A 110,962-nucleotide genomic window follows, 5' to 3' on the forward strand; every position below is an offset into this window, starting at 1 on the left:
CGGCATCCGGATCACTCGCGTGCGCACCAAGAAGGGACAGCTCAAGCTGAGCTACACGGCAGAGCACGCGTGACCCGTCCGCGCCCGGCCCAGCAGCGTTCCGGGGCGGGTCGCCACCGCTGACCGCGCGTGCGAGGGTGGAGGCATGAGGTGGCCCTTCGACAACACCTTCGTCCGCGACCTCGGCTGGCTCGGGGCGCGGGTCGAGCCGGTCCCGGTGCGCTCCCCCGAGCTGCTGGCACTCAACGAGGAGCTCGCCGCCGAGCTCGGCCTCGACCCCGCCGGACTCCGCTCCCCGGAGGGGGTGGCGGTCCTCGCGGGCAATGCCCTCGCCGAGGGCTCCGAGCCGATCGCCCAGGCCTACGCCGGTCACCAGTTCGGCCAGCTCACTCCGGTGCTCGGCGACGGCCGCGCGCACCTGCTCGGCGAGGTCGTCGACACCCACGGCAGACGCCGGGACATCGCGCTCAAGGGGTCGGGACGCACCCCCTTCTCCCGGGGTGGTGACGGGCGCGCGGTCACCGGCCCGGTGCTGCGGGAGTACCTCGTCTCGGAGTTCATGCACGCCGTCCACGTTCCGACGACCCGGTCCCTGGCCGCCGTCGCGACCGGCGAGCGGGTCCTGCGCGGGCGCCCCCTCCCCGGCGCCGTCCTCACCCGCGTCGCCGCCTCGCACCTGCGGGTCGGCACCCTCGTCCTCCTCGCCACCCGGGGCAGCCGCGAGCAGCTCGCCGACGCCGTCGAGCACGTCCGGGCCCGGCACTACCCCGACCTGCCGCCGCACGACCCGATGGCACTGCTGTCCGCGGTCGTCGAGCGCCAGGCCCGGCTCGTCGCGCGGTGGATGTCCCTCGGCTTCATCCACGGTGTGATGAACACCGACAACATGACCCTCTCCGGCGAGACGATCGACTACGGCCCCTGCGCCTTCCTCGACGCCTACGACCCGGAGACCTTCTTCAGCAGCGTGGACTCGACGGGACGCTACCGCTACTCCGCGCAGCCATCGATGGCGATGTGGGGCCTCGCCCGCCTGGCCGAGTGCCTGCTGCCGCTGGCCGTCGGCGAGCCGGACGCGCTCATGACCGAGGCGCAGGAGCGCGTCGAGGCCTTCGCCGGGATCCACGACCAGTGGTGGCTGGACAACTTCCGCATCAAGCTCGGGCTCGTCCGGGTGGGGGCGGAGGACCGCGAGCTCGTCGAGGACCTGCTGGGGATCGCGACGGCGGAGACGCTGGACTTCACGGGCCTCTTCCGCGACCTGGCCCGGGTGCTGCGCCGGGAGCCGACCCCGACCCTGGACCGCATCGAGGACGTGCCGCGCTGGGAGGAGTGGCGCGAGCGGTGGCTGGTGCGTCTCGACGGCGAAGGAAAGCCGGTCTGGTCCAGCGCCGACATCATGGACGAGTCCAACCCCGTCCACATCCCCCGCAACCATCTCGTCGAGGAGGCCCTGGCCGCGGCGCACGCGGGGGACCTCGCCCCCTTCGAGCAGCTCCTCGAGGTGATCCGCTCCCCCTTCGCGGAGCAGGAGGGACTGGAGCGCTACGCCGAACCCGCCGACCCCGCCTTCACCCGGGGCTACGTGACCTACTGCGGGACCTAGCCCCTCACTTCTCGGCCCAGGCGTCGAGGGCCCCTTGCACCGCGTCCTCGCTCATCGCGATGGGGGTACCGACGATCCACTGGTGCCCGAAGGGGTCCCGGAAGCGCCCCTGCCGCGCGCCGTAGGGCTGGTCGTCCACCGCGAAGAGCACCTCGGCGCCGTGACCGACCGCTCGGGCGACGACGGTGTCCGGGTCGGCGCAGACGATGTCCAGGATGTGCCCGCCACCTCCGGGCGGCGGCCCGGGGTCGAGACCGTCGGCGTCCTTGACGTGCAACTCACCGCCGCCGGGGAGCAGCATCCGCGCGAAGACGACCGCCGCGCCCATCACGTGGCGCACGTCCAGCTGCGCGCCGAGGACCTCGCGGTAGAAGTCGATCGCCCGGTCGGCGCCGCCGGGGCCGTCGTCGACGACGAGCTTGGGGGACAGTCGCAACACGACCCCAGTGTGGCGCCGTCCCCGGCGGGAGGCCACCCCCTTCGCCGCTGGCGGGAGCCCTCGCTGGCAGGCTGATCCCATGGGCAAGAGGACCAGGACCGGTGGCGCCACCCCTGCGGTGCGCGCCCTGACGACGGCCGGCGTCGAGTTCACCGAGCACCCCTACGAGCACGACCCGGCGGCGCAGTCCTACGGGCTGGAGGCGGCGGAGGCGATCGGGGTCGCGCCCGAGCGGGTGTACAAGACACTCCTCGCGCAGACGGACCTGCCGGCGAACCACGGCCTCGTCGTCGGCATCGTCACGGTGACCGGCCAGCTCGACCTCAAGTCGCTGGCGGCCGCGGTCGGCGCGAAGAAGGCAACCATGGCCGAGCCCGCGCTGGCCGAGCGGACCACCGGGTACGTCGTCGGTGGGATCAGCCCGCTCGGCCAGAAGCGCGCCCTGCCCACGGTCGTCGACGAGTCGGCGCTGGCGCACGGCACGGTCTTCGTCAGTGGCGGGCGACGCGGCCTCGACCTGGAGGTGGCCCCGTCGGACCTCGTGGCGCTCACCTCCGCCACTGTTGCCGACATCGCCAGGACCTGACCCCCTCCCCCGCGGTTCGGCGAGGTCGATCAGGTGAGCGATGCCCGAGCCCGCTTCACCGCGTCCACGGCGGCCTCGACATCGGCCGGCGTGGTCGACCAGTTGCTCATCGACGCCCTCAGCACCGCGCGATCGTGCCAGCGGGACCCGGATATCCAGACGGCACCGTCGCGAAGGACCGCGTCAACCGTCCTCGAGGTGGTCTCGTCGTCCTCCATCGCAGCAGTCACCTGGGTGAAGACGACGTCGTTGAGGACGGTGGCGCCCGGCACGTCGGCGAGCCCTGCGGCGAACGCACGGGCACGGTCGACGAGCCCGTCGACGAGGTCCTCCACACCCCGTCGACCCAGCGCGCGCAGCACGGCCCACACAGGGATGGAACGAGCCCGGCGCGACATCTCCGGCACCTTCTCGTAGGGGTCCCCGGCTTCGTCGGTGATGAGGTACGGGGCCGGCTCGTGGCCCATGGCCGCACGCAGAGCCAGGGCGTCACGCACGAGTGCGATGCCGCAGTCGTAGGGGACGTTGAGTGTCTTGTGGGCGTCGGTGGCCCAGGAGTCGGCGGCGGCCATGCCGGAGGTCAGGTGCCGGTGCGTCGACGAGGCCGCGGCGAAGAGCCCGAACGCACCATCGACGTGCACCCAGGCTCCCGCCTCGTGCGCCGTGGTCACCAGTTCCGTGAACGGGTCGAACGCTCCCGAGTGGATGTTGCCCGCCTGCAGGACCACGATCGTCGGGACCGCTGGAGCACCGGCGAGCGCGACGCGCAGGGCGTCGGGTCGCATCCTGCCCTGCTCGTCGGCCTCCACCGTTTCGGGCTGGCCCACCCCGAGGTAGCGCAGGGCGAGGTCCACGCTCATGTGCGCCTCCTCTCCCGCGAGCACGCGCACGGCAGGGCCACCGGCGAGGCCCCGTGCCCCCACGTCCCAGTCACGCGCCCGCAGGACCGAGTCCCGGGCGGCTGCGAGGCACGTGAAGTTGGCGGTGGTGGCCCCCGTCACGAATCCGACACCCGCGTCATCCGGCAGGCCCAGGAGATCGAGGACCCACCGGGCTGCGAGCTCCTCGACGGCCGAGGTGGACGGGGTCACCAATCGCATGCCGGCGTTCTGGTCCCAGGCGCTGACCAGCCAGTCGGCGGCCAGTGCCGCGGGGTGCGTGCCGCCGATGACGAATCCGAAGAAGCGGCCACTCGGCATCGCCGTCAGCCCCGGCTCGCACGCGTGCTGGAGCTCCTCGATGACCTGAAGGGGCGTGCTCGGCTCAGCAGGCAGCTCCGTGGTGAGGACCGCCAGCACCTCGTCGACGGTCGCGCTCGCCGGGACCCGGCGCTCGGGGACGCTGTCGAGCCACGCCGCGGCGTGTTTCGCTGCCGCGTCGAGGGCCTCCCCCAGGCCGTCCCCGTCCATGAGTCAAGCATGGCGCAGTTCGTCGGGATCCGCCCGTGAGTATCGGTTCGCCGGCGCCGAGGGCCCCGGGTCACTGCGCCCGCCGTCAGCGAAGGACGGAGACAGCGGCCACGCAGGCCACCGGCAGGTCCCCGCCGTAGACGTGCGGGAAGAGCTCGGCGACTCCCGGCGCCGGCGGCTCCCTGCGCACCTCGAGTCCGTGCGCCGCGAGCGCCGACTCGTCGAGGGTGAGCAGCAGCAGCGGCTCGGTGACGTCGGAGTAGAAGCGCTCGCGCACACCCGCGGTCTGCTCGGGTGTGCTGCAGTGCATGAAACCGACGTCGGCGATCCGCTGCCCCCGCGTCGAAATCGGGTAGGACCCCTCCGCCTGCGCGGCCTGCCAGTCGGACTCGAGGGCGATGTGCTGGAGCGTCATGCGCAGGAGCCTAGGCACCTGCGGGCCCCCACCCCGCAAGAGCACCTGCCAGAGTGAGGTGGGGGGGGCGAATCACATCTTCACGCCGATGTACTTCGTCTCGAGGAACTCGTCGATGCCGACGAACCCGCCCTCGCGGCCGACGCCGGACTCCTTGATCCCACCGAAGGGTGCGGCCGGGTTGGACACGACGCCCTGGTTCAGGCCGACCATCCCCGCCTCCAGCGCTCCGCTGACCCGCAGACCGCGGTCCAGGCTCTGCGTGAAGACGTACGAGATCAGGCCGAAGGGGGTGTCGTTGGCCAGTCGGATCGCCTCCTCCTCGGTGTCGAACTCCCCGATCGCCGCGACCGGGCCGAAGATCTCGGTGCTCGCGAGGTCGGCCTCGGCGGGGACACCCGTCAGGACGGTGGCGGGGTAGTAGTACCCCTCCCGGCTGGACGGCTCCCCACCGAGCTGTGCCGTCGCGCCCCGCGAGACGGCGTCGCGGACGAGCTCGTCGACCTTGTCGACCGCACCCTGGTTGACGAGCGGCCCGACGACGACGCCGTCCTCGACGCCACGTCCCATCTCCAGCGCGGCCATCCGCTCGGTGAGCCGACGGGAGAACTCCTCGGCCACCGGACGCTGGACGAGGATGCGGTTGGCCGCCGTGCAGGCCTGGCCGATGTTGCGCATCTTGGCCAGCATCGCGCCCTCGACCGCGACGTCGAGGTCGGCGTCCTCGAAGACTAGGAAGGGGGCATTGCCGCCGAGCTCCATCGACGTGCGCATGACCGTCTTCGCCGCGAGCTCCAGCAGGTGCTTGCCGACGGGGGTGGAGCCGGTGAAGGAGATCTTGCGCGAGCGCGGGTCGAGGATCATCGGCGTCATCACGTCGTCCGTCTTGCTCGTCGTCACGACGTTGACCACGCCCTTGGGCATGCCGGCCCGCTCGAGGATCTCGACGAGGGCGAGGGTGGACAGCGGTGTCTGCGACGCGGGCTTGATCACCGACGTGCACCCGGCGGCCATCGCCGGCCCGATCTTGCGGGTGCCCATGGCCATCGGGAAGTTCCACGGGGTGATGAGGATGCAGGGCCCGACGGGCTCCTTGGACACGAGGAAGCGCGATCCACCGGCGGGCGCCGTCATGAAGCCGCCGTCGATGCGCACGGCCTCCTCGGCGAACCACCGGAAGAACTCGGCCGCGTACTTGACCTCGCCGCGGGCCTCGGCCAGGGGCTTGCCCATCTCCAGGGTCATGATCAGCGCGAGCCGCTCGCTCTCCTCGATGAGCAGGTCGTAGGCGCGCGAGAGGATCTCGCTGCGCTCCCGGGGGGCGGTCGCGGCCCAGCCGGGCTGCGCCTCCACGGCGGCGTCGAGGGCGGCGGAGGCCTCCTCCGGCGTCGCGTCCGCGACATCGCACAGGACCGTGCCGGTGGACGGGTCGAAGACCGGCAGGGTCGCGGCCGTCGGCCGCCACTCCCCGCCGATGAAGAGACCGGTGGGCAGCGACTCGATCGCCTCCCGCTCGCGGTCCTGCGTGATCTGGGTGTCCTGCATCGATGGCTCCTTCATCAGCGTCCTTGCCGTTGCCACCATCCTAGAAGTATTGTCAACAATCAGACAACCAATCTGGAGGTTCTCGATGACAGCGCTGTCACCCCTGCTCAAGCAGGCCACCCCCGTGGTCGTGGACCACGCACTCGGCTCCGAGGTCTTCGACTCGGACGGCCGCCGATTCCTCGACTTCACCGCCGGCATCGGCGTCGTGAGCACGGGGCACTGCCACCCGAAGGTCGTCGCCGCCGCGCAGGAGCAGGTCGGCAAGCTCATCCACGGCCAGTACACCACCGTGATGCACAAGCCGCTCCTCGAGCTCGTCGACAAGCTCGACGGCGTCCTGCCCGACCACCTCAACTCGGTCTTCTTCGCCAACTCCGGCAGCGAGGCGCTCGAGGCATCGCTGCGACTCTCCCGCCAGGCCACCGGCCGCCCCAACGTCATCGTCTTCCACGGCGGCTTCCACGGCCGCACGGTCGCGACGGCGACGATGACGACGTCCGGCACCCGCTTCTCGGCCGGCTTCTCGCCGCTCATGGGCGGGGTGCACGTCGCCCCCTTCCCCACCGCCTACCGCTACGGGTGGAGCGAGGAGGAGGCGACCCGCTTCGCCCTGCAGGAGCTGGACTACATCTTCGCGACGCTCACCTCCCCGCAGGAGACCGCGGCCTTCATCGTCGAGCCGATCCTCGGCGAAGGGGGGTACATCCCCGGCAACACCGCCTTCTTCCAGGGTCTGCGCGAGCGTGCCGACAAGCACGGCATCGTCCTGGTCATGGACGAGGTCCAGGCGGGCTTCGGCCGCACGGGCAAGATGTTCGGCCACCAGCACTTCGACGTGCAGCCCGATGTCATCACCATGGCCAAGGGCATCGCCTCCGGCTTCCCGATCTCCGGCATCGCCACGACCGAGGAGCTCATGGCCAAGGCCTGGGCCGGCTCGCAGGGCGGTACCTACGGCGCCAACGCCGTCGCCTGCGCCGCGGCCGTGGCCACCCTCGGTGTCATCGAGGAGGAGGGACTGGTCGCCAACGCCGCCGAGCGCGGCACCCAGCTGCTCGAGGGTGCGCGCTCCGCGGCGGTCGACGGTGTGGGGGACGTGCGCGGACTCGGTCTGCTCGTCGGCAGCGAGTTCACCACCGCCGACGGCCACCCCGACCCCGAGCGCGCCAAGACGGCGCAGCAGCTCGCCGCGACCAAGGGCCTGCTCCTGCTCACCTGTGGCGCGCACATGAACACCGTGCGGATGATCCCGCCGCTCGTCGTCACCGCCGAGCAGGTCGACGAGGCGCTGGGCATCTGGTCCGAGGTCCTGGCGGAGGTCTGAGATGGCGGCCAGGTACTTCACGATCACCCTCGAGTCGCGGGGCGTGACCTGCCGTGCGCGGTTGCTCGACGACGAGGCCCCACTGACCTGCGAGGCGGTGTGGCAGGCCCTGCCCGCGGGCAGTGATGCCTTCCACGCCAAGTACGCGCGCAACGAGGTCTACACCCTCATCCCGCGGATCACGGCGGCCCCGCACCGGGAGAACCCGACGATCACGCCGATCCCCGGTGACGTCTGTCTGTTCGACTTCGAGCCGTGGGAGATCGGCAACCCCGCGTACGGGTACGACCCGGGCTCGACGGCGCACGCCGAGCAGGGCGCGACCGACCTGGCGATCTTCTACGGGCGCAACAACCTGCTCATCAACGGCGACATGGGCTGGGTGCCCGGGTCCGTCTTCGGCGCGATCGAGGAGGGCCTGCCCGAGATGGCCGCGGCGTGCAACGACCTGTGGCGCAACGGGTTCGCCGGCGAGCGGCTGAGCTTCGCCCGCGCCTGATCGCGTGCACGAAGAGGTCTCCTGGGGTCACCCTGCGGCGGAAATCGTCACGGATCGCCTCGGGAGGCCCCTTTGTGCACGCTCACTGGCCCCCACGGTCACGTCAGCTCAGCAGGGCCGTACGCAGCCAGTGCCGGGCCAGGCGCTCGTCCTGCTCGGTGATCTCGTGCGCCACGGGCAGCACGTCGTGGGTCACGTCGGCACCCATCCGGCGAAATTCCTGCGCGAGGCGAAGCCCGTCGCCGCGCTGTCGCCGCTGGTCGTGCTCACCGTCGAGGAGGAGCACACGGACTCCGGTGAGGTCGGCCACGGGCGGTCTGGCGAAGGGCGCGAGGGGCCGCAGGAGCACCGCCCCAGCGAGCAGGTCGGGGTGGCACATCATCAGGGCCGTGGCCATGATCGCGCCGTTGGAGAAGCCGACCGCGACGGGGCGGGTGTCGCCGAGCTCACGGCAGTTGTCCAGGAGGAACTCGCGCAGGAGGGGGACCCTCGCTCGCAGGTCCTCCTCATCGACACGACGGTCCGGGCGTCGACGGAAGAAGGCATGGCCGCCGGGAAGGTCGACCGTACCGCGCACGCTCAACTTCGTCGCCGGAGACAGACGGTCCGCCAACGGCAGCAGTTCGGTCTCGCTGCCATCGGTGCCATGGAGCAGGAGGAGCGGCAGGTGCCCCTCACCGGTCGCTGGCACCAAGACGTGCTCATGGGTCGATGCGCTCATGGATCCACCCCTCGGCCACCGACGACTCAGCTCGCGATGAGCCACTCCACGAAGCGCGCGACGGCCAGGACGAGGTCGTCGGAGTGGCGCGGCCCGACGATCTGCAGACCGACCGGCAGACCCGCGGAGGTCGTGCCGACGGGGATGCTGATCGCCGGCTGCTGCGTCATGTTGAAGGGGTAGGTGAACTGCGTCCACTGCGGCCAGCTCTTCAGCCCGCTGCCCGGTGGCACGTCGTGGCCCGCCTCGAAGGCCGTGATCGGCATCGTCGGCGTGATGAGCACGTTGTGCTGCTCGTGGAAGGCACCCATGGTGATCCCGAGCGCGGCCGCGAGGGCGCGCCCCTGCAGGAACTCGACGGCCCCGACCTCCTCGCCGCGGTCCCACACCTCCCCCAGAGCGGGGTCGACGGTCTCGCGAGCGCCGGGCATCGTCCGCAGGAGGGTGGCCGCGCTGGCCGCCCACATCAGCTCGAACGCCTCGAGCGGGTCCTCGAAGCCCGGGTCGGCCGCCGTCACCGGCATCCCGGCCGCGTCGATCCGCGCGACCACCTCGTCGCAGATGCGACCGACCTCCTCGTCCACCTCGACGTACCCGAGCGTCTTGGAGTAGGCGACGGGCAGGCCGGTGACCTCGCGGTTGAACTCACCCCGGAAGGTCAGCCGCGGCGGTGCCAGGGAGGTGGGGTCGCGGTGGTCGGGCAGGGACAGGATGTCCATGAGCAGGGCGGCGTCCTCGACGGTCCGCGTCATGGGCCCCGCGTGGGCCAGCGGGCCGAAGGGGCTCGCCGGGAACATCGGGACGCGGCCGTGGGTCGGCTTGAAGCCGACGATCCCGCAGAAGGAGGCGGGGATGCGGATGCTGCCGCCGGCGTCGGTCCCCACCGACACCGGACCCATCCCCCCGGCAACCGCTGCCGCCGCCCCGCCGGAGGAACCGCCGGCGGTCGTCCGCGGGTCGACGGGGTTGCGGGTGATGCCGGTCAGCGGGGAGTCGGTGACGCCCTTCCACGCCAGCTCGGGAGTGGTGTTCTTGCCGACGAAGACCATCCCGTCGGCGCGCAGCCGGGCGGTGACGGGTGCGTCGACCTCCCACGGCTGGTCGGGGTCGATCGCCTTGGAGCCGCGCAGCGTCGGCCATCCCTTGGTGAGGAAGATGTCCTTGATCGAGGTCGGCACGCCGTCGAGCAGCCCGATGGGCGTCCCCTCCTGCCACCGGGCCTCGGAGGCGCGTGCCTGCTCGAGGGCGCTCTCCCGGTCGACGAGGCAGAAGGCGTTGATCTCGCCGTCGACCTCCTCGATGCGGTCGACGACCGCGTTGGTCGCCTCGACGGGCGAGAGCTCCTTCGCGCCATAGGCGGCGACGAGCTCGACGGCAGTCATCTCGGTCGGGTTCATCTCAGCTCCTGGTGGTGGGAACGTAGCCCAGCGACGTGTCGACGACGTTGTCCAGCGGACGACCGTCGACCCAGCGCACGAAGTTCTCCGCGAAGAGGTCGACCAGTGCGTCACGCCAGCCGACGAAGTCACCGGAGTTGTGGGGAGTGATCATGACGTTCGGCAGGGTCCACAGCGGGTGGTCCTCCGGCAGCGGCTCCGGGTCGACCACGTCGAGGGCGGCACCGGCGATCTGCTCGGAGCGAAGGGCGGCGACCAGATCGTCGGTCCGCACCAGCTCGCCACGGCCCACGTTGATGAAGCGGGCGTGCGGCCCCATGGCCGCGAAGGCGTCCGCATCGAACATCCCGGCCGTCTGGTCGGTCAGCGGGGCGATCGCGACCACCCAGTCCGCGCGCCCGAGTGCCTCGTGGAGGTCCTCGGTGGCGGAGACGTCACCGAAGTCCGGGTCGCCGGCCCGCTCCCTTCGCCCGGAACCGGAGACCTCGAGCCCGGCGGCCCGCAGGAGCCGGGCGACCGCGCGGCCGATGGGCCCCGTCCCGACGACGAGCGCCCGTGTGCCGGCGACCCGCTCGGACTCGCGGTGCTGCCACGTGGCCTCGTCCTGCAGGCGCAGCGACCGGGGCAGGTCCTTGGCGAAGGAGAGCACCTGGCCGAGGACGTACTCGGCGATCGCGTCGTCGAAGACACCGCGGGAGTTGGTGATGACCACGTCGCTCTCGCGGACCTCGGGCGTCATCAGTGGGTCCACGCCTGCGGCGGCGATGTGCACCCACTCCACCGACCCGGCGGCGTGCCACGCCTCGGCGAGCGCGGTGCTGAGGAAGTCGTAGGCGAAGACGACGTCGGCGCCGTCCATCGCCTCGGCGAGTCCGTCGGCCTCGGTGAAGCGGACCTCGGCCCGCTCGGTCACTGGCGCGAGGGCGTCCCGGGAAGGGCGATTCTCGTTGTGGAGGACCACGACGACCGGCTTTGTCGACATGTTGACAACCTAGGAGCGCGCTCCCTAGATTGTCAACAATCCGGCAATCTTCCCGCTGCCCGGCGAGAGAGGGGCTACGCGTGGAGCTGACAGACGTCGAGTTCGAGGGGCCACTGGCCCAACGCGGGATCGGCATCATCGCGCCCTTCGACCTCGCGCTGGAGCGTGAGCTGTGGCGCTGGGCGCCGTTGGAGGTCAGCTTCCACCTGGCACGCACCCCCTTCGAGCCCGTCGCGGTCAGCCTGGAGCAGGCCGAGCTCGTCTCCGGCAAGCAGCACCTGCAGAAGGCCACCCGCGACGTGATGGGCGTCGACCCCGAGGTCGTGGCCTACCTGTGCACCTCGGGCAGCTTCATCAACGGGCCGGAGTACGAGGCGTCGCTGCGGCAGGCGATCCTCGAGGCCGGCGCCCCCATGGCGGTCACCACCTCCGGTGCCCTCATGGAGGCCGTGGAGAAGCTCGGCACGCGCCGCATGTCGGTCGTCACGCCCTACGACGCCGAGCTGACCGATCGCCTCGCCGGCTTCCTCGGCGCACTCGACGTCGAGGTGATCCGCTCGCACCACCTCGGACTCGGCGGCGGCATCTGGCGGGTCAACTACCGCACCGTCGTCGAGCAGATCCTCGCCGCCGACGACCCCAGCGCCGAGGCGATCTTCGTCTCCTGCACCAACCTGCCCACCTACGACATCATCACGCCGCTCGAGCGCGAGCTCGGCAAGCCCATCCTCACCGCAAACCAGCTCACCGTCTGGGCCTGCCTGGGCCGGATGGGTCTGCCGATGGTCGGTCCCGGGAAGTGGTTGCGGCACGTCTTCCAGGAGGAACCATGAGCCCCACGATCGGGATGATCTACCCGGACCACGCCGCAGAGGACGAGTACCCCTGGGCCGCAGACCTGCTCGACGTGCGGCTGCCCGTGGCCCACATCTACGGCACCGACCTGCACGCGGTCCCCGAGCTGCTCGACCTCGGCAGCCCGGAGCGGCTCGCCGGCGGCGCTGCGGAGCTGGCGCAGTACGAGCCGGACGCCATCGTGTGGGCGTGCACCTCCGGGAGCTTCGTCTACGGGCCGAAGGGGGTCGAGGACCAGATCGCGGCCCTCGCCGACGCCGCCGGTGTCCCGGCGTCGAGCACGAGCGCGGCCTTCGCGGCCGCGCTGGAGCACCTGGGCGTCACCACGGTCGCCGTCGCCGCGAGCTACCCGCACGACGTCGCCTCGCTCTTCGTCGACTTCCTCGACGCGGCGGGCACGCGGGTGGTCTCCATGTCGAGCGCAGGCATCGACACGGCCGCCGAGGTCGGGGAGCTGACGCCCGAGCAGGTCATCGAGCTCGCCGCCGCGAACGACCACCCCGACGCCCGGGCCCTGCTCGTCCCGGACACCGCGATGCGCACCCTCGCCGTCGTGCCCGAGCTGGAGGCCCGTCTCGGCAAGCCGGTGCTCACCGCCAACCAGGTGACGATCTGGCAGGGACTGCGGCTGGTCGGGGAGGTCCCCTCGATGCCGCAGCTCGGGACCCTCTTCCGGGCGGGGCCGGGCTCATGACGCTCGAGGACCTCAAACCCGTGAAGCGGCGCTCGACGGTCGAGCACATCGCCGGCGAGCTGCGTGCGGCGATCATGTCGGGCTCGCTCGAGCCGGGCGACCAGCTCGGCGAGGCCGACCTCGCCGAGCGGTTCTCCGTCTCCCGCGGGCCCCTGCGCGAGGCCATGCAGCGCCTCGTGTCCGAGGGTGTGCTGGTGGCGATCACCAACCGCGGGGTCTTCGTCGCGGAGCTGACGCTCGATGACGTGCGGGACGTCTACCGCACCCGGTCGGTCATCGAGCGCGGCGCCGTGGAGATCGTCCTTCGGGAGGAGCGCCGCGCGCAGCTGCACGAGTCCGTGCAGCGCAGCGTCGAGATGATGCGCCGTGCCGCGGCCCGCGGCGACGGCCCCGGGGTCTCCGATGCGGACCAGGCCTTCCACGAGTCGCTGGTCGAGTGCTCCCACAGCCCCCGGCTCATCCGGGCGATGCGCACGCTGCTCGTCGAGACCCGGATGTGCCTGGGCGAGCTGCGCACCACCTACCCCGACCTGGACATCCAGGTCCACGAGCACGAGGCCCTGGCCCAGACCTTCCTCGACGACTCCCCCGCCAGGGTGAAGTCCGCCCTGCTCGCCCACCTGGACGACGCCGTCGACCGGCTCGTGGACAAGCGCACCGAGCCGGTCGATTGACGCTCGGTGCCCGCGGCGGAGCACTGAGGAAGGGAGTCGTGGCCCGGCTCAGGCCGGAGCCCGCGCCGTGCACCCGGGTTCCGAGAGCACACACCAGCGCGGGCGGAGCGCCAAGGGCCATGGCTCCCTTCCTCCGCGCGACCCACCACGCACGGAGGAAGGGGACCGCCCAAGGCGTCAGGGGATGGTGATCCCCTGCTGGGCGAGCTGGCTGTGGTTCGCCGCAGCCAGGGCCCGGCCGGTCTGCCGGGGGGAGATGCCCATGCCCCGCCACTCGGCGAGCATGACGGCGACCTTGTCGCGCATCTCCGACTTCAGCCGGGTGAAGGAGTCCTGAGGGTCGTCACCGACCTGGCCCTGCAGGAGCCACCAGGCCCATGCGGCGGCGCCGGCGTTGGCCACGAAGTCCGGGATGACCGGCACGCCGCTCTCGGTGAGCATCGCCTCGGCCTCACGCGTGGTGGCCGAGTTCGCCGCCTCGATGACGACCTGCGCGGCGATCTCCGAGGCGTTCTCCTCGCGGATCGCGTAGGAGATCGCGGCGGGGACGAAGATGTCGGCCCGGGCCGAGAGGATCGCCTCGCGCGGCAGCTGCTCGACGTCCTCGGGCACACGGCTGCGGTCGATCTCGCCGTACTCGTCACGCAGGTCGAGCAGCAGCGGGACGTCGAGGCCGTCCTGGTCGACCAGCGTGCCGGCGGCATCCGCGAGCGCCACGACCTTCACACCCGCCTCGTGCAGGTACCAGGCCGCCGCGCCGCCCATGGTGCCGACGCCCTGGATCGAGACCGTCGTCGCCCCCTGCTCCCAACCGAGCGAGTCCGCGACCCCGAGGCACGCCTCGGCGACGCCGTAACCGCCGATGACCTCGCCGAGCTCGAGACCGTCCTCGGTGAGGGTGTGCAGCCCGGCGCGCACACGCGACAGCGTGCGTTGCGGGTGGGCCGAACGGGTGATCGCCGCGTGGTACGACTGCCCGAGACCGAGCGTGGTGAAGACCTCATCGATGCGCGACTGCGCGACACCCAGGTCCTCGGCGGTGACCCAGTGACCGTCCAGCCACGGGAGCATCGCCGAGCAGAAGCGCTCCAGCACGCCCACCGCCCGGGGGTCGCGGGGGTCGAAGTCGACGCCCCCCTTCGCTCCTCCGACGGGCAGGCCGAAGACGGACGTCTTGGTCGCCATCCCGCGGGCGAGGTCACCGACCTCGGAGATCGTGCACCCGGGACGCATGCGCGTCCCACCCGTGGCCAGACCACCCACGAGGGTGTGGACGACGAGGAATCCGCGGGCGCCCGTGACCGGGTCGGTCCAGGTCACCTCGTGGGCCGGGGGCCCGTCGAGGAGGTCCTGATCGGGTGCGACATCGACGGTCCGGTCGGGGGAGCGGTGGACGCGCGCCTCCGCCTTGCTCGTCGAGTCCCAGTGCGGGCTGTGCATGATCGTCACGTCAACCACCTTCTTTCTGCAGATTCCTGTCCCTTCAGCGTGGGGCCGGTCACAGCAGGGCGTCCAGCGCGTGAACCTGCACGATCATGTGCACTTCCCCTTCACGATGGGGAAGTACGCCTACATTGGGTGAATGGAACTGTCCCTGCGTCGGTTGCAGATGCTGCGCGAGCTCCATCGCCGCGGCACGGTGACGGCCGCGGCCGCGGCACTCCACTACAGCCCGTCCGGGGTCTCCCAGCAGCTCGCCCAGCTCGAGCGCGAGGTCGGCGTCACGCTGGTCGAGCGCTTCGGCCGGCGGGTCCAGCTGACCGACCTCGGCCTGGTGCTCCTCGAGCACGCCGAGGAGATCCTCGGTGCGGTCGAGCGCGCCACGGCCGCGCTCGAGGCGGCCCAGGAGGGCGTCATCGCGAAGCTGAACGTCGGGGTGTGGGCGTCGGTGGCCGCCGGCCTGCTCCCCCGTGCCCTGACGACGCTGGCGACCAACCACCCGGGGATCGATGTGCACACGACCGAGCTGGTCCCCGAGCAGAGCGCCGCCGCGGTACTCGAGGGCAAGTTCGACGCGGCCTTCGTCATCGACTACTCGGACCACGAGATGGACTGGGACCCGAGCCTGACCCGCACCGTCGTGGCGGTGGAGCGGCTGCACGCGGCCGTGCCCGCGGAGACCGTGCTCGGCGACACGGTCTCCCTGCTCCAGCTGTCGGAGCACCCGTGGATCCTCTCCGGTTCGCGCTCGCACTTCGGGCGTGCGGTGCGCATCGCCTGCCACAAGCAGGGCTTCGCGCCCCGGATCGCCCACACGGTCGAGGAGCAGCCCACGGCGCTGGCGCTGACGGCCGCCGGTCTCGGGGTCACCCTCGTCTCGGACCTCGCGCTGGCCATGCGGCCGGCGGGGGTGGACATCATCGCCCTGGAGGCGCCGGTGATGCGCACGATCTCGGTCGCCCACCGGACGTCCTCGGTGCCCCGGCGCTCGATCGACCTCTTCATCGACGCGGTCCGCACCGCTGCGGCCGAGCAGGGGCTGGGCGTCAGCACCTCGCTGCCGTTGACCGCGAGCGACTGATCAGGCGGGTGGGCCGGGCCTGCTGACCAGGACGGCGATACCGGCGAGGACCTGCCACAGCAGGACCGTGTAGACGGCGACCCGCTCGACGAGGCCGAAGCCACCGATCTGGAGCACGCCGCAGACGGTGCCGCCCGTGGACAGGAGCCCCAGGACGAGCGTGAGCAGCGCCAGCCGCCGGTGGCGGCCGGACAGCGACACGGCCAGCGCCAGCAGGAGCACGCTCCCGCCCGCGATCGTCAGGACGGCCCCGACACCGTGGAGGTCCGCCCGCGTCGAGGGCATCCCCGTCGGGAAGAGCCCGACGATGACCACGCCCACGCCGTAGGCGACGGTGAGGCCGAGCACCGTCCGGCGGGCGCGTCGGGGGACGAAGGGGGCGAGGACGACCCCCGCGAGGAGGGTCCGCAGGCCGGTGGCGACGAAGGTCGCGTTCATCACCGCGTGGTGGGTCGCGGCGAAGGGCTCACCACCCGCGTACCGCGTCTCCGGGACGCCGAGCTCGCTGATCGCGTCGACCGTCCAGCGGTAGGGACGGCCCTGCCAGCCGGCGGCCGCCCACGCCTCCCCGACGAAGTAGAGGCCGGCGAGCAGCAGGAGGACACCGCCGAGGCGGTACCGGCTCACGCGGGCAGGTGGTCGTCGAGCCACCGGATGACGTCGGCCGTGACCTCGTCGCGGTTGGTCTCGTTGAGGATCTCGTGACGGGCCTCGGGGTAGAGCGTCACCGTCACGTCGCGCACCCCTGCCGCGACGAAGGCGTCGGCGACCTCGCGCACGCCCCGGCCACCCTTGCCACCCACCGGGTCGCGGTCGCCGGAGACGAAGTACACCGGCAGGTCGGCGGGCACGAGGTACGCCTTCTTCGGCAGGGCGTTGATCCCACCGAGCATGTCCGCGAAGAAACCGGCCGTGAAGACCTCGCCGCAGTGGGGGTCGGCGATGTACTTCGCGACCTCGTCGACGTCGCGGGAGAGCCAGTCGAACTTCGTCGTCGTCGGACGGAAACCGAGGTTGAACTGCCCGAAGGTCAGCGTGTCCATCAACCGGGAGGTCGCTCGCCGGCCCCGGACACGGGACTCGAGGGTCGCCACGGCCTGGCCGACCTTGCCGAGCAGCCCCTGGTCACCGCCGGTGCCGCTGAAGACCGCGCCGTCGAGGTCCTGCCCGTAGCGGGTGATGTGGTCGCGGCCGAGGAAGGAGCCCATCGAGTGCCCGAACAGGAAGAACGGCAGCCCCGGGTGCTGCGCCCGCGCCGCCTCGCCGACGGCCTGGATGTCCTCGACCGCCGCGTCCCAGCCGTGGTCGTCGGCGTACACGCCGCGGTCCTCCGGCCGGCTCGCGGTCTCGCCGTGACCACGGTGGTCGTGGGTCCAGACCGCGTACCCGGCATCGGTGAGCGCCCGCGCGAACCGCTCGTAGCGGCCGGAGTGCTCGGCCATGCCGTGGGCCAGCTGCACCACCCCCTTCGCCTCACCCTCGGGCAGCCAGGTGCGGACGAAGAGGGGAGAACCATCGTGGGGGGAGGCGATGGTCGTGGTGTCGGCGCGCATGGCGACAGCGTAACGACGGCGGTCCCTCAGCAGACCCTCAGTTGACGGTGCAATAATCCCCGCACTTCCCCCCCGCCCCCGAACCCGAGGGACCCATGAGCAAGAAGTCGAAGCCGACGTCCGCCCGCGATGCCCGGCTGGCCCAGGCACGCCAGCAGCAGCAGGCCCAGGAGCGTCGTCGGACTCTCCTCCTCGTCGGCTCCACCGCCCTGGTCATCGTCGCGATCCTCGCCATGGTCGGCTATGCGATCGTCAGCGAGAGCGAGGAGCGCGAGGCCGCCGGCGACCTCGCGGCGGTCAAGGAGTACGACTACCAGGGCGGCAACCACGTCCAGGGTCAGATCGACTACAAGGAGTCGCCGCCCGTCGGCGGCGAGCACAATCCGGTCTGGCTCAACTGCGGTGTCTACGAGCAGCCGGTGCCGAGCCAGCACGCCGTCCACTCCCTCGAGCACGGTGCCGTGTGGGTGACCTACGACCCGGACCTGCCCGAGGGCCAGGTCGAGACGCTCGAGGAGACCCTCCCCGACACCTACACGATCCTCTCCCCCTACGAGGGCGAGATGCCCTCGAAGATCGTCGCGAGCGCCTGGGGCCACCAGCTGGGCCTCGACTCGGCCGACGACCCGCGGCTGAAGGGCTTCGTCACCGAGTACCGCCAGGGCCCGCAGACCCCTGAGCCGGGTGCGGCCTGCACCGGTGGCGTGGACGCGTCCGGAGCCATGTCCCAGTGAGCGCCAAGGCCATCATCGCCGTCCTCGTCGCGCTCGCCCTCGGGCTCGTCGGCGGGCTCGCCCTGGGCTCGGTCGGCGGCCAGGAGACACCCTCCGACGACAGCGTCGCCGCCGGCTTCGCCCGGGACATGAAGACCCACCACGACCAGGCCGTGCAGATGTCCTGGATCGTGCGCAGCCGCACCGACGACGAGCTCGTGCGATCGCTCGCCTATGACATCGCGCGCACCCAGGAGAACCAGTCCGGCCAGATGGCCGGGTGGCTCGCGGCCTGGGGGCTGAGCCCGACCGGGCCCGGGGAGCCGATGGAGTGGATGCAGGGGCTCGAGCACGAGCACGAGGACGACCCGGCCGCCCGGCTGACCGACGAGGGCACGATGCCGGGCATGGCCTCGCCCGAGGAGCTGGAGGAGCTGCGCTCGCTCAGCGGCAAGAAGGCCGAGGTCCTCTTCCTGCAGCTGATGATCCGCCACCACGAGGCGGGCGTGCCCATGGCGCAGGCCGCCCTCGACCACTCGCAGAACGAGCCCGTCGAGACCCTCGCCCGATCGATCATCGCCTCGCAGACCAGCGAGGTGGAGACGATGACCGAGATGCTGCAGGAGCGCGGCGCGAAGCCGCTCGACTGACCCCATGGACTTCGGGATCGAGACGATCAGGGACGCGGCCCGGCGGATCGAGGGGCAGGTGCGCGTCACGCCCCTCCTCTCCTCCCCGGTGCTCGACGAGCTCACCGGCGCCAGGGTCCTTGTGAAGGCGGAGTCGCTCCAGCTGACCGGGTCGTTCAAGATCCGGGGAGCGCTGAACACGCTGCGCTCACTCACCGACGCCGAGCGGTCCGCGGGCGTGCTCGCCTTCTCCACCGGCAACCACGGCCAGGCGGTGGCGGCGTCAGCACGGATGACCGGCGCCCGCGCGACGGTCGTCATGCCGCAGGACGCCCCGCGGGTCAAGGTCGAGGGGGTGCGCTGGTGGGGCGGCGAGGTCGTCTTCTACGACCCGGCCACGCAGGACCGCGAGGAGGTCGGTCGCGGCCTGGTCGAGGAGCGCGGCCTGACCCTCGTGCACCCCTATGACGACGTGCGCGTCATGTCCGGCCAGGGGACCGTCGGCCTGGAGATCGTCGACCAGCTGCGCGAAGGGGGTCACTCCCCCGACGCGGTCGTCGTCCCGTGCAGCGGTGGCGGGCTCTCGTCGGGGGTCTTCGAGGCGGTGCGCGATGCGCACCCGGGGGCGACCCCCTTCGTCGTGGAGCGGGATGGCTACCCCAAGATGGCGCGCTCGCTCGCCTCCGGCCGGGTGGAGAAGGTGCCGGCGGTGCCCGTCTTCCTCGACGCGATCGGCTCCCCGACCGTCGGGCGGCACACGCTCGCCGCGCTCTCCCGGCACCCGGTCGACCCGCTGACGGTCACCGACGACGAGGCCGGGGTGGCGATGCGCGAGGCCTTCCGCACGCTCAAGCTGGTCGTGGAGCCGGGTGGGTCCGCGGCGCTGGCGGCGGTGCTCGCCCACCGGGAGCGTTTCGCGGGGCGGACCGTCGTGCTCGTCGCCTCGGGTGGCAATGTCGACGCGTCGGTCTACGCCGAGGTCCTCGGCGAGGGCTGACCGCACGCCCCGTTCGCCTGTCACCACCGCCCGATACGGTCGCACCGTGGCACTTCACCTCCACCGCGCGCAGCGCACCGACCTCCTCGCCGAGGGCCTCGGCGAGCTGCTGTCGAGCCCGCTGCCCGACCCCTTCGCCCAGGAGGTCGTCGTCGTGCCCGAGCAGGGCATCGAGCGGTGGCTGGCGCAGCGTCTCTCCCACCGCCTCGGCGCGGGCGACGGGGGCGGTGACGGTGTCTGCGCGGGTGTCCGCTTCCTGCGGCCGCGCTCCCTCGTCACGATGCTCACCGACCGCGACGAGGACGACCCGTGGCTGCCGCAGCACCTCGTGTGGCCCCTCCTCGAGGTCATCGATGCCGCGATCGGCGAGCCGTGGTGCGCCGCGCTCAGCCGACACCTCGGCCACGGGGCGGTCGACGAGGACGTCTTCGAGGTGCGGGTGGGTCGGCGCTACTCCGTCGCACTGCGCTTGGCGCGCCTCTTCCACCGGTACGGCCAGAGCCGCCCGACGATGCTCACCGACTGGGGAGAGGGGCGCGACACGGCTGGTGTCGCCGGCCCCCTCGACGAAGACCTGACCTGGCAGCCCGAGCTGTGGCGGCGCCTCGTGGAGCGCGTCGACGCACCCCCACCGGACGTGCGGCACCGCGAGACGGTGGCGGCGCTGCGTGGACTCGGGAGCCCTTCCGGGCTCGGGGCCGGGGGGCCCTCGCACCTCGGCGAGCGTGCCGGACACGGCATCAGCGGGCCAGTGCTGGACCTGCCCGAGCGACTGTCCCTCTTCGGCCACACCCGTCTGGCGGTCACCGAGGTCGAGCTGCTCGAGGCCCTCGGGCTCTCCCGGGACGTGCACCTGTGGCTGCCCCAGCCCTCGCCGGCGCTGTGGGACCGGCTCACCGACTCCGGGGCGAGCGGGATCGTGCCGCGGTCCCGGGACGCGACGAGCGACCTCGTCCACCACCCGTTGCTCGCCTCGCTCGGGCGCGACTCCCGCGAGCTCGTGCGGGTGCTGGGGTCCTCGTTCGACGTCACCGGGCTTCGAGGCTCCTCGCTGGAGCTCGTCGCACCTCAGCCGCCGGTGGTTGGGGTGGGAGGCCGTCAGCGGCCGACCCTCGAAACCACCCCGCCGACGAGTGTCCTCGGCTGGCTGCAGTCGGACCTGCGCGAGGACCACGTGCCGGATGCCGCGGAGCAGGCAGCTCGGTCCGTCCCGGACGCAGACCGCTCGATCCAGGTCCACGCGTGCCACGGGCCAGCCCGTCAGGTCGAGGTGCTGCGCGAGGTGCTCGTCGGCCTCCTCGAGGACGACCCGACCCTCGAGCCCCGCGACGTGCTGATCATGTGCCCGGACGTCGAGACCTACGCACCGCTCATCGGCGCGGCCTTCGGCCTCGGCGACCACGGCACCGACGCCGAGGGCGTCGACACCCACCCCGCGCACCGCCTGCGGGTGCGTCTGGCCGACCGCTCGCAGCGGGTGACCAACCCGCTCCTCGACGTCGCCGACCGGGTCGTCGCCCTCGCCGGCGGGCGCCTCACCGCGAGCGAGGTGCTCGACCTCGCCGCGACCGAGCCGGTGCGCCGTCGCTTCGCCATCGGTGACGAGGACCTCGAGACCCTCACCACGTGGGTCGGCGACTCCGGCATCCGGTGGGGCTACGACCAGGAGCACCGCGCCCCCTTCCGCATGGAGGTGGAGCACCAGGGGACGTGGCGGTTCGGCCTCGACCGGCTCCTGCTCGGCGTCGCCGTCTCCGCCGACGGCCCCCTGCAGGTCGGTGACGTCATGCCGCTCGACGACGTCGGCAGCGGCTCCGTCGACCTCGTCGGCCGCGTCACCGAGATGCTCGAGCGGATCGGCTCCGGCCTCGACACCCTCGAGGGTGCCCGCACGGCGGGTGAGTGGATGAGCGCGCTGACCGAGACCGTGCTGTCCCTGACCGACGTGCCGCTGCGCGATCGCTGGCAGATCGGGGACCTCCAGCGCACCCTGGCACGCGCCGCCCGGCACGCCGACGACGGCAGCGGGGCGACGCTGCGCCTGGCGGACGTGCGTGTCCTGCTCGCCGACCAGCTGGCCGGTCGGCCGAGCCGGGCGAGCTTCCGCACCGGCGGGCTGACGGTCTGCACGATGACCCCGATGCGCTCGGTGCCCCACCGTGTCGTCTGCCTGCTGGGGATGGACGATGACTCCTTCCCGCGCCAGCAGTCCGTCGACGGTGACGACGTCCTCGCCCGGGTGCCGCTGACCGGCGAGCGCGACGCCCGCAGCGAGGACCGCCAGCTGCTGCTCGACGCCGTCCTCGCGGCCCGCGAGCGCCTGGTCATCGCCTACACCGGCGCCGACGCGCACAGTGGCCAGCCCTGCCCGCCGGCCGTGCCGCTCGGGGAGCTCATCGATGCCGCCCGGGAGACGACGAGCGCGCCGCTCGAGGTGGTCGAGCACCCGCTGCAACCCTTCGACGCGCGCAACCTCGAGCCGGGGGCCCTCGGCGGCGCTCCATCGGCGGGCTCGACGGGCTCTCCCGAGCCCTTCACCTTCGACCGCTCGGCGCTCGGCGCGGCCCGCGCCAGCCACGGTGAGCGCATCCCGCCGGGCCGTCTCCTCACCGCTCCGCTGCCGGCCACGGCCGTGGAGGACATCGCCCTCGCCGACCTCATCCGCTTCTTCGAGAACCCCGCCCGCGGCTTCCTGCGGGGTCGCCTGCAGGTCGGGGTGTCGCACGAGGCCGAGGAGGTCAGTGATCGACTGCCGATCGACCTCGACGGCCTGCAGAAGTGGGCCATCGGCGAGCGCACCCTGCGTGCCCGACTCGCCGGCGAGGACGCACACGACATCTACCGGGCCGAGCTGCTGCGCGGTGAGCTCCCGCCCGCCGGGCTCGGGGAGATCGCCCTCGAGGAGATCGGCCGCCAGGTCGAGCAGCTGATGGCCCAGGTGGCGCAGGGCCCGGCGGATCCCGTCCGGACGGTCGACGTCGAGGTGCCCCTCCCCGGGGGGCGTCGCCTCACCGGCGCCGTCGACGGCGTCCACGGGCTGCACCACGTCGACGTCACCTACTCGCGGCTCGGGCCCAAGCAGGAGATCGGCTCGTGGATCCGGCTGCTCGCCCTGACCGCGGCCGGGCAGGAGGACGAGCCGTGGATGGCCTCTGCCCTGGGCAAGGGCTCGAAGGGGTCGGTCGCCCGCACCACCCGCGGGCCCCTGACGCTCGCCGCGGCCCGCTCGCACCTGGCCGCCCTCGTCGACCTCTACGCCCTCGGCCTGACCACCGCGCTGCCGCTGCCGGTGAAGACCGCGCGCGCCTGGGCCGAGGTCATCGGCCGCAACCCCGCGCTGGGGCAGGCGGCGACCAAGCGCGCCGAGGACGAGTGGCTGCCGACGACCATGCGCAACGGCGGGGTGATCCCCGGCGAGCAGGACGACGCGTGGTGGCAGCTCGTCCACGGGAGCAAGGCCCCCTTCGCCGTCCTGCTCGAGCCCGTCGCCGGGCCCGGCACCGACCTGGCCACCCTCGCCCCGAAGATCTGGGGCCCGGCCGACGACAACATCGCGGGGACCGCATGAGCGCACTGACCCCCTTCGACATCGCCGCGGACCTGCCCACCGGCACGGTCCTGCTCGAGGCGAGCGCCGGGACCGGCAAGACGTGGACCATCGGTGCCCTCGTGGCCCGCTACGTCGCCGAGGGCACGCCGCTGGAGGACATGCTCGTCATCACCTTCGGGCGGGCCGCCTCCCGCGAGATGCGCGAGCGCGTGCGCGAGCACCTGCGGCACGTCCACCAGCACGTCGCCGACCCCGACCTCCCCAGCGCCGACCCGGTCGTGGCCCTGCTGCGGGAGGGCACCCCCGACGAGGTGGCCCTCGTGGAGCGCCGGCTGCGGGTCGCGCTGACCCACTTCGACGCGGCGACGATCGCCACCACCCACCAGTTCTGCCAGCTCGTGCTGCGCGGGCTCGGCGTGGCCGGCGACTCCGACCCGCACTCGCGACTCGTGGAGGACCTGTCCGACCTGCGCGACGAGGTCGTCGACGACCTGTACGTGCGCGGCTTCGCCGGAGGGGGCGAGCCGGCCTTCAGCCGGGCCCGCGCCGGCGAGATCGCCCGCGCGGTCACCGAGAACCCCCACGCCGTCCTCGACCCGAGCGCCCTCGACGGTGGGACGGCGGACGCCCGGATGCTGCGCTTCGCCCACCTCGTGCGCGAGGAGCTCGACCGGCGCAAGCGCCGCCTCGGGGTCCTCGGCTACGACGACCTGCTCTCCCACCTGGCCGACGCCCTCGAGGACGAGGACTCCCCCGCCCGCGAGCGGATGCGCCGCCGGTGGAAGGTTGTGCTCGTCGACGAGTTCCAGGACACCGACCCGGTGCAGTGGCAGGTCCTCGACCGGGCCTTCTCCGGGCACAGCACGCTCGTGCTCATCGGTGACCCCAAGCAGGCGATCTACGGCTTCCGCGGAGGTGACGTCGACACCTACCTCACGGCCTCCGCCGGCGCCGCCACCAAGCACACCCTCGGGGTGAACCACCGCTCCGACGCACCCCTCGTGCGCAGCCTCGGCGTCCTGCTGGGCGGGGCGGAGCTCGGTGACCCCGGCATCGTCGTGCACCCGGTCAGCGCGGCGAAGGAGGGCTCCCGCCTGGGCACCGCCGACGGCACCGCACCCGAGGGGATGCTCTCCCCGGTGCGGCTGCGCACCATCACCACGGAGCGCGCCCTGCCCGCCGGCGCGCGGTCGGTGGCGATCGGCGCCGTGCGCCCACTCGTCGCCGCGGACTGCGCCGCGGAGATCACCCGGCTGCTCGCCGGGGGCACGACCTTCGACGGGCGCGCGCTGCGCGCCGGCGACGTGGCCGTCCTGGCCCACACCCGCAACCAGCTCGACCAGGTGCGCCGGGCCCTGACCGAGGTCGGGCTGCGCTCGGTCATCGTCTCCAGCGACAGCATCTTCTCCTCTCCCGCAGCAGCCGCCTGGCTGACCCTGCTCGAGGCGATGGAGCTGTCCCACCGCCCCGAGCGCGTCCGCGCGGCGGCGCTGACCCCCTTCGTCGGGAAGGACGCCGCCACGCTCGACGCCGGCGGCGACGACCTCACGGACGAGGTCGCCCACCGGATGCGCACGTGGGCCGGTCTGCTCGCCCGTCGCGGGGTCGCCGCCGTCCTGGCCGCGGCCAGCGCCGACGGGCTCGACGCGCGGGTCCTGGCACGGACCGACGGTGAGCGGCTGCTGACCGACCTGCGCCACGTCGGCGAGACGCTCCACCAGCGAGTGGTCACCGAGGGCGATGGCCTGGCGTCGCTGACGGCCTGGCTGCGCGAGCGGATCGGCGCCGCCCGCAAGGAGGAGCGCGCCCGCCGCCTCGACAGCGACGCCGACGCCGTGCACCTGGCGACGATCCACTCGAGCAAGGGCCTGCAGTACCCCGTCGTCATGCTGCCCTTCGTCGCCGACCGGTGGCTGCCCACGCCGGACACGCTCCACTTCCACCGCGAGGACCGCACCCGGTGCCTCGACATCGGCATCCGCTCCGACGATGGGCGCGCCGACCGCCTCCAGCGCGCCACCGCGGAGGCCAGCGGTGAGTCGCTGCGCCTGCTCTACGTCGCGATGACCCGGGCGCAGAGCCAGGTCGTGCTCTGGTGGTTCCCGTCCGCGCAGAACACCTCGCCGTCCCCGCTGCACCGGCTGCTCCTGGGACGCGCCCACGGTCAGGGTCCGGTGCCCGCCAACCACCCCGTCCCCGGCGACGGCACCCTGAGGGGACAGCTGGAGGAGTGGGAGCGCCGCGGGGCCCTGCGTGTGGAGCTCGTCGACGAGCCCACCGCCGTGCCGGTCGCGGCGCCCGCCCCGGTGAGGGACCTGTCCGTGCGGTCCTTCACCCGCAGCATCGACACGCAGTGGCGCCGCACCTCCTACACGGCGCTCACCCGCGCGATGGACGAGGCGCCCCGGTCGGCCGAGGAGCTCGTCGTCAGCGAGCCGGAGGCCACCGACCGCCAGGACGACGAAGGGAGCACCCCGCTCGCTCCCGTCCGGGGGGCCACGTTCGCCCCCTTCGTGGGGGGCGAGTCCCACCCGGCCCCCGTGGGCGGGGACGAGGAGGTGGCTGTCCCCACCGACGGGGAGGACGGGGGTCACCTCCCGTCGCCGATGGCCGAGCTGCCGGTCGGCGCCGGGTTCGGCTCGCTCGTGCACGCCGTGCTGGAGGAGGCCGACGTCTCGGCCCCCGACCTGCTCGCGGAGCTGCGGACGCACATCGAGGAGCAGGTCGTCCGCTGGCCCGTCCCCGACCTGGACCGGGACGCCCTCGCCGAGGCGCTCGTCGACGTCATCGACACCCCGCTCGGTCCGCTGGCGCCGGGGACGACGCTGCGCGACATCGGCAGCCACGACCGGCTGTGCGAGATGGACTTCGAGCTGCCGCTCGGGGGTGGGGACGCCGCATCCGATGCCTCCGACCAGGCCCTGCTCGGCGACCTCGCCACGCTCATGCGCGCGCACCTGCCCGACGACGACCCGGTGCTGCCCTTCGCCGACGTCCTCGACGACCCACTGCTCGGGGACCAGGCGCTGCGCGGCTACCTCACCGGTTCCGTCGACGTCGTCCTGCGCGTCGGGGGGCGCCACCTCGTCGTCGACTACAAGACGAACTGGCTCGGCCCCGTCGACACCCCGTTGACCACCGGGCACTACGACGCTGACGCCCTGCGCGAGGCGATGACCCACTCCTCCTACCCGCTCCAGGCGATCCTCTACGGGGTGGTCCTCCACCGCTTCCTGCGCTGGCGCCAGCCCGGGTACGACCCGCAGGCGCACTTCGGAGGGGTGCTCTACCTGTACCTGCGCGGGATGGCCGGAGAGCGGACGCCGGTCGTCGACGGCCACCCCACGGGCGTCTTCTCCTGGCAGCCGCCGATCGCCCTGGTCGAGGCCGTTTCCGACCTGCTCGACGGGCACCGACCCGGGACGGAGGGCCCACGATGACGACGATCGAGCAGGACCGGTACGACCGCCGACTGGCCCTCGGTGCCACCGGCGAGCTGGCCGACCTCAACACCGCGGGCATCATCGAGGCCGCCGACGTGCACGTCGCCACCCGCCTGGCCCAGCTCGTCGAGGAGGGCGACGGGCTGGCCCGGGTGACGCTCGCACTCGTGGTGCGCGCGGCCCGCGAGGGGTCGACGAGCCTGGACCCCGAGCACGCCCGCGAGCTGCTCACCGAGAGCCCCGAGGGTGTCGAGGAGCCGCCGGCCACCTCGCTCGAGCTGCCGTCGACCCAGGAGTGGCTGCGGCGCGTGGCCGACAGCGCGCTCGCCACGGCCGGGGTGCTGCGCGTCGAGCACGGACTCGTCTACCTCGACCGCTACCACCGCGAGGAGGTGCAGGTCGCCGAGGACCTCGCCCGTCGCGCCGCCACCCCCGCGCCGGCCGTCGACGAGGCGATGCTCGAGGCCGGACTGGAGCGGGTCTTCCCCGGTGCCAGCTGGACCGAGCAGCGCGATGCGGTGCGCACCGCCGCCGGGCGCCTGACCACCGTGCTCGCCGGCGGCCCCGGCACCGGCAAGACCTCGACCGTCGCCGGCCTGCTCACCCTGCTGCTCGAGCAGGCAGCGGGCACCGGTCGCCGCCCGCGCATCGCCCTCGCCGCGCCGACCGGCAAGGCGGCCGCCCGCCTGCGGGAGTCCGTCCTCGGCTCCCTCGATGCTCTGTCCCGAGCGGACCGCGAGCGCCTCGGCACCGACATCGAGGCCGTGACCGTCCACCGGCTGCTCGGGTGGCGCCCCGACAGCAGCAACCGCTTCCGCCGGGGTCGCGGCAACCCGCTCCCCCACGACATCGTCGTCGTCGACGAGGCGTCGATGCTCTCCCTGACGATGACCGCCCGCCTGCTGGAGGCACTGCGTCCGACCGCACGTCTGCTGCTCGTCGGCGACCCCGACCAGCTGGCGTCCGTCGAGGCCGGCGCGGTGCTCGCGGACCTCGTCGCCGGCTACGGCGACGGTGGCGACAGCCCGGTGGCGCGGCTGCGGACCTCGCACCGCTTCGGCGAGGAGATCGGCGCCCTGGCGGAGGCCGTGCGGGTCGGTGACGCCGACGGGGCGATCGCGATCCTCACCGCGGCGAGCCCGGGCGGACCGGTGCAGCACGTCCCGGTCGAGCACGTGCTCGACGCCGACGAGGTACTGCGACCACGACTGCTGGACCACGCGAAGCGGCTGCGGGCGCTGGCCCTCGACGGCGCCCACCCGGCGGCCCTGCGCGAGCTGGGTGAGCACCGGCTGCTGTGTGCCCATCGCGACGGCCCGTGGGGCGTCGGCCCGTGGAACGACCGCGTCGAGCGCTGGCTCTCCGAGGACACCGGGGAGCACGGCCGCCACCAGCTGGGTCGGCCGCTGCTCGTGACCGCGAACGACCGCGGACTCGGGCTCTTCAACGGCGACACCGGCGTGATGTCGTTGCGCGAGGGCCGCGTCGTCGGGGTCTTCGGCGAGCCGGAGGCGCCGCAGGTGCACGCCGCGACCTCGCTCGCGGACGTCGAGACCGCCTACGCCATGACGATCCACAAGAGCCAGGGCAGCCAGGCGACGTCGGTGACCGTGCTCCTGCCCGATGCCGACTCGCGCCTGCTCACCCGCGAGCTGCTCTACACCGCGATCACCCGCGCGCAGAAGTCGGTGGTGCTCATCGGCTCGCAGGAGGCGATCCGCGCCGCGATCACCCGGCGCACCCAGCGGGCGACCGGGCTGCGGCACCGCCTGTGACCGTGACCGCCACCGCGGCGGGGGATTCGGGCCGCATTTCCCTGGGGTCGTGCGCTCATCCCGCGGTCAGGCCGGCTCGGCGTGCAGGACGCGGAAGCGCTCGAGGACGACGGGCATGTCCCGCGCGAAGCCCTTGTCGTGGCTCGCGTGCTCGGTGAAGAAGTCCTCGTGGACCCGGCGCCAGTGGGCCAGGGAGCGATCTCCCTCCCCCTCCGCGCGAGCGTGCTCCTCGTCGACCTCGTCGAAGGGCACGGTGCGCACATCGGTGGTCACGACCAGGGCCCGCGGCGTCCCGGCGCTGTCGACGACGATGCCCAGGGTGCCGGCCACCGGCAGGTCCTCCCCCTCGGCCTCGTAGTCCCACAGGGCCGAGGACGTCGCCGTCTTCGTCCCGTCGAGCACGAGGCCGAGCAGCTCGTCGGCCTGCTCGGGCGTCGCACCGAAGGCCCACGCCGGGGGTCGCAGCGTCGCGATGACGCTCTCGCCCATGTACGAGCTCACGGTCGCCAGCTCGGCGTGCTGCTGCGCGCGCTCCCAGAAGGCCTCGATGTCATCCATGCCCACATCCTGCCGGTTCGATACCTCTGCGCGTGCCCCAGCGCGCAGTAATACATCGAACCGCGGCCGGCAGCTACCGCAGGACGGTGCGCTGGTAGGTCCGGATCGACAGCGGCACGAAGATCGCCATGATCAGCAGGATCCAACCGAGCGTGTAGATCTCGGCGTTCTGCAGGGCCCACGTGTACTCGGCCGCCTCGCGCGCCGCCTCGGCGGTCATCCCCGTGTCGGCGAGCGCCCCGAGGTTGCCGAAGTTGTCCCGCACCGCGTGCGTGAGGGTGGAGATCGGGTTCCACCCGGCGAAGGTCCGCAGCGCGGCAGGGAGCCGCTCGGCGGGCACGAAGGTGTTGGCGATGAAGGTCAGCGGGAAGATGATGATGAAGGAGGCATTGCCCACGACCTCGGGGGTGCGCACCTTCAGCCCGACCCAGGCCATCACCCAGCTGATCGTGTAGGCGAAGAGGAGCAGCAGCAGCGTCGCGACGACGGCGTCGATGACCCCGTCACGGATCCGCCAGCCGATGAGCAGCCCGGTGATCCCCATGACCAGCAGCGAGATGACGTTGTTGACCACGTCGGACAGGGTGCGGCCGATGAGGACGGCACCCGGGTGCATCGGCAGCGTGCGGAATCGGTCGATGACGCCCTTCTGCATGTCCTCGGCCATCCCGAAGCCGGTGAACGTCCCCCCGAAGACGACGGTCTGCGCAAAGATCCCGGCCATGAGGAACTCGCGGTAGCCGTCGGAGTTGCCCTGGGTCAGGGCACCGAAGACGAAGCCGAAGAGCAGCACGAACATGATCGGCTGCAGGGTGGTGAAGACGAGCAGGTCGGGGACACGACGCAGCTTGATGATGTTGCGCCGGACGATCGTCCACGAGTCGCTGACGAGGTGGGTCATGCCCTCTCCTGCCGGGTCTCGGTCTCGTCCTCGGCGTGGTGGCCGGTGAGGGTGAGGAAGGCGTCGTCCAGCGTCGGACGCCGGATCCCGATGTCCTGCACGGTGATTCCCTCCCGTCCGAGACGACCCACGGCGTCGACGAGCGCGCCGGTGCCGTTGTCAATCGGGACCGTGAGTGTGCGGGTGTGGGCGTCGACACCGACCTCTCCGACACCGATGGGCACGAGGACGGCGACCGCGTGGTCGAGCCGCTCCTCGTCCTCGACCGTGACCGTCAGCCGCTCGCCGCCCACCTGCGCCTTGAGCTGGTCGGCCGTGCCCTGGGCGATGATCCGGCCCTGGTCGATGACGACGATGTCGTCGGCGAGGAAGTCGGCCTCCTCGAGGTACTGCGTCGTCAGCAGCACCGTCGCGCCGGACCCGACGAGGTCGCGGATGACCTCCCACATGTCGCCGCGCGAGCGCGGGTCCAGCCCGGTCGTCGGCTCGTCGAGGAAGACCACCGGTGGCCGGGTGACCAGCGCGCCGGCGAGGTCGAGGCGGCGCCGCATGCCACCGGAGTAGGTCTTGGCGGTGCGGTCGGCCGCGTCGTCGAGGCTGAAGTCGGTGAGCAGCTCGCCCGCACGACGACGCGCCTCCCTGCCACCCAGGTGGTACAGCCGGCCGATCATCTCGAGGTTCTCCCGGCCGGTGAGGTACTCGTCGACGGCCGCGTACTGCCCGGCGACCCCGATGCGCGAGCGCACCGCGAGAGGATCGGCGACGACGTCGATGCCGGCGACCCGAGCGCGGCCGGAGTCCGGCTGGATGAGCGTGGAGAGGATGCGCACCGCCGTCGTCTTGCCGGCGCCGTTGGGTCCCAGGACCCCCAGGACGCTCCCCGCCGGCACGGACAGGTCGATGCCCCGCAGGGCCCGCACCTGCCCATAGCTCTTGGTCAGGCCCTCGGCCTCGATCGCTGCATCACCCACGATCGGCAAGGCTATTGCAGTCCACCGACGACCCCAACCCGATTTTCGTCAGCGCCGCGGCAGAGGTGGCCGCCTCCCCGGGGGCGGAGGAGAGCCCACGGGGAGGCGGCGGTCAGCCCCCTTCGCCATGCCGTGGCATCACCGGGCGGAGGGGGCGGTCCTCACGACCCGTAGACGGACTGGATGCCCTGCCGGTCCCAGTCGGTCATGGTCAGGCTGCCGTCGGTGCCGTTGCACTGCGGGTAGTGCATGATCGACGACGAGTCGTAGGGGGTCAGCGCACGCCAGTTGTTGTCCTCGAAGCAGGTGCCGGCCTCAGGACGCGTGTGCTCGTGACGGAAGCCGAGGGTGTGGCCGAGCTCGTGGGCCATGATGTTCGACGGCTCCCAGCCGGAGGTGAAGATCTGGCTGGTGTTGACCAGGACGTTCATGTACCGGTCGGAGGAGCTGGGGAAGAAGGCGCGCGCGATGTAGTTGGCCTGCTTGACCGGCTCGACGGAGAAGAGGACGTTGCGGTTGCGCGTGGTGCACGAGCTGTCCTCGCTCGCGACGTGGACGAAGTCGACGCCGGAGCTGGCCGACTCCCACTGGGCGGCACCGGAGTCCATCGCGGCGGCGACCGCGTCGTGGTCGCCGCGGAACTTGGTGCTCACGCAGTAGGTGAGGTCCCGGGCCTGGCCGGCGCTCCACACGTCGTCCCGGCCGTAGACCTGGTTGACGACGAGGTTGGTGCTGTTGTCCTGCCCCGTCATGCGGTCGTAGAAGTCGCGCAGGTCGGCCTGCGTGCTCACCGGGATGTCGCCGTCGACGATGTACTGCCGGTCGGCGTCCTGGTAGGTGTCGGCGCGGAACTCCTGGTACGAGGGCGGGTCGACGTCCTCGGCCTGGACGGCTGTCGCCGCCCCCATCGAGACGGACGCCGCGATCGCGAGGATACCGGCAGCGCGGGTGGTGCGCTTCATGTGGTTGTCCCTTCCCTGTGGCGAAGGGGGAGTGCGGTCGCGTCCCCCCTGGCCCGACGGTAGGGCGCGCAGCTCCCTCGAAACTGCCAGCCGCGGGTACGGGAAGAGCCACTGCTCCTCACGATTTGGTCAGGACGTCCGTCGCCGATCACCTCGATCCGACGGACGTCCTGCGTCGATCAGGCGCTCCGGCCGGCGACCTCGGCGAGGATCTGCAGGGTGCGCACCCGCTGGTCGAGACCCGGGGCGGGGTTGGTGACCATCAGCTCGTCGGCATCGGCGAGCGCCGCGAAGTCCGCGAGCCCGGAGGCCACCTCGTCGGGGTCACCGGCGACGGTGTGGGTGAGCATGTGCTTGGCCTGCGCCCCGACCTGGGTGTCGAGCAGCGCGACGACCATGTCGTCGTCGATGCCTCCGGAGCCGACCCGGCCGGCGAGCATGCGCACCCGGGCGTGCAGCACCTTCTCCTGCGCGGCCTGCGCCGTCGCGCTGTCGTCGGCGGCGATGACGTTCAGCGCCGCGATGACGTGCGGCTCGGCGAGCTGCTCGCTCGGGGTGAACTTCGCGCGGTAGGTGCGCACGGCCTGCTCGAGCGCGTCCGGGGCGAAGTGGCTGGCGAACGCGTACGGCAGCCCGTAGGCGGCGGCGAGCTGGGCGCCGAAGAGCGAGGAGCCCAGGATGTACAGCGGCACGTTCGTCCCGCGGCCCGGGTAGGCGTGGATGCCCTCGATCCGGGTCTCGCCGCTGAGGTAGCCCTGCAGCTCGCGCACGTCGTGGGGAAAGGCCTCCGCGGCGCGCGGGTCGGTGCGCAGGGCGCGCATCGTCGCACCGTCGGTACCGGGCGCCCGGCCCAGGCCGAGGTCGATCCGCCCGGGGTGCAGCTCGGCGAGGGTGCCGAACTGCTCGGCGATGACCAGCGGCGAGTGGTTGGGCAGCATGACGCCGCCGGAGCCGACGCGGATGCGCTCGGTGCGGGCCGCGACGTGCGCGATGAGCACCGAGGTCGCGGCCGAGGCGATCCGGGGCATGTTGTGGTGCTCGGCGAACCACAGTCGCTCGAAGGCGCCGAGCTCGTCAGCGGTCCGGGCCAGGGTGACGGTCTGGTCCAGCGCCTCGGCGACCGGCTGGTCCCGGGCGACGGTGGCCAGGTCGAGGAGGGACAGGGGAGGGAGCACGGCACTCATGGCGCCATCGTCTCACCGGCCCGTCGCGGGCCGTGGCGAAGGGGGGGTCCGGGCTGTCAGGGGCGGCACCTACTCTCTGGCGCATGGACATCGGGGACGCACGAGTGCTGGCACGGGAGCTGATGGACGAGCACGGCCTCGAGGACTGGACGCTGGTCCTCGACCGCGCCAAGCGACGGGCGGGGGTGTGCCACTACGCCGACCGGGCGATCGGTCTGAGCCGGCACCTGACCCGCCTGCACACCCTCGACCAGGTCCGCGACACCGTCCTGCACGAGATCGCGCACGCACTCGCCGGGCCCGCAGCGGCGCACGGGCCCCGGTGGCGGAGGACCGCGATCGAGGTCGGCGCGAGCCCGCAGCGGTGCCTGCCCGACGACGCGGCCAGAATCCCCGGCAGCTGGCTCGGCACCTGCCCGCAGGGACACACCGTCGACCGGCACCGGCGCCCGTCACGGGTGCTGTCCTGCCGTCGCTGCGGCCCCCGGTTCAGCCCCGACTCGATCTTCGAGTGGACCCACCACGGGGTGCCGACCGACCCCGGTCCGGGCTATCGTCGCGAGCTCGCCGGCATCCTCGCGCGCCGCTGATCCCCGCGTCGGGGATGAATTCCGGCGTCGGCATGGTTGGCTGTGGGTGTGAATGTTCGCGAGATCCTGCCCCCCGGCGTCGACCTGCCCTCCGAGGGCACGGTGACGATGTTCTCCACGACCTGGTGCGGCTACTGCCGTCGGCTGAAGTCGCAGCTGGATCGTGAGGGCATCGGCTACACCGAGATCAACATCGAGAACACCCCCGGCACCGCCGAGCTCGTCGAGACGGTCAACGGCGGCAACCAGACCGTGCCGACGCTGCTCTTCCCCGACGGCTCGTCGGCCACGAACCCCTCGCTGGCCGACGTGCGCAGACAACTGGGCTGACCATGGCCAAGCTCTCCCAACCGACCAAGGCCGCGATCGGGACCAGCCTTGCCGGTGGCGCCCTGTCGGCCCTGTCCAACGCACCGCTGCAGTTCGGGCACCTCTTCCGGGGGCGCTTCCCGACCGTGGCGGTGACGGGGATGACCGGTGTCGGCAAGACCCGCCTGGCCGACCGCCTCGCCCGGCGCGCCTCCGTCGACGCCGCCCTCGACGATGGCTCGGCGACGATGGAGCGCCGCACCCGCAAGACCGCCAAGGGCCGCGGCTTCCGCTTCCGCGTCGTCCCGGGCGACAACGCCGCGACGAGGCTGTCCGCGCTCGATGAGGTCTTCCACGACGACCCGGTCGACGGGGTCCTGCACGTCGTTGCCAACGGCCACGCCACCCCGCGCGGGACCATGCCCGCCGACGCCACGCGCGAGGACCTGCTGGCGGCCGAGCTCGAGGACTTCGCGATCACCTCGCACCGGATCGCCTCGATGGCCGTGCGCCGGGACAAGCCGATCTGGATGATCATCGTCGTGACGAAGTCGGACCTCTTCGCCGACGACGTGGACGCCGCCGTCCGGTACTACTCCGCCGGCAGCGGCACCCCCTTCGGCGCCAAGGTCGACGAGCTGCGCTCGCTCGCCGGCGGTGCCCGCCTCTCCGTCGACGTCGTGCCGATGTTCACCGAGGCCGAGGCCACCACCGGCAAGGAGAAGAAGCAGGCCGACCGCGGCTCCGCGCAGCTGATCAGCCGCCTCGAGGCGCGGATGGCCCAGCTCAGCGGCCACCTATGAGTCAGCAGGAGCTGTGGCCCACGGTCAGCGCTGCCGATACGGTGGCGCCGTGGCCGACCTGCTGCTGATGATCGTCGTGGAGTGACACCGCATGAGGCCCCGACGTCGTGCTGTCCTTGGTGCCGGTGGCGCCGCTGTCGTGGCGCTGCTGTCCGGCTGCTCCTCGACGTCGCGGACCGAGGCACCCCAGCCCACAGGCAACGGCTCGCCCAGCCCGGGGACAGAGGGTTCGACTGAGCAACACCCGCCCATGATCCACATCCATGGAGTCGCTCGTCACCCGCGCACCGGTGATCTGCTGCTGGCAACACACCAGGGCTTGTTCCAGCAGGTCGACGGCGAGCTCGTCCGCAATGGTCCCGCCATCGACCTGATGGGCTTCGCCATCGACGGCGATGGCACTCTCTACGCCTCCGGGCACCCCGCACCGGGCACCGATCTCCCTCAGCCGGTGGGTCTCATCACCTCACAGGACACGGGTGGCACCTGGCAGATCGCGTCACGAGGAGGACAATCGGACTTCCACGCTCTGAGCGCCGGACCGACTGGCGTCCTCGGCTTCGACGGAACCCTTCGTCACACCCGGGACACCAAGACCTGGACCACACGGGAGATCCCTTCGCCCCCACGGGTACTGGCTGCCTCTCCGACGTCCGGGAGGGTACTGGCCACCACCGAGGCCGGCCTGCTCATCAGCCAGGACGATGGCGCCACGTGGGCCTCCCTCACCCCACCGGAGACCGCCGTCCTCGCCGCGTGGGCCGACGAGGACACCGTTGTGGTCTCCTCGCCCGGAGGACGGATCGCCACCAGCGATGACGCCGGCCGCGCCTGGCGTCGTCACCCGAAGAGCATCGGGGCGGCCGAGGCGCTGTGGGCGGGTCGCACTGCTGAGGGGCAGCTGGAGATCATCGCGTCCGTCGAAGGACGCGTGATCAGCACGACGGACGCAGGAACAACGACCCGGACGCTGATTCAGTGACTCGTGGGCACTGAACCACCGGCGCAGCTGCCGCCCACGCCCGGGTAGGCGGCGGGCCGAGGGCGGCAGCGCCCGCCGGTCAGCCCAGCGAACTGATCAGGTCACGGCACGCCCGCTCACACCGCCGGCACGCCTCGGCACAGATGCGGCAGTGCTCATGCATCGAGGCGTGCTCATCGCAGTTGTCAGCGCACGACTTGCAGACCGTCGCACACGCTTCGAGGAGGGCGCGCGTCACGTTGGCGTCATAGCCCGTGTGGCGCGAGAGCGCGGAGCCGGTCGTCGTGCAGATGTCCGCGCAGTCCAGGTTGGTGCGGATGCACTTGGTGAGGTCAGCGACCATGTCCTCACTCAGGCAGGCATCAGCACAGGCGGTGCAAGTCTGGGCACACTCGAAACAGGCCTGAATGCATTCGGTCAGCTTGGCTCGGTCGATGCCACCCAGATCCTTCGGGTAGGCGTCGAGCATCTGCTCCACGGTGTGCATGTCACTACTCCTTCCGTCCGATGGAACGACGCGACAACGATCCTGCAGGCGCGTCGACGAGTTTGGGTCTACCCCGGCGAGGTACTCGGAAACTGAATGACCGCGGACGGGGGCCGTTTACCCCAGCGACAGCTCGCGACGCCGTCGTTCATGCGAGGACACGCTCGCGGCTCATCCGGACTCATCCGACGAAGCGCACATACTGTTGGGGGGTACGGGTAGACAGTCCAGCGGAGAAGCACGAGAAGGAGACGGCATGGCGACGACCCCTCGCAAGGTTCATGCAGCGACGACCGCCGCGGCGGTCATTGCGCTGCTTGCAGGATGCGGCGGCGCGGCAGAGGAGGAGGCAACGCAGTCGCCTCACTCGTCGATGACGTCCGGCTCGTCCGAATCGGAGCACGGGTCCGGCGAGGAGATGACCGATCACCAGGCGGATGGTGGACCTCCCCCACAGGGAGCCGAAAGGGCGAGCTCGCCGACGTATCCCGTGGGTACGAGGGTGACACTGACCGCTGATCACCTGTCAGGGACGAAGGGAGCGGAGGCGAGCATCTCCGGTGCCTTCGACACGACGGCCTACTCCGTCAGCTACACCCCCACGGATGGCGGTGAGCGGGTCACCGACCACAAGTGGGTCGTTCACGAGGAGCTGGAGGATCCCGGCAAGGCGCCCCTCGCGGCCGGCACCGAGACCGGTCTGGATGCCGACCACATGACCGGTATGGATGGCGCCGAGGCCACGATCGACCGCTCGACCGACGAGACGGTGTACATGGTCGACCTCACGATCGACGGCGAGACGATGACCAACCACAAGTGGTTCGTGGAGAGCGAGATCCAACCGAGGAACTGACGGAGCGGGCCGGCCGCACCACCCAGCCGGGGCGGTGCAGAGCGCAGGTCGTGGCGGAGGACGCCTTGTAGGGTCGAGCCGATCTGCCACCTCAGGAGAGTTTGCCGACGGAGCGAGAAGGGATGATCGCGGTGCACGGAATCCTGGCCATGGCGCTGGTGGCGACGGTCGCAGTGGCGTTCCTTTACGTGCTCCACCGGGCGGTCTGCGTCCTGGCCGATCCGCTGGCAGCGCTCCCTGCCCAGTCGGGTTGGTTGCCGCAGGAGCATGCTCTGTCGCGGTTCCACGCACGGTGGTATCCGGCCACGATCGTCTTTCTCGCCTTCGACGTCGAGATGCTCTTCATGTACCCGTGGGCAGTGGTCGTGGCCGAGAAGGGCATCTCCGCGGTCGTCGAGATGTTCCTGTTCCTGGGAGCGCTCCTCGTCGCCGTCGTGTGGGCGTGGCGGGAGGGAGCCTTCCGATGGGTGTGACTCGCCTGCTCGCCCGCCTGGCGGTCCGCAGCGCCCGCGTCCTGGTCGTCGAGGCTCCGGGGCAGTGGCTGACGCGCGTCGAGCTCGAGCAACAGATGCTGCGCCGGGGCTGGGGCACGGCATGGACGCCGGCGGACGCTGACGTGCTGGCCGTGTGCGGCGCGCCGGGCCCTGAGCTCGCAGACCTCACGGAACGCCTGTGGGACCAGATGCCCGGCCCACGCGCGCGCGCCGACATCCCCTCGCCCAGCGCCGTCGACGGAGCCCTCGACGCCGCCGCGAGTCTCTTGCTCGACACCTCGTACCACCGGGCAGATGCCCGAGAGCGGGCGCAGAAGCCTCAGGTGACCGAGGACCACGAGGACATGGACCACGGCGACATGGACCACGAGGGCATGGACCACGGCGACATGGACCACGAGGGGATGGACCACGGCGACATGGACCACGAGGGGATGGACCACGGCGACATGGACATGGCACCCGAGGGGATTGCGTTGGCGGAGGGTGGCGAGGACCGCGACGGTCTCGAGATGGATGTCCTGCATCTGCCACTCGGTCCCGTCCTTCCGTTCTGGCCGGCCGGTCTGGTGTTGCTCTGCTCGCTGCAGGGCGACGTCGTGGTCGACGCCGAGGGGTCCGTCGTCGACGGGCCGGGTGGACTCCCGAGCGGCGGCGAGCCCGAAGCACCGCCTGCATCGGCCATGGCAGCGCGGTGCGACGGAGTCGTGGCGCTGCTGGCGCTCACCGGCGCGGGACGTGCGACCACGTGCGCTCGCCGCGCCAGGGATGCCCTGCTGCGTGATGACCGGCGCGCCGCCCGCGAGGCGATCGAGACGCTGCACCGCACGGTGCGGACGTCATGGCTGCTGCGTTGGTCCCTGCGTGGGGTACTAACGCTCGATCAGTCCGACCTGGCACGCCACGGCCTGCCGCAGGGCTGCGGAGGAGACGCCCACGACCGCCTGTCGTCCATGGTGGACAGGCTTCGGACCGAGATCGCGGACGCGGAAGCGGCCTCGGCCGCCAGCCACGCGGTGCCGTGGGAGAAGGTGCCGCAGCTGGTGGTCGGGTTGGAGCTGGCCACCGCGCGGCTGGCGGTGGCCAGTGTGGGGATGGAGCCGTTCCTGGTCGACCAGGGGGTGGGGCATGCCTGACGGTGCCCTGGAGATCGTTCCTGTGTGGTGGGCCGTGCCGGCCGGAGTCATCCTGTGCGCGCTGGCCTACCTTGCCGTCGCGCTGGACGCGCGGCTGTCGGCCCACGAGGACGGCCACGGTGGCGGATGGACCGTGCCGCTGAGCCGCACTGCCCGGCTGCTGCGGCAGCGGCGACGCACCACCCTGGCCGCCGACACCCTGCTGTGGCGGATCGGTGGTGCCGGGATGTTCGTCGGTGCCTTCTTGGTGGTCGCGGTGATCCCCCTGGGCCGGTGGGTGCTGGCCGATCCGCAGGTGGGCATCGTGTGGTTCAACGTCGTCGATGTCATGGTCTGGGCGCTGGTGTGGCTGACCGGATGGGGGGCCAACTCAACCCACGGTCTGGTGGGGGGCTACCGCTTCCTTGCCCATGGACTGGCCTACGAGCTGCCGCTGATGTTCGCCCTCGTGGCTCCGGCGATCGCCGCCAGCAGCCTCGGTGTCGGGGATGTGGTCGCCGCGCAGGACGGCCTGTGGTTCGTGGTGTGGATGCCGGTGGCCTTCGTCATCTACCTGGTGGGCGTGGCCGGGTTCTCCGTGTGGGGACCGTTCGCCCCAGCGCTGGCAGCAGACATCGCCGGCGGGGTGCTGGCAGAGCTCTCGTCCGTGGACCGCTTGGTCTTCCAGAGCGGGCGCTTCTTCTTCTTGACCGCCGGAGCAGCCTTCTCGGTACCGCTGTTCCTGGGGGGTGGCGCCGGCCCGGTGCTGCCCGGCTGGGCATGGATGCTTGCGAAGACCGTGCTCGTGCTGGCGGTGCTGGTGTGGCTGCGTCGCAGGATTCCGTTGTGGCGCCCGGACCGGTTCATGGAGATCGGGTGGATGGTCCTGCTCCCCGCTGCCGTGGTCCAGGATCTGGTCGTGTCCCTCGTCGTCGTCCGGGGAGGCTGAGGCGTGCTGATCGGTATCGCGTTCTGGATGTTGGCCGTGGTCGCCGTGCTCTCGGGCGTCGCAGTGTTCATGGTGGACTCGATGGCCCGGGCCACGTACGCACTGGCCCTGTCGTTCGTCGCCGTGGGTGTGCAGATCCTGCTGCTGCAGCAGGGCTACCTCGGGCTGATCACGATCTTGATGATGGTGATGGAGATGGCTGTGATGGCCGTCTACATGGTGATGTTCATGGGCATGAATCCTGCACTGATGCCCATGGACATGACCCATGGGAAGAAGACGGCGATCGGCGCATCGGTCGCCGCCTTCGTCCTGCTGGCCGGTGGTGCGCTGCTCATCCCCTGGCCGGAGCAGCGCCGTGGCGCCATCCCCGGGGACCTGACGCACGCGCTCGGTCTGGAGATCATGGGCGAGAAGATGCTGGTCATGGCCGTGATGGGTCCGGTCATGGTCGCAACGATCGTGGCCGGCGTGGTCCTGGCTGCCCATCGCACCCGTTACGACCGATTCGGCGACGACCTGAGCCGCCGACCGGCTGACGATCCTCAGTCCGGGGGGGTGGGCCGATGACTCTCGAAGGCGTGCTGGTGGTGGCGGCCGCACTGTTCTCCGTGGGCCTCTACGGCGCCCTGTCGCAGCAGGTCGTCGTGATGGTGATGATGGGTCTGGAGCTGATGATCAACGGGGTGCTCCTGGCAGCCGCCGGGTTCTGGTTCTTCCTCGCCCCTGACCCTTCCGGGCAGGTCCTGTTGCTGGTGGTGCTGGCCGCGATGACGGTGGAGATGGCCATGGGCTTCGCGGTGGCCACGCTGTTGCATCGCCGGGCGGAGACGGACATGACCGACATGGCCGAGGAGCTCTCCCGATGATCGGCGCCCAGACGGCACTCGTGGCCATGGTGGTGCTCCCGGCCACCGTGGGTGGTGCACTGGCCGTCCTCCGTCCGGGTCGCGGCGCGGCACCCATCGCCCTGATCACCTCGGCGATCACGGTCACCCTGTCGCTCGTCACTGCGCTGACCCGCCCGACCGTCTCGTACCCCTTCGTCGTCGGTGCGGACTTCGCGCTCGACGTCGACGCCCTCGCCGCGCTGGTCGTGCCGATGATCACCACCGTGACCTTCCTCGTCCTCATCTTCGCGGCCGGGAACATCCGGGAGTCCCGGGCTCGCTTCCACGGGCTGATGCTCATCTTCGCGGCGGCCGCCCTGGTCACTGCGACCGCTGCCAGCATCCCGGCGCTGCTGTTCGCCTGGGAGGTCATGGGCGCGACCTCCTACGCCCTGATCGGCTTCTGGTGGCGCGACCCCGACCGTGTCTCGGCGGGCCTCACTGCCTTCATCACCACTCGCACGGCTGACCTCGGTCTCTACATCAGTGCGGGCGCGGCGTTGGCCGGAGGGGCGGGCATGGCCCTGGCCGACCTGCCGAACGCGCAGGGCTCGTGGCGTCACGTCGCCGCCGCCGGGATCGTGGTGGCGGCACTGGGCAAGGCAGCGCAGCTGCCCTTCTCCTTCTGGCTCTCCGGAGCGATGAAGGGCCCCAGCCCCGTCAGTGCCCTGCTGCACTCCGCAGCGATGGTCGCGATGGGCGGATACCTCCTGCTGCGCGTGGAACCCCTGCTGGCCTCCACCGCGTGGGCCGGCCCGCTCACTGCGTGGGTCGGCGTGTCCACGGCGGTGCTCATGGGGGTCGTGGCGTTGGCGCAACGAGAGCTGAAGCAGCTGCTGGCCGCCTCCACGGCCGCCCAGCTGGGTTTCGTGGTGCTCGCCGCCGGCGTCGGCACGGTCAGCGGTGGCGCCGCCCACCTGGTGGCGCACGCCTGGGTCAAGGCTCTCCTCTTCCTGGCCGCGGGCGCATGGCTGACCGCTCTGGGCACCGAGGAGCTGGCGAAGCTACGGGGTGTCGCCCGTCGGTGGCCGGTCGTGGGTGTGACCGCGGGTGTGGCGGCGCTGGCCTTGGCGGGGGTGGCGCCGCTGTCCTTGTGGGCGACGAAGGAGGCCGTGCTCACCGCTGCGCTGAAGTCATCCCCATGGCTCTACGCGGCGGGGCTGCTGGCTGCGGCGTTGTCAGCCGCCTACGCCGGCAAGGCACTGTGGGTGATCTGGCGGCGCGACTCGCGGGCGGGAGTCCGGGCTGACGCCACCACGGACGTGAGCACCCTGGAGCAGGCGCCGCTGGTCCTGCTCGCGCTCGGTGCGGCCGTCCTGGGTGTGCTCGTCCTGCCGCCGATCGGTGGCATGCTCGCCGACGCCGTGGGCGGCCACGGCACGGTGCCGGCAGCCGAGCTCGCGGTCTCGGCCGTGATCGCGGTGGTCATCGTGCTGCTGATGCTGCGACTGCGTGCACCTGCGCCGAGATGGGCGCTCGGATGGTTGGGACTGGAAGCGGCCACGCAGGCCGCCGTCGTGCGTCCCTCCATGGCCGTGGCACGCGCCCTGGCACGGTTGGACGACGAGGTCCTGGACAGGACCGTGCACGCGCTGGCAAGACGAGCCCTGGGGCTGGCGAAGGTAGCCGCGCGCGCCGATGACCTCCTGGTCGACGGGGCCGTGGCATCGCTCGCCGGACAGGTCCGCCGCCTCGGGCGGTTGGCTCGGGCCCCGCAGACGGGGGCCATCCACCAGTACTTCCTGCAGACCATCGCCGTTCTCGCCGTCGGCGTCGTGGTCTGGTCCGTCTACTCCGTGATGGGTTGAGCATGCTGAGTCTGATCATCTTCCTCCCCTTGGTCGTCGCCGCAGTCGTCGCTGCGGTCCCCTCGTTGGGCGCCGCGGCCGCTCGGTGGGTGTGGGTAGCCGTGAGCGTCGTCGAGCTGGTGCTCGTCGGCGTGCTCTGGGCGGGCTACGAGGACCCCGGGTCGAACGGGCTGGCCTTCGAGGAGCAGGTGCCGTGGATCCCGGGGGTCGGCAGCAGCTATCACGTCGGCGTGGACGGACTGTCGCTGCCGCTGGTGGCCATGACGTCGGTCGTCTTCCTCGCATGTGCCGTCTACGCCCTTCGCGATCGGGAGCGCCCTCGCGCGCACACCGCCCTGTTCCTCTTCCTGCAGAGCGTGAGCCTCGGGGTCTTCTTGGCCGCCGACCTCATCGTGTTCTTCGTGTTCTTCGATCTGTCCATCGTGGGCATGTACTTCGTCATCGCCGGCTGGGGCCACGGGGACCCCGCCCGGTCCGCCCTGAAGTTCTTCCTCTACACGTTCCTGGGATCCCTGGCCCTGCTCCTGGGGTTCATCGGGCTCTACGTGGCCTCGGACCCACACACCTTCGACATCCGTGAGCTCGTCGCGGCCACGCCGCTGGAGGACGACCCGGTGGCGGGAGGCTTCGTCCTGGCGGCGATCCTCCTGGGTCTGGCCGTCAAGACCCCGACCGTGCCTTTCCACACCTGGCTCCCCCCGGCCCACACCGATGCACCGGCCACCGGCTCGGCCGTGCTGGCGGGCGTGCTGCTGAAGATGGGGACCTACGGCTTCGTGCGCATCGCCATGCCGATCCTGCCGGAGGCCTGGCGCGCATGGGCCTGGGTGATCGTGGCGGTCGGCATCGTCTCCGTCCTGTACGGGGCGTTCGTGGCACTGGCCCAGACCAACCTCAAGCGGATGATCGCCTACACCTCCGTGAACCACATGGGTTACATCATCCTCGCCCTGGGTGCGGTCGGCCTCCTCGTCGATGACACCGCGCAGGCCCGGTCGGTGGCGGTGACCGGCGCGGTCGTGCAGATGGTCAGTCACGGTCTGATCACCGCCGCCCTCTTCCTCCTGGCGGGGGTGATGTACAACCGCGCCGGCACCTACGACATGGGTTCCTACGGCGGTCTGGCCACGCCTGCACCGCGCTACGCGACACTGTTCGCCGTGGCGGCCTTCGCCTCGCTGGGCCTGCCCGGGCTGTCCGGGTTCATCGCCGAGTTCCAGATCTTTGCCGGCAGCATCGCAGTCGCCCCGGTCACCGCGATCGCCCTGCCGGGCATCCTCGTCACCGCCGCCTTGTTCCTGCTGGCGCTCCAGCGAGTCTTCACCGGTCCCACGCAGGGCCAGTCATCCGGATTCGCCGACCTACGCGGCCGGGAGCTGTGGTCGGTCGGCCCGCTGCTTGCCCTCTCCTTGCTCATCGGCGTGGTGCCCCAGGTCCTGCTCGGAGTGATCGAGCCGGCGTCCGCTGCCCTGATCACCCTGGTCGGGAAATAGGGGTGAATGGATCGATGCAGATGCAACCGGCTCTGCTGCTGCCGGAGATCACCACCTTCATCGGTGGCCTCGTCGTTCTGCTGGGCGGGTCATTCCTCCCCCGGGACCGCCAGTGGATCGCCCGCGCCCTTGCCGCACTCGCACTGCTGGGCGCGGCGGGCACAGCGGCCTTCGCCATGGCCGGACCTGCTCAGACCGCGTTCTCCGGGACCTTTGCGGTGGACGTCGCCACCGGCGCCGCCCGGGTGATCACCGCGCTGACCACACTGCTGATCCTGGGCGTGGCCTCCGGGGAGATCGCTGGCTCCGCCCGCGAGTCCGACACGTACGCGCTGCTGCTCTTCGCCGCCACAGGGGTCATGGTCCTCGCAGGAACCACCGACCTGCTCGTGCTCATCGTCGGGTTCCTCCTCGCCAGCATTCCGCTGTACGGGATCGTGGGGCTGCGGGGCGGTCGATCCGGGGCCGAGGCGGCCGTGAAGACCTACCTCATGGGTGCGCTCTCTGGGATCGTGCTCATGCTCGGGGTCACTCTGCTCTACGCCCTGACCGGCGCCACCGACTACGCCGGACTCGAGGAGGGACTGTCCGTGGCTCCGGACGCAGCCGTGGGCGCCGGCGTGCTGTGTGTCCTCGTCGGTCTGCTCTTCAAGGCCGGCGGGGTGCCCGTCCACTTCTGGGTGCCCGACGCCGCCCAGGGTGCCGGTGTCACCGCCGCGACCTTCCTCACCACCGTGCCCAAGGTCGGAGCGCTGGTGGCCATGTATCGGCTCATGGCCGTGAGCTCAGCCGGGAACGAGTCCTGGCTGGTCGTCGTGGCGGTACTCGCCACCGCCTCGATGGTCCTGGGAAACCTGGCCGCCTTCTGGCAGCGCGATCCTCGCCGACTGCTGGGCTGGTCGACGGTCTCCCAGGTCGGGTTCCTGCTCGTGCCCGTGGCCGCCGCCGGACGCAGCGATCTCGCCCTGCCCTCCCTGCTCTTCTACCTGGCTGCGTACGCTCTCACCAATGTTGCGGCCTTCGCGGTCACCGCGACGTTTCCCGATCGCCGAGAGCTGGACGACTACCGCGGACTGGTCAGTGCCCGGCCCGGACTCGCGCTGGCACTGCTCGTCGCCCTGCTGGGTCTGGTGGGGACCCCACCGACGGCGGTGTTCGTGGGCAAGCTCGCCACTGCCACCGCCGCCTGGGACGGCGGACACGCATGGCTTGCCCTGATGGTGATGATCAACAGCCTGCTCAGCCTCTTCTACTACCTGCGCTGGTTCGGGCCCGCTCTCGCGCGTTCGGGCGAGCGGGATCGGCAGATCCCGCGAACGGGTGAGGTCGCGACCTGGCCCGCGGTGACCGCCGTGGTCGCCGCCACCGCGAGCGTGGGGCTCGGGGTCGGCGCCGGACTCCTGTGGTCGGCGTTGGCCGACTCCCTGCTGCTCTAGACGAGGCAGCGCTGCTCTGGTCGGGAGAGCGCCGTCGTGACCTGTACGACACGACACGAGCCCTACCCGGCGGGCTGGCGGGCAGGCTGCTCGATCAGAAGGTGTGCCGCAGCGGGTAGCCGCTGACCCCCTTCGCATCCGTCCTGGTCGCGAGCACGTGGGCGAGCTCGAGCTCGTGGCGCTCGAAGGCGATCCGCGAGCCGGTCATGTACAGCCCCCACACGCGCGCGGTGCCCTCCCCGACCTCCGCGACCGCCTCGTCCCAGTGGGCCGCGAGGTTGCGGTTCCAGCCGGCGAGGGTCATCGCGTAGTGCGGGCGCAGGTTCTCGGCGTGCTGGACCTCCAGCCCGGCGTCCTGGGCCGCGGACAGGACCGTGCCCATGCCGGTCAGCTCCCCGTCGGGGAAGACGTACCGGTCGATGAAGGGCCCGGTCTCGCGACGGCGGTTGTCGGGGCGGGTGATGCAGTGGTTGAGCAGCCTGCCACCGGGGCGCAGCTTGTCGCGCAGTGAGGCGAAGTACGACGGGTAGTTGCGCACCCCGATGTGCTCGGTCAGCCCGATGGAGCTCACCGCGTCGAAGTCGCCCTCCGGCACGTCGCGGTAGTCCATGAACCGCACCTCGGCGAGGTCCCCGAGACCGGCGCGGTCGATGGCCTCCTTGGCCCAGTCCGCTTGTGCCCGGGAGAGGGTGACGCCCAGCGCGCGCACCCCGTACTCGCGGGCGGCGTGCATGACCATCCCGCCCCAGCCGCAACCGACGTCGAGCAACCGCTGCCCGGGCTGCAGGTCGAGCTTGCGTGCGATGAGGTCGTACTTGGCGAACTGCGCGTCCTCGAGCGAGGTGTCGGCGGTCGGGAAGAGCGCGCACGTGTAGGTCATCGACGGTCCGAGGACCAGCTCGTAGAAGCGGTTGGACACGTCGTAGTGGTGGCTGATGGCCGCGGAGTCGCGCTGCTTGCTGTGGCGCAACCCCTCGACCACGCGCCGCCAGCGCGGCAGGTGCTCCTGGGACGGGACGGGCGGCGGGTCGAGGTGGCGCCATCCCAGTCCGCGCACCACCTCCAGTGCCTCCGTCGGCCCGGGCATGCGCCACCGCTTCTGGTTGCGCATGGCGCTCATCAGCGGGTAGGGGTCACCGGGGTTGAAGCCGGTCGCGACGAGGTCGCCCATGACGTACGCCCGCACGACACCCAGGTCGCCCGGCGCGGTGAGCAGGTACGACAGCCCGCGCTCGGTGCGCAGGTCCATGGTGAAGGGAGCATCCGGCGGTCCGGCGGAGCTGCCGTCGTACGCCGTGATGTGCACCGGAAGCTCCTCCGGCACGAAGGATGCCAACGCGTCGGCGATCGCGATCGTGCTCATTGCCTTCCCACCGCTTTCTCGTAGAGGCCGGTCAGCCGGCCGTCGGGGTCGTAGTCCTGTCGTACACGGGCGAGGTTCGCGCCGTCGTAGAGACGGTCGAAGACCTCACGGTCGTAGTAGGCCTCGGAGTAGAGGGACTTGTGCCCACCGAGCTCGTGGACCTTGGCCTCGATGGCGCGGTTGAGCGGGCCGTTCGGCGCGTCGTCCCCGACGGGCACGGTCCCCCAGAAGCCGACGTTGACGTAGGTCACCCCCGGGCGAAGGGGGTAGGTCGGCCAGGTGCGCACCTCGCCGTCGACCTCCCGCAGGCGAAGGGGGCACAACCACACCGGACGCATACCCACCCGGGCGTCGAACCATGCGAGGAACTCGGGCAGCCGGTCGAGCGTCACCTCGACATCCTGGATGACCCGCTCGCGCAGCGGTCGGCCGACGCGGGCGTCGAGGCGGTCGACGAGGTCGAAGCGCCGGTCGAGCCCGATGAGCTTGTGGTAGACGTCCGAGCGGCGCCAGCGCCGTGGCCAGATCCGGCGGATGCGGGGGTCCTGCACGCCGAAGGCCCCGGAGCACCAGAACCAGTCGGTGTCCCAGCGCCAGAGGTAGTCGTGCATCGTCAGCAGGTCGGTGGGGCGCTGCTGCAGGGAGCGGTAGAAGATCTGCTGGCCGGTGTAGTCGCTCGTCGGGCCCGGCGCGTCGGTCCACGTCGCGAGTGTCAGGTACATCTCGTGCGGGGAGAAGGCCACGCCGTCGAGACCGTCCACCCGGGTCCCCTCGTGCTCACCGGCCGCGACGATCTGCTCGACCGCGTCCGCGAGCGCCGACGCGTCGTGGAAGCGCAGGTGCCGCAGGGCCACCCGCGAGCGCACCGGCTCGAGCTCGATGTGCAGCCGGACGGCGTACCCGAGGGAGCCGTACGAGTTGGGGAAGGCAGCGAAGAGGCCAGCGTGCTCGCCGTCGGGCGTGGCCGTGACGATCTCGCCGGAGCCGGTGAGGACGTCCATCTCCAGGACGGACTCGTGCGGCAGCCCGTTGCGGAAGCTCGTGGCCTCGATGCCCAGGCCGGTGACCGCCCCGCCGAGGGTGATCGTGCGCAGCTGCGGCACGACGAGCGGGATGAGGCCGTGCGGCAGCGTGGCCGCGACGAGGTCCTCGTAGGTGCACATGCCCTGCACCTGCGCAGTGCGGTTGGTGGCGTCGACCTCGATGACACCCGTGAGGCCGGAGACGTCGAGCCCGGGCGCGTCCGTGCCCGAGCGCGGTCGGAACAGGTTGGAGGTCCGTTTCGCCAGGCGCACCGGCGCACCGTCCGGGATCGCCTCGCGCGACCGAACGAGCCGCTCCACGGCCTCCCGGTGCGAGGCCCAGCCAACTACCTGCGCCATACATGCAACTGTAGCCGAGCGGTGTGGGCTAGTTGGCGATCCCCTCGATGGCCAAATCAACTGCCCCCGATGGCACTTCTGTGCCGTGCCCCTCCTCCTGATCGCTGCCCCTTGCCCTGATCCTCACGCTGAGTGTGGGCGGCCTGACCTGCCCCCGCACGCGAAGTTGCTTCACCATTTCGTGCACACCGGCTGAGCGCTTGGCCCCGTCCGTTGCCCAGACTGACCCGTCGGGCCCCTCCGTGCCCAAAGATGTCGCAGCAGCAGGTCGTCGCGGGTAGACGGCGGAGCAAGTGACGCAGGACGCCTCAAGTGCCTGCCTTGGTATGAGCCAGCAAATTGGCTCCCCGATGGGCAAGCGCCGAATTCTCAGCAGGCACCCCGCGCTGTGAGTGGTGCAGTGAACCCCACAAGCGCGTTGCTTGTAAGGCAAGATGTTCCTGTGACAAATACGGGGGCCCAAAAGGACAGCGTTGCACCTGCTCAGCTCGCTCACGAAGATGTAGTGCTCAAGTGGTATGAGGTCATCTTCGGTGCGCCAGAGGAGTGGCGGCGACGGGCATCGACGGGCGCTGGCCTCCTGTCCGCTGGGATGGCGGCGCTCCTGGCTGGTCTACTCCTTGGTCCGGAACGCGATATTCCCGTAGCCGCCAAGGGCTTGAGTGTCACCGCCGCGGTACTGTACCTCGCAGCGGTCCTTGGATTCCTGGACGCCGCAGCACGGCCGCCATTGAACCTGAGGTACAACGAGAAATCCGGTCACATGGAGCCCGTCACCACGGGACCTGCGTCCCTAGCCGGCGTACCACCGCCGAAGCTCCTTACCGTTCTCGCCGAGGAAGCTGCTTGTCAGGTGAAGCCGCTACGGAGAAGGGTGACCTTCGCCAAATGGGCGGCTGGATTGGCCATGATCACCACAGTAGCCAGCGTTATTCTGCTGGTGTTGAGAGTGAGTTCCACCGCTACCGTGACTGTCGTATCACCTAAGACTCTGACGAACATTCAGCAGCAGTGCCCCCGCTACACCGGAGCGCAGTCAGTGCATGTCGAAGAATCTACCGCCAGCGTTGTGCGCTTCAAAATCCCCGCAGCTCTTTGCATCTCTGGTGAGACTAAAGTGGCAGTGGCCGCTACTAAGGCTTGGGTTTCGGTCGACTAGTGCCCTTGCCAGAGGTTCTCGCGATCCTATCGACCAACTTACCGGCGCCGTCGGTATATGAAGCTTATGAACTAGGGGTGGAGGCTGCCCAAGATCGACTCTCCCGCCCGGTGCGGCCCAGACACGGTGGAGGTCAAGCACCCGTCGATGGCGAGGAAGATTCGTACGAGGCCCTTTGCGTGATAGCACTCCTAGAGACTACAGGCGATAAAGCTTTGATAGCGGAGCTAATTGCATCAGCGCTGTCGCGAGGTAGCACTCATAGCAAGGCTGCCGTACTCCTCGTTGCCGCGCCCCACTCCACCCTTACAGCCGCCGAATTCTTTGGCACCATATCGCCGCATCCATTGCCAGCGATAGTGACAATAGATGGGATTGACGATATCCCGAATGCTTTTGCCAAGATAATTGAGTACCACATTGTGAGCAGCTCGCATGGGTTCTTTCCAGAGGCCAAGACACTAGATAGGGCGCGTGCGTCACTAGATGGGCCAGACCCGCCGGGCTTAGGACCATATTCAACCGAGTACCATTTGCCCGGGAGGTTAGCTTGAACTTAAATTGGGTTGTTGCGGTGGTGGCGCCACGAGATGTGGCGGTCCATCCAAATTTCAGAGAAGACTCATTCAGCGCGCCGCGAGAGTTGGCAACCCGGCTTAAGGGCTGGCCGACCGATAGACGGAACACAGAGTCCTTTCCGCGCACTCGGGAGGAGGACCTGCTATTAGAAGCTGGCGCCAACGCTTTCGACGTCGCTCAGGCGGAGGAGGCGCTTGACACGCTATTGCTGCTCTCCAGGACCGCAGACGACTTGGCCCTGGCAACTGTCGCGTGCCTCTTTTACGCAGCGGGTAAAGCTGACCTCGACGACTATGAACCCCTATTGACGGCGATCGATCACGGTTTAGCGAGACTTGAGCCTGTTGATGGAGTAGTCGGGGGGCTCCTTCGTTCCTTGTTGCACCTTCAGCGAGCACTCCGTGTCTCGGAGACCAACGGTACAGGTGTCAAGGACGGGCGGATAGCGCTCGAGCACCTCCGTCAACTCAATACATCGCCCTTAGGGTTAGTTGACATCAGCCCTGGGGTCTCCTGGGATTCGAGCCACGTCTGGCGACGGGTCAGAGACGAATTGATTACGTCGGCTCGATCACATGTTGGCATGACCAGCCCCCTTCATCATGACAATTCGTGGATGGAAAGCGTTAAGGCCGAAAAGGCTCGTGTTTTCCTCGAATTTTCGGCGTCGGCCGGCGAAGGCTTTGATAAGCTGATAGATGAGCGATTCAACACTGTGACCAAAGACCCCACCGTAACTTGGGGGGCGCGGAACACCATTGAAGGCCCAATCATAAATGAACTTATACATCAGGAGCTGATTGGTAGCCGCTATGCGCCACATGGACGCAAGGTGTTGGGACAGATTCGTCTGCTCCGTGCCGATATGCAAGGTCCGTTAGACGCCTTGCGTCTGCTGCGCCAATCCAAGGAAACAAAGTCGTTCGCCAAGGGCGCGCGGCACTTTAGAGCCAACGGGCCGCTGAACGTGGTGCGTGCGGAAGCGTTAGCAGTCATTCATCGACGTCCTTTGTCATGGTGGCGCGACGTGGATATAGAGGCTATGGCGCAGGGGGGCGACCTGCTTGGTTCCTCCGATGCGGCCAGGGGCTTTGAGGCCCTATCCCAAGCGATGCGAAATTCATCCAAGGACACGGATGTCCGCTTCGGCATGGACCGTCGAATGGCGGCGCTCGGCACCCTCTCGAGAACTGCTGGGCGAGATGAAGACTTGTGCACCTTGGTCCTTCAACTTGTGACTCAAGGTCCTCAGGAACAGATCCTTATGAATGCCTACGCCGTGGGACTTCGGTACGTCGAGTGGGAGAAGGTGACACTGGGCACCCAAAGCGCCTGGCGCCACTGGCTGGAGAAGGGGCCCACAGGCGTCGATCATTCTGCAGTGCGATTGACTGTGGCCGCTGCCGTGGGCCTCCCTGACACAGTGGACCGCGGAGGTACCGGCTTGACGGCGATTGCAGCCGAACTGAATTCGGCGGCTTCGTCTGATGCCCTATCCCCCATCAGCCACGTTCGTGCGGTCGAGATGGCAGAGTCGCTTATTGAAGCCATGACCGGGATTCGGGAGAAGGCTAGTCGCGGCGGGTACGGTTTCGGGGGTCTCAGTCCCGCGGACTTGGCCGTTACGCTCCTAGCGCACAATGGGGGTATTTCTGACCTATGGGAGGCCGTGATCGGTTATGTGACAGACCCGAATATTCCTCGCGAACTAAAGGCAGATGCGGTCGACCGATTGGCTCGCCTGTCGAAAGAGATTCCGAACGAATCACTTTCTGAACTATCCCTCGGAGTTGACGGCCTCTTCGCGTCCCAGAATTTGCACTTGCCGAACAGTGGTGGTTCTGACGTTTTTGCCCCGGCGCTGCGTCTTGCTGCTCTTACAGGTATCCGGGGTGAAGCGTCCCTACTTTCGGATTTGGTCCGCCTCACGTCGGATCCGGCTCCAGCGGTGCGGGTGGAGGCTGCTAGAACACTCGACGCCATGGCTGGCAACGCAGCCTGCTTGTTCTCGTGGGCACACGCCCTGTTGGTCCAACTTTGCCGTGACCGAGACGCCACTGTCCGCGCGAACGCGGGGCACGGCCTTGCGAGGGCAGCGGCACCGCAGAACGAGTTGCGGTCACTATGGGAGGAACTTCTGGTCGAGTTGCTAGGAGAAGACGGCGTCATTGTTCCGCTTTTCACCGTCCGTGGAGTAGAAGAGGCTTGGTCTAGAGGCGACATGCCGGTCCCCGCCGTTGTGCGCTCGATCGAGGAAAGGGCGGAAAATTCGATGTCTCTTGGGGTAAGGGAAGCCTGTGCGGCGGCGCTAGTGCTACTGGCGAAACGAACCCCCGCCCAAGACGATAGCTGAACCTGGGTCAAGTCCCCTCGGGTGGTGTAGCGCTGTGTACTCCTTCGTGATGATTCAGGCGGTCAGTGCGGGTAGGTGATCATCTCCGATCTCAGGGTCGGTGGTGGGCACGATGTTGATGCGGCAGCGGGCGAGGACTTCCAGGCCGAGGTAGCGCCGGCCTTCGGCCCATTCGTCGGTCTGCTCGGCCAGCACGGCGCCGACCAGGCGCACGATCGCGGCCCGGTTGGGGAAGATGCCCACGGCGTCGGTGCGGCGGCGGATCTCGCGGTTGAGGCGCTCTGCGGGGTTGTTCGACCAGATCTGGGTCCACACGTCTTTGGGGAAGGCGGTGAACGCCAGGATGTCGGCTCGAGCGGTGTCGAGGTGCTCGTGGACGTCGGGCAGTTTGCCGTCGACGTAGTCCAGCAGCCGCTCGAACTGTGCCTGGACGGCGTCCTTGTCGGGTTGGTCGTACACCGAGTGCAGCATCGCCTTGACCGCTGGCCACATGCTCTTGGGCGTGGCGCTCATCAGGTTCGCGCTGTAGTGCGTGCGACAGCGTTGCCACGATGCTCCGGGCAGGTTCGCCGCGATCGCCTCGACCAGGCCGGCGTGGGCATCTGAGGTGACCAGCCGGACGCCGGTCAGGCCGCGGGCGGTCAGGTCGGCGAAGAACTCGTTCCACGCCGCACCGGTTTCCGAGGTCGCCACGCGTAGTCCCAGGACCTCGCGGTGCCCGTCGGCGTTGACGCCGGTGGCGATCAGCGCGACGGCGTTGATCACCCGGCCACCTTCGCGCACCTTCATCGTCAGCGCGTCCGCGGATACGAACGTGAATGGTCCTTCGTCGCTCAGGGGGCGGTGGCGGAAGTCCTCGACGAGTTGGTCAAGGTCGGCCGCCATCCGAGAGACCTGTGACTTGCTCAGCGAGTCGATCCCCAATGTCTTGACGAGCTTGTCCATGCGGCGGGTGGACACGCCGGCGAGGTAACAGTCGGCGACGACGGTGATCAGCGCCGACTCGGCGCGCTTGCGCCGCTCGAGCAGCCACTCGGGGAAGTAGCTGCCGGTGCGCAGCTTGGGGATGGCGACGTCGACGGTCCCGACGCGGGTGTGCAGGTCGCGGTGGCGGTACCCGTTGCGTTGCGCGGTGCGACCCGGAGTGGGCCGTCCGTACTCGGCGCCGACGACGGCGTCAGCGTCCGCGGACAACAACGCGTTGATCATCGTCTGCAGCAGGTGCCGCATCAGATCAGGACTGGCTTCGCTCAGGGCTTCACCAAGCAGGCCGGCAGGGTCGACAATGTGTGGAGCGGTCATCGTGATGACTCCGTTCGAGAGTGCTGTGAGAGGTTCACTCGAAGGATCACACGGTGACCGCACCTACGTCCGTAACGGACGACGTGGCCACCCTGCGCTACACCACTATGCGGGACTCAACTTGAACCTGCCTCATCACTTGATGGGCGACCGGTCCTCAAGGCCGACTTTTCGGTCGTTTCTCGGGGGTTGATGCGCTGGGTGGCTCACCCCGTTCCTCGTAAACTCGAGGTCGTGGAGTCTGTTCCAACGTCGGCTGGCCGTTCGGGCGCGACAAAGGTGTAGATCGCCGAGCGGCGCGATGGGCGCCATCGTGTCATCGAGCACGTGGGCGCTGCGCGGTCCCAAGGAATAGGGTCAGCGGGCGAAGTCGGCGACGACCTCGAGGCACTCGCTCGGCGCCTCCCAGAGCGTGTTGTGGTCCCGCCCCTCGACGACCACCCGGTGCACGTCCGGGATCACCGCGGCGAGCGCAGCACTCATCTGCGGCGGCACGAGCGAGTCCTGCGCGCCGTGCACGAGCAGCGTCGGCACGCCGATCCGCGGCGCGAGCACGTCGGTCTCCCACCGGTCCGGCACGAGGAGACGCGGGAAGACCCGCACCACCCGGCGCACCATCGCCGTCATCGAGGTGAAGGGCGAGACGAGGACGAGGCGGCCGCCCCCTTCGTCGTCCGTGAGGTGGCCGTCCGCGGCGAGGTGGGCCGCGACGGAGGAGCCGAGCGACTCCCCCACGAGCACGGTCTCCGGCGCGCTGAGCCCCTGCTCGCGCAGGTGGGTCAGCCCGTCGACGGCCGCGCCCAGGATGGCCCGTTGGGTGGTCCGCTGCTCGGCGGCCGGCCCGTAGCCCGGGTACTCCACCGCCGCGAAGCCGAGCCCGTGGTGGGCGAAGAGGTCGGCGAGCGGGCTGATGGAGGCGAGGTCGGAGCCGTTGCCGTGCATGTAGACGACCGTCCGGCCACCGCTCGGGGCGGGCCGGTGGAGGAGGTGGGTCCCACCCTTCGTCGTCTCGTGCTCCGCACCGTCGTAGGCGGGGACGGGGTAGATCAGGCGCCGCAGCATCACGCCCCCGAGCGAAGGGGGGCCACCGGCGCCCCGTTACCGAGGTCCGGGTCGGGGAGCACGCCCTCCTCGTCGAGCAGGCGCACCTCGTGCCCCTCGAGCCGCAGTCGACGCAGGCACTCCAGCAGCATCCGGCGGGCGACATTGCGCACGGAGTGCACCCGGGAGAGGTCGAAGGCGACGATGCGCTCCTCCGGGGGATTCGCCGAGATCCGCTCGACGACCCGCTCCGCTCCGGAGAAGCCGATCGTGCCGGCGAGCTCGTAGATCCGCACGAGGTCCTCGCCCACGCGCTCCACCCGTGAGGAGTGCATGACCGCCCGCGCCGGCGGGGCCACGGCCATCAGGTGCAGACCCATGTCGCGGGAGAGCCGCGCGAAGGTCTCCACGCCGCGCACGCTGTTGCCGTGGGCGTCCAGGCGCGGCGAGAACGAGGCGATGCCGACCTGACCGGGCAGGGTGCCGATGATGCCGCCGCCGACCCCGCTCTTGGCGGGGATGCCGACGGAGGAGGCCCAGTCCCCGGCCGAGTCGTACATGCCGCAGGTGAGCATGACCGACAGCACGTGCCGCACGAGGGGCGGCTCGTATATCCGCTGGCCGGTGACCGGTTGGACGCCGCCGTTGGCGAGGGTCGCGGCCATGGTGGCGAGGTCGCGGGTCGTGATGTTGATGGCGCACTGGCGGGTGTATGACTCGATGATCTCCCCGGCCGGCTCGGTGATGGTGCCGTGGTTGCGCAGCATGTGGATGATCGCGAGGTTGCGGTCGCTCGTCGCGAGCTCGGACTGCCAGACCTTTTCGTTGACCGTCAGCTCGCGGCCGGCGAGGGCGGACAGGTGTGCCCGGATCTGCTCGAAGCGTTCCTCCGGGTCGGCGCCGTCGCCGATGAGCGTGTGCGCGGTGATCGCTCCGGCATTGATCATCGGGTTGCTCGGACGGCCGGTGCCCGGCTCGAGCGAGAGCTCGTCGAAGGGGTCGCCGGAGGGCTCGACGTCGATCGTGTCCAGGACCGCCTCCAGCCCGTGCTCGCGGATCGCCAGGCCGTAGACGAAGGCCTTGGAGATCGACTGGATCGTGAACTCGACGTCGCTGTCCCCGACCGCGTAGACGGTGCCGTCGAGCGTGGCCAGAGCGACGCCGAACCGATCAGGGTCGACCGATGCCAGCTCGGGGATGTAGGAGGCGGGCGACCCTCCGCGGTGTGGGGTGCATGCTGCCGCGACCTCCTGGAGGTAGTCGGGTACCGGGTTCTCCATGCGCCCGATCGTGTCACGACGCGTTGGTCGCGTCCCCGATGACTGCCGGGGCGACGACCTCCCCGGTCGCTCGGTCGCCGTCACCGACGAGCCAGCCGAACCGCTTGACCGTGCGCAGGGTGACGACGGACTCCACCAGCGAGAGCCACGGCATCCGCTCGCCGAGGAGTCGCTCGAGCCGCATGAGGTCGGATGCCGAGCGCGCCCACACGGCGACGAGGAGGTTGGTGTCGCCGGTCGTCGAGACGCACAGCCGCATCTCGGGAAGCGTGGCCAGCGCGGCGACCGCCCGCTGCTTCGCCTCCTCCGGCACCCGGATGAGCCAGGTGCAGTTCAGTCCCCAGAGGGTGGGGTCCTGGGCGATCTCACAACGGAACGACAGCGCGCCCGACCCCACGATCCGCGCGAGGTGTCGGCGCACGGTCGCGGGGTTGCGGCCCGTCGCCCGGGCGATCTCCGCGGCGCCGGCCCGCCCGTCGAGCGCGAGGGCCTCGATGATCGGTTGCGGGTCCCGGGGCAGGTGCCTGCCGGACGGTGCCACGTGCTGGCGTGCAGCCTCGAAGCCCTCTCGCTGGGACGTGTCGAGGGTGTTCAGCCGCCAGTCCCTGCCCTGTCGGTGGATCTGCAGCGCCAGTCTGGCCCGTTGCCGCTGCACCCCCGGTACCGACGGCAGGACGTCGAGCAGGTAGCGGGACAGCGCGGTGAGGTCGCGCGCCATGACGGTCAGCGACAGGTCCCGGCCCCGCGCACTCTGCTCGATCGACATGGCGCGTGGGTCGCGGGCGAGGGCGGTGACGGCCTCCCGGTGGGCGCCCGGCTCGAGGTCGACGTCCACGAACGCCGTGAGCACCTCGTCGTGCCCGGACGGGTGGGCCACGACCCACGCCAGACCCTGGGAGCGCAACCGGTCCCAGCGGCCCATCAGGGTCACCGGCGAGGTCTGCAGGATCCGGGCTGCCCGGGCCCAGGACACCCGGGGCGCGATCTGCAGGCCGTGGAGGAGCTGCAGATCGAGCTCGTCGAAGGCAGTCGGTTGCACGGATCCTCCTTGGAATGCCGTTCATCGTCACGGAAACATCAAAATCCACGGACCGAGGTGGCCACGATTCCACACTTGTGCGATCCGAGGGACCGAGCAACGACGCCGGAGGCACCACCGATGACCCTGCTGGACGACGCATCCACGATGGCGGACGAACTGACCCGTCTGCGTCGCGACCTGCACCGCGAGCCCGAGATCGGGCTCCGGCTGCCACGCACCCAGGAGCGCGTGCTCCGCGAGCTGGACGGCCTCCCCCTCGAGATCTCGCTGGGCGACTCGACGACGTCGGTGACCGCGGTCCTTCGCGGCACGGCGGGAGCGAAGGGGGCCTCCCCCGCCGTCCTCCTCCGCGGTGACATGGACGCTCTACCCGTGCAGGAGGCGAGCGGTCTCCCCTTCGCCTCCCGGGTCGAGGGCGCGATGCACGCCTGCGGGCACGACCTGCACACCACCATGCTCGTGGGTGCCGCGCGGCTCCTCGCGGAGGAGCAGCACCGGCTCGCCGGTGACGTCGTCCTGATGTTCCAGCCCGGGGAGGAGGGGTGGGACGGCGCCGCGCACATGGTCCGCGAAGGGGTCCTCGATGCCGCTGGCCCCCGCGTCGAGGCCGCCTTCGGGCTGCACGTCTTCTCCGCCCTGGAGCGTGCGGGACAGTTCCGGACCAAGCCGGGGCCGATGCTGGCCGCCTCGGACGGGCTCGTCGTCGAGGTACACGGTGCCGGCGGCCACGGCTCGGCACCGCACCTGGCGAGGGACCCCGTCACCGCGATCGCCGAGATGGTCACCGCGCTGCAGACGGTCGTCACACGTCAGGTGGACATCTTCGACCCCGCGGTCGTCACCGTGGGCGCCCTGCGCGCCGGGACACGCCGCAACGTCATCCCCGAGACCGCCTCCCTGGAGGCCACGGTCCGCACCTTCTCGGAGCGCACGCGTGACCAGCTGGCCGCCGCCCTGCCCCGCCTGATCGAAGGAATCGCGCACGCACACGGCGTCGAGGTCGAGGTCCGCTACGAGCCCGAGTACCCGGTGACGATCAACGACGTCGACGAGACCGCCTTCGCCGCCGAGACGATCACGGAGGTCTTCGACGAGGGCCGCGGTGCGCAGATGACCCACCCCCTGGGCGGGTCCGAGGACTTCTCCCGGGTGCTCGACGAGGTGCCCGGCACCTTCATCGGTCTCGGTGCCGTCCCCGACGGCCGCGACCCGGCGACCGCCCCTTACAACCACTCCCCCCACGCCGTCTTCGACGACTCCGTCCTCCCCGACGGCGCCGCCCTCCTCGCCGAGCTCGCCACCCGGCGCCTGTCCACCGCCACCACCAGGAGCACCTCATGAGCACCACCGTCATTCCCCCGCGGACCGGCAAGGAGTCCCGCGGCAAGAACAAGACCATCATCGGGACCGGGATCGGCAATGCGCTCGAGTGGTTCGACTGGGGGATCTTCGCGGTCTTCTCACCGTTCTTCGCCACCCAGTTCTTCAACCCCGCCAACCCGGTGTCGGCCTTCCTGTCGACTCTGGCCGTCTTCGCGGTGGGGTTCCTGGCACGGCCCCTCGGCGGCTTCGTCTTCGGTTGGATCGCTGACCACCGCGGTCGCAGGCTGGCGATGACCTCGACGGTCGGCGCGGCGGCGGCCGGCAGCATCCTCATCGCGGTCTCCCCCACCTACGGCCAGATCGGCGTCCTCGCCTCGCTCCTGCTGGTCCTCGCCCGTCTGGTGCAGGGCCTGGCGCACGGTGGCGAGCTCCCGTCGGCCCAGACCTACGTCTCCGAGTACGCCCAGGACGGCAACCGTGGCCTGTGGGCCAGCCTGATCTACGTCTCCGGAACCATCGGCAACGTCGCCGGGGTGCTCACGGGTGCGGTCCTCACCACGCTGCTGACCCAGAGCCAGATGGTGTCCTACGGGTGGCGGATCCCCTTCGCCATCGGTGGCGTCTTCGGCCTGTACGCCCTGGTCATGCGCTCGCGCCTCACCGAGACCGACCACTTCGAGAGCGCCGCACGGGCCGAGAAGTCCGGGCCCAGCCTGTGGCGGCAGATCTGGACCCACCGGGTCTCCGCCCTGCGCGTGATCGGCCTGACGGTCGGCCTGACGATCGCCTTCTACACGTGGGCCATCGCAGCCCCCGCGCGCGCGATCGCCTCGCTGGGCATCGACGCCTCGTCCGCCCTGTGGGTCGGCGTGCTGGCCAACCTCGTCTTCATCGCGCTCCTGCCCGCCTGGGGCGCACTGTCCGACCGGATCGGCCGCAAGCCGGTGCTGCTCATCGGCGCCCTGGGCATCGCCGCGGTGTCCTTCCCGCTGAACGCCTACCTGCAGGACTCCGCCCTCCAGCTCGCGGTCGCGATGATCGTGGCGTTGATCTTCATCGCCGCTGCCTGCGCGATCGTGCCGGCGGTCTTCGCGGAGATGTTCCCCACGAGCATCCGCACGATCGGGGTGGGCGTGCCCTACTCCATCGCCGTCGCCGCCTTCGGGGGCACGGCTCCGTACCTGCAGGAGTGGCTGGGCGCGAACGTCGGCCCCTCGGCCTTCGTCGGCTACACCGTGGCCCTGCTGCTGGTCTCGGCGGCGGTCATCGCCACGATGCCCGAGACGAAGGGGAAGAACCTGCACGACGGCTGACCCAGCCGGACACTCAGCCCTCGCTGACGCCATGGTTGCCCGAGACGCCCTCGGATGACCGGGATATCCGAGAACGACCGCGCCACAAGCCGGTCACTCGCGGGTTTCCCGGGCCGGCCAAGACGACCCGGCCATCACCCGTTGGTCGGCGGACGCCTCACCCCCTTCGCCCTTGAGCGAAGGGGGTGAGTCACCTCAGGCCAGCGGCATGCAGGCCCTGGCCAACAGGTCCTCCTCCGCGGTGTCGGAGCAGTCGTTGAGGTAGCGGTTGAGTCCCAGGACACCGATCGGATCATCCAGGTCGTGGCGCGGCGCGAGCGCGAGCCCTTCGGCCCGGACGAACTCATCGATCCGGGTGTGCGCCTCGGTGATCAGGCTGTACGGCCCCTGGAGGCGGGCCATGACGACCTCCTGCTCGGGGACCTCGTGGACCGTGGGCGACGACGGTGAGCGGCGTGGCGGTGGCGGCCGAGGCCGTGGCGCTCGGTGCGGTCAGCGCGGTCGACGGGACGGCAACGGCGACCGGCCCGGCGAGCAGGACGGCGGCGCCGGTGGCGGCGAGCAGACGAAGGGGGTGGACGGCGGGTCAGGACTCCGTCCGGAGACGGCCCCTAGATGGTCGCGGCGTCGATGACGAAGCGGTAGCGCACGTCGGAGGCGACGACGCGGTCCCAGGCCTCGTTGACCTTCTCCGCGGGGATGACCTCGATCTTGGCGCCGATGCCCTTCTCCGCGCAGAAGTCGAGCATCTCCTGGGTCTCGGGGATGCCGCCGATGTTGGACCCGGCGAGGGACTTGCCGCCCATGATCAGCGAGAAGGCCGGCACCTCGAAGGGCTCGACCGGGCCACCGACGTTGACCACGGTGCCCTCGGGGGCGAGCATCGACAGGTACTTCTTCATCGGCAGCTTCGCGCTGACCGTGTTGAGGATCAGGTCGAACTTCCCGCGCAGGTCGGTGAAGGTCTCCTCATCACTCGTCGCGCGGTAGTCGACGGCCCCGAAGGCCAGACCGTCCTCCTGCTTCTTCAGCGACTGGGACAGCACGGTCACCTCGGCGCCGAGCGCGACGGCGAGCTGCACGCCCATGTGGCCGAGCCCGCCGAGGCCGACGACGGCGACCTTCGTGCCCTCGCCGACGTGCCAGCGGCGCAGCGGCGACCAGGTGGTGATGCCAGCGCACAGCAGCGGCGCGGCGACGTCGAGCTCCAGGCCGTCGGGGATGCGCAGCACGAAGTCCTCGGTGACGACGACGTGCGTCGAGTACCCGCCCTGGGTGACCGTGCCGTCGCGGTCGGTCGCGGCGTAGGTGCCGATCTGCTGCGGGCAGTACTGCTGGTTCCCCGCCTTGCAGGCGTCGCACTCACCGCAGGAGTTGACCAGGCAGCCGACGCCGACGCGGTCCCCGACGGCGTGGCTGGTCACCGCGGAGCCGACCTCGGCGACGGTCCCGGCGATCTCGTGGCCGACGACGAGGGGGTAGGGCGCCTCGCCCCACTCGCTGCGGGCGGTGTGGATGTCGCTGTGGCAGATGCCGGCGTAGGCGATCTCGATGAGCACGTCGTGCTCGCCGAGGTCGCGGCGCTCGATGGTCGTCGGGGACAGGGGCTCGGTGGCGGAGGGGGCCGCCCAGGCCTTCACGGTGCGCACGGGTGCGCTCCTCTCGTGGACGAAGGGGGATCCTGCCCAGTCAACCCCTCACCCGCGTCATCGGCAAACCATGTGTCGGGTGTGGCGTGGACCACCACAGGCTAGGACAGGCGAATCTGCGTCAGGCGTCGGGCGCGACCAGCAGCCGCAGCAGCGGCGCGGCGTCGTCGGGCAGGTCGGCGGCCGGGTCGAGCCAGCGCACCTCCTCGATCTCGGCCGCCGGCACCACCTCCGGCCGGGAGCGCCCCCTCAGGTGCGGGTGGCTGAAGACACTGGCGAGGAGCGGACGGCCGGCCTCGTTGGCGGCCGCGGTGCGGTGCACCGCGACGAGGTCGAGCAGCTCCGGCTCGAGCACCAGCCCCAGCTCCTCCTCGACCTCGCGCACCGCGCACTGCTCCGGCCTCTCGCCCGCCTCGGGCTTGCCGCCCGGGTGCATGAAGGAGGTCGTCCCCCGCTTGCGGACGGTGAGCACGTGCCCGTCCGCGTCGGCGAGGACGACGGCGCTGACGACGATCGCGTCTCCGGCCCCGCGCGGGCGGTCCGACGCCAGGGCGGCGTAGACGAGGGAGTCGGTCCACTCCCCCTTGCTCCACCAGTCCTGCCGGCTCCGCGCCTCCAGGTGCATCCCGAGGCGCTCGCACAGGGCTGCCGAGCGGGTGTTGCGCGCGTCCATCTGCGCGGCGATGCGGTGCATCCCGTAGTGGGTGAAGCCGGCCTCGAGGACCGCGGCCGCCGCCTCCGTCGCGAAGCCGCGCCCCGCGACCTCCGGGTGGAAGGTCCAGCCGATCTCCCCCTTCGCCCCGGTCTCGTCGGTGGCCCACAGGGCGACGTCGCCGATGACCCGGCCCTCGTGCTCGACGACGAGGGCGAGGGCGCGCGTCGGCGCCTCGATACCGGTGCGCGCGAGGCGCTTGGCGAGGTCCTCGCGACCCGACTCCCGCGACCACGGGTGGGTCAGGAGGTAGCGCGCGACGTCGGGGATCGAGTAGTAGGCCAGCAGGGCGTCGAGGTCGGACGCGGCGTGGGATCGCAGGCTCAGGCGCTCGGTGCGGATCGGGAGGAAGGGGGTGGGCACGGCGTTCAGGATGCCCGCCGGAGGGGCGATCGGTCACCTCCGCAGCCGGGGGTTCCGCCAGCCGCTGACGGCCCCGAGTCCCCTGACATAGCGCATCCCGAGCGAACCTGACCGTTACCTGAACGCGGCGTTCAGAATTCTTGACACCACCGTGACCATTTCGTGTCCTGATGGGCTAGTCTCGTCCTCGCCACCGCATCCAGCGGTGGACCGCTCTGGTCGCCGAGTCCTGCCACCCAGATCGGATCTGCGCAAACAGGAAGTGGCAGGAACGGGGGACCCAGGACCTCTGGCCGACAGGCCTCGGGGTGAAGTCCTTCCGGCCCGGACACCCGGGCCACGGACGGGATGTCTCCATCCCAACCCGACAGCTAACCCCGCAGGCGCAGGAGAGCACGATGACTCAGTTCTATGCCGGTCGCCACCGCGCGCCGCAGCAGCCCACCCTCCGCAAGACCGGCTTGAGCGTCGCCGCCGCCGCAGCGCTCGGTCTCACGGCCCCCGCCCTGCTCACCACCGGCACCGCTTCCGCGGCACCGGCCACCGTGAGCGCGCCGTCGGTCACGAGCACGACGAGCGCCTTCTCCGACATCGTCGGGTACGGCGACCGCGGCTCCGTGGTGCGCCAGATCCAGCGCGTCGTCGGCACGAGCGTCGACGGCATCTTCGGCCCCGCGACGCTCTCGGCCGTCAAGGACTACCAGGCCGACAACGGCCTGGCCGTCGACGGCGTCGTCGGCCCGCGCACCGGCTCGGAGATGGGTCTGGGCGGCTCGACCTCCAGCACCTCGACCCGCGCCGCGAGCAGCACCTCGAACTTCACCGGCGTCGTCCGCTACGGCGACCGCGGCTCCCTCGTCCGCGAGGTCCAGCGGGCCGTCGGCACCGGCGTCGACGGCGTCTTCGGCCCCGCGACGCTCTCGGGCGTCAAGCGCTTCCAGGCCGACAACGGCCTGGCCGTCGACGGCGTCGTCGGCCCGCGCACCGGCTCGGCCATGGGCCTGCAGGGATCCTCCTCGTCCTCGCCCACCCGCGCCTCGCGCACCGCCACCCGCACCGCGATCTCCAGCAACAGCTCGGTCCTCGACACCGCGGCGGGCCTCGTCGGCATCGCGTACCGGTACGGCGGCACGACCCCCTCCGGCTTCGACTGCTCCGGCTTCACCCAGTACGTCTTCGCCCAGCACGGCATCTCCCTGCCGCGCACGGCCGAGCAGCAGCGCCAGGCCGCCACGCGCGTCTCCTCGCCGCAGCCGGGTGACCTCGTCTTCTTCGGGGCCCCCGCGTACCACATGGGCATCTACGCCGGGAACGGCATGATGTACGACTCCGGCAACTCCCGCGTGCCGGTCTCCAAGCGCGCGATCTGGACCTCGAACGTGACCTACGGTCGCGTCTGATCCACCCCACGAAGGGCCCCGACCACCACGGTCGGGGCCCTTCGTCGTGGGACCGCCGTAACCGGGCGGAGGCGGTGGGGCCCCCTCTTCGGGGCGCTCTAGGGTGGTGAGCGATGCACACCGAGGCTGCGGAGACGACATGAGCGGGATACCCGAGCTGTCCGATGAGTCCGTGCGGCACTTCGCCCGGATCCGCGAGGACTTCACCCGGATGATGCTCGGCTACCGCTTCGGCATGGAGCAGGTGGCCACCCGGCTGGACATCCTGCGCGAGGAGTTCACCGAGCTGCACCAGGACAATCCGATCGAGCACATCTCGAGCCGGCTGAAGAGTCCCGAGAGCATCATCGCAAAGGCCGACCGGCAGGGCGTCGAGCTGGAGATCGAGGCGCTGCGCGCGGGCATCACCGACATCGCCGGTATCCGCGTGGTCTCCCCCTTCGTCGCCGACCTCTACCGGCTCGTCGACTCGCTCACCGCGCAGCCCGACATCACGGTGCGCACCGTCAAGGACTACGTCGCCCGGCCCAAGCCCAACGGCTACCGCTCCCTCCACGTCATCCTCGAGATCCCGGTCTTCCTGTCCTCGGGACCCGTGCAGGTCCCCGTGGAGGTGCAGTTCCGCACGGTCGCGATGGACTTCTGGGCGAGCACGGAGCACAAGATCTTCTACAAGTACGAGGGTGACGTCCCCTCCGGCCTGCGCCGGCGGATCACCGAGGCGGCCGCGACCGCGGCCCGCATGGACGAGGAGATGGCCGACCTGCTCCGAGCGGTCCACGGTGACGCCGAGGCCAGCCCGGTCGAGGGCCGGGTCCACGACCGCGAGCGCCGCTGACGAGAAGTCACACGACGAGGGCCTGTCGTTACCATTTCGTGACCTGATGGCTTACGGTGGTCCGCGGTTCCGCGAGGCAGCGGAACCCCGTCGGGACCGCCGTGTCCTGCCGACCCCGGCGGTCCCCTGTTCGACACAGGCAGGAGCGGGCCCCCGGCAGCCGGTGGTCCCGCAGGCGTGAGGAGACTCGCATGACCACCACGTTCTACGCCGGGCGCCACCGCGCGGTCCGCACGGCCCCGAGCACGACCCAGCGCGCCGGAGTCGGCGTCCTCGCCGCAGCCGCCCTCAGCCTGGGCGCGACCACCATGACCGCGACGAGCGCCTCCGCCAACGCGGGCGGCCCCACCGGCAGTGCGCCGGCACCGACGAGCTCGACGGTGTCGAGCGACTCGTCGGGCTTCGACGACTACGTGCGCGTGGGTGACACGGGAGCCGTCGTCGAGGAGATCCAGCAGGAGGTCGGCGCCACCCAGGACGGCGTCTTCGGCGCCGGGACCGAGCAGGCCGTCGAGGCCTGGCAGGGCGACAACGGCCTCGTCGCCGACGGCGTCGTGGGCCCGCGGACCGGCTCCGCGATGGGCCTGGACGGTGCGACCGGGTCCACGTCCGGCGACGCGGACGCCACCGCCACGAGCGGTGGCACCACCTCCGTCGAGGGGGACGCCGAGGCTTCCTCGCTCCTCGGCACGGCCGAGAGCCTCGTGGGGACCCCGTACGTGTACGGCGGCGAGGACCCGTCCGGCTTCGACTGCTCCGGCTTCACCCAGTACGTCTTCGCCCAGCACGGGATCGACCTCCCGCGCATGACCGGCGACCAGCAGGCCGCGGCCACCCCGGTGTCCAACCCGCAGCCGGGCGACCTCGTCTTCTTCGGCTCGCCCGCCTACCACGTGGGCATCTACGCCGGCGACGGCAAGATGTACGACTCCGGCACGGAGGGCTCGACCGTCACCAAGCGCGACATCTGGACGGACGACGTGACCTACGGTCGCTTCTGATCCATCCCGCGCAGGGGCCCCGACCGGCATTGGTCGGGGCCCCTCGTCGTGCGCGGATGAAGCTGCGGCTGCTCAACGCCAGCCACCAGGCGCTCTGGGCCGGCCCACCCGGTCGAGGTCCGGTCCACACCACCGGGCGCAGCAGTGGGGGCGCTCGCACGTCGAGCGGCAAGTGGCAGGCTGGTGGCCATGAGCACCCACAGCTTCGACGACAAGGCCGCCACCTGGGACGAGGACCCGGACAAGGCCCGGCAGTCGGGCGAGGTCGCACGCGGCATCGCCGCGGCCGTCCCGCTCGCCCCGCGCAGCCGGGTCCTCGAGTACGGCGCCGGCACCGGCCTGGTGACCATCGCGCTGCTCGACGAGCTCATCGAGCCGACCCTCACGCTGGCCGACAACTCCTCCGGCATGCGGCAGGTCCTCGCCGACAAGGTCGAGGCGGGGGTCCTCCCTTCGCCGACCCGGGTCTCGGACCTCGACCTGGAGAGCCACCCGGTCCCGACCGACCGCTACGACCTGGTGGTCTCGTCGATGGTCATGCACCACGTGAAGAGCTTCGATGTCGTGCTCGGGGCCTTCTTCGAGATGCTCGACCCGGGCGGCCACCTGTGCATCGCCGACCTGGACAAGGAGGACGGGTCCTTCCACGACCACGACTTCGACGGTCACCACGGCTTCGACCGCAGCAGCCTGCAGGCATCGCTGGAGCAGGCCGGGTTCACCGACGTCAGCGTCTCGGACTGCTCCTCGGTCACCCGCGACGACGCCACCTACCCCGTCTTCCTCGCGGTCGGTCGCCGGCCCTGAGGAGTGCCCGCGCGCCCGGTCCCGCATGGACGGCCGCGCCCCGGGTAGATCTGCCACCCCGACCCCACGGAGCAGCCGATGTCAGAGAACACGACAATCATCAACGCCTCACCAGCCGACGTGTGGAAGGTGCTCGCCGACGGCTGGCTCTTCCCCCTGTGGGTCGTCGGTGCCTCCCGGATGCGCGACGTGGAGCCCGACTGGCCCGCCGAGGGCAGTCGCATCCACCACTCCGTCGGCGTCTGGCCCCGTCTGATCGACGACGACACCGAGGTGCTCGCCTGCGAGGAGGAGGCGGCGCTGCGCCTGCGGGCCCGCGCCTGGCCGATGGGCGAGGCGGAGGTCCTCATCACCTTGACCCCCTCCGAGGGGCAGACGGAGGTGACCATCCTCGAGGACGCCACCTCCGGTCCCGGCCGGTTCCTCCCCGCGGTGGTGAGGGAGCCGGGGCTGGCCTGGCGCAACACCGAGACCCTGCATCGGCTCGCCCTCCTCGTCGAGGGCCGCACCCACCGCTCGGTCTGATCCCGGAGGAGGATGGCGCCATGCCCAGCACAGCCCCCGACGCGGTCGTCATCGGTGCCGGACCCAACGGCCTCGTCGCCGCCAACCACCTCGCCGACGCGGGATGGTCGGTGCTCGTCCTCGAGGCCGCGCCCGAGGTGGGGGGCGCCGTGCACAGCTCGCGGGACGTGCACCCGGACTTCGTCCACGACACGGGCAGTGCCTTCTACCCGCTGGCTGCCGCGTCCCCGGCGATCACCTCGCTCCGGCTCGAGGACCACGGGCTGCGGTGGCGGCACGCGCCGGCCGTGCTCGGGCACCCGACCCCCGACGGCGAGTGGGCGATCCTCCACCGGGACCGGGAGGTCACCGCGGCGTCGATGGAGGCGCAGCACCACGGCGATGGTGACGCCTGGCTGCGGCTGTCGGAGACGTGGGACCGCATCGGCGACCACCTCGTGGGCGGGCTGCTCACCCCCTTGCCTCCGGTGCGTGCGGCGGCGGGCGGGCTCACCCGGCTGCCCGCGGTCGGCGGGCTGCGCTTCGTCAAGGACCTGCTGACCCCGGTGCAGCAGTTCGTGCAGGACCGTTTCGGCGGGCGCTCACCGCGGCTGCTCCTCGCGGGGAACGCCGGCCATGCCGACATCCCGCTCAACGCGCCCGGGTCCTCGCTCATGGCCCTGATGCTGACGATGCTCGGGCAGACGGTCGGCTACCCCGTCCCCGAGGGCGGCGCGCACCAGCTCACGCTGTCCCTCGCCCAGCGCCTCGAGTCGCTCGGTGGCGAGATCCGCCGCGGCACGCAGGTGTCCGGGATCGACGTCGTCGACGGCCGCGCCGCACGCGTGCGCACCGCGGACGGGGAGGTCATCCCGGTCGGCCGGGCGGTCATCGCGACCGTGAGCGCGCCCGCGCTCTACGGGAGCCTGCTCGATGCGCGGGACGTCCCCACCCGGACGGCGAAGGGGATGGAGCGGTTCACGTGGGACCCGGCCACGGTCAAGGTGGACTGGGCACTCGACGGGGCCGTCCCGTGGGCGGGCGAGCCCCCCTTCGCCCCGGGCACGGTGCACATCGCCGACTCCGTCGAGCAGATGACCGACTCCCTGGGCCAGGTCGCGGCGGGCGCGATCCCCTCGGACCCCTTCCTCCTCGCCGGGCAGATGACCACCTCGGACCCCACCCGTTCACCGGCGGGCACCGAGTCTATGTGGGCCTACACCCACGTGCCGCAGGTGACGCGCACCGACGCCGGCGACGGCGGCATCCGGGGCGACTGGGGCCACGACGACTGCGAGCGCTTCGCCGACCGGATGCAGGCGCGGATCGAGCGGCTGGCGCCCGGCTTCGGCTCGCGGGTCACCGCCCGGCGGGTCCTCGGGCCGCACGAGCTCGAGGCCCACGACGCCAACCTCGTCGGCGGGGCGATCAACGGCGGCACCGCCCAGCTGCACCAGCAGCTCGTCTTCCGCCCGGTGCCGGGGGCCGGGCGGGCGGAGACCGGGATCACGGGCCTCTACCTCGGGTCGGCCTCGGCCCACCCGGGCGGCGGGGTCCACGGCGCCCCGGGGGCGAACGCGGCACGGGCGGCGCTGGCGCACGCCCGGGTGCGCAGCCTCCTCCCGTGGTGACCGGGACCGATCACCGCCCTACGCTCAGCGCAGGACCGCGACCCCGGGACCGTGGAGGTCCTCGAGGGCGACGGTCCGCCCGGAGATGGCCATGAGCAGCGACAGCGCCGGGCCGGTGACCTCGGGACCGTCACTCGTGCTGAAGTCCGCGTCGGTGGCGTGCAGGCCGACCTGCCGGGCCACGTCCTTGCCGCCGCCCAGCGCCCGGGGGGTGCGGGCCTGGTAGCGCAGGGACCGCAGGACCGCCTCCGGCGAGTACTCGTGCTGGATGCCCAGCGGACGGCGGATGTCCTCACCGTGGAGGACCTCCTCGACGAGGCGGCTGTCGAGCGGTGCCGGCGGGCCGGAGGTGCGTCCGACGACGCGGTCCAGCCGCTCGAGGGTCTCGCTCGGGGTGGCCCCGCGCTGGCGCCGCACCCCACGATCGTTCTGCCGGTCGAAGTCGAACCCGGCCCGCACCATCGCCCAGAGGACCCCGACCGGGGTGGCCAGGGCGTTGTTGACCAGGTGCGCGGCGACGTCGTGGACGGACCACCCCGCACACAGCGAAGGGTGCTCCCACTGCGCGTCGGTCAGCTGGGAGAGGTCCTCGACGAGGGCCCGGCGCTCGGCGTGCACGATCGACCAGGTGTCACTCATGCCGCCATCCTCGCAGTCCGACCCGTCAGCGCGAGGCCATCTCGGCGCGCCAGCCCGGCGGCAGCTCCCCGTCGACGAGCGAGATCGAGACCTGCTCCAGGTCCTCGGCCGCGAGGCTCTCGTCGGCAGCCGGGTAGAGGATCTGCTCCTCCTTGAGGTTGTGCGCCTCGAGCAGCGCCGCCAGGCGGCCGCACTCCCGACGAAGGGAGGCGATGTCCGGGTGGTCGTCGGCCAGGAGACGCTCGACGGCGTCGAGGACGCCCCAGATCTCCCCGTGCTCCCGGAGCATGACCAGGACCGGCGGGATCATCCCGGCCGCCCGCAGCGGCGGGAAGAGGTGCGCCTCCTCGACGTAGATGTGGTGCTGCAGCTCCCTCGCCGACGCGCGGAAGACCTCCGCTTGCACCTGCCCCTCGTCGAGGCCCGCGACGAACTCCGCGAGGCGGTCGTCGATGCTGTGGTGCTCCGCCTCGAGATCCCTGGCCACGCCGCCCATGACGCCCTCCCTCAATTAGTACGGTCCGACTAGTGACAATACAGCCTCCCGGCCGGGCACACTCACCCCATGAGCGATCTACCCGATGACGCGATCGAGCTCGCCCACCAGCTCTTCGACATGGCGCGCGAGGGACGCGCCGACGAGCTCGGGGCCTATCTCGATGCGGGGGCGCCGGCCGACCTGACGGACCCGTCCGGCAACACCCTGCTCATGCTCGCCGCCTACCACGGCCATGCCGATCTGGTGCGCGCGCTCGCCCGGAGAGGAGCCGATGTCGACGCCCTCAACGACCGCGGCCAGGCGCCGCTGGCCGGCGCCGTCTTCAAGGGGGAGGACGAGGTCGTCGCCGTCCTGCTGGAGCAGGGCGCCGATCCCGACGCCGGGCAACCGACGGCCCGAGCGACCGCGGAGATGTTCGGGCGCCCCGACCTGCTGCCACCCGCCTGAGGGACGCGCGAGGGCTGGACGGCGTCAGCGGTTCCGCCCACGACGCGCGTGGCAGGCTGCCGGGATGACCCCACGAGCATTCACCGGCCTCAGCGCCTTCCCGCTCACCCCGGTCGACGAGTCCGGCGGCGGCATCGACGAGGTCGCCTACCGCGGTCTCGTCGAGCGACTCGCCGCCGCAGGGGTGGACTCGATCGCCGCCCTCGGGTCGACGGGAAGCTATGCCTACCTCGACCGGGACGCGCGGCGTCGGACCGTCGGGATGAGCGTCGCGGAGGCCGGGGGGACGCCCGTCATCGCCGGCGTGGGTGCCACCAGCACGCGCGAGGCGCTCCGGCACGCCGAGGACGCCCAGGCCGCGGGCGCGAGCGCCCTGCTCCTCGCGCCCGTGTCGTACCAACCGCTGACGTCGGAGGAGGTCCTCGGGCTCTTCGAGGACCTCGACGCCGCCTCGTCGGTGCCGATCGTCGTCTACGACAACCCGGGGACGACCCGGTTCACCTTCACGGACGAGCTGCACGGCCGCATCGCGGCGCTCCCCCGCGTCGCCTCGGTCAAGCTCCCCCCGGTCGAAGGGGGCGCCGCAGCCGTCGCCCGGCGGCTCACCGCCCTGCGGTCGCACCTCCCGTCGGACGTGACGGTCGGGATCAGCGGCGACCCGGTGGCCGCCGAGGCACTCGTCGGCGGTTGCGACGGCTGGTACAGCGTCCTGGCCGGGGTCCTGCCGAGGACGTGCCTGGCGATCGTCGCGGCCGCCCGCTCCGACCGGCCCGACCGTGCGCTCGAGCTGTCCCGCCGGCACCAGCCGTTGTGGGCCCTCTTCGAGAGGTACGGCAGCTACCGCGTCGTCTCGGCACTGGCCGAGCAGCTCGGCCTCGTGCGCCACCCGAATCTCCCCCGCCCCGTCCTGGGGCTCGACGACGCCGCGCGCAGGGAGCTGGCCGGGGCCGTGACCCGGCTGCGGGAAGACGACCTCCTCGGTGATGACCTCATCCGATGAGGACGTCGGCCACGCGTATCCTCCCCGGCATGACGGCACCGCTGCTCCGCGCACTGCTCGAGGACCCCGGCCGCCCGGACGCTGTCGAGGTGGACGGGACCACCCTGGGGAGCGAGGAGCTGCGGGCGGCCGCGACCGCCTTCGCCGCCGCGCTCCCCGATGCGGGTCCGGTCGCCGTCCACGCGACCCCCCGGATGGAGACGGTCGTCGCGGTCGTGGGCTGCCTCCTGGCCGGGGTGCCTGCCGTACCCGTGCCACCGGATGCCGGGCCGGGCGAGGTCGAGCACCTCCTGCGCGACTCGGGCGCGAGCGTGTGGGTCGGACCGCGACCGGACGGGCTCACCCTGCCCGACGTGCCGGTCGACCTCGGGGCCCGCAGCGACGCGACGCTGCCCACCCCACCGGCCGACGCGACCGGCATCATCCTCTACACCTCCGGCACCACCGGCGCGCCCAAGGGCGTCGCCCTGGACCACGCCACCCTCGCGGCCGGGCTGGACGGTCTCGTCGACGCGTGGGACTGGACCGCGGACGACACGCTCGTGCACGGGCTCCCGCTCTTCCACACCCACGGGCTCGTGCTGGGGGTGCTCGGCCCCCTTCGCGTCGGAGCGCGGCTGCGGCACACCGGCCGGCCCGGCCCCGAGCGCTACGCGGCGACGCCGGGCACGATGTACTTCGGCGTCCCGACGGTCTGGTCGCGCATCGCGGCCGACCCCGGGTCCGCGAGGGCCCTCGCGGGGGCGCGGCTGCTCGTCTCCGGGAGCGCCCCCCTTCCCGTCCCCGTCTTCGACGCCATCCGCGAGCTGACCGGTCAGGCGCCGGTCGAGCGCTACGGGATGACGGAGACGATGATCACGCTCAGCACCCGCGCCGACGGCGAGCGCCGGCCGGGCTGGGTGGGACTGCCGGTCGCGGGCGCGCAGACGCGCATCCGCGGCGAGGACGGCACGCTCGTCCCGCACGACGGGGAGACCATCGGTCGCCTCGAGGTCCGTGGACCGATGGTCTTCGACGGGTACCTGGGTCGCCCCGAGGCGACCGCGGCGTCCTTCACGCAGGACGGCTGGTTCGTCACCGGTGACCTCGCCGCGTGGGACGAAGGGGGCTTCCACCGGATCGTCGGCCGGGAGTCGGTCGACCTCATCAAGTCCGGCGGTTACCGGATCGGCGCCGGTGAGATCGAGGCGTCGCTGCTCGCCCGGCCGGAGGTCGCGGAGGTCGCCGTGGCCGGGGTCGCCGACCCGGACCTGGGCCAGCGGGTCGTCGCCTGGGTCGTGCCCTCGGGCGCCGCCGACGAGCCCGTGGCCGAGGCGCTGACGGCGCACGTCGCGCGCGACCTGTCGTGGCACAAGCGCCCGCGCGAGATCCGCTTCACCGACTCGCTGCCCCGCAACGCGATGGGCAAGGTGCAGAAGAAGCAGCTCGACGGCGTCGACTGACGCGCTCCGGGTGAGCCGGCCACAGGCGGATCACCGCCGGGCGCGGTCCTCGAGCAACCAGCCGGCGGTGATCGAGAGCCACTGGTCCTCCCCCTCGCGCAGCCGGGTCAGCCTCTCGTCGACGCCCGGCACGTCCAGGGCCGCCAGGGCCTCCATCGCCGGCACCACGACCTGCTTGTCGTCGTGCTCGAGGGCGTGGACGAGCGCGTCCGCCGCCGGCCGGGCGTCGGGGTCCCCGATCCCCACGAGCACCTCGGCCGCGTGGCTGCGCACCGACGGCTCCGTGGCCTCGACCAGCCGCGCGGCCAGACCGTCGACGGCAGCCGCGCCCGCCTGCTCGAGCGCGCGGGTCAGCTCGCGGCGGCAGAAGTCCTCCTGCTCGCCGAGGTGGTCGATCAGTGCCGAGACGGCACCGGGGGTCGCGGTGCGACCGAGCGCCCAGCGGGCCTTGGCGGCGACGTGCTCATCGGGGTCGTCGACGAGCGGCAGGATCCGGGCGACGGACTCGGGGCGACGGATCTTGCTCAGGGCGTGCAGGACCTGGACGCGCTCCCGCCCGGTGTCCTGCAGGGCGTCGACGAGCAGCGGGTAGGTCGCGTCGGCGCGGGTCACGACCGCCCACGTGAGGGTCTCGCGCACGTAGAAGTCCGGCTCGGAGATCAGCAGCGACACCAGCTCGCGGGCCACCGAGTCGTCCGCGTGGATGCCGAGGTACAGGGCCGCGCGCTGGCGCACGGAGGAGTCCTCGTGCACGGCTGCCCGCAGTGCCTTCTCGAGGGAGTCGGAGGTGGCCATCGACCGCACGCTACCGGTCCATCACGCGCCCAGGAGGGACAGTGGGACGACGGCCACCCCATCCCTGCGGCGATAGGCTCGGTCACCCGTCGTGATCACCACGAGATCCACAACCTCGGTCGGCAGCTTCTCGCGCAGCCACAGGAGGTGGCGGACATCCGCGTCGTTGACTGTCGTTGCCAGCTTGACCTCGACACCCACGACGCGGCCGTCGTCCGCCTCGACGACCAGGTCAACCTCCCGATCACCGTTGCGCGTGCGCAGATGACCCACCCTCGCCTGCGCAGTCTGGGCCGCAGCACGTACCGTGAGCGTGGCCAGTGACTCGAACAGCTGACCAGCCATGTGTGCACCGCGAGGACTCCCCAGCGCGGTGGCATCGAGGCCGAGCAGCCGGGCGGCGAGCGCAGGGTCGGCGATCTGGTGCTTCGGGGCCTGCTGGAGGCGAGAGATCGCACTACGGCTGGGACTCCATCCTGGTACTGGGTCCAAGAGATAGAGCTGGCTCAGGTGGTCCCGGTAGGCGATGGTCGTCGTCTTGGCGGGCTGCGTTCCATCGCCCGCGGTAGTGGCATCGAGAATCTTGGAGTAGGACGTCGTGGTCGATGATGCAGCGGCATAGGCGGACAGCCAGCGCCGGAGCGTGGCCGGACGACGGACGGCCAGTCCCTGCTCGGGCAGGTCTCGGTCGATGACACGCTCCAGATAGCCGTCCAGCTGTGCACGACGAAGCCGGGCGGGTGCGCTGGTCAGCCCCGGTAGACCGCTGCTCTCAATGGCCAGGAAGTAGTCCCCGGCGCGCCACCGGGTACGGCCTGCGGGAGCGACCCAGCGCCCCTCGAGCAACTCCCCCAGCGAGACGCTCGGCTCGGTGACGCCGCGCTCCGGCAGACTCATCGGTCTCATGCGCACAGACAGGATCCGGCCCGCGCCGCTGTGGGTGTCGACGCCGGGCGTGGGAGTGGCACTGCCGGTCAGGAGGAATCGGCCCGGGGGCGCCCCGGCATCGACACCACGCCGCACTGCGTCCCACACCTCGGGCACTCGCTGCCACTCGTCGATGAGGACGGTTCCTACCTCGAGCCCGGCCATCATCGGGTCTGCGGCGACCAGATCCCGATGAGCCGGGTCGTCGAGCATCAGCACGGTCGACGCACGCCGCAGTGCCGTACCGGTCTTACCCACCCCCTTCGCACCCTCCAAGGCAATCGCACCGGCGAGCGGCAGAAGTTCATCGAGTTCCGTGTCAACGAATCTGCGCAGGTAGACCATGAACGCAACGCTACTGTTAGCCGCTCTGATGCGCTACCTTTAGCAGCACCGCTGCTCTACCTTCAGCAGTGAAGGCGCACGACTTCCAGCCAGTGGCCGAGACACTGCACTCGGATACGCTCGCCACATGAGCAAGGTCTTCACCATGAGCGTCGCCTCCGTCTACGTGCACTACGTGACCAAGGTGGAGCGGAAGGGCCGCACGACGGACGAGCTCGACGAGGTGATCCGATGGCTGACCGGCTTCGACCAGGAGCAGCTGCAGCGGCACCTCGACGAGGGGACGACGTTCGAGGACTTCTTCGCGGCGGCGACCCTCAACCCCGACGCGTCGCTCATCACCGGCTCGGTCTGCGGCGTGAAGGTCCAGGAGGTCGAGGACCCGCTCATGCGCCGGATCCGCTACATGGACAAGCTCGTCGACGAGCTGGCCAAGGGCAAGGCCATGGCCAAGGTCCTGCGCGGCTGAGGCGGGAGGACCAGATGAGCTCCACCGCTCGGGTGAGCGTCGCGGGCGCGGCCGCGGTGGAGACCGTCTGGCAGCGGTACACCCGACCAGCGCTGTGGCCCACGTGGTCGCCGCAGATCCGGTCCGTCGAGTACGAGCACCCGACGCTGCGCCCGGGGACGAAGAGGGTGGTGCGCACCGTCGCCGGGAGCGGCGTCCCCTTCACGATCGAGGAGGTCGACGTCGCCGACCACACCTGGTCGTGGCAGGTCGTGGCGTTGGGGCTGCGCCTCCACCTGGTGCACGGCGTGCGCCCCCACCCCACGGGCAGCGAGACCTGGCTGGAGGTCACCGGCCCGCCCGTAGTCGGTCGGGCATACGCCCGGGTCGCCACGCTCGCCCTCCGACGGCTCGTGCGTGCGCAGTGACACAGTGAGGGCATGGAAGCCACCGGCGTCACCGACGCGCGCCTGAGCCGTCTGCGGATCTGGAACCTCGCCCTCGCGGTCCTGCACGCTGCCCAAGCGGTCGGCGTGCTGGTCCTGGCCACCGACTTCGCCATCGGGGTCACCTCGCAGTACCCCCAGGGGCCACCGGGCACCGCGCCACCCGCGCCCGAGCACCTGTTCGATGTCCCGATCGGTCCGGCGATCGCGGTCTTCCTCGCCCTGGCCGCCGTGGACCACCTGCTGACCGGCACCCTGCTGCGCGGACGCTACGAGGCCGACCTGCGCGCCGGCGTGAACCGGTTCCGCTGGGTCGAGTACTCGGTCAGCGCGACACTGATGATCATCCTCATCGGCTTCTACACCGGCCTGACGGGGATCACCGAGGTCACCCTCATCATCGGGGCGAACGTCGCGATGATCCTCTTCGGCTGGCTGCAGGAGGTGATGAACCCTCCCGGACGGAGCCGTACGACGATGCTGCCCTTCTGGTTCGGCTGCATCGCCGGCGCGGCCCCGTGGGTCGCCATCCTGACGAACACGCTCGGCGCCGCCGAGGTGCCCGGTTTCGTGCTCGGGATCATCGTCTCGCTGTTCATCTTCTTCATGAGCTTCGCCCTCAACCAGTGGCTGCAGTACCGGCGGCTGGGTCGCTGGGCCGACTACGCGTACGGCGAGAAGGCATACCTCGTCCTCAGTCTCGTGGCCAAGAGCGCGCTGGCATGGCAGATCTTCGGCGGATCGCTCGCCGGCTGACGTCGAGGACGACTGCGCCCTCCGACCAGCCCTCCCGAGGGGGGACGGCTCAGCTGAGGACGTCCTTGCGGGCGAAGTGGCGGTACCCCAGAGCGATGAAGACGGTGGCGTAGAGCAGGGCCCACAGCACTCCGGGCAGCAGGGCCGCGTAGTCGGGCTCGAGGGTGAAGAGACCGATCCACTCCCGGGCGTAGTGGTTGGGCAGGGCCCGGCGGTAGTCCCCGAGGGCACTGAGGGCGTCCAGGATCGAGGAGACGATGGCCGCGAGCACGGCGACGCCGACGGCGGCCAACGGCGCGTCGGTGCGCACCCCCATCCAGAACGCGACGGCCGCGAAGGGCAGCTGGGCCACGAAGACGTATCCGGCACCCACCGCGAGACGCGACAGCACCTCTCCCCAGGCCAGCGACCCGCCGACGCTCAACGACAGCGGGTCCCAGCCGTAGACCACCCCTCCCACGACCAGCACCCACACGAGCAGGAGGAGCACGGCCACGGCTGTCAGGGCCAGCCCGACGAGCAGCTTGCTCGTGAGCAACCTGGCACGCGGTACCGGGGCGATGAGGAGGTAGCGCAGCGAGGACCACGAGGCCTCCGCCGGCACCGGGTCGCCGACGAAGAGGGCCGCGAGGATGAGGATGAGCAGCTCGGCGGAGATGAGGAGCATGAAGAGCGCGAAGTTGGCTGCGCCCGTCGTGGCGAGATCGGAGAAGCTCTGCCCCTCGCTGTCACCGTTGCCCAGGGCGAACGCGGCGACGACGACGAGCGGGAGGACGAGCAGGACGAGCAGTGCCCACCGGGTGCGGGGCCGGGTGACCTGTCGCCGCAGCTCGACGCGCAGGCTCAGGGGGCGGCTCATCGGGACCGCACCCTGTTGAGGTGGGATCCCTCGCCCGCCGCCGCGATGGTCGTCAGGAACACCGACTCGAGGGTGCGCCCCCCCGCGACGCCCAGCTCGTCCACCGAGCCGGTCACCAGCACACGTCCTGCGTGCATGACGACGACGTGCGTGCAGGTCAGCTCGACCTCGGCCAGCAGGTGGCTGGAGATGACCACGGTGCGCCCACCTGCGGCGTACCGGGCCAGGATCGGTCGCATGGCGGCGATCTGCGGTGGGTCCAGACCGTTGGTGGGCTCGTCGAGGATGAGCACCTCGGGCATCCCGAGCATCGCCTGGGCGATGCCGAGGCGCTGGCGCATGCCGTGGCTGTAGGCCCGGACCGGACGGTCGATCGCATCGCCGAGCGCGGCGATCTCGAGCACCTCCGCCAGCCGGGACTCCTCGGCGGGGTTGCCGGTGGCCGCCCAGTAGGAGAGCAGGTTGGCCCGCCCGCTGAGATGGGGCAGGAAGCCGGGGCCCTCGACCAGCGCGCCGACCCGGCCCAGCACGACTGCTCCTGCCGTCACGGGGACCCCGAGGACGTGCACGCTCCCGGCGTCGGGGCGAATCAGCCCCATGACCATCCGGAGCGTCGTGGTCTTACCGGCACCGTTGGGCCCGAGGAGCCCGACGACCTGGCCCCGATCGGCCCGCCAGCTGACGTCGTCGACCGCGCGGTGACCGTCCGCGTACTCCTTGACGAGCCCGTCGACGACGAGGGGTACGTCAGCGAGGTCCTCCCTCGGCGGGCGCCGCACACTGCGCTGCCGCAGGGCCGTGGCGCCGACCAGCAGGAGCAGCAGCGCCAGGGCGCCGGCCACCCCGAGCGTCTCGGCGTCCCAGACGCTGCCCGTGCTCACCGGCGCGCCACCGCCGGTCGGGAGGACCAGCGGACCGGCCGCCTCCACCCGGTCGACCCGCACCTCGTCCGGCCCGGCGTAGGCCGCGTCCGTCGCCGTGACGAGCACCCGCCACGTCGACCCCGCCGGCATCTCCCAGGTGCCGCCGGGGAGGTCCACCGTCACCCGGGTGGGCGCGCCCGGATCGAGATCGACCTGCAGGGGCGCCACGAGACGTCGCGGCAGGACGGGGCTGCCGTTGCGCACCTGCCACAGCGACAGGAACAGCGTGCTGCTCGATCCGGTCGACGTGAGCTCCAGGTCGATACGTGGTCGGCCCACGACGAGGAGGTCCTCCTCGAGCGGGTCGGTGTCGAAGGCCACCGACTGACCCGGCAGCGCCGAGAGCGGATAGGTCGAGACGGTCGACGTCAGGGGGCCGAGCCCACCCTGTCCCGGGAGGACGGTCGTCGCCCGTGGAACTCCCCCGGGTGGATTGACCAGGGAAGTGGACGCCACCGGGGACAGCGCCAGCGCCTCGGTGTCAGCCGTCCCGTCCGCCGGGGGGCGGCTCGACGCCCCCACCACCTGCTCGTCATCCGCCTCGTCCGACGGTGACGGCGGCAGGGCGTAGCGGAAGGCCGCGACCGGCAACGTCGCCTGCGTGACGGGCTCCTCCACCCGCAGCGTGCCCTCCAGCCAGGTCATCAGGTCCGCGGTCTGCTGCCGTTCCTGGTCGGACGCCTCGATCTGCCCGTCCTCGGTCGGCGGGCCACCACCGTCGCCGGAGCCGGCCGACCCGGAGTCGGTCGGTTGCGTAGGACCGTCGTGACCGCCGTTGAACCAGCTGACGGCGACGGGGACACCTGCCTCCTGCAGTGCCCGAGCGGTGGCTTCGGCCTGCTCGATCCCGAACAGGGTGTCCGACATGCCCTGCACGAGGTGGACCGGCGCCTCGATGTCGGCGAGCGTGGGAGCCGGGCTGTGGCGGCTGAGCATCTCGAGCAGGTCCGGGTGCGCGGCCCCGGTCTCCGCGGCCGTGACGAACAGCTCGCACTCCCGGGCAGCGAACCCCGCGCACGCCGGGTCAGCGTTGCCCCCGCCGCGGAAGGACCCCATGAGGAAGTTCGATGCCCACAGCGCCGTGAAGGGGCCGGGCTCCTCGAGCTCCGTCGCGGACTGGGGAAAGAAGGCGTCGGCCAGGTCGTGCCAGGTGATGGCGGCAACCACCGAGTCGATGCGCTGGTCCGCTCCCGCGGCCATGAGGGCCAGCGCGCCGCCGTAGCTGCCTCCGGCAACCGCGACCCTGGGGTCGCGCGGCCCATCCCGCCGCACCTGCGGTTGCTCCGCGATGAGGTCCACCAAGACCCGGGCATCGGCCACTTCGTAGTCGGGGTCGTTGAGGTGGACCGCCCCGCCGGAGTCGCCGAACCCCCGCGCGCTGTAGCCCACGACGAGGTACCCCTGCTCCGCCAGGGCGTGTGCCCGGTCAGTCAGGTCGTCCTTGCTCCCGCCGAACCCGTGCGCGAGGAGCACCGCCTCGTGCGAGCGGTCGCGGCCCTCCGCGGGGTGGTAGACGTCGGCATCGAGGGTGACCTCGGAGCCATCCGGCTCCGCGCCGACCGGCACCGTCACCTGCTCCACGCGCACCTCGTCACCGGTGCCAGCGGGCGTCGCGGCAGCGGCCGGGGCCACGAGCACGCCGAGGACCGCGGCAGCGGCCAGCAGGCGTCGGGTGAGGTGCATACCCAAATATCGCAGGTGACCACGTGGTGGCACAGCCCACGTGCGGCGGCGTCACGCTCAGCTGTGCGCGTCCCGGAGCGGGATGGACGCGTCCCGCATGTCGGCCGTGGCCTCGCGCCCGACGCATGCGCGCAGGTGGTCGGTGGCGTCCCAGTCGTTGGTGTGCATGCCCGCCACGACCCGGCCGCCCGTGACCATCAGGGCGTTGAGCACGCGCGAGTCACGGTCACCGCGGACGACGACCTCGTCGCACCCGTCCGGGCCGAGGTGGCCCACGTACTCCATGCCCAGGTCGTACTGGTCGGTGAAGAAGTACGGCTGCCGGGCGTAGGGCTCCTGCCCGCCGAGCATGCTCCGGGCCGCGTGGCGCCCCTGCTGGATCGCGTTGTCCCAGTGCTCGACCCGGATCCGACCCAGGCTCGGGTGATCGTGGCTGGCGACGTCCCCGGCGGCGTACACGTGCGGGTCGCTCGTGCGCAGCCGATCGTCGACGAGGATCCCGTCGTCGACGTCCAGACCGGCACCCTCGGCGAGCGCCACGTCGGGCACGGCACCGATCGCGACGAGGACGAGGCCAGGGCTGACCTCGGTGCCGTCGGAGAGGACGGCGCGCGTCCTCCCCTTCTCGCGCTCGATGGTCTCCACCGTCGTGCTCGTGCGCAGGTCGACCCCGTGCTCGCGGTGCAGCCCGGCGAGGACCGCGGCCATCTCCTCGCCGAGGGGCCCGGCCAGGGGCCGTGCGGCCGCCTCGACGACGGTGACCGTGCCGCCGGCCTGCCGGGCTGCGGACGCGACCTCCAAGCCGATCCAGCCGGCCCCGATGATCAGCAGGTGGCCGGTGAGGTTCCGGCGCAGCGCCTCCGACTCCTCGATCGTGCGCAGGTAGGCGAAGGGGGCCCCGGACTCGTCGACCATCGGCAGGTGGCGGGAGGTGGCTCCCGTGGCGATGAGCAGGTCGTCGTAGTCGACCTTCCGACCGTCGACGGCGAAGGTGCGTGCGGACAGGTCGAGGTCCGTGGCGGCCGAGCCGGTGATCAGCTCGACCCGGTGCTCCTCGTACCACCCGTCGTCCTTGACCGCGGCATCCGCGGCGGTGCCCGTGCGCAGGAGGATGTCCTTCGACAGCGGCGGGCGCTCGTAGGGCGCGTGCGGCTCCGCGCCGACGAGGACGATGTCGCCGTCGTATCCCTGCTCGCGCAGCTCGGCGGCGGCGCTGGCGCCGGCGAGGCCGGCACCGATGATCGCGATGGTCATGGCGTGCTCCTGGTGAGTGCGAGGAACTCGGCGCGGCTGCGCGGATCTTCCCGGAGTCGGCCGAGGAGCGCTGAGGTGGTGGTGACCGTCCCTGCGACCATAGCGCCGCGCAGCGACATGCAGGAGTGCTCCGCCTCGACGACCACGCCGACGCCGCGGGGAGAGAGTGCCTCGTCGAGATGCGTGGCGACCTGCTGGGTGAGCCGCTCCTGCGTCTGCGGTCGTCGGGCGTACCAGTCGACCATCCGAGCAAACTTCGACAACCCGAGGATCCGCTCCCCGGGCAGGTAGCCGACGTGGGCGACGCCGGTGAAGGGCAGGACGTGGTGCTCGCAGACGGACCGGACGGGGATGTCGCGCACGAGGACGAGCTCGTCGTAGCCCTCGTCGTTGGGGAAGGTCGTCAGCTCGAAGTCATCGCTGCTCGTCATCTCGATGAGCGCCCTGGCCATGCGGCGGGGCGTGCGGGCGAGGTGCTGGGAGGTGAGGTCGAGCCCGAGGGCGGCGAGCAGGTCGGCCGCGGCCGCCTCCGCCGCGGCCACGTCGACGGCCGGGCGGGAGCCCGCCACCTGCAGGTGAGGGCGCGTCACCCGACCGCCGATCGTGTCGGCCCGGGCGGACCCGAGGTGGCTCATGTCGACTCGCCGCGGTCCGACCACGCCAAGGCGGCGAGGGCGAGAGCGCCGACGAGCAGACCGAAGTCACGCAGGGCGACATCGTAGAAGCCGCTGAGGGTCAGCAGGTTGACGATGATGCCCAGCAGCCAGCCGGCCACGAGCAGCGACCCGTACCGGGGGGCGAGTGCGACGACGATGCCGGCGACGATCTCGATGACGCCGACCGCGTACATCGCCTGCTGTGCGGTGCCGGGGACGATGCCATCGATCCACGGGGCGAGGTAGACCGGCCAGTCCGTGAGGAGCCCCACGAACTTGTCGAGCCCGAAGGCGATCGGGGCGAGCGTGAAGACGGTGCGCAGCAGGAGGTAGGCGCGCTCCGCCCCCTTCGTCGAGATCGGGGGTCCGGTGACGACGGGACGGTGGACGGTGGGGGTGGCCATGACCAACAACTCCTTCTAATCAAGAGATTCTTCGATCTTAGACCTCCTCGCCACTCTTGTGTCAATGGAGATGTGTTTTAGAATCAGGCCATGAAGCTCAGCGCGCTGGCAGCCGGATTCGGGGCCCTCTCCGACGACACGCGACGCGCGCTCTACGAGTACGTCGCCGGCGAGCATGGACCGGTCAGTCGGGAGCAGGCCGCGACGGCGCTGGGGTTGCGCCCGCACAAGGTCAACTTCCACCTCGACCGCCTCGTCGAGGAGGGTCTCCTCGACGTCGAGTACCGGCGCCTGACCGGTCGCACCGGCCCGGGCGCCGGTCGGCCGAGCAAGCTCTACCGCCGTTCGGACCAGGAGTTCAGCCTCTCGCTGCCACCGCGCCGTTACGACCTCGTCGGTGACATCCTCGCGGCCTCGGTCACCAAGGCAGGCGCGGGCGAGCCGCTGGAGGCCGCGCTGCGGTCATCGGCCCACGAGCACGGCGTGCAGGTCGGGCGCGCCGCACCGCACCATGACGAGGCGACGATCGAGGACCTCACCGCAGCGCTGGCCGAGCAGGGTTACGAGCCGGACGATCGGGAGGGCGTCGTCGAGCTGCACAACTGCCCCTTCGACACCCTGGCGAGCAAGCACACCGCGCTCGTCTGCGGGCTCAACGAGTCCTACGTCCAAGGGGTCGCTGACGGGATGGCCTGCGATCAGGCCGACGCCCGCCTCGAGCCGGGGGACGGCCGCTGCTGCGTCCGGGTACACCGCCGGATCGAGCCGGACGGCTGAACCGCAGGCCCTTCCCCCGGGAGACTGCCGGCGGGGTCTGGACGTGACGCCCCACACCTAGTTGCATGGCTCCATGAAGAGCACGATGCAGGACTACCAGCTGACCATCGCCTCCCTCATGCACCACGGGACGAGCGTCCACCCCGACTCGGAAGTGGTCACCGCGACCGCCGACGGCTCCCGGTCCATCACCTACGCCGAGCTCGGCCAGCGCACCGCCCGGCTCGCCGGCGCCCTGCGGTCGCTCGGCGTCGAGGGCGATGATCGGGTCGGCACCTTCCAGTGGAACAACTCCGAGCACCTCGAGGCCTACCTCGCGATCCCGTCGATGGGCGCGGTCCTGCACACGCTCAACATCCGTCTCTTCCCCGAGCAGCTCATCTACGTCGCCAACCACGCCGAGGACAAGGTCGTCATCGTCGACGACTCGCTCGTCGGCCTGCTCGCCCCGCAGCTGCCGCACCTGGAGACGGTCACCCACGTCCTCGTCGCCGGGCCCGACGCGGCAGCGGCCAACCTGGACTCCCTTCGCTCCTCCGGCAAGGAGATCCTGCTCTACGAGGACGTCCTCGCCGAGCAGCCGGACACCTTCGACTGGCCCGAGGTGGACGAGGACGACGCGGCCGCCATGTGCTACACGAGCGGCACGACCGGCAACCCCAAGGGCGTCGTCTACAGCCACCGCTCGGCCTACCTGCACTCGATGGCCTCGTGCACGGGCAACGTCGCCGGCCTGACCTTCGCCGACCGTGTCCTGCCGATCGTGCCGATGTTCCACGCCAACGCGTGGGGCCTGGCGTACGCGGCCATCATGAGCGGCGCCTCGCTGTGCATGCCCGACCGCTGGCTGCAGGCCGAGCCGCTCGTGCGCTTCATCCAGGAGAGCCGACCGACGATCTCCGGCGCGGTGCCCACGGTCTGGAACGACGTGCTCGTGTACCTGGACGACCACCCCGAGGTGAGCCTGGGCTCCCTTCGCCGGATCCTGTGCGGGGGCTCCGCCGTCCCCGTCGCGCTCATGCAGGCGCTGCGTGATCGCCACGGCCTCGACATGGTCCAGGCATGGGGCATGACCGAGACTTCCCCGGTCGCCTCCGTGGCCAATGTGCCCCTCGGCATCGAGGGCGAGGAGGAGTGGCGCTACAAGGCCACCGCCGGCCGGCTCCTCTGCGGGGTCGAGGGTCGCATCGTCGCCGACGACGGCAGCGTCCTCCCCCGCGACGGCGAGGCCGTCGGCGAGCTCGAGGTCAAGGGCCCGTGGGTGACCGCCGACTACTACGCGAGCGACGACCCGGAGGTGGCCGAGAAGTTCGACGGCGGCTGGTTGCGCACCGGTGACGTCGGCACCCTCGACCACCTCGGCTACATCACCCTGACCGACCGCGCGAAGGACGTCATCAAGTCCGGCGGCGAGTGGATCTCCTCGGTCGACCTGGAGAACGCCCTCATGGGTCACGAGGCGGTCCTCGAGGCCGCGGTCGTCGGCATCCCGGACGAGAAGTGGCAGGAGCGGCCGTTGGCCACCATCGTCGTCAGGGAGGGCGCGAGCACCACCGCGGCCGAGCTGCGCGAGTACCTGGCCGCGGACTTCCCGAAGTGGCAGCTGCCGGACGCCTTCGCCTTCGTCGACGAGGTACCGCGGACGTCGGTCGGCAAGTTCGACAAGAAGACGCTGCGCCGTCGTCATCGCGAGGGTGAGCTGCGCGTGGAGCCCTCGGCGTGACGACGCCGACCGACGAGCCGGAGACCGTCGACGTCATCGTGCTCGGCGGGGGTCCCGTCGGAGAGAACCTCGCCCAGTACGCCATCGAGGACTCCGACCTGACGGCAGCGATCGTCGAGGTGGAGCGCTACGGCGGGGAGTGCTCGTACTGGGCATGCATCCCGAGCAAGGCGCTGCTGCGCCCGGCCCAGGTGGCGACGACGAGTGCCCACCTGCAGGGTCTCGTCCCGACGGACGTCGACCGCGAGGCGCTGCTCGCCCGCCGCGACGAGTGGGTCTCGCACTACGACGACTCCGGCCAGGCGGAGTGGGTCGAGGGCGCGGGGATCAGGCCCCTGCGCGGTCACGGCCGCCTCGTCGGCGAGCGCGAGATCGAGGTCGAGGGCGAGGGCGAAGGCGGTGCCCTGAGGTGCGACGAAGGAGCCTCGAAGGGGGGGACCCGCCGCCTGCGTGCCCGCCGCGCCGTGGTCATCGCCACGGGGAGCGAGCCGGTGATCCCGCCGCCCTTCCGCGAGGCCCTCCCGTGGGGGTCGCGCGACGCGACCGGCGTCCGCGAGGTGCCCGACCGGATCGTGATCGTCGGCGGCGGGGTCGTCGCCTGCGAGGCCGCGACGTGGATGGCAGCGCTCGGCGCGCGGGTGACGATGCTCGTGCGCGGGCCGGGCCTGCTGGGGCGGATGGAGCCCTTCGCCGGGGAGGTGGTGACCGACTCCCTTCGCGCGAAGGGGGTGGACGTGCGCCTGTCCACCGAGGCCACCGAGTGCGGGCGACCGGAGGCGCGGGACACCGGCATCGGCCGGGTGCACGGTGGCCCGGTGCGCCTGACGACGGGCTCCGGGACCATCGAGGCGGACGAGGTGCTCGTGGCGACGGGACGCCGACCACGCCTCGGGGACGTGGGGCTCGACGCGGTCGGGCTGACCGAGGACGACGTGACCGCCGGTCACCTCCCGGAGTGGCTGACCGTCGTGGGCGACGCCGGTGGCGGCCCGCCGCTGACCCACTGGGGCAAGTACCGCGCCCGGGTCGTGGGCGCGCGCATCGCCGCCGAGGCCGATGGGTCCCCGACCGAGCCGGACCCGGACGGGGTCCCCGTGCCGCAGGTGGTCTTCACCGACCCGCAAGTCGCTTCGGTCGGCATGACCGCCCGTGCCGCGGAGGAGGCCGGCCACGACGTGGTGACCAGCGAGGTGCCCTTCGGTGGCGCCGCTGGCGGGGCGCTCCTGCGTGACGACGCCTCCGGTCGCATGTCGATCGTCGTCGACCGGGCCACGGGCCGCCTGCTCGGGGCGACCTTCGTCGGCACGGAGGCCGGCGAGCTGCTGCATGCCGCGACCATCGCGATCGTGGGTCGGGTGCCGGTCCATCTCCTGCGGCACGCGGTGCCCGCCTTCCCCACGGCGTCCGAGCTGTGGCTGCGCCTGCTCGAGCAGCTGCCACGCGACCTGCGCCGCGCACAGGTCCCCGACTCCTCTCCGGCGTGACCGCGCCCTCCCGACCGACCGCGGTCATCCCGAGGCGTCGTCGCGTCCGCCCGCACGATCCGCCTCGTACTCGTCGACGAGCAGGAGGTCGCGACGCCACGCCCCGGACCGGTAGGAGTCGCGGGCGAGGAGCTGCGTCAGCACCGGTGCGGTGACCACCTGGAACGCACCCACGAGGAGGAGCATCCCCAGGGCCGGCCACCAGCGGACGAAGGGGGCGGCGCCCAGCAGTATCAGCAGCAGGCCGACGACCTGTGGTTTGGCCGCCGCCTGCAGGCGGGCGGCGGCATCCGGGAGCAGCAGCATGCCCAGCGCAGCCACCACACCGAGCAGGCTGCCCAGCACCATCAGGACGGCACCGATCCACTGGAGGAGGACCATCACTGCTCCTCCCGGGAGGCGAGCCTGATGGCCGTGACCGTGCTCAGCCCACCGACGAGCACCACCAGGACCAGCAGGACCAGGTCGCCGATCTCACCCCGGTGGGCACTGCGGATGACGATGCCGCACACGATCAGTGCCGCCACGGTGTCCAGCGCGACGAGGCGGTCGTGCAGGCTCGGCCCGACGACCACGCGGAAGAGCACCAGCGCAGCCGCCACCGCGACGAGCACGCCGCTGATCGTCATGAGGATCGTCATGATCCGCTCCCTTCGGCGGTCCCGGCACCGTCCCGGGTGGCGACGGCGCGCGTCGGGAAGGCGTCCAGCACGGCATCGAGCAGGCGTTGGCTCTCCCCACGGCGCCGCTCCACGGCCTCGGCGTCCGGGGTGTCCAGCACGTACACGTAGAGCCGGCCGTGGCGGCGGTCGATGTCGATGACCACGGACCCGGGCTCCAGGGAGATCCGGTTGCACGCCAGCACCACCGCGATGTCGGAGGCACCGGGTCGCAGGGACAGGCACAGCACGGACGAGCGGGTCCGGCCCGCGCCGCGGACGACGGTCATCGTGACCGCCCACGACGCCCGCAGCATGTCGCCCCCGAGGCGGAGCAGGAGCAGCGACGCCCGCGCCCACCGCACCCGGGTGCGCAGGGGCGGCGCCGGGAGGCGAGCCCACCGGACCGCGACGAGGGAGACGACGACCCCGGCGAGCAGCACGTCGGGACGCCAGGTGCCCCACAGCAGGAGCCAGACGCACAGCAGCCACAGGACCAGTACGCCGCGCCGCGCCCACGCCGATGCGGTCATCGACCCTCACCTCCGAGGACCGACGCGCGGTACTCGGCCCCGGAGCGCAGGTCCTCACCGGCGCGGGTCGCGAGGTCCGAGACGGGGCCGGCCCCTGCGGCCACTCCCACACCGAGGAGCATCAGGCACGCCGTCGCCACGGTCATGCCGCGCATGACCGACCCGGTGCCGAGGACGAGCTCGTCGGTGGGGTCGGGGTCGGGCACCGGCGCGGCCGGCTCCCCCCAGAAGGCGCGCGACCAGATCCGCGCCATCACCGCGACCGTGAGCAGTCCGGTGAGCAGACCGACTCCGGCGACCACGAGTGGCAGTGGATCCTGTGTGCCGACGGCCGAGCGCAGCACCGCCAGCTTGGCGATGAACCCGTCCGAGGGAGGGACGCCGCCCAGGCTCAGGGCCGGGATCAGGAAGATCATCGAGAGCACGGGAGCCGTGGCCCCCACGCCCCCGAGGCGGCGGACCGACGCGGTGCCGCGGTGGTGCTCCACGAGTCCGACGACGCAGAAGAGACATGCCTGGACGACGATGTGGTGGACCAGGTAGATCCCGGAGGCGGCCACGCCCTCCCGGGTCGACACGGCCAGGCCCAGCAGCATGTAGCCGATGTGGGAGACGAGCAGGAAGGACAGCGCCCCGTGCAGGTTGTCCTGCGCCAGCGCCCCGAACGCCCCCACCAGGAGGGTCACCGCCGACAGGATGAGCAGCAGGGTCCACGGCTCGTCACGCGGGAAGAACAGCGTCTGGGTGCGGATGATCGCGTACACGGCCACCTTGGTCAGCAGCGCGGCGAAGATCGCGGTGACCGGTGCGGGCGCGGGTGGATAGCTCTCCGGCAACCACCAGTGCATCGGGACGATGGCCGCCTTGATCGCCAGGGCGAGCAGCAGCATCACGCTCAGCCACGCCTGCACGTCGGGAGCGAGGTCACCCACGCGGCGCGAGAGCTGCGCGAGGTTGAGGGTGCCCGTCAGCCCGTAGACGACCGCCACCGAGCTGAGCAGCAGGATCGAGGACAGCAGGCTGGTGACGATGTAGGTCATGCTCGCGCGCACCCGGGCCCGGTTCGGCCGCAGGGTGATCAGGGCATAGCTGGCCATGAGCATGATCTCGAGGCCGACGAAGAGGGTGAAGAGATCGCCGGTGAGGAAGGACAGCGCCACACCGGTCAGGAGCACGAGGTGGCTGGGGTGGAAGACCGACGGAACGGTGCCCCCGCGCATCCCCTGCGCCATCGCGTACACGACGACGAGCAGCAGCACGATCGACGAGACGAGCAGCACGAGCGCCGAGAACCGGTCGGCCACCAACGTGATCCCCAGCGGCACGCGGTAACCACCCGCCTGGGCCACCACCGGGCCCTGCGTGTCCGCGCGGTGCAGGAGGAAGGCCGCGTCGACGACCACGGCCGTCGGGACCGCGGTGCCGAGGACACGCTGGGCCGTCGGCCACGGGCCGAGGAGCAGCGCCAGGCCGGCAGCGAGAAGGGGGACGGCCACCGGCACGACGACCAGCAGGGTCGCGAGCGTCATGGCCCTCCCTCCTCGTCGTCGACGGACCGGTCGGTGGTGTCGTCGTGGCCGCGCAGGTCGTTGCTGCGGCAGGCCACCGCGAGCAGCAGAGCGGTCACCGCGAAGGTGATGACGATGGCGGTGAGGGCCATCGCCTGGGGCAGCGGGTCCGCGAGCTCCTCGTAGGGGGCCGAGCCCGAGACGGGCGGCTTCCCCGCGGGGCCGCCGGACTGCAGCAGCAGGAGGTTGGCGGCATGGCCGAGCAGGACCACCCCCATCGCCACCCGCACCAGTGACCTGGCCATCATCAGGTGGATGCCGGCGGCGAAGAAGCCGCCGCAGAGCAGGGCGAGGGTGAGGTTCGTGGCGTTCATCGGTCATCCTCCGCGCCCAGGGTCCGGAGGATGTCCAGGACCACGCCCACGGTGATGAGCAGGATCCCGATCTCGAAGACCATCGACGTCGGGAGGTCGTAAGGCGGTAGGAGTGGCGGGTCGAGGTGCAGCACGGTGCCGTGCAGGAGATCGCCACTGAGGACGATGCCCGCGATGCCGTACCCGGCGGCGAGCGCCAGCCCGGCGCCCAGCAGGACCCCCGGGTTGGCCCGTGCCGCCGCACCCAGGTCACGCGGGCCGCCGGCTGCCCGCCGCAGCAGGAGGCCGAGCCCGACGACCAGGCCCGCGGCGAAACCCCCACCGGGGTGGTGCAGGCCGACGACGAAGAGGTAGGCCGCCACCACCAGGGCGGTCGGGTGCACGAGTCGGGCGAAGGCCTCCAGCAGGAGCGAGCGGTCATCGGCGTCGAGGTGGTGCGCGCCCGGCAGCAGCCGGTCGAGCGGCTCGTTGCCGGTCCGCGGGTCGCCCGGGTCCCCGGGGTGGTCGGACTCATCCATCACGCGTGCTCACCTCCGCCCGCTGCGTGCCCGGCTCGTCAGGAGCCTGCGGCCCGCCGATACGGGTGCTCTGCAGCACCAGGCCGGCGACCGCCGTCGCCGCGATGACGAGGACGCTCACCTCGCCGAGGGTGTCCAGCGCCCGGTACTCGGTGATGATGACGTTGACGACATTCGGCCCGCCGTGGCCGGGCGACTCGTGGAGGTAGTCCGGGGAGGGCAGCGAGCGTGCGTGCCGACTCGCCATGGTGAGCGAGACGAGGGTCATCAGCAGGCCGAAGGAGACCGCGACCGCGGCGCGCAACCCGCGCCCGTGCGGGTGCCGACGAGCCTCGGCGCGCGGCGTCCGGCGCAGCACCAGCACGAAGACGACGAAGGTCAGCGTCTCGATGAGCAGCTGGACGAGGGCGAGGTCGGGTGCACCCTGGAGCACGAAGACGACGGCCACGAGGTACCCGACGACGCCGAGGACCACGGCGGCGTACAGCTGTCGGCGCAGGGTGATGACCGCGACCGTCCCGGCGAGCGCTCCGGCCGCGACGACCGCCTGCCACGGGGTGTCCCAGGGATGCGGCACCGGGATGCCCACGGGCACCAGCACGACGGCCTGGATGAGCACGACCGCGAGCACGGTGCGGGCGAGCTGGTCCGGCAGCGCCCGGGCGTGCACGTGGGCGTCGACCCAGGCAGCGGCCCTCGTGCTGCCCGCGGCGAGGGCGTCGTTGGCACCCAGCGCTGTCGCGGGCCCGGCGAGGCGCCCGTGCAGGGGCGCCAGCCGACGGTGGACGAGGAACAGCGCGACCCCGACCACGAGCGTGCCGGCGGAGAGGACGACGACGACGCTGAAGCCGTGCCACAGGGCGAGGTGGTACGGCTTGCCCGGATCGGGCAGGAGGCCTGCGTGGGCGGCGACGAGGTGGTCGAGGCGCTTCGGCTGCAGGCCGATGACCGCCCCTGCGAGGGCGAGCACGACCGGTGCGGCGAGGAATCCTGCCGGCGGTGCGTGCCACTCCCCGCTCGGCCGGGCCGGGCCGGCGAAGGCCCCCTGGAGGAACCGCCCGGTGTAGGCGACCGTGAGGACGGACCCGAGGACGAGTCCCGCCAGGGCCCCGGGACCGCCCCAGGCGTGGGAGTGGAAGGCCTCCAGGGCCGCCTCCTTGCCGAGGTAGCCGACGAAGGGGGGCAACCCCACCATGGACGCGCAGGCCAGGACGGCGCACCCCAGGAGGACGGGCGAGCGGCGGCCCACTCCGGACAGCTCCCCGATCTCCCGGGTGCCCGCGGAGTGGTCGATGATCCCGACGACGAGGAAGAGGCAGGCCTTGAACAGGGCGTGCGCGATGAGCATGGTGCCGCCGGCGATGGCCGCGGTCCGGGTACCGGCCCCGAGGAGGACCATGAGGAATCCCAGCTGCGCGATCGTGCCGAAGGCGAGCAACGTCTTCAGGTCGGTCTGGCCCAGCGCCCGCCACCCACCGAGGATCATCGTCGCGAGCCCGATGACGACGACGAGCGGCTGCCACGGCACGGTCTCGGCGAGCGCCGGCGCCAGGCGGGCCACGAGGAAGACACCGGCCTTGACCATGGCGGCGGCGTGCAGGTACGCCGTCACGGGCGTCGGGGCGACCATCGCCGCGGGCAACCACGGGTGGAAGGGCACCTGGGCGGACTTGGCGAAGGCGCCCACGAGGATCAGCACCACTGCCCCGGTGACCACACCACCGGCGGGTTCCGCCGCCGCCAGCCCGGAGATCCGGTAGGTCCCCGCCTCCCGGCCCAGCAGGAGGAACCCGAGGAGCATGGCGAAGCCGGTCCCCGTCGTCGCCAGCAGCGCACGGAGCGCGGCACGCCGGGCCTCTGCTGTGTGGCCACCGTCGGCGATGAGCAGGAAGGAGCAGACGGTCGTCAGCTCCCAGGCGACGTAGAGCACCAGGAGGTTGTCGGCCACGGCGATGCCCACCATCGCCGTGACGAAGAGCAGCAGCACGGCACAGGTGCGACCGAGTCGGTCGGCACGCTCGGCGAAGTACCAGCGGGCGTAGACCAGGGTGAGGGCCCCGACACCGGTGACGAGGAGGGCGAGCAGCAGCCCGAGGGCGTCGAGTCGCAGGTCGATCTGCAGGCCGAGCGCGGGCGCCCACGGCACCGACACGCCGTCCGTCCGCCCTGCCAGCACGGCGGGAGTCCGCACGAGGAGCCAGACGAAGGCGGCCCCCGGGAGAAGGGCTGCGGCCAGGAACGACCGTGGCCCCGCCAGCCGGGGCATCCGCATGACCATGCATCCGCCTCCTCGACCGGGCACTCGTGGTGCCCCGGTCCGTACCCGCGAGCCCGGTGGTTGAAACGAGACGGCCTGCATGGACCGGGCGCATCCGGGTAGGCCCCTCGGGAGCAACCCAAGGGGAGGGCAGACGCATGCCGCGCACCGTCGCACAGAAGTTGATCGCCGACCACCTCGTCGACGGCTCGATGGAACCGGGATCGGAGATCGGGCTCACGGTCGACCAGACGCTCACCCAGGACGCGACCGGCACGATGGTGATGCTCGAGCTGGAGGCGATGGACCTCGACCGCGTGCGCACGGAGCTGTCCGTGCAGTACGTCGACCATAACCTGCTCCAGACCGACGAGAAGAACCCCGACGACCACCTGTTCCTGCAGTCCGCCGCGCAGCGCTTCGGGCTCTGGTACTCCAAGGCGGGCAACGGCGTCTCGCACCCGGTGCACCAGGCGCACTTCGGGCGCCCCGGGGTGACGCTCATCGGGTCGGACTCGCACACCTGCGCCGCGGGCGCGCTGGGGATGCTCGCGATCGGCGTGGGCGGGCTCGAGGTCGCGATGGCGATGGCCGGGCAGCCGCTCTACGTGTCGATGCCGAGGGTGTGGGGCGTCGAGCTGACCGGTGAGCTGCCGGACTGGGTCTCCGCGAAGGACGTCATCCTCGAGATGCTGCGGCGGCACGGCGTCAAGGGCGGGCTGAACCGGATCATCGAGTACCACGGGCCGGGGCTGGACCAGCTGACCGCGATGGACCGGCACGTCATCGCCAACATGGGCGCCGAGCTCGGGGCGACGGCCAGCGTCTTTCCTGCCGACGACGCCGTGCGCGACTACCTCGAGGCGGTCGGGCGCGGGGACGACTTCACCCGGCTGGTGGCCGACGAGGACGCCGCCTACGACGAGACCGAGCACATCGACCTCTCCGCGCTGGAGCCGCTGATCGCCAAGCCGTCCTCCCCCGGCAACGTCGTGCCGGTGGCCGAGGTCGAGGACGAGGACGTCACCCAGGTCGTCGTCGGCTCGTCCGCGAACCCCGGGCTGCGCGACTTCGCCGTGGTCGCCGAGATCCTCCAGGGCCGGCAGGGCGCCGCCGGGGTGTCCGTCGACATCAACCCGACGTCCCGGGAGGTCCTCGCCGACCTCATCTCCGGCGGCTGGCTGACCTCGCTCGTCTCGTCCGGGGCGCGCATCCACCAGTCGGGGTGCATGGGCTGCATCGGGATGGGGCAGGCCCCGGCCAGCGGTCGCAACTCGCTGCGCACGATGCCGCGCAACTTCCCCGGACGCTCGGGCACGGAGGAGGACGCCGTCTGGCTCTGCTCCCCCGAGACCGCTGCGGCCGCGGCGCTCACCGGCCGGATCACCGACCCGCGCACCCTCGCGGACAGCCACGGCATCACCTACCCGCGTCCGAGGATGCCCGAGCGGTACAGCACGATCGACGACATGCTGCTGCCCCCACTGCCGCAGGACGAGGCGGAGCAGGTCGAGCTCGTCAAGGGGCCGAACATCTCCTCGCTGCCCGAGTTCGCACCGATCGCCGACCACGTGGAGGTGCCCACGCTGCTCGTCATGGGCGACGACGTCTCCACCGACGAGATCATGCCGGCCGGCTCGCAGGTGCTCCCCTACCGCAGCAACATCCCCCGGATCGCCGAGTTCTCCTTCGTCCGCGTGGACGAGACCTACCCCGAGCGGGCGAAGGGGGGCGAGGGCCACGTCGTCGTCGCCGGCGAGAACTACGGCCAGGGGTCGTCCCGGGAGCACGCGGTGATCGCGCCGCGGTACCTCGGGCTGGTGGCCGTGATCGCCAAGTCCTTCGCCCGCATCCACTGGCAGAACCTCGCCAACTTCGGTGTCCTCCCGCTGGAGTTCGACGACCCGTCCGACCACGACGGCATCTCGGTCGACGACGTCGTCGTGCTCGAGGGGGTCCACGAGGCCCTGCGCGCCGGTCGTGGGCTCACCGCGACGATCGGTGACCGGGAGGTCGCCGTGCACCACCGCCTGTCCGACCGGCAGGTGGACATGGTGCTCGCCGGTGGGCGGATCCCGCTCACCGCGCAGGCACTCTGACACAACGACGTAGCAAGGAGAGAATGTGATGGAAGACCTGAACGGCAAGAGGATCGCGGTGCTGCTCGCCAACTCCGGCGTGGAGCAGGCCGAGCTGACCACCCCGTGGCAGGCACTCGGTGACGCCGGAGCCGAGATGACCCTCATCGCTCCGGAGAAGGGCGAGGTCCAGGCCTTCGACAACGACGTCGAGAAGGCGGACACCTTCCGGGCCGACGTCGCCGTCGCCGACGCGAACGCCGCCGACTACGACGCGCTGGTCCTGCCGGGTGGCACCACCAACGCCGACCGGTTGCGGATGGACTCCGACGCGGTCGCGTTCGTCACCGCCATCGCCGAGGCCGGCACGCCGATCGCCTCGATCTGCCACGGCCCGTGGGCCCTGGTCGAGGCCGGGCTCGTCGACGGCCGGACGCTGACGTCCTTCCCCTCGCTGCAGACGGACATCCGCAACGCGGGCGGCACCTGGGTCGACGAGGAGTCGGTCACCTGCACCGCCGGGAACTTCACGCTCGTCACCAGCCGCAACCCCGGTGACCTCGACCCCTTCGTCGAGGCCGCGGCGAAGGCCTTCGCCTGAGTGTCGACTCCCCCTTCCCCTCTGCCCCGCCGCTGTTGACAGCCCGCGCGGGCTGACGGAACGTGACGGGTACCGGCTGCGCCCGCAGCCGGTACCCGTCCTCCGCGTGAGGGCCGCGAGAAAGCAGCCTCCTGATGCCACACCCGCAGACCGAGCCGAGCACCTCCCTTCGCGACCGGATGAAGCCCCGCTCCCGCGAGGTCACCGACGGTCTGGAGAAGACCGCGGCGCGCGGGATGCTGCGCGCCGTCGGTCTGGCCGACGAGGACTTCGACAAGCCGCAGATCGGGATCGGCTCCAGCTGGAACGAGATCACCCCGTGCAACCTGTCGCTCCAGCGGCTGGCCGCCGCGGCCAAGGACGGGGTGCGCGAGGAGATGGGGGTCCCGATGGAGTTCGGCACGATCTCCGTCTCCGACGGGATCTCCATGGGCCACGTCGGCATGCACTACTCGCTCGTCTCCCGCGAGGTCATCGCCGACTCCGTCGAGACGGTGATGCAGGCCGAGCGCCTCGACGGCTCGGTGCTCCTGGCCGGCTGCGACAAGTCGCTGCCCGGGATGATGATGGCGGCCGCCCGGCTCGGGCTGGCCTCGACCTTCGTCTACGCCGGCACCGCCCTGCCGGGACTGGCGCGGATGCTCGACGGGTCCGACCGGGAGATCACGATCATCGACGCCTTCGAGGCCGTCGGTGCCTGCCAGGCGGGGACGATGGCGCTCGAGGACGTCGAGACGGTCGAGCGCTCCTTCTGCCCGGGTGAGGGCGCGTGTGCCGGGATGTACACGGCGAACACGATGGCGAGCATGGGCGAGGCCCTCGGGCTGTCGCTGCCGGGCAGCGCCTCACCGCCCTCGGCCGACAAGCGCCGCACCATCATCGCGCGCGAGTCCGGGGCGGCCGCGGTGCGGATGCTCCGCGACGGGATCACTGTCCGCGACATCCTCACCATCGAGGCCTTCGAGAACGCCATCACCGTGCTCATGTCGCTCGGCGGCTCGACGAATGCCGTGCTGCACCTGCTCGCGATCGCGAACGAGGCGGGGGTGCCCTTGACCCTGGACCACTTCGACGAGATCGCCGGGCGCACGCCGGTGCTCGCCGACGTCAAGCCCTTCGGCCGGCACGTGATGCGCGACGTGGACCACGTCGGCGGCATCCCGGTCGTCATGCGGGTGCTGCTCGACGCCGGGCTGCTCCACGGCGACGCGATGACGGTCACCGGTCGCACCGTGGCCGAGAACCTCGCGCACCTCGACCCGCCGCTGCCCGACGGCTCGGTCCTGCACACGGCCGCCACGCCCTACCGCACGACCGGCGGCCTGGCCGTGCTCCGCGGCAGCTTCGCCCCGGACGGCGCCATCGCCAAGGCCGCCGGCTTCTCCTACGACACCTTCCGGGGCCCGGCCCGGGTCTTCGAGGGCGAGCGCGACGCGCTGGACGCCCTCGCCGAGGGGGCCATCGAGCCCGGGTGCGTCGTCGTCATCCGGCAGGAGGGACCGCAGGGCGGACCCGGGATGCGCGAGATGCTCGCGATCACCGGTGCGATCAAGGGCGCGGGCCTGGGCGCCTCGACCCTGCTCATCACCGACGGTCGCTTCTCCGGCGGCACGACCGGCAACTGCATCGCCCATGTCGCCCCCGAGACGATGGACGCCGGCCCGATCGGCCTGGTGCGGGACGGCGACACCATCTCCCTCGACCTGACCACCAGGCGTCTCGACCTCGAGGTCGACGAGGCCGAGCTCGCCGTCCGCCGCGCCGACTGGGTCAAGCCGCCCATGACGAGCACCGGCGTCCTCGCCAAGTACGCGGCGCTCGTCGGCTCCGCGTCCCAGGGGGCGGTCTGCCTGCCGTGACGGTGGGCGTCCAGGGCGTCCTGCTGCTCGTGCTCGCCACCGCCGTGCTGCACGCGGCGTGGAACGCGATGGCCAAGTCGGTCGGTGACCGCTGGGTCTCGTCCGCGCTCATCGGCACGGCCAACGGGGCCGTCGGGCTGGTGCTGGTGGTCCTCTTCGGTGTACCCGCGGCCGAGTCGTGGCCCTACCTCGTGGCCTCCGCGCTGCTGCAGGCGGCCTACCTCGTCCTGCTGACCCACACCTATGCCCACGGTGACCTCTCGCGGCTCTACCCCATCGCGCGGGGCACCTCGCCGGTGGTGGTCACGATGATCGCGGTGGGCCTCCTCGGGGAACGCCTGAGCCTGCTCTCCTGGCTCGGTCTGGGGGTGCTCGTGACCGGGATCGTGCTGCTCGCCGGCGCCCGAGGACTCCCCCGGGCCGACACCGGCCTGGTCCTCGCCCTGTGCACGGGACTGGTCATCGCCGCCTACAGCCTCAGCGACGGAGTGGGCGTACGGATGGCGGGGAACACCGGGGCCTACATCGGCTGGATGTTCGCGCTGCAGGGCCCGGTGCTGCTCCTGGTGTGCCGATGGCAGGGAGGGCGCTCCTTCTGGGGGCGGATGCGTACGCACGCACCGATCGGCCTGCTCGGCGGGATGCTCGCGGTGATCTCCTACGGCACGACGGTGTGGGCCCAGAGCCGGGCGCCCCTGGCCCTGGTGGCCGGGCTGCGTGAGACGAGCGTGGTCTGGGCGGCCCTCATCGGTGGGCTGATCCTCCGTGAGCGCCTGACCACGGCCGAGAGGCTGGCCGTGCTGGTCGTCGCCGCCGGTGCCGTCGCCCTGCAGGTGGGCGCCTGACTCCGTCGACTCCGACGGGCATGTCCGCGCCCCGCCCGGGTAGGGCCATGACCTGAATCACGACGACGAGAGGAGTCGACGATGAAGGCCGTGGTCTACCAGGGACCGTACGACGTGGCAGTCCAGGACGTGGAGGACGCACGCATCGAGGACCCGACCGACGCACTGGTGCGGATCACCACCACCGCCATCTGCGGGTCCGACCTGCACATGTACGAGGGCCGGACCGACGCCGAGCCGGGCATCACCTTCGGACACGAGAACATGGGGATCGTCGAGGAGGTCGGCCCGGGCGTCGCCTCGGTCCGCAAGGGTGACCGGGTGGTGATGCCGTTCAACGTCGCCTGCGGGTTCTGCGACAACTGCCGGGCCGGCAAGAGCGCCTTCTGCCTGACCGTGAACCCTCCCGGTGCGGGCGGTGCCTACGGGTACGTGGGCATGGGGCCCTACCCGGGCGGCCAGGCCGAGTACCTGCGGGTCCCCTTCGCCGACTACAACTGCGTCCCCCTCCCCGAGGGCACCGAGCACGAGCAGGACTTCGCCCTGCTCGCCGACATCTTCCCCACCGGGTACCACGCCACCGAGCTGGCCGGCGTGCTTCCCGGGGACACGGTCGCCGTTTACGGTGCCGGGCCCGTCGGGCTGATGGCGACGTACTCGGCCCTGCTGCGGGGCGCCAGCCGGGTCTTCACCGTCGACAAGCTCGCGGACCGACTCGACCTGGCTGCCCGGATCGGCGCCCAGCCGATCGACTTCACGAAGGGGGACCCGGCGCAGCAGATCGCCGACGAGCTGCACGCCCCGGGGGTCGACCGGGGCATCGACGCGGTCGGATACCAGGCCACGGCCGAAGGGGGCGAGGAGCAGCCCGCGATCGTGCTCAACCAGTTGATCGAGACGGTCCGCTCGACCGGGTCGATCGGGGTCGTGGGGCTGTACCTGCCCTCCGACCCGGGCGCACCCAACGAGCACGCCGCGAAGGGGGAGCTGCTCTTCAAGGTCGGGCGCTACTTCGAGAAGGGCCAGACCATGGGCACCGGTCAGGCCGACGCCAAGCAGTACGCACACTTCCTCCGTGACCTGATCATCGCCGGTCGGGCCGAGCCGAGCTTCGTCGTGTCCCACGAGCTGCCGCTGACCGAGGCGCCGGACGCCTACGCGAAGTTCGACAACCGCGAGGAGGGTTACTCCAAGGTGCTGCTGCAGCCCGGCCGGACGTGACGGCCTCGCGGCCGACACGGCGCATCGACGCCTCGTGGGGGAGCTGGTGAGCGCTCCCCACGGGCGTACTGACCAACTCCTTGCCGACTGTTCTTCCGGATGCGGGTCCGGACGTCGCAGACGTCCATCCGCATGTCAGGGCCGGTTCACACACCTTCGTGACCGTGGGTCACGGCCGCAGACCGCGGCCCGTGCCCACACACGAAGGACATCACCATGCCCCTGTACCGGACACGTGCCCTCGCACCTGTCACCACCGGAACCCTCGCCCTCTGCCTCACCGCCGCCCTGGCGGCACCCACTGCGACGGCCGCGCCCTCGCTCCCTTCGCAGGAGGGCGGGAGCAGCTGGGCCGAGACGGCCTACCGCGGCGAGGTCGACGTCGTCGACGGCACCGACGAGGACCAGGACGTCCTCGACGGTGTCGTCTTCGACGACCGCAACCGCAACTCCACCCGGGACCGCGGCGAGCGCGGCATCCCGGGCGTGCAGGTCTCCAACGGCCGGCAAGTCGCCACGACCGACGCCAAGGGCCGCTACGAGCTGCCCGTCGACGACAACACCAACGTCTTCGTCACCCAGCCCGCCGGTTACGAGGTCCCCGTCGACGAGGAGAACATCGCGCAGTTCTCCTACGTCCACCTGCCCGAGGGCTCCCCGGAGCTGAGGTACGGCGGCATCGAGCCGACCGGGCCGACGCCGGATGCGGTGAACTTCCCCCTCGCCCGCTCCACCGCCACCAAGAAGTCGCAGCAGAACTGCATCATGGGCGGCGACATCCAGACCTACAACCAGACCCAGGTCGAGTACGCCCGCGCGGGCGCCTTCACCGACCTCGCCCAGCGCAGCGACTACGCGAGCTGCGGCGCCCTCTTCCTCGGGGACATCGTCGGTGACGACCTCTCGCTCTACCCGCAGACGCGTGAGCTGACGAGCATGATCAACGGGCCCGCCCGCCTCCTGCCGGGCAACCACGACCTGGACTACGACGCCGCGGACAGCGAGCACCGCTTCGACACCTACCGCTCGCAGTTCGGCCCGGACTACTACTCCTACGACGCGGGAGACCTGCACATCGTGGCACTCGACTCGGTGCAGTACCGCGCCGGCGAGAGCTACACCGGTGGGCTGGGCGAGGAGCAGCTGGAGTGGCTGCGCCAGGATGTCGCGCAGGTCCCGAAGGACAAGACCGTCGTGCTCGCCGCACACATCCCGCTGCTGAACTTCAACGACCAGACCTTCACCCGGCACCAGGTCGCGGAGATCCAGCAGATCCACGAGATCGTCTCCGGTCACGAGGCGGTCGCCTTCGGTGGCCACAGCCACACCACGGAGTTCATGCGGGAGGGCGACTCCACGCAGGGGTGGGCCGAGGTGATGGGCGTCGAGGAGCTGCCCTTCGACCACATCACCGCCGGCGCGATCTCCGGTGACTGGTACTCCGGGCGGATCACCGACCAGGGCATCCCGACCGCGCTCCAGCGCGACGGCGCCCGCCCCGGGGTGCTGACGCTCGAGTCGCGGCCGGACGCGCTCACCGACCGCTTCACCGTCACCGGTGAGGACGACTCGGTCCAGATGGCCGTCGGGGTGAACTCGCCGCGCTACCGCGAGTGGTTCGAGGCCAACCGGGACAACGGCGGCAGCGCCCCGGCCTTCGAGGACCCCACGGTGGTCTCCGCTGCGGACCTCGCCGAGACCACCTACCTCACCGCCAACGTCTTCGCCGGCTCGACCGGGACCGAGGTCACCGTCGCGATCGACGGCGGGGAGGCGAAGGGGGCGCAGCGCACCCAGTCGATGACCGGCGAGGCCCGCAAGGTCGGCGCCCTGTGGTCCGACCCGGTCGCCGTCCAGGAGCAGCTGGTCCACGGCGGCAGCGTCGCCGAGAGCAGCATGCACATCTGGCGATCGGCGCTCCCGGCCGACCTCGCCGCCGGTGAGCACACCGCGACGGTGACGAGCACCGACCGCGACGGGACGGTCAGCACGGAGACGATCGAGTTCACCGTCACCGACTGATCCTCGATCGCGCCCGACGGTGTTGCGCGCCCGTGTCCCGGTGTCGGGACACGGGCGTCGCCCTCGTCCCTGCACACCGGACGACGCGTTCAGGGTGCCTCCACCTGCGCCGGGAGGCCGAGGTAGGTCCCGTAACGCTCGGCCGCCGCGTCGATCGCCGCGCGCTCGACGGGGGTCAGCGGGGCGTACGGACTCAGCGCGAAGGTCACCGCACGGGTCGACACCGTCCGCCGCATCCCCGCGACGAGCTGTCCGTCGACGAGCGCCATCCCGATCGCCGACTCGCGACCGCGTGGGACCACCCCCCGGGCGTCGAGCACCATGCGGGAGTCCTGGTACCCCCGGTACATCTCGTCGAGGACCTGCAGCAGGTGGCCGTGCGGCTCGACCCGGTCATCCGGTGCCGCGTCGTCGGCGTGCCAGTAGGTCCGGCCCTCGTGCTCGAAGGACTCGAGTGCCCCGTCGATCGCCTCGCGACCGCGCCGGATGTCAGTGATCGGCAGGCTGGCCCAGTACGCGAGGTCCTTGTCCGTCGCCGGCCCGTGCCCGGTGAAGTACCGCTCGGCCAGTCCCGCCAGTGCCGCGTCACGATCGAAGACTTCGGCATCGACGCGGCCGGGCACCCGGTCCTCGTAGCGGGCGTAGGTGTGCTCGCCCCCACGCGGACGCCCGCTGGCGACGAGGCGCTCCACCTCGAGGCGGCACATGAGCAGCATGGTCAGTCGTCCGGTGACGGTGTCGGCCAAGCGCGGTACCCGCTGGCGAAGGGAGGTGGTCACCTCTGTCCGGGTGCGGTCGGGATCGGTCCCCAGCAGGTCGAGGACGACCGTCGTCAGCTCGTCCACGTCGCGCGTGGAGAGCCCGAGGTCGCGCTGCAGCTGCGAGTCGACCACCCCCACGACACGGGGACCGGTGAGGGCGAGCAGCCAGTCAAGGTCGTCGGCGGTGACGTAGTGCCAGGTGGGTCGGAGCACGTGGGTGCGCAGCACGCGCCCCTGCTCGAGCGCCTCCTGCAGCGCCGTGTCGTCCGGCCGCGCCGTCCGGGTGGCCACGGCCCACGCCGACTGTCCCGGGTTCTCCGCCTGCACGGCGAGCAGTCGCGACATCACGTCGTCGACGCAGTCCGCCCCCGGCGCGAGGAGGTGCTGATTGCCCAGGCGCCATCGGGCGATGGACCGGCTCCCCTCGGCCGCTCCCCACACGGGACCGGAGTGAGCGGCGGCGGTGGTCCAGCGGGTCGATTCGCTCACCCCAATGATCATTCCCCTGCGTGAAGGGCGCGGCAACCGGATGGTCGGACCAGCGATCCCGGACCGCTCCCGGGTGAAGCGAACACCGTCGCACACGGCTCCCGACGAGCGCTCCCAGGGGCGATGCCCCCTTCGCCGTCTCGGGCTGCGCCGGCATTGCGTATGGTCGTGGCATGTCCGACCAGACCCGCCGCATCCTCGCCATCATCCTCGCCCTGGCGATGGTCGGCAGCCTCGCCGCAGGCGTGATCTCCAGCTTCGCTGGAGCGGCGGCGAGCAGCGCGCCGCAGGAGAGCAGGCCCAGCTCCGTCCACCACGAGCCGGTGGAGACGGAGGCGGTCGGCCCGACGCGAAGCGCAGATGGCTGGGCCGCCGTGGGAGAGGTCGACGCCCCCCTCGTGCTCATCGCGGCGTAGCCGACGCGCAGTACGGCACCACCGGGCCGCCTGCTGATCGTGGGGTGATCATTTGGGGGGACGGGTTGAGCACCTCCGGGCCCTGTGTCCGAGCACCTCAGGGCCCCTGGGTCTGGTGCTTCGGCGTCCCTGGGTCCGGGTGCGTGTGGGCATGCCTTCGAGCCCTTCCCTGGGGAAGGGCTGTGGGGCGGGGTCGCTACAGGTGCCAGGTCACGCCGGTGGGGGTGATGCTCGCTCGCAGGTCGTGGGTGTGGACGGTGGTGTGGTGGCGCTGACAGAGCAGGGCGGCGTTGTCGATGCCGCTGGTGCCGCCGCGGGACCACCAGGCCACGTGGTGGGCATCGCACCACTGCGGGGGCATGGTGCACCCGGGGTAGGTGCAGCCGCCGTCACGTAGCCACAGGGCGCGTTTTTGTCCGGGGGTGAACCAGCGCACCGACCGTCCCAGGTCCAGGATCTCGCTGTCGCCGCCGAGCACGGCGGGGATGATCCCGGCGTCGCAGGCCATCCGCCGCACCACCGAGGGGGCCAGGACCTGCCCGGTCGCGGTCACTCCCGCGCCGTGGGCGTCCTGATGCAGGTCGTCCAGGCCGATGGTGATGACCACCTGCGCCTTCTCGCACGTCGGCTCCGCGCCCGGGGAGGCGACCCCGCGGCGGATGATCTCCACCAGCGCGTCCGCCCGCCGTTGGGTCGCGGGCCGCTCATCGGGTTCACCCTCGGGCCCCTTCTGTGGGCCGGACAGCGCGGCCAGGGCCGCGTCGACGACTGCGGCGCCCTCGGGGTCGAGCACCACCCGGTACAGGCTCATCCCGGCCGGGCCCTGGCTCTTGGTCAGCGACCGGCCACGCTTGGCGCGGCGGTCCTCGTCCTCGATGTCCTTCTCCGGCTTCAGCAACCGCCCGGTGCGGGTGATCGCCGCGCCCAGCTCCTTCTCGCCCAGTCCCCGCACCCGCTCCCGCCGCCGACCCTGCGGGCCGGTGGCGACGACGTCGTCCTTCGCGGCCGCGACCAGGGCGCCCAGGTCCTCCTCGAGCAGGCCCTCCTCCGCGACCGGCGCGACCTGGGCGTGGAAGCGCACCAGCTGGTCCGCCTTGCCCAACGGCAGATCGCCCTCCCGGAACGCTGCCCGCACGTCGTTGACGGCACCCGCGGCCTTCAACGCCGATGGGCCGGCCATCCGGGTGCCGGCCTTGGCCACCCGCACCACCGACGCGACATGCCGCACGCCCGGGTCCGGAGCCCGCTGGCCTTCGGCCCGGGTGACCCAGTCCGTGGGCGACCACGTCGACTCCGCCGGCAGACCCCGCGCCAGGCCCTCGCGCACCAGGTCGACCTCGGCGATCTCCAGCAGGGCGCGTGCCTGCCCGATCACCGCCAACGCCTCGGTGACCTCCGCATCCCCCAGGCGCCACAGCTCCCCGCCACCACCGGCACTCTGCGTCAACGAGCGCAGCGCGTCACGCAGGCCGGGCGCGGTCCCGTACCCCTCGTGCCACTGCGTCGCCATCTCCATGAAGACACCCTGCCAGCGACCCCCGACAACGCACCCGAGGCGTGGTTTCGAGGCTCGCTCGCTACGCGAACTCACACCTCAACCACCGGGAAATCGAGGCTCGCTCGCTACGCGAGCCCACACCCCAACCACCCGGGCCCCGAGGCTCGCTCGCTACGCGAACCCACCCCTCAACCACCCGGTCAGGGGCGCACCGGGCAGGAGCGTTCGCGACGGACACGCACGACCAGCGCCCAGGCCAGCAGCGCGATGGCCAGTGCGGCGAGGAAGGGCTGCGCCGGCGCGAAGTAGGTCAGGGCGCCCGAGTAACCGAGGGCGATGAGGACCAGCTTGTTGCACACCGGGCACCCGACGGCGAAGAAGGTCGTGAAGGCGCCGACCATCCCCAGTCGCGAAGCCCGCTCACCCCCTTCGTCGGTGTCACGGCGCGCGACGTAGGTCGCGGCGACCAGTCCGGCCAGGATCGAGGTGACCACCAGGACCGGCCAGGCCCACACCGTCGTCGGGACGTCCCGGCTGAAGACGGGAGTGGGGATCATCGCGGTCGGGATCGCCGTCCCCACCACGGTGAGCGCGGCGATGCCGGCAGCGGACCACCAGCGGCGGGCCGGCCACGCGCGCATCTCATCGAGGACGGAGGGCTCCGCCCGCGCGGGTGAGACCGTGTCCACCATCAGACCTCCTCCTTGGTGAGTTCACGCGTCACGGACGAGGGACGGCGCCGGGTCAGACTCCGCCAGCCGAGGACGCCGGCGAGCACGAGCGCCGCGACGACGACGAACCAGACGTCGGAGGCGCCCTGGCTCCAGGTGGCCAGCGTCGACTCGGCCGTGTACTGCGTGCCGATGGTGAAGACACCGGAGAGGGACGCGGTGCCGTCGGTGAGGATCAGGAGAGCGCCGATGGCCATGGACAACAGCCCGGAGACCACCATCGTCCACGTGTTGCGCCACGGCCCGATCGTGACTTCCTTGGGTGCGATCAGGGCGCGACCGCGGGAGCCCAGACGCTTCCACACCGCCGCCAGCACGAAGAGCGGCACGGTCATGCCCAGCGCGTAGAGGGCAAGCACCGAGCCGCCGTACACCGCGCTCCCGCCGAGCGCCGCCACCATGAGGACCGACCCCAGGATCGGGCCGGCGCAGACCCCGGCGACCGCGTAGACGGCGCCGAGCGCGAAGACCGAGGCCGTCGACGTTGCATCAGCGCTCGTGCCCTGCGCCCGGGACAGCCCCGGGACCGGAAGTCCGGACAGCTGCCAGAGGCCGAGGACGATAACCACGCCGGCAGCGACGGCGACCAGGGTCGAGCGGTGGGTGGTCAGCAGGGAGCCGAGGGTCCCGGAGAAGACCCCGAGAGGTACGAGCGTGCCGCTCAGTCCGAGGTAGAAGACGGCCGTGCGGCCGATGAGCGCACTGGGCGAGGTGAAGGCGTAGGCGAAGAACGCCGGCAGCAGCATCACCGAGCACGGGCTCAGGAGGGTCAGAATCCCTCCGAGGAGGGCGCCCGTGTAGCCGATGTCCATCAGTTCTGCTCCACGGCCGCCAGCTCGTCGTCGAGGAGCTGGCGGAAGGAGTCGACCGGCTGGGCCCCGGCAATGAGCTGGTCGCCGAGGACGAAGGCCGGGGTGCCAGTCGCGCCCACCTGCCGCGCCTCCTGGGTGTCCGCCTCGACCTTCGCGCGCAGGTCCGGGTCGTCCAGGTCCTTCTCGAACTGGTCCATGTCCGGCACGCCGACCTCCTCGGCCCAGGCCATGATCTTGTCGTCGTTGACCTTCAGGTGGCCGCGCTCGGGCGCATCGGCGTACATCGCCTCGTTGTACTCCCAGTAGAGATCCTGCTCACCGGCGGCGCGGGCGGCCATGGCAGCCTCGACGGACTCCTCACCGAAGACCGGGAAGTCGCGCCACTCGTAGCGGACCTTGCCGGTGTCGATGTACTCCTCCTTCAGCTTCGGCAGGGTGTCCCGGGCGAAGGCCCCACAGAACGGGCACCGGTAGTCCGAGTACTCGATGAGCACGAGATCGGCATCCTTGTCGCCCATTGCCATCACGTCGTCGGCGTCGCGGCGGGCCAGGCCCACCTCCTTCTCGACCTCGCGCGGGTCAGCGCCCTCCCCCGCCGAGTCCGTCCCGGAGGTGGCGGAGGTCCCTGCGTCCGCAGCGCCCGACCCACCGTCGCCCCGGTCGGAGAAGTACACCCCCGCAGCCAGGACGATGACGATCGCCGCGACGGCGACTACGGTGAGAGTTCGTCGATTCATCGAGGTCATGGCCACGATGGTACGCAATGTCTATACATTTCACGAGGTGGCTGTGCGAACGCTTCCGCGATGGCGGCAGATCAGTGACGACCTGCTGCGCAGGGTGAAGGAGGGAGAGTTCGCCGACGGCTTCCCCGGGGAGCTGGCTCTGGCCACGGAGTACGAGGCCAGCCGCGGAACCATCCGTCGGGCGCTGGGACCGCTGCGCGACCAGGGCGTCGTCGGGCGCGCCCGGGGCCGGCAGTCCTACGTCATCAACGCCAACCGCGCCACCGGGATCGGCCCGATGTACAGCCTGCGTGACGCGATCACCGCCCACGGCAGTCAGGAGCGCTCCGAGGTCCTGGCCCAGGAGCTGACCACCAACGCCACGGTCGCCGGCGCCCTCGGGCTCGACCCGCAGACCCCCTTCGTGCACGTGACGCGGGTGCGGTACGGCGACGAGACCCCCTTCGCCCTGGACCGGCTGTGGATCATCGCCTCCCTGGCCGCCCCGCTGCTGGAGGCCGACCTGTCGGAGACCTCCGTCTACGCACAGCTGCGGTCCCGCTGCGGCGTGGAGTTCGACGCCGGCGTCGAGTACACCCGCTCCATCGCGGCGACCCCCGAGATCGCCGCGCGCCTGCGTGTGGCCGAGGGCAGCCCCCTCCTGACGATCCGCCGCAAGTCCTGCCTGGCCGGTCAGGCGGCCGAGCTGCGCGACACCTGCGCCGTCGGCGAGCGCGTCACCCTGACGCACGTCTTCGGCGACGCCTCCGCCGTCCTCAACTGCGGCGGGGGCGACGGGCGGCCCGTCGAGATCCCTTGGGACTGAGTGCCACTCAGGCGCGCTCGACGGACGCCTGCGGGCGTCAGCCGATCTCCTGCGCCAGGCCGACGAGGATCCCGTCCGGACCGCGCACGTAGCACAGCAGGTGGGCGTCCTCGAACTGCGCCACCTCGTCGACCACCTCGCCGCCGTGCGACCGCAGTCGCTCGATCGTGTCGTGGATGTCGTCGACCGCGAACATCACGCGGTGCATGCCGACGGTGTTGTGCGGCGGACGTGAGGGCCGGGAGGGCACCGCCGCCGGCGTGAGGTACTTCGCCAGCTCCAGGCGGGAGTGGCCGTCCGGCGTCCTCATCATGGCGATGGCACAACGGACGCCGTCCAGCCCCACGGTGCGATCCGCCCACGGCCCGGCCACCTCGGCCCGCCCCTCCAGCTCCATGCCGAGCTCGGCGAAGAACTCGACTGCGGCGTCGAGGTCCTCGACGACGATGCCCACGTTGTCCATGCGTCGGATCGTCATTGGGTGCTCCCTCCCGTGGCTCATCGTCCAGCCTAGCCACGACGGTGCGTCGCTACCGGTCCTCGGTCGTCCAACGCGGCCGGCTGCGCCCTCCGCCGTAGCCCAGCTGCACCCGCGGCGGGCGGGCAGCAAGGTCGGTGAGGAACATCCGCCGCGACAGCAGCACCAGCGTCGCGGCCATGAAGAACACGACCGCCGCGATGCGCCACGACGTCTCGTAGCCGAAGGCGTCCACGGCCACCCCGAAGAGCAGCGGCCCGGTCGCCCCGCCGAAGAAGGCACCCGCCTGGACGTACCCGGAGGCCTTGGCCGGCGCCTCCCGGCCGATCCGGACGACGGCGAAGAGGAACAGTCCCGGCCAGGACCAGCCGATGGCGAACGCCACGAGGCTCGCGAGGACGTAGCTGGCGACGCCCGGGAGCGAGACGGCGAGCAGCGCCACCCCACCGACCGCCATCTGGGCGGCGACCACGGGCAGGTTGCGCCCGTGCCGGCGATCGGCGAGGTGCCCGGTCAGGAGGCGACCGATCACGTTGAGCGCGCTGCCCGCGGCCATCAGTCCGCCGGCCTGCGAGGGCGTCAGCCCGATCTCGAAGCCCCACGACGCGATGAAGGACCCCATCGAGTTGGCGGCCGCGCTCCCCAGGGCGATCGCGGCCGTCACCACCAGCAGTGCCTTGACCGGCGGTGCGTCCAGACCGGCCCGCCGTGCCGACGCAGCCGTCGAGCGGGTCGGCCCGGGTGCGAGCAGGCCCGCGAGGAGGACGACCGTTCCGACGCCACCGAGCAGCCAGAACGTCGAGCGCCATCCGAGGTGGGTGGTCATCGTCGGCACGGCCAGACCGGCCAGGACGATGGCCACCGGGACCGCGGACTGCTTGACCCCGAAACCGATGCCACGGCGGTGCGCCGGGATGCTGCGGGACATCGCCAGGTTCGCCGTCAGCTGGTGTGCTGCGTTGGCGGACCCCAGCACGACCATGCAGATGACGAGGGTCAGCCAGCCGTGGGCGAGCAGGGCGACCCCGACTCCTCCGAGGCCCGAGAGCGCGCCGGCGATCATCGTCGACACGCGTGGGCCGACCCGGTCGGCGACTCCCCCGCCGAAGATCGCCACGAGGGAGGCAGCCGTGAAGAAGGCGGCGACGGCGATCCCGAACCGCTGCTCCCCGAACCCCAGCTCACGCCGCAGGGGCACCGACTGGGTCGCGAGCAGGAAGACCGGCAACGACCCCACGGTGGTCAGCAGGCTGGCCCCGAGGACCTTCCCCACCGCCGACGACGACATCACCACCCCATGATGGGACATCCCCGGCCGGGGGCAAGGCAGCGCCGGGCCCGTACCCGGAGCGAGGCGAAGGGGGGTACCCCCCCCCCCGCGACTCACCCGCTCGCGAGCGAGGCGTCCACCGTGATCTCCGCACCCGTGAGGAGCCGCGAGATCGGGCACAGCGCCGCGGCTGCCTCGACGACCTTGCTGAAGGTCTCCTCGTCGATCCCGTCGACGACCGCCGTGGCGGCGATCTTCGAGGTGGTGACCGTCGGCTTCTCGTCGACCTCGTCCAGGGAGACGGTCGAGGTGACCTCGAGACGGTTCGGTGGTGTCCCGTTCTCCCCCAGTGCCAGGGCGAGGGCCATCGAGAAGCACGAGGAGTGGGCCGCCGCGACGAGCTCCTCCGGGCTGCTCTTGCCACCCGGCGCCTCGGTGCGCGAGCCCCACGTGACCACCTGGTCGTCCAGGGCCCCGCTGCTGGAGCCGTGGAGGGTCCCGGTCCCGTTGTCGAGCGAGCCCTCCCAGGTGGTCGTGACGGAACGGTCTGCGATCGTCATGGTCATCCCTTTCAGTTGATAATTTATCCACCGTATCTCGTGAAAAAGGTTGGGGCCAGACCTCGGCCGCTCATGCGCACTCGATGCACTCCCGTGCCGTGGGTCTCGCCTCGAGCCGTGCCGTCGCGATGGAGCGGCCGCACTGCTCGCACGTGCCGTAGGCACCTCGGTCGAGTCGCTCGAGGGCGGCATCGATCTCCTCGAGGTGCCGTCGCGCCTGCCGGGCGAAGGCCTCCACCTGCGAGCGCTCGAAGGCGATCGTGGCGCCCTCCGGGTCGTGCTCGTCGTCGGCGTTGCTCCCCTCGCTCGCCGCGACGAGGGCGGCGAAGTCCCGGGTGAGTGCGGTGAGTCGCTCGAGCGTCGTGCGACGCTCCTCCTGGAGGACCGCGCGGGGATCAGCCATCGGCCCATCCTGTCACCGGTGACCATTCCTGCGGCCGGAGCGTAGCGTGAGGGTCTGGCCGGTCGGCTGGATGTCCTGGCCACGGGAGGGCGGCAAGATGGCGACCGAGAGACGTTTCGCGATCACGGACGCGGCCCGCAGGCGGCTGCTGACGACCGCCGGGTCGGCGGCCTCGGGGATCCGCCGCCGGGCGGGGGAGGCCGTGCGCGCAAAGGTCGCCGGCCCGGAGGCGGACGCCGCCCACGCACGGATCTGGGACACCCCCGGGCCGCGATGGTTCTCCCCGTCCGACCCGATCTGGCGGGTGCACAGCGATGCCTCGATGTTCGTCGCCGGGATCACCGCGCTGCTCCTGCAGTCGCTGCATCCCTCGGCGATGGCCGGCGTCGCCGGGCACAGCGGGTACCGCGGCGATCCCTGGGGACGACTGCAGCGCACCAGCCACTACCTCGCGACGACGACGTTCGGCACCATCGAGCACGCGGAGGAGGCGATCGCCGCAGTGCGCGGCGTGCACGAGCGGGTCCGCGGGAAGGACGACGAGGGACGCCCCTACCGCGCCGACGACCCGCACCTGCTGCGGTGGGTCCACATCGCCGAGGCGTGGTCCTTCCTCACCGCGCACCAGCGCCACGGCACCGACCCACTCACCCCCGAGGAGGCCGACACCTACGTGGCGCAGAGCGCGGTCTCGGCGACCGCGCTCGGCGCCACGGATCTCCCGATGACCGTCGCCGCGCTCGACGCGGCACTGGACGCGGCGCGTCCCGAGCTGCGGGCGACACCCGCAGCCCGGGACGCTGCCGACTTCCTCCTGCGCGAGCCGCCCCTGCCTCGAGCGGCCCGGCCCGTCTACCGGCTCCTCGCGCTCGGCGCGGTGGACCTGCTGCCCGGATGGGCACGCGACGAGCTCGACCTGCCGGCGCCGACGGGCGCTGGCACGGCGGGCGCGGTGGGGACGCGTCTGGTGCGCTGGAGCCTGGCCGCCCTGGATCAGGAGAGCGCGGACATCGACACCCGCGCACACCCACGCGCCGACCGCTGAGATCGTCGGCCGGCGCGCGGGGCGTGGTCGTCAGACGCGAGCCGGGGCCTTCTCCGCCCAGGCGGCGTAGCCACCGACCAGGTCGGTCACGTCCGTGTGCCCCTGCGAGCGCAGGAGGCTTGCGGCAACCGACGAGCGCCACCCACCGGCGCAGTGCACCAGCACCGGCCGGTCGCTCGGCAGCTCGTCGTGGCGGCGCGCCAGCTCGGCCAGCGGGATGTGCACGGCCTCGGGGATGAGCTGCCCGTCCTCGCGCTCGCCGGCGTTGCGCACGTCGAGCACGACGGTCTCGTCGGCGAGATCATCCATCGCGTCCACCTCGACCCGCTCCACGGAGGTCACCAGGTCGGGCATCTCGGCGAAGGCGGCAGTGGAGCCGTCCACGTAGCCGACCACGCCGTCGAAGCCGATGCGCCCCAGGCGCAGGGCGGCCTCGCCCTGGCGGCCGGGCTCGGCGAGAACCAGGATCTCCGCCTCGTGGTCCAGGACCATCCCGGCGGTCTCGGCGAAGCGACCGTCGAGGCCGATGTTGACCGAGCCCGCGAGGTGCTGGACGGCGAAGTCCTCCGGCGAGCGGGTGTCGACCACGACGGCCCCACCCTCGATGGCGGCGCGCACCTCGGTCGGGGTGAAGGGCACGACGGGCTCGTCCGGGTCGAGGAGCTCCCGCTGGCGCAGGTTGAGCGCGGCGTCGACCTGGAAGTAGGCCGGCGCGGAAGGCTGGCCGGTGGTGACCATGCCGACGAAGTCCTCCACCGGCATCTGCGCGGCGAAGGGGTTGGTGGCGCGCTGGGCGCCGATGTTCG

General features: G+C 71.4%; 107 protein-coding genes and 1 riboswitch (2 of these 108 running past the window's edge). Of the genes, 56 read left to right on the forward strand and 51 right to left on the reverse strand.

Going from position 1 to position 110,962, the window contains the following annotated elements; all coding sequences use genetic code 11:
* Together O9K63_RS11260 and O9K63_RS11265 are read left to right on the forward strand one after the other, a co-directional pair.
* Positions 1-73, forward strand: the end of a protein-coding gene (locus O9K63_RS11260; protein WP_277237894.1) for a hypothetical protein. It extends 590 nt beyond the left edge of the window; the window shows 73 of its 663 coding nt (coding positions 591-663); its start codon lies beyond the left edge, outside the window; its stop codon occupies positions 71-73.
* Between the two features lie 72 nt (positions 74-145).
* The gene (locus O9K63_RS11265) at positions 146-1,606 is read left to right on the forward strand and encodes a protein adenylyltransferase SelO (RefSeq protein ID WP_277237895.1); all 1,461 of its coding nucleotides are present in this window, start codon (positions 146-148) and stop codon (positions 1,604-1,606) included.
* Positions 1,607-1,610: 4 nt separating this feature from the next.
* Here the strand turns inward: O9K63_RS11265 and O9K63_RS11270 are convergent, their stop codons facing one another.
* Entirely contained in the window at positions 1,611-2,045 is a 435-nt protein-coding gene (locus tag O9K63_RS11270; RefSeq protein WP_277237897.1) for a VOC family protein, read from the reverse strand.
* Between the two features lie 79 nt (positions 2,046-2,124).
* Between O9K63_RS11270 and ybaK the strand changes: the two genes are divergently transcribed.
* On the forward strand, positions 2,125-2,631 hold the full coding sequence (ybaK, locus tag O9K63_RS11275; protein WP_277237898.1) for a Cys-tRNA(Pro) deacylase: 507 nt from the start codon (positions 2,125-2,127) through the stop codon (positions 2,629-2,631).
* A 29-nt stretch (positions 2,632-2,660) separates the two neighbouring features.
* On the opposite strand, the gene O9K63_RS11280 is transcribed toward ybaK, so the two are convergent.
* The 3 genes from O9K63_RS11280 to O9K63_RS11290 all read right to left on the reverse strand — a co-directional run bounded on the left by O9K63_RS11280 (position 2,661) and on the right by O9K63_RS11290 (position 6,000).
* Positions 2,661-4,040 (reverse strand): pyridoxal phosphate-dependent decarboxylase family protein, encoded by a 1,380-nt coding sequence (locus tag O9K63_RS11280; RefSeq protein WP_277237899.1) that lies wholly within the window; start codon positions 4,038-4,040, stop codon positions 2,661-2,663.
* Positions 4,041-4,125: 85 nt separating this feature from the next.
* On the reverse strand, positions 4,126-4,455 hold the full coding sequence (locus O9K63_RS11285) for a DUF952 domain-containing protein (RefSeq protein WP_277237901.1): 330 nt from the start codon (positions 4,453-4,455) through the stop codon (positions 4,126-4,128).
* Between the two features lie 72 nt (positions 4,456-4,527).
* A complete protein-coding gene (locus O9K63_RS11290; RefSeq protein ID WP_277237903.1) occupies positions 4,528-6,000 on the reverse strand; it encodes an NAD-dependent succinate-semialdehyde dehydrogenase in 1,473 nt (490 codons plus the stop codon).
* 85 nt (positions 6,001-6,085) lie between these two features.
* Here O9K63_RS11290 and O9K63_RS11295 point away from each other — a divergent pair, with 85 nt between their 5' ends.
* Positions 6,086-7,327 carry an aspartate aminotransferase family protein gene (locus O9K63_RS11295; protein ID WP_277237905.1) on the forward strand — a complete coding sequence of 414 codons (1,242 nt, stop codon included), beginning with the start codon at positions 6,086-6,088 and terminating at the stop codon, positions 7,325-7,327.
* 1 nt (position 7,328) lies between these two features.
* Entirely contained in the window at positions 7,329-7,826 is a 498-nt protein-coding gene (locus O9K63_RS11300) for a DUF3830 family protein (protein WP_277237907.1), read from the forward strand.
* A gap of 103 nt (positions 7,827-7,929) precedes the next feature.
* On the opposite strand, the gene O9K63_RS11305 is transcribed toward O9K63_RS11300, so the two are convergent.
* The 3 genes from O9K63_RS11305 to O9K63_RS11315 are packed head-to-tail and all read right to left on the reverse strand — an operon-like array spanning position 7,930 to position 10,926.
* Positions 7,930-8,547 (reverse strand): alpha/beta hydrolase, encoded by a 618-nt coding sequence (locus O9K63_RS11305; RefSeq protein WP_277237908.1) that lies wholly within the window; start codon positions 8,545-8,547, stop codon positions 7,930-7,932.
* A 26-nt stretch (positions 8,548-8,573) separates the two neighbouring features.
* Positions 8,574-9,944 (reverse strand): amidase, encoded by a 1,371-nt coding sequence (locus O9K63_RS11310; RefSeq protein ID WP_277237910.1) that lies wholly within the window; start codon positions 9,942-9,944, stop codon positions 8,574-8,576.
* A 1-nt stretch (position 9,945) separates the two neighbouring features.
* Positions 9,946-10,926, reverse strand: a complete 981-nt coding sequence (locus O9K63_RS11315; RefSeq protein ID WP_277237911.1) for a D-2-hydroxyacid dehydrogenase — start codon at positions 10,924-10,926, stop codon at positions 9,946-9,948.
* An 80-nt stretch (positions 10,927-11,006) separates the two neighbouring features.
* Between O9K63_RS11315 and O9K63_RS11320 the strand changes: the two genes are divergently transcribed.
* From O9K63_RS11320 to O9K63_RS11330, 3 genes are read left to right on the forward strand one after another with little or no spacing between them, the layout of a single operon-like run.
* Positions 11,007-11,759 (forward strand): maleate cis-trans isomerase family protein, encoded by a 753-nt coding sequence (locus O9K63_RS11320; RefSeq protein ID WP_277237913.1) that lies wholly within the window; start codon positions 11,007-11,009, stop codon positions 11,757-11,759.
* Positions 11,756-12,475, forward strand: coding sequence for a maleate cis-trans isomerase family protein (locus O9K63_RS11325; protein ID WP_277237915.1), 720 nt, complete (start codon positions 11,756-11,758; stop codon positions 12,473-12,475). The genes O9K63_RS11320 and O9K63_RS11325 overlap by 4 nt, the downstream gene beginning before the upstream one ends.
* A complete protein-coding gene (locus O9K63_RS11330) occupies positions 12,472-13,149 on the forward strand; it encodes a GntR family transcriptional regulator (RefSeq protein WP_277237917.1) in 678 nt (225 codons plus the stop codon). Before O9K63_RS11325 ends, O9K63_RS11330 begins: the two co-directional genes overlap by 4 nt.
* Positions 13,150-13,326: 177 nt before the next feature.
* Here the strand turns inward: O9K63_RS11330 and O9K63_RS11335 are convergent, their stop codons facing one another.
* Positions 13,327-14,589 carry a Glu/Leu/Phe/Val dehydrogenase dimerization domain-containing protein gene (locus O9K63_RS11335; RefSeq protein WP_277242311.1) on the reverse strand — a complete coding sequence of 421 codons (1,263 nt, stop codon included), beginning with the start codon at positions 14,587-14,589 and terminating at the stop codon, positions 13,327-13,329.
* A gap of 142 nt (positions 14,590-14,731) precedes the next feature.
* On the opposite strand from O9K63_RS11335, the gene O9K63_RS11340 reads away from it, so the two are divergent.
* Positions 14,732-15,670, forward strand: coding sequence for a LysR family transcriptional regulator (locus O9K63_RS11340; protein ID WP_277237919.1), 939 nt, complete (start codon positions 14,732-14,734; stop codon positions 15,668-15,670).
* Here the strand turns inward: O9K63_RS11340 and O9K63_RS11345 are convergent, their stop codons facing one another.
* Both O9K63_RS11345 and O9K63_RS11350 read right to left on the reverse strand, forming a co-directional pair.
* Positions 15,671-16,297 carry a DUF998 domain-containing protein gene (locus O9K63_RS11345; protein ID WP_277237920.1) on the reverse strand — a complete coding sequence of 209 codons (627 nt, stop codon included), beginning with the start codon at positions 16,295-16,297 and terminating at the stop codon, positions 15,671-15,673.
* A complete protein-coding gene (locus O9K63_RS11350; RefSeq protein WP_277237921.1) occupies positions 16,294-17,223 on the reverse strand; it encodes an alpha/beta hydrolase in 930 nt (309 codons plus the stop codon). The genes O9K63_RS11345 and O9K63_RS11350 overlap by 4 nt, the downstream gene beginning before the upstream one ends.
* Before the next feature lie 95 nt (positions 17,224-17,318).
* On the opposite strand from O9K63_RS11350, the gene O9K63_RS11355 reads away from it, so the two are divergent.
* From O9K63_RS11355 to recD, 6 genes are read left to right on the forward strand one after another with little or no spacing between them, the layout of a single operon-like run.
* Positions 17,319-17,957, forward strand: coding sequence for a DUF3105 domain-containing protein (locus O9K63_RS11355; protein WP_277237922.1), 639 nt, complete (start codon positions 17,319-17,321; stop codon positions 17,955-17,957).
* Complete coding sequence (locus tag O9K63_RS11360) at positions 17,954-18,586, forward strand: DUF305 domain-containing protein (RefSeq protein WP_277237923.1); 633 nt, start codon at positions 17,954-17,956, stop codon at positions 18,584-18,586. The genes O9K63_RS11355 and O9K63_RS11360 overlap by 4 nt, the downstream gene beginning before the upstream one ends.
* Positions 18,587-18,590: 4 nt before the next feature.
* Positions 18,591-19,562: a threonine ammonia-lyase gene (locus O9K63_RS11365; RefSeq protein WP_277237925.1), complete on the forward strand. Its 972-nt coding sequence runs from the start codon at positions 18,591-18,593 to the stop codon at positions 19,560-19,562.
* Between the two features lie 46 nt (positions 19,563-19,608).
* Entirely contained in the window at positions 19,609-23,130 is a 3,522-nt protein-coding gene (gene recC, locus O9K63_RS11370; protein ID WP_277237927.1) for an exodeoxyribonuclease V subunit gamma, read from the forward strand.
* Positions 23,127-26,552 (forward strand): UvrD-helicase domain-containing protein, encoded by a 3,426-nt coding sequence (locus tag O9K63_RS11375; protein ID WP_277237929.1) that lies wholly within the window; start codon positions 23,127-23,129, stop codon positions 26,550-26,552. The genes recC and O9K63_RS11375 overlap by 4 nt, the downstream gene beginning before the upstream one ends.
* Positions 26,549-28,330 carry an exodeoxyribonuclease V subunit alpha gene (recD, locus tag O9K63_RS11380; RefSeq protein WP_277237931.1) on the forward strand — a complete coding sequence of 594 codons (1,782 nt, stop codon included), beginning with the start codon at positions 26,549-26,551 and terminating at the stop codon, positions 28,328-28,330. Before O9K63_RS11375 ends, recD begins: the two co-directional genes overlap by 4 nt.
* Positions 28,331-28,396: 66 nt before the next feature.
* Here recD and O9K63_RS11385 read toward each other — a convergent pair whose 3' ends face one another.
* The 5 genes from O9K63_RS11385 to O9K63_RS11405 form a co-directional block, all read right to left on the reverse strand.
* Complete coding sequence (locus O9K63_RS11385) at positions 28,397-28,888, reverse strand: ASCH domain-containing protein (protein ID WP_277237932.1); 492 nt, start codon at positions 28,886-28,888, stop codon at positions 28,397-28,399.
* 73 nt (positions 28,889-28,961) lie between these two features.
* Entirely contained in the window at positions 28,962-29,789 is an 828-nt protein-coding gene (locus O9K63_RS11390) for an ABC transporter permease (RefSeq protein WP_277237934.1), read from the reverse strand.
* Positions 29,786-30,760, reverse strand: a complete 975-nt coding sequence (locus tag O9K63_RS11395; RefSeq protein WP_277237936.1) for an ATP-binding cassette domain-containing protein — start codon at positions 30,758-30,760, stop codon at positions 29,786-29,788. The genes O9K63_RS11390 and O9K63_RS11395 overlap by 4 nt, the downstream gene beginning before the upstream one ends.
* A 161-nt stretch (positions 30,761-30,921) precedes the next feature.
* Positions 30,922-31,722 carry a M57 family metalloprotease gene (locus O9K63_RS11400; RefSeq protein WP_277237937.1) on the reverse strand — a complete coding sequence of 267 codons (801 nt, stop codon included), beginning with the start codon at positions 31,720-31,722 and terminating at the stop codon, positions 30,922-30,924.
* A 179-nt stretch (positions 31,723-31,901) separates the two neighbouring features.
* Positions 31,902-32,906 (reverse strand): LLM class flavin-dependent oxidoreductase, encoded by a 1,005-nt coding sequence (locus O9K63_RS11405; protein WP_277237939.1) that lies wholly within the window; start codon positions 32,904-32,906, stop codon positions 31,902-31,904.
* An 83-nt stretch (positions 32,907-32,989) separates the two neighbouring features.
* Here O9K63_RS11405 and O9K63_RS11410 point away from each other — a divergent pair, with 83 nt between their 5' ends.
* The 4 genes from O9K63_RS11410 to O9K63_RS11425 all read left to right on the forward strand — a co-directional run bounded on the left by O9K63_RS11410 (position 32,990) and on the right by O9K63_RS11425 (position 35,590).
* Positions 32,990-33,496 carry a SprT-like domain-containing protein gene (locus O9K63_RS11410; protein ID WP_277237940.1) on the forward strand — a complete coding sequence of 169 codons (507 nt, stop codon included), beginning with the start codon at positions 32,990-32,992 and terminating at the stop codon, positions 33,494-33,496.
* A 108-nt stretch (positions 33,497-33,604) separates the two neighbouring features.
* The gene (locus O9K63_RS11415) at positions 33,605-33,826 is read left to right on the forward strand and encodes a mycoredoxin (protein WP_277242312.1); all 222 of its coding nucleotides are present in this window, start codon (positions 33,605-33,607) and stop codon (positions 33,824-33,826) included.
* A 2-nt stretch (positions 33,827-33,828) separates the two neighbouring features.
* On the forward strand, positions 33,829-34,608 hold the full coding sequence (locus tag O9K63_RS11420) for a GTPase domain-containing protein (protein ID WP_277237942.1): 780 nt from the start codon (positions 33,829-33,831) through the stop codon (positions 34,606-34,608).
* 250 nt (positions 34,609-34,858) lie between these two features.
* The gene (locus O9K63_RS11425; protein ID WP_277237943.1) at positions 34,859-35,590 is read left to right on the forward strand and encodes a F510_1955 family glycosylhydrolase; all 732 of its coding nucleotides are present in this window, start codon (positions 34,859-34,861) and stop codon (positions 35,588-35,590) included.
* 79 nt (positions 35,591-35,669) lie between these two features.
* Here O9K63_RS11425 and O9K63_RS11430 read toward each other — a convergent pair whose 3' ends face one another.
* A complete protein-coding gene (locus O9K63_RS11430) occupies positions 35,670-36,077 on the reverse strand; it encodes a four-helix bundle copper-binding protein (RefSeq protein ID WP_277237945.1) in 408 nt (135 codons plus the stop codon).
* Positions 36,078-36,579: 502 nt separating this feature from the next.
* Here O9K63_RS11430 and O9K63_RS16870 point away from each other — a divergent pair.
* The 9 genes from O9K63_RS16870 (at position 36,580) to O9K63_RS11475 (ending at position 45,118) form a co-directional block, all read left to right on the forward strand.
* Entirely contained in the window at positions 36,580-36,933 is a 354-nt protein-coding gene (locus tag O9K63_RS16870; protein ID WP_431190320.1) for a YdhK family protein, read from the forward strand.
* Positions 36,934-37,055: 122 nt separating this feature from the next.
* A complete protein-coding gene (locus O9K63_RS11440) occupies positions 37,056-37,406 on the forward strand; it encodes an NADH-quinone oxidoreductase subunit A (protein ID WP_277237949.1) in 351 nt (116 codons plus the stop codon).
* Positions 37,397-38,563 (forward strand): hypothetical protein, encoded by a 1,167-nt coding sequence (locus O9K63_RS11445; RefSeq protein WP_277237951.1) that lies wholly within the window; start codon positions 37,397-37,399, stop codon positions 38,561-38,563. Before O9K63_RS11440 ends, O9K63_RS11445 begins: the two co-directional genes overlap by 10 nt.
* Positions 38,556-39,491 carry a complex I subunit 1 family protein gene (locus O9K63_RS11450; protein WP_277237953.1) on the forward strand — a complete coding sequence of 312 codons (936 nt, stop codon included), beginning with the start codon at positions 38,556-38,558 and terminating at the stop codon, positions 39,489-39,491. The genes O9K63_RS11445 and O9K63_RS11450 overlap by 8 nt, the downstream gene beginning before the upstream one ends.
* 3 nt (positions 39,492-39,494) lie before the next feature.
* A complete protein-coding gene (locus O9K63_RS11455; RefSeq protein ID WP_277237955.1) occupies positions 39,495-40,061 on the forward strand; it encodes an NADH-quinone oxidoreductase subunit J in 567 nt (188 codons plus the stop codon).
* Complete coding sequence (locus O9K63_RS11460) at positions 40,058-40,360, forward strand: NADH-quinone oxidoreductase subunit NuoK (RefSeq protein WP_277237957.1); 303 nt, start codon at positions 40,058-40,060, stop codon at positions 40,358-40,360. The genes O9K63_RS11455 and O9K63_RS11460 overlap by 4 nt, the downstream gene beginning before the upstream one ends.
* Positions 40,357-42,189 (forward strand): proton-conducting transporter membrane subunit, encoded by a 1,833-nt coding sequence (locus tag O9K63_RS11465; RefSeq protein WP_277237959.1) that lies wholly within the window; start codon positions 40,357-40,359, stop codon positions 42,187-42,189. The genes O9K63_RS11460 and O9K63_RS11465 overlap by 4 nt, the downstream gene beginning before the upstream one ends.
* A 2-nt stretch (positions 42,190-42,191) precedes the next feature.
* On the forward strand, positions 42,192-43,682 hold the full coding sequence (locus tag O9K63_RS11470) for a complex I subunit 4 family protein (RefSeq protein ID WP_277237960.1): 1,491 nt from the start codon (positions 42,192-42,194) through the stop codon (positions 43,680-43,682).
* A gap of 14 nt (positions 43,683-43,696) precedes the next feature.
* A complete protein-coding gene (locus O9K63_RS11475; RefSeq protein WP_277237962.1) occupies positions 43,697-45,118 on the forward strand; it encodes an NADH-quinone oxidoreductase subunit N in 1,422 nt (473 codons plus the stop codon).
* Positions 45,119-45,212: 94 nt separating this feature from the next.
* Here O9K63_RS11475 and O9K63_RS11480 read toward each other — a convergent pair whose 3' ends face one another.
* Both O9K63_RS11480 and O9K63_RS11485 read right to left on the reverse strand, forming a co-directional pair.
* A complete protein-coding gene (locus O9K63_RS11480) occupies positions 45,213-46,481 on the reverse strand; it encodes an SAM-dependent methyltransferase (RefSeq protein WP_277237964.1) in 1,269 nt (422 codons plus the stop codon).
* Positions 46,478-47,863, reverse strand: coding sequence for an FAD-binding oxidoreductase (locus O9K63_RS11485; RefSeq protein ID WP_277237965.1), 1,386 nt, complete (start codon positions 47,861-47,863; stop codon positions 46,478-46,480). Before O9K63_RS11485 ends, O9K63_RS11480 begins: the two co-directional genes overlap by 4 nt.
* A 505-nt stretch (positions 47,864-48,368) precedes the next feature.
* Between O9K63_RS11485 and O9K63_RS11490 the strand changes: the two genes are divergently transcribed.
* Together O9K63_RS11490 and O9K63_RS11495 are read left to right on the forward strand one after the other, a co-directional pair.
* Positions 48,369-49,022, forward strand: coding sequence for a hypothetical protein (locus O9K63_RS11490; RefSeq protein ID WP_277237966.1), 654 nt, complete (start codon positions 48,369-48,371; stop codon positions 49,020-49,022).
* A 1,162-nt stretch (positions 49,023-50,184) separates the two neighbouring features.
* On the forward strand, positions 50,185-51,954 hold the full coding sequence (locus tag O9K63_RS11495; RefSeq protein WP_277237968.1) for a HEAT repeat domain-containing protein: 1,770 nt from the start codon (positions 50,185-50,187) through the stop codon (positions 51,952-51,954).
* Positions 51,955-52,008: 54 nt separating this feature from the next.
* Here the strand turns inward: O9K63_RS11495 and O9K63_RS11500 are convergent, their stop codons facing one another.
* From O9K63_RS11500 to O9K63_RS11515, 4 genes are all read right to left on the reverse strand, one after another.
* Entirely contained in the window at positions 52,009-53,256 is a 1,248-nt protein-coding gene (locus O9K63_RS11500; RefSeq protein ID WP_277237970.1) for an IS256 family transposase, read from the reverse strand.
* A 357-nt stretch (positions 53,257-53,613) separates the two neighbouring features.
* A complete protein-coding gene (locus O9K63_RS11505) occupies positions 53,614-54,318 on the reverse strand; it encodes an alpha/beta hydrolase (RefSeq protein ID WP_277242313.1) in 705 nt (234 codons plus the stop codon).
* Complete coding sequence (locus O9K63_RS11510; protein WP_277237971.1) at positions 54,318-55,577, reverse strand: glutaminase; 1,260 nt, start codon at positions 55,575-55,577, stop codon at positions 54,318-54,320. Before O9K63_RS11510 ends, O9K63_RS11505 begins: the two co-directional genes overlap by 1 nt.
* A 13-nt stretch (positions 55,578-55,590) precedes the next feature.
* Positions 55,591-56,616 (reverse strand): Lrp/AsnC family transcriptional regulator, encoded by a 1,026-nt coding sequence (locus O9K63_RS11515; protein ID WP_277237973.1) that lies wholly within the window; start codon positions 56,614-56,616, stop codon positions 55,591-55,593.
* 120 nt (positions 56,617-56,736) lie between these two features.
* Between O9K63_RS11515 and O9K63_RS11520 the strand changes: the two genes are divergently transcribed.
* Together O9K63_RS11520 and O9K63_RS11525 are read left to right on the forward strand one after the other, a co-directional pair.
* A complete protein-coding gene (locus tag O9K63_RS11520; protein ID WP_277237975.1) occupies positions 56,737-57,960 on the forward strand; it encodes a M20 metallopeptidase family protein in 1,224 nt (407 codons plus the stop codon).
* Entirely contained in the window at positions 57,957-59,255 is a 1,299-nt protein-coding gene (locus O9K63_RS11525; RefSeq protein ID WP_277237977.1) for an MFS transporter, read from the forward strand. Before O9K63_RS11520 ends, O9K63_RS11525 begins: the two co-directional genes overlap by 4 nt.
* Positions 59,256-59,450: 195 nt before the next feature.
* Here O9K63_RS11525 and O9K63_RS11530 read toward each other — a convergent pair whose 3' ends face one another.
* The 3 genes from O9K63_RS11530 to O9K63_RS16795 all read right to left on the reverse strand — a co-directional run bounded on the left by O9K63_RS11530 (position 59,451) and on the right by O9K63_RS16795 (position 61,979).
* Positions 59,451-59,657, reverse strand: coding sequence for a hypothetical protein (locus tag O9K63_RS11530; RefSeq protein WP_277237978.1), 207 nt, complete (start codon positions 59,655-59,657; stop codon positions 59,451-59,453).
* Between the two features lie 209 nt (positions 59,658-59,866).
* On the reverse strand, positions 59,867-60,904 hold the full coding sequence (locus O9K63_RS11535) for an NAD(P)-dependent alcohol dehydrogenase (protein ID WP_277237980.1): 1,038 nt from the start codon (positions 60,902-60,904) through the stop codon (positions 59,867-59,869).
* Between the two features lie 121 nt (positions 60,905-61,025).
* A complete protein-coding gene (locus O9K63_RS16795) occupies positions 61,026-61,979 on the reverse strand; it encodes a GNAT family N-acetyltransferase (protein ID WP_346771026.1) in 954 nt (317 codons plus the stop codon).
* Positions 61,980-62,217: 238 nt separating this feature from the next.
* A riboswitch (cyclic di-AMP (ydaO/yuaA leader) is annotated at positions 62,218-62,380 on the forward strand.
* Here O9K63_RS16795 and O9K63_RS11550 point away from each other — a divergent pair.
* The 6 genes from O9K63_RS11550 (at position 62,378) to O9K63_RS11575 (ending at position 68,160) form a co-directional block, all read left to right on the forward strand.
* The gene (locus O9K63_RS11550; RefSeq protein WP_277237982.1) at positions 62,378-63,379 is read left to right on the forward strand and encodes an NlpC/P60 family protein; all 1,002 of its coding nucleotides are present in this window, start codon (positions 62,378-62,380) and stop codon (positions 63,377-63,379) included. Its footprint overlaps the riboswitch before it by 3 nt.
* 139 nt (positions 63,380-63,518) lie before the next feature.
* Positions 63,519-64,217, forward strand: a complete 699-nt coding sequence (locus tag O9K63_RS11555) for a GTP pyrophosphokinase (protein ID WP_277237985.1) — start codon at positions 63,519-63,521, stop codon at positions 64,215-64,217.
* Between the two features lie 191 nt (positions 64,218-64,408).
* A complete protein-coding gene (locus O9K63_RS11560) occupies positions 64,409-65,218 on the forward strand; it encodes a C40 family peptidase (RefSeq protein ID WP_277237987.1) in 810 nt (269 codons plus the stop codon).
* Between the two features lie 189 nt (positions 65,219-65,407).
* Complete coding sequence (locus O9K63_RS11565; RefSeq protein ID WP_277237988.1) at positions 65,408-66,025, forward strand: class I SAM-dependent DNA methyltransferase; 618 nt, start codon at positions 65,408-65,410, stop codon at positions 66,023-66,025.
* Between the two features lie 78 nt (positions 66,026-66,103).
* Positions 66,104-66,550 carry an SRPBCC family protein gene (locus O9K63_RS11570; protein WP_277237990.1) on the forward strand — a complete coding sequence of 149 codons (447 nt, stop codon included), beginning with the start codon at positions 66,104-66,106 and terminating at the stop codon, positions 66,548-66,550.
* 20 nt (positions 66,551-66,570) lie between these two features.
* A complete protein-coding gene (locus O9K63_RS11575; RefSeq protein WP_277237992.1) occupies positions 66,571-68,160 on the forward strand; it encodes a phytoene desaturase family protein in 1,590 nt (529 codons plus the stop codon).
* 24 nt (positions 68,161-68,184) lie between these two features.
* Here the strand turns inward: O9K63_RS11575 and O9K63_RS11580 are convergent, their stop codons facing one another.
* A complete protein-coding gene (locus O9K63_RS11580) occupies positions 68,185-68,799 on the reverse strand; it encodes a maleylpyruvate isomerase family mycothiol-dependent enzyme (protein WP_277237993.1) in 615 nt (204 codons plus the stop codon).
* Positions 68,800-68,824: 25 nt separating this feature from the next.
* Positions 68,825-69,295: a hemerythrin domain-containing protein gene (locus O9K63_RS11585; RefSeq protein WP_277237994.1), complete on the reverse strand. Its 471-nt coding sequence runs from the start codon at positions 69,293-69,295 to the stop codon at positions 68,825-68,827.
* 69 nt (positions 69,296-69,364) lie between these two features.
* On the opposite strand from O9K63_RS11585, the gene O9K63_RS11590 reads away from it, so the two are divergent.
* The 3 genes from O9K63_RS11590 (at position 69,365) to O9K63_RS11600 (ending at position 72,187) form a co-directional block, all read left to right on the forward strand.
* On the forward strand, positions 69,365-69,745 hold the full coding sequence (locus O9K63_RS11590; protein ID WP_277237997.1) for an ankyrin repeat domain-containing protein: 381 nt from the start codon (positions 69,365-69,367) through the stop codon (positions 69,743-69,745).
* Between the two features lie 64 nt (positions 69,746-69,809).
* A complete protein-coding gene (locus O9K63_RS11595) occupies positions 69,810-70,745 on the forward strand; it encodes a dihydrodipicolinate synthase family protein (protein ID WP_277237999.1) in 936 nt (311 codons plus the stop codon).
* A 29-nt stretch (positions 70,746-70,774) separates the two neighbouring features.
* A complete protein-coding gene (locus O9K63_RS11600; protein WP_277238001.1) occupies positions 70,775-72,187 on the forward strand; it encodes an acyl-CoA synthetase in 1,413 nt (470 codons plus the stop codon).
* 30 nt (positions 72,188-72,217) lie between these two features.
* Here the strand turns inward: O9K63_RS11600 and O9K63_RS11605 are convergent, their stop codons facing one another.
* Together O9K63_RS11605 and O9K63_RS11610 are read right to left on the reverse strand one after the other, a co-directional pair.
* Positions 72,218-72,982 (reverse strand): HEAT repeat domain-containing protein, encoded by a 765-nt coding sequence (locus O9K63_RS11605; protein ID WP_277238004.1) that lies wholly within the window; start codon positions 72,980-72,982, stop codon positions 72,218-72,220.
* Between the two features lie 21 nt (positions 72,983-73,003).
* Positions 73,004-74,254, reverse strand: coding sequence for an ATP-binding protein (locus O9K63_RS11610; RefSeq protein WP_277238006.1), 1,251 nt, complete (start codon positions 74,252-74,254; stop codon positions 73,004-73,006).
* Positions 74,255-74,381: 127 nt separating this feature from the next.
* On the opposite strand from O9K63_RS11610, the gene O9K63_RS11615 reads away from it, so the two are divergent.
* From O9K63_RS11615 to heR, 3 genes are read left to right on the forward strand one after another with little or no spacing between them, the layout of a single operon-like run.
* Complete coding sequence (locus O9K63_RS11615; protein WP_277238008.1) at positions 74,382-74,723, forward strand: DUF2200 domain-containing protein; 342 nt, start codon at positions 74,382-74,384, stop codon at positions 74,721-74,723.
* A gap of 14 nt (positions 74,724-74,737) precedes the next feature.
* Entirely contained in the window at positions 74,738-75,130 is a 393-nt protein-coding gene (locus O9K63_RS11620) for an SRPBCC family protein (protein WP_277238009.1), read from the forward strand.
* A 12-nt stretch (positions 75,131-75,142) separates the two neighbouring features.
* Positions 75,143-75,904: a heliorhodopsin HeR gene (heR, locus tag O9K63_RS11625; protein WP_277238010.1), complete on the forward strand. Its 762-nt coding sequence runs from the start codon at positions 75,143-75,145 to the stop codon at positions 75,902-75,904.
* A gap of 49 nt (positions 75,905-75,953) precedes the next feature.
* Here the strand turns inward: heR and O9K63_RS11630 are convergent, their stop codons facing one another.
* Genes O9K63_RS11630 through O9K63_RS11650 form a run of 5 tightly spaced genes read right to left on the reverse strand, consistent with a single transcriptional unit; the run spans position 75,954 to position 81,683 of the window.
* Complete coding sequence (locus tag O9K63_RS11630; RefSeq protein WP_277238012.1) at positions 75,954-76,763, reverse strand: ABC transporter permease; 810 nt, start codon at positions 76,761-76,763, stop codon at positions 75,954-75,956.
* Complete coding sequence (locus O9K63_RS11635) at positions 76,760-79,369, reverse strand: alpha/beta fold hydrolase (RefSeq protein ID WP_277238014.1); 2,610 nt, start codon at positions 79,367-79,369, stop codon at positions 76,760-76,762. Before O9K63_RS11635 ends, O9K63_RS11630 begins: the two co-directional genes overlap by 4 nt.
* Before the next feature lie 57 nt (positions 79,370-79,426).
* A complete protein-coding gene (locus O9K63_RS11640; RefSeq protein ID WP_277238016.1) occupies positions 79,427-80,623 on the reverse strand; it encodes an NAD(P)/FAD-dependent oxidoreductase in 1,197 nt (398 codons plus the stop codon).
* Positions 80,620-81,258 (reverse strand): GTP cyclohydrolase I FolE, encoded by a 639-nt coding sequence (gene folE / locus O9K63_RS11645; RefSeq protein WP_277238018.1) that lies wholly within the window; start codon positions 81,256-81,258, stop codon positions 80,620-80,622. The genes O9K63_RS11640 and folE overlap by 4 nt, the downstream gene beginning before the upstream one ends.
* Entirely contained in the window at positions 81,255-81,683 is a 429-nt protein-coding gene (locus O9K63_RS11650) for a hypothetical protein (protein ID WP_277238020.1), read from the reverse strand. The genes folE and O9K63_RS11650 overlap by 4 nt, the downstream gene beginning before the upstream one ends.
* A gap of 90 nt (positions 81,684-81,773) precedes the next feature.
* On the opposite strand from O9K63_RS11650, the gene O9K63_RS11655 reads away from it, so the two are divergent.
* From O9K63_RS11655 to O9K63_RS11665, 3 genes are all read left to right on the forward strand, one after another.
* Positions 81,774-82,460: a helix-turn-helix transcriptional regulator gene (locus O9K63_RS11655; RefSeq protein WP_277238022.1), complete on the forward strand. Its 687-nt coding sequence runs from the start codon at positions 81,774-81,776 to the stop codon at positions 82,458-82,460.
* 73 nt (positions 82,461-82,533) lie between these two features.
* The gene (locus tag O9K63_RS11660) at positions 82,534-84,183 is read left to right on the forward strand and encodes a long-chain fatty acid--CoA ligase (protein WP_277238023.1); all 1,650 of its coding nucleotides are present in this window, start codon (positions 82,534-82,536) and stop codon (positions 84,181-84,183) included.
* On the forward strand, positions 84,180-85,667 hold the full coding sequence (locus tag O9K63_RS11665; protein ID WP_277238024.1) for a dihydrolipoyl dehydrogenase family protein: 1,488 nt from the start codon (positions 84,180-84,182) through the stop codon (positions 85,665-85,667). The genes O9K63_RS11660 and O9K63_RS11665 overlap by 4 nt, the downstream gene beginning before the upstream one ends.
* Positions 85,668-85,691: 24 nt before the next feature.
* Here the strand turns inward: O9K63_RS11665 and O9K63_RS11670 are convergent, their stop codons facing one another.
* Genes O9K63_RS11670 through mbhE form a run of 7 tightly spaced genes read right to left on the reverse strand, consistent with a single transcriptional unit; the run spans position 85,692 to position 91,537 of the window.
* Positions 85,692-86,048 carry a cation:proton antiporter gene (locus tag O9K63_RS11670; RefSeq protein ID WP_277238026.1) on the reverse strand — a complete coding sequence of 119 codons (357 nt, stop codon included), beginning with the start codon at positions 86,046-86,048 and terminating at the stop codon, positions 85,692-85,694.
* A complete protein-coding gene (locus O9K63_RS11675; protein ID WP_277238028.1) occupies positions 86,048-86,308 on the reverse strand; it encodes a hypothetical protein in 261 nt (86 codons plus the stop codon). Before O9K63_RS11675 ends, O9K63_RS11670 begins: the two co-directional genes overlap by 1 nt.
* Positions 86,305-86,859 (reverse strand): Na+/H+ antiporter subunit E, encoded by a 555-nt coding sequence (locus tag O9K63_RS11680; protein ID WP_277238030.1) that lies wholly within the window; start codon positions 86,857-86,859, stop codon positions 86,305-86,307. The genes O9K63_RS11675 and O9K63_RS11680 overlap by 4 nt, the downstream gene beginning before the upstream one ends.
* Positions 86,856-88,388, reverse strand: a complete 1,533-nt coding sequence (locus O9K63_RS11685; RefSeq protein WP_277238032.1) for a proton-conducting transporter membrane subunit — start codon at positions 88,386-88,388, stop codon at positions 86,856-86,858. Before O9K63_RS11685 ends, O9K63_RS11680 begins: the two co-directional genes overlap by 4 nt.
* A complete protein-coding gene (locus O9K63_RS11690; protein ID WP_277238033.1) occupies positions 88,385-88,741 on the reverse strand; it encodes an NADH-quinone oxidoreductase subunit K in 357 nt (118 codons plus the stop codon). The genes O9K63_RS11685 and O9K63_RS11690 overlap by 4 nt, the downstream gene beginning before the upstream one ends.
* Positions 88,738-89,259 carry an MnhB domain-containing protein gene (locus O9K63_RS11695; protein WP_277238034.1) on the reverse strand — a complete coding sequence of 174 codons (522 nt, stop codon included), beginning with the start codon at positions 89,257-89,259 and terminating at the stop codon, positions 88,738-88,740. Before O9K63_RS11695 ends, O9K63_RS11690 begins: the two co-directional genes overlap by 4 nt.
* Positions 89,252-91,537: a hydrogen gas-evolving membrane-bound hydrogenase subunit E gene (mbhE, locus tag O9K63_RS11700; RefSeq protein ID WP_277238036.1), complete on the reverse strand. Its 2,286-nt coding sequence runs from the start codon at positions 91,535-91,537 to the stop codon at positions 89,252-89,254. The genes O9K63_RS11695 and mbhE overlap by 8 nt, the downstream gene beginning before the upstream one ends.
* A 137-nt stretch (positions 91,538-91,674) precedes the next feature.
* Between mbhE and O9K63_RS11705 the strand changes: the two genes are divergently transcribed.
* The 6 genes from O9K63_RS11705 (at position 91,675) to O9K63_RS11730 (ending at position 100,142) form a co-directional block, all read left to right on the forward strand.
* Positions 91,675-93,615, forward strand: coding sequence for an aconitate hydratase (locus tag O9K63_RS11705; protein ID WP_277238038.1), 1,941 nt, complete (start codon positions 91,675-91,677; stop codon positions 93,613-93,615).
* 28 nt (positions 93,616-93,643) lie between these two features.
* Positions 93,644-94,195 (forward strand): DJ-1/PfpI/YhbO family deglycase/protease, encoded by a 552-nt coding sequence (locus tag O9K63_RS11710; RefSeq protein ID WP_277238040.1) that lies wholly within the window; start codon positions 93,644-93,646, stop codon positions 94,193-94,195.
* A 134-nt stretch (positions 94,196-94,329) separates the two neighbouring features.
* A complete protein-coding gene (ilvD, locus tag O9K63_RS11715) occupies positions 94,330-96,054 on the forward strand; it encodes a dihydroxy-acid dehydratase (protein ID WP_277238042.1) in 1,725 nt (574 codons plus the stop codon).
* Positions 96,051-96,899 carry a DMT family transporter gene (locus tag O9K63_RS11720; protein WP_277238044.1) on the forward strand — a complete coding sequence of 283 codons (849 nt, stop codon included), beginning with the start codon at positions 96,051-96,053 and terminating at the stop codon, positions 96,897-96,899. The genes ilvD and O9K63_RS11720 overlap by 4 nt, the downstream gene beginning before the upstream one ends.
* Before the next feature lie 81 nt (positions 96,900-96,980).
* Complete coding sequence (locus tag O9K63_RS11725) at positions 96,981-98,120, forward strand: glutathione-independent formaldehyde dehydrogenase (protein WP_277238046.1); 1,140 nt, start codon at positions 96,981-96,983, stop codon at positions 98,118-98,120.
* A 216-nt stretch (positions 98,121-98,336) separates the two neighbouring features.
* Entirely contained in the window at positions 98,337-100,142 is a 1,806-nt protein-coding gene (locus tag O9K63_RS11730; RefSeq protein ID WP_277238048.1) for a calcineurin-like phosphoesterase family protein, read from the forward strand.
* 89 nt (positions 100,143-100,231) lie between these two features.
* On the opposite strand, the gene O9K63_RS11735 is transcribed toward O9K63_RS11730, so the two are convergent.
* Positions 100,232-101,392: a winged helix DNA-binding domain-containing protein gene (locus tag O9K63_RS11735; protein ID WP_277238049.1), complete on the reverse strand. Its 1,161-nt coding sequence runs from the start codon at positions 101,390-101,392 to the stop codon at positions 100,232-100,234.
* Between the two features lie 173 nt (positions 101,393-101,565).
* On the opposite strand from O9K63_RS11735, the gene O9K63_RS11740 reads away from it, so the two are divergent.
* Positions 101,566-101,808: a hypothetical protein gene (locus O9K63_RS11740; RefSeq protein WP_277238051.1), complete on the forward strand. Its 243-nt coding sequence runs from the start codon at positions 101,566-101,568 to the stop codon at positions 101,806-101,808.
* A 196-nt stretch (positions 101,809-102,004) separates the two neighbouring features.
* Here the strand turns inward: O9K63_RS11740 and O9K63_RS11745 are convergent, their stop codons facing one another.
* The 4 genes from O9K63_RS11745 to O9K63_RS11760 form a co-directional block, all read right to left on the reverse strand.
* The gene (locus O9K63_RS11745) at positions 102,005-103,324 is read right to left on the reverse strand and encodes an HNH endonuclease signature motif containing protein (RefSeq protein ID WP_277238053.1); all 1,320 of its coding nucleotides are present in this window, start codon (positions 103,322-103,324) and stop codon (positions 102,005-102,007) included.
* Positions 103,325-103,506: 182 nt separating this feature from the next.
* Entirely contained in the window at positions 103,507-103,998 is a 492-nt protein-coding gene (locus O9K63_RS11750; RefSeq protein ID WP_277238054.1) for a hypothetical protein, read from the reverse strand.
* Positions 103,998-104,849 carry a cytochrome c biogenesis CcdA family protein gene (locus O9K63_RS11755; protein WP_277238055.1) on the reverse strand — a complete coding sequence of 284 codons (852 nt, stop codon included), beginning with the start codon at positions 104,847-104,849 and terminating at the stop codon, positions 103,998-104,000. The genes O9K63_RS11750 and O9K63_RS11755 overlap by 1 nt, the downstream gene beginning before the upstream one ends.
* On the reverse strand, positions 104,849-105,595 hold the full coding sequence (locus O9K63_RS11760; RefSeq protein ID WP_277238057.1) for a DsbA family protein: 747 nt from the start codon (positions 105,593-105,595) through the stop codon (positions 104,849-104,851). The genes O9K63_RS11755 and O9K63_RS11760 overlap by 1 nt, the downstream gene beginning before the upstream one ends.
* Before the next feature lie 37 nt (positions 105,596-105,632).
* On the opposite strand from O9K63_RS11760, the gene O9K63_RS11765 reads away from it, so the two are divergent.
* Positions 105,633-106,400: a GntR family transcriptional regulator gene (locus O9K63_RS11765; RefSeq protein WP_277238059.1), complete on the forward strand. Its 768-nt coding sequence runs from the start codon at positions 105,633-105,635 to the stop codon at positions 106,398-106,400.
* A 37-nt stretch (positions 106,401-106,437) separates the two neighbouring features.
* Here O9K63_RS11765 and O9K63_RS11770 read toward each other — a convergent pair whose 3' ends face one another.
* From O9K63_RS11770 to O9K63_RS11785, 4 genes are all read right to left on the reverse strand, one after another.
* Positions 106,438-106,878: a VOC family protein gene (locus tag O9K63_RS11770; RefSeq protein WP_277238061.1), complete on the reverse strand. Its 441-nt coding sequence runs from the start codon at positions 106,876-106,878 to the stop codon at positions 106,438-106,440.
* 52 nt (positions 106,879-106,930) lie between these two features.
* A complete protein-coding gene (locus O9K63_RS11775) occupies positions 106,931-108,166 on the reverse strand; it encodes an MFS transporter (protein ID WP_277242315.1) in 1,236 nt (411 codons plus the stop codon).
* Between the two features lie 95 nt (positions 108,167-108,261).
* The gene (locus O9K63_RS11780) at positions 108,262-108,708 is read right to left on the reverse strand and encodes an OsmC family peroxiredoxin (protein WP_277238062.1); all 447 of its coding nucleotides are present in this window, start codon (positions 108,706-108,708) and stop codon (positions 108,262-108,264) included.
* Positions 108,709-108,778: 70 nt separating this feature from the next.
* A complete protein-coding gene (locus tag O9K63_RS11785) occupies positions 108,779-109,111 on the reverse strand; it encodes a TraR/DksA family transcriptional regulator (protein ID WP_277238064.1) in 333 nt (110 codons plus the stop codon).
* Between the two features lie 46 nt (positions 109,112-109,157).
* Here O9K63_RS11785 and O9K63_RS11790 point away from each other — a divergent pair, with 46 nt between their 5' ends.
* Entirely contained in the window at positions 109,158-110,156 is a 999-nt protein-coding gene (locus O9K63_RS11790) for an oxygenase MpaB family protein (RefSeq protein WP_277238065.1), read from the forward strand.
* 30 nt (positions 110,157-110,186) lie between these two features.
* Here the strand turns inward: O9K63_RS11790 and O9K63_RS11795 are convergent, their stop codons facing one another.
* Positions 110,187-110,962, reverse strand: partial view of an MBL fold metallo-hydrolase gene (locus O9K63_RS11795; RefSeq protein ID WP_277238066.1) — the 3' portion only. The gene runs 601 nt beyond the window's last position; the window shows 776 of its 1,377 coding nt (coding positions 602-1,377); its start codon lies beyond the right edge, outside the window; its stop codon occupies positions 110,187-110,189.

The organism is Janibacter cremeus (assembly GCF_029395675.1).
GTDB classification, from domain to species: domain Bacteria; phylum Actinomycetota; class Actinomycetes; order Actinomycetales; family Dermatophilaceae; genus Janibacter; species Janibacter cremeus_A.

Excerpts from the sequence above, each read along its gene's own strand:
- O9K63_RS11265 (WP_277237895.1), top strand. The coding sequence starts at position 146 with ATGAGGTGGCCCTTCGACAACACCTTCGTCCGCGACCTCGGCTGGCTC.
- ybaK (WP_277237898.1), top strand. The coding sequence starts at position 2,125 with ATGGGCAAGAGGACCAGGACCGGTGGCGCCACCCCTGCGGTGCGCGCC.
- O9K63_RS11280 (WP_277237899.1), bottom strand. The coding sequence starts at position 4,040 with ATGGACGGGGACGGCCTGGGGGAGGCCCTCGACGCGGCAGCGAAACAC.
- O9K63_RS11285 (WP_277237901.1), bottom strand. The coding sequence starts at position 4,455 with ATGACGCTCCAGCACATCGCCCTCGAGTCCGACTGGCAGGCCGCGCAG.
- O9K63_RS11290 (WP_277237903.1), bottom strand. The coding sequence starts at position 6,000 with ATGCAGGACACCCAGATCACGCAGGACCGCGAGCGGGAGGCGATCGAG.
- O9K63_RS11295 (WP_277237905.1), top strand. The coding sequence starts at position 6,086 with ATGACAGCGCTGTCACCCCTGCTCAAGCAGGCCACCCCCGTGGTCGTG.
- O9K63_RS11300 (WP_277237907.1), top strand. The coding sequence starts at position 7,329 with ATGGCGGCCAGGTACTTCACGATCACCCTCGAGTCGCGGGGCGTGACC.
- O9K63_RS11305 (WP_277237908.1), bottom strand. The coding sequence starts at position 8,547 with ATGAGCGCATCGACCCATGAGCACGTCTTGGTGCCAGCGACCGGTGAG.
- O9K63_RS11310 (WP_277237910.1), bottom strand. The coding sequence starts at position 9,944 with ATGAACCCGACCGAGATGACTGCCGTCGAGCTCGTCGCCGCCTATGGC.
- O9K63_RS11315 (WP_277237911.1), bottom strand. The coding sequence starts at position 10,926 with ATGTCGACAAAGCCGGTCGTCGTGGTCCTCCACAACGAGAATCGCCCT.
- O9K63_RS11325 (WP_277237915.1), top strand. The coding sequence starts at position 11,756 with ATGAGCCCCACGATCGGGATGATCTACCCGGACCACGCCGCAGAGGAC.
- O9K63_RS11330 (WP_277237917.1), top strand. The coding sequence starts at position 12,472 with ATGACGCTCGAGGACCTCAAACCCGTGAAGCGGCGCTCGACGGTCGAG.
- O9K63_RS11335 (WP_277242311.1), bottom strand. The coding sequence starts at position 14,589 with ATGCACAGCCCGCACTGGGACTCGACGAGCAAGGCGGAGGCGCGCGTC.
- O9K63_RS11340 (WP_277237919.1), top strand. The coding sequence starts at position 14,732 with ATGGAACTGTCCCTGCGTCGGTTGCAGATGCTGCGCGAGCTCCATCGC.
- O9K63_RS11350 (WP_277237921.1), bottom strand. The coding sequence starts at position 17,223 with ATGCGCGCCGACACCACGACCATCGCCTCCCCCCACGATGGTTCTCCC.
- O9K63_RS11355 (WP_277237922.1), top strand. The coding sequence starts at position 17,319 with ATGAGCAAGAAGTCGAAGCCGACGTCCGCCCGCGATGCCCGGCTGGCC.
- O9K63_RS11365 (WP_277237925.1), top strand. The coding sequence starts at position 18,591 with ATGGACTTCGGGATCGAGACGATCAGGGACGCGGCCCGGCGGATCGAG.
- O9K63_RS11375 (WP_277237929.1), top strand. The coding sequence starts at position 23,127 with ATGAGCGCACTGACCCCCTTCGACATCGCCGCGGACCTGCCCACCGGC.
- recD (WP_277237931.1), top strand. The coding sequence starts at position 26,549 with ATGACGACGATCGAGCAGGACCGGTACGACCGCCGACTGGCCCTCGGT.
- O9K63_RS11385 (WP_277237932.1), bottom strand. The coding sequence starts at position 28,888 with ATGGATGACATCGAGGCCTTCTGGGAGCGCGCGCAGCAGCACGCCGAG.
- O9K63_RS11390 (WP_277237934.1), bottom strand. The coding sequence starts at position 29,789 with ATGACCCACCTCGTCAGCGACTCGTGGACGATCGTCCGGCGCAACATC.
- O9K63_RS11400 (WP_277237937.1), bottom strand. The coding sequence starts at position 31,722 with ATGAAGCGCACCACCCGCGCTGCCGGTATCCTCGCGATCGCGGCGTCC.
- O9K63_RS11405 (WP_277237939.1), bottom strand. The coding sequence starts at position 32,906 with ATGAGTGCCGTGCTCCCTCCCCTGTCCCTCCTCGACCTGGCCACCGTC.
- O9K63_RS11410 (WP_277237940.1), top strand. The coding sequence starts at position 32,990 with ATGGACATCGGGGACGCACGAGTGCTGGCACGGGAGCTGATGGACGAG.
- O9K63_RS11415 (WP_277242312.1), top strand. The coding sequence starts at position 33,605 with ATGTTCTCCACGACCTGGTGCGGCTACTGCCGTCGGCTGAAGTCGCAG.
- O9K63_RS11420 (WP_277237942.1), top strand. The coding sequence starts at position 33,829 with ATGGCCAAGCTCTCCCAACCGACCAAGGCCGCGATCGGGACCAGCCTT.
- O9K63_RS11425 (WP_277237943.1), top strand. The coding sequence starts at position 34,859 with ATGATCCACATCCATGGAGTCGCTCGTCACCCGCGCACCGGTGATCTG.
- O9K63_RS11430 (WP_277237945.1), bottom strand. The coding sequence starts at position 36,077 with ATGCACACCGTGGAGCAGATGCTCGACGCCTACCCGAAGGATCTGGGT.
- O9K63_RS11440 (WP_277237949.1), top strand. The coding sequence starts at position 37,056 with ATGATCGCGGTGCACGGAATCCTGGCCATGGCGCTGGTGGCGACGGTC.
- O9K63_RS11445 (WP_277237951.1), top strand. The coding sequence starts at position 37,397 with ATGGGTGTGACTCGCCTGCTCGCCCGCCTGGCGGTCCGCAGCGCCCGC.
- O9K63_RS11450 (WP_277237953.1), top strand. The coding sequence starts at position 38,556 with ATGCCTGACGGTGCCCTGGAGATCGTTCCTGTGTGGTGGGCCGTGCCG.
- O9K63_RS11460 (WP_277237957.1), top strand. The coding sequence starts at position 40,058 with ATGACTCTCGAAGGCGTGCTGGTGGTGGCGGCCGCACTGTTCTCCGTG.
- O9K63_RS11465 (WP_277237959.1), top strand. The coding sequence starts at position 40,357 with ATGATCGGCGCCCAGACGGCACTCGTGGCCATGGTGGTGCTCCCGGCC.
- O9K63_RS11470 (WP_277237960.1), top strand. The coding sequence starts at position 42,192 with ATGCTGAGTCTGATCATCTTCCTCCCCTTGGTCGTCGCCGCAGTCGTC.
- O9K63_RS11475 (WP_277237962.1), top strand. The coding sequence starts at position 43,697 with ATGCAGATGCAACCGGCTCTGCTGCTGCCGGAGATCACCACCTTCATC.
- O9K63_RS11480 (WP_277237964.1), bottom strand. The coding sequence starts at position 46,481 with ATGAGCACGATCGCGATCGCCGACGCGTTGGCATCCTTCGTGCCGGAG.
- O9K63_RS11485 (WP_277237965.1), bottom strand. The coding sequence starts at position 47,863 with ATGGCGCAGGTAGTTGGCTGGGCCTCGCACCGGGAGGCCGTGGAGCGG.
- O9K63_RS11495 (WP_277237968.1), top strand. The coding sequence starts at position 50,185 with ATGACCAGCCCCCTTCATCATGACAATTCGTGGATGGAAAGCGTTAAG.
- O9K63_RS11500 (WP_277237970.1), bottom strand. The coding sequence starts at position 53,256 with ATGACCGCTCCACACATTGTCGACCCTGCCGGCCTGCTTGGTGAAGCC.
- O9K63_RS11505 (WP_277242313.1), bottom strand. The coding sequence starts at position 54,318 with ATGCTGCGGCGCCTGATCTACCCCGTCCCCGCCTACGACGGTGCGGAG.
- O9K63_RS11510 (WP_277237971.1), bottom strand. The coding sequence starts at position 55,577 with ATGGAGAACCCGGTACCCGACTACCTCCAGGAGGTCGCGGCAGCATGC.
- O9K63_RS11520 (WP_277237975.1), top strand. The coding sequence starts at position 56,737 with ATGACCCTGCTGGACGACGCATCCACGATGGCGGACGAACTGACCCGT.
- O9K63_RS11525 (WP_277237977.1), top strand. The coding sequence starts at position 57,957 with ATGAGCACCACCGTCATTCCCCCGCGGACCGGCAAGGAGTCCCGCGGC.
- O9K63_RS11530 (WP_277237978.1), bottom strand. The coding sequence starts at position 59,657 with ATGGCCCGCCTCCAGGGGCCGTACAGCCTGATCACCGAGGCGCACACC.
- O9K63_RS11550 (WP_277237982.1), top strand. The coding sequence starts at position 62,378 with ATGACTCAGTTCTATGCCGGTCGCCACCGCGCGCCGCAGCAGCCCACC.
- O9K63_RS11555 (WP_277237985.1), top strand. The coding sequence starts at position 63,519 with ATGAGCGGGATACCCGAGCTGTCCGATGAGTCCGTGCGGCACTTCGCC.
- O9K63_RS11560 (WP_277237987.1), top strand. The coding sequence starts at position 64,409 with ATGACCACCACGTTCTACGCCGGGCGCCACCGCGCGGTCCGCACGGCC.
- O9K63_RS11565 (WP_277237988.1), top strand. The coding sequence starts at position 65,408 with ATGAGCACCCACAGCTTCGACGACAAGGCCGCCACCTGGGACGAGGAC.
- O9K63_RS11570 (WP_277237990.1), top strand. The coding sequence starts at position 66,104 with ATGTCAGAGAACACGACAATCATCAACGCCTCACCAGCCGACGTGTGG.
- O9K63_RS11575 (WP_277237992.1), top strand. The coding sequence starts at position 66,571 with ATGCCCAGCACAGCCCCCGACGCGGTCGTCATCGGTGCCGGACCCAAC.
- O9K63_RS11580 (WP_277237993.1), bottom strand. The coding sequence starts at position 68,799 with ATGAGTGACACCTGGTCGATCGTGCACGCCGAGCGCCGGGCCCTCGTC.
- O9K63_RS11585 (WP_277237994.1), bottom strand. The coding sequence starts at position 69,295 with ATGGGCGGCGTGGCCAGGGATCTCGAGGCGGAGCACCACAGCATCGAC.
- O9K63_RS11590 (WP_277237997.1), top strand. The coding sequence starts at position 69,365 with ATGAGCGATCTACCCGATGACGCGATCGAGCTCGCCCACCAGCTCTTC.
- O9K63_RS11595 (WP_277237999.1), top strand. The coding sequence starts at position 69,810 with ATGACCCCACGAGCATTCACCGGCCTCAGCGCCTTCCCGCTCACCCCG.
- O9K63_RS11600 (WP_277238001.1), top strand. The coding sequence starts at position 70,775 with ATGACGGCACCGCTGCTCCGCGCACTGCTCGAGGACCCCGGCCGCCCG.
- O9K63_RS11605 (WP_277238004.1), bottom strand. The coding sequence starts at position 72,982 with ATGGCCACCTCCGACTCCCTCGAGAAGGCACTGCGGGCAGCCGTGCAC.
- O9K63_RS11610 (WP_277238006.1), bottom strand. The coding sequence starts at position 74,254 with ATGGTCTACCTGCGCAGATTCGTTGACACGGAACTCGATGAACTTCTG.
- O9K63_RS11615 (WP_277238008.1), top strand. The coding sequence starts at position 74,382 with ATGAGCAAGGTCTTCACCATGAGCGTCGCCTCCGTCTACGTGCACTAC.
- O9K63_RS11620 (WP_277238009.1), top strand. The coding sequence starts at position 74,738 with ATGAGCTCCACCGCTCGGGTGAGCGTCGCGGGCGCGGCCGCGGTGGAG.
- heR (WP_277238010.1), top strand. The coding sequence starts at position 75,143 with ATGGAAGCCACCGGCGTCACCGACGCGCGCCTGAGCCGTCTGCGGATC.
- O9K63_RS11630 (WP_277238012.1), bottom strand. The coding sequence starts at position 76,763 with ATGAGCCGCCCCCTGAGCCTGCGCGTCGAGCTGCGGCGACAGGTCACC.
- O9K63_RS11635 (WP_277238014.1), bottom strand. The coding sequence starts at position 79,369 with ATGCACCTCACCCGACGCCTGCTGGCCGCTGCCGCGGTCCTCGGCGTG.
- O9K63_RS11640 (WP_277238016.1), bottom strand. The coding sequence starts at position 80,623 with ATGACCATCGCGATCATCGGTGCCGGCCTCGCCGGCGCCAGCGCCGCC.
- folE (WP_277238018.1), bottom strand. The coding sequence starts at position 81,258 with ATGAGCCACCTCGGGTCCGCCCGGGCCGACACGATCGGCGGTCGGGTG.
- O9K63_RS11650 (WP_277238020.1), bottom strand. The coding sequence starts at position 81,683 with ATGGCCACCCCCACCGTCCACCGTCCCGTCGTCACCGGACCCCCGATC.
- O9K63_RS11655 (WP_277238022.1), top strand. The coding sequence starts at position 81,774 with ATGAAGCTCAGCGCGCTGGCAGCCGGATTCGGGGCCCTCTCCGACGAC.
- O9K63_RS11660 (WP_277238023.1), top strand. The coding sequence starts at position 82,534 with ATGAAGAGCACGATGCAGGACTACCAGCTGACCATCGCCTCCCTCATG.
- O9K63_RS11670 (WP_277238026.1), bottom strand. The coding sequence starts at position 86,048 with ATGGTCCTCCTCCAGTGGATCGGTGCCGTCCTGATGGTGCTGGGCAGC.
- O9K63_RS11675 (WP_277238028.1), bottom strand. The coding sequence starts at position 86,308 with ATGACGATCCTCATGACGATCAGCGGCGTGCTCGTCGCGGTGGCGGCT.
- O9K63_RS11680 (WP_277238030.1), bottom strand. The coding sequence starts at position 86,859 with ATGACCGCATCGGCGTGGGCGCGGCGCGGCGTACTGGTCCTGTGGCTG.
- O9K63_RS11685 (WP_277238032.1), bottom strand. The coding sequence starts at position 88,388 with ATGACGCTCGCGACCCTGCTGGTCGTCGTGCCGGTGGCCGTCCCCCTT.
- O9K63_RS11690 (WP_277238033.1), bottom strand. The coding sequence starts at position 88,741 with ATGAACGCCACGAACCTCACCCTCGCCCTGCTCTGCGGCGGCTTCTTC.
- O9K63_RS11695 (WP_277238034.1), bottom strand. The coding sequence starts at position 89,259 with ATGGATGAGTCCGACCACCCCGGGGACCCGGGCGACCCGCGGACCGGC.
- mbhE (WP_277238036.1), bottom strand. The coding sequence starts at position 91,537 with ATGGTCATGCGGATGCCCCGGCTGGCGGGGCCACGGTCGTTCCTGGCC.
- O9K63_RS11705 (WP_277238038.1), top strand. The coding sequence starts at position 91,675 with ATGCCGCGCACCGTCGCACAGAAGTTGATCGCCGACCACCTCGTCGAC.
- O9K63_RS11710 (WP_277238040.1), top strand. The coding sequence starts at position 93,644 with ATGGAAGACCTGAACGGCAAGAGGATCGCGGTGCTGCTCGCCAACTCC.
- ilvD (WP_277238042.1), top strand. The coding sequence starts at position 94,330 with ATGCCACACCCGCAGACCGAGCCGAGCACCTCCCTTCGCGACCGGATG.
- O9K63_RS11725 (WP_277238046.1), top strand. The coding sequence starts at position 96,981 with ATGAAGGCCGTGGTCTACCAGGGACCGTACGACGTGGCAGTCCAGGAC.
- O9K63_RS11730 (WP_277238048.1), top strand. The coding sequence starts at position 98,337 with ATGCCCCTGTACCGGACACGTGCCCTCGCACCTGTCACCACCGGAACC.
- O9K63_RS11740 (WP_277238051.1), top strand. The coding sequence starts at position 101,566 with ATGTCCGACCAGACCCGCCGCATCCTCGCCATCATCCTCGCCCTGGCG.
- O9K63_RS11745 (WP_277238053.1), bottom strand. The coding sequence starts at position 103,324 with ATGGAGATGGCGACGCAGTGGCACGAGGGGTACGGGACCGCGCCCGGC.
- O9K63_RS11750 (WP_277238054.1), bottom strand. The coding sequence starts at position 103,998 with ATGGTGGACACGGTCTCACCCGCGCGGGCGGAGCCCTCCGTCCTCGAT.
- O9K63_RS11755 (WP_277238055.1), bottom strand. The coding sequence starts at position 104,849 with ATGGACATCGGCTACACGGGCGCCCTCCTCGGAGGGATTCTGACCCTC.
- O9K63_RS11760 (WP_277238057.1), bottom strand. The coding sequence starts at position 105,595 with ATGACCTCGATGAATCGACGAACTCTCACCGTAGTCGCCGTCGCGGCG.
- O9K63_RS11770 (WP_277238061.1), bottom strand. The coding sequence starts at position 106,878 with ATGACGATCCGACGCATGGACAACGTGGGCATCGTCGTCGAGGACCTC.
- O9K63_RS11775 (WP_277242315.1), bottom strand. The coding sequence starts at position 108,166 with ATGTCGTCGTCGGCGGTGGGGAAGGTCCTCGGGGCCAGCCTGCTGACC.
- O9K63_RS11780 (WP_277238062.1), bottom strand. The coding sequence starts at position 108,708 with ATGACGATCGCAGACCGTTCCGTCACGACCACCTGGGAGGGCTCGCTC.
- O9K63_RS11785 (WP_277238064.1), bottom strand. The coding sequence starts at position 109,111 with ATGGCTGATCCCCGCGCGGTCCTCCAGGAGGAGCGTCGCACGACGCTC.